The following is a 101,182-nucleotide window of genomic DNA, read 5'->3' on the forward strand; positions in this document are numbered from 1 at the left end:
CACGTGCAGGTGCCAGCCCCAATGCGCGCAGGCGTTGACGATGGACGCCGCCAGCGGCCCGTCCGCTTCGCACAGCAGCACCTGCAGGCCGCGGTGCGGCGGCGGCAGCGCGTAGCGGTCCGGCTGGCCCGCCGCCGGCAGCAACGGCACCGCCAGCGTGAACGTGCTGCCGGCGCCCGGCATGCTTTCCAGGGTCAGCGTGCCGCCCATCAGCTGGGCGAGGCTGCGCGCGATCGTCAGCCCCAGGCCGGTGCCGCCGAAGCGGCGCGTCGTCGACGCATCGGCCTGGGCGAACGCCGAGAACAGGCCCTTCTGCTGTTCCGGATCGATGCCGATGCCGGTGTCCCGCACCGCCACGCACAGCGCCGGCGCGCCGTCCGCCAGGGTGCCCGGCGCGAAACGGCATTCGACCGAACCCTGTTCCGTGAACTTCAGCGCATTGCCGATCAGGTTCGTCAGCACCTGTTCGAGCCGCAGCGCATCCGCATTGACCGTCGCGGGCAGCGTGGGCGCCACGTCGACGAGCACGCGCAGCCGCCCGCCGCCGTTGACGGCCATCAGGCGCGCGCAGGCCAGCGCGATGTCGTCCAGCGGCACCGGCTCCGGGTGCAGCGTCGCCTTGCCCGCCTCGATCTTCGAGAAGTCGAGGATGTCGTTCAGCACCGCCAGCAGCGTTTCGCCGGAGCGGCGGATCATCCGTACCAGCTCGTGCTGTTCCTTGTCCAGGCGGCTGCGGTCGAGCAGGGCCGCGATGCCCAGCACCCCGTTCATCGGCGTGCGCAGCTCATGGCTCATGTTGGCGACGAACGCGCTCTTCGCGCGGCTCGCGCTCTGTGCGATCTCCACCGCGCGGCGCAACTGCTCCTCCGCTTCGCGGGCCGCCGTCACGTCGCGCACGATGAACGCGAAGCCCGTCAGCAGTCCGTCGCGCCGCACGGCCGACAGCTGCAGTTCGCCCATGAAGCGGCTGCCGTCCTGGCGCACGAACGCCGTCACGGCCGTGGCGGCGCCCCGTTCCGTGGCCTCGGCCAGCAGCGCGCGGCCGCGCTCCGGTTCGGCCCACAGGTCCAGCGGCCGGCCCACCGTTTCGGCATCCGTATGGCCGAACAGGTTCGTCGCGCCGTCGTTCCACGCCTCGACGCGGCCGGCCACGTCGAGGAAGATGATGGCGTGGCTGCGCACGCTGGCGGTGAACAGCCGGAAGCGTTCCTCGCTCTGGCGCACGGCGCGCTGTTGGTGCTGCAGCTCACGCGTGATCTCCTTGGCGATGGCGACCGCGCGGGCCCGCGTCGACGCCAGGCCGCGAACGATCTCGAACAGCAGGAGGCTGATCAGCGATCCGAGGCCCAGCGTCAGCAGCGGGCTGCGCCGGTCGACGGTGGCTTCGAAGCTGGCGGTGGCCGTGAAATCCAGGCGCCAGCGGTTGCCGGCGGCGTCGATCGTCAGCGTGCGTTGCAGCGCGAGCGGCTTCACGTAGCGGGGCGCCGCGCGGGGCGATGGTGCGCTGTCGTAGATGGGCCGCCCGCCGGCGCCGCCGTGCAGGTCATGGATTCGCAGTGCGAAGGCACTGCCGTTGCCGAGCATGCTGCCGACCATGTCGCCGATGCGGAACGGGCTGTAGACGAAGCCCCGCAATGCCGCCACGCGGCCGGCCGCCGTGCCCAGGTCCGCGCCCTGGCGATACACGGCACGAACATCAGGAAGCCCAGCTGGGCGGGGCGGTCGAGGTCCTGCACGAGCGCCAGCGCCGCCGTGCTGCCGATGCCGCCGTGGGCGATGGCCGGTTCCAGCGCGGCGCGGCGCACCGGGTCGGACAGCAGGTTGAAGCCGATCGCGCGCTCGTTGCGGGCATTGACCGGCGCCAGGTAGGTGGCGACGACGGCCGGCCACGCGGCCGGCTCCGGCCAGATGTGGAAGCCGGGGCGTTCCATCCGCTGGCGCGCCAGGAACGCCGCCCGTTCATGTTCCGGCACCCACGTGGCGTAGCCCAGCCCCAGCGTGCCGGGGAACGCCTGCTCGAGATCGAAATCGCCGACGTACGCGCGCCATTCGGCGGCGCTGACGTCGTCGGAGGCGTCGAAGAACGCCCGCCCGGCCGTCAGCATGCGCCGGTAGTTGCCGATCCGGTAATCCATCTGCTGCCAGGCGTCGTTGACGACGGCGCGGAATTGTTCGACGATGCGCCGCTCCGACCACGCGGCGATGCCGTGCCATGCGGCCACCGTGATCGCCAGGCACAGGGCGAGCGTGACGACGGGCCAGCGCCCCGGCCGGCTGCCGTCCGTATCGCGGAAGTGGCCGGCGGCCGTATTCGTCAGCACCATGCCGGCGATCGCCAGCAGCGCCAGGTACATGTCCAGCGCCAGCAGCGAGTGGAACTGGTCGCGCGTGGCGAACGGCCCGTTGCCGGCCAGCGTGACCCAGACGGCGCCGCCGGCGGCCAGCGCCGCGACGGTCGTGCTGGCGATGGCGCCCTGCGCGAACGCGGCCCACAGCACCGGCACCAGCAGCAGGAACGGCGTCCACGCCGCCCAGGCGGGCGGCGACCAGCGGTAGATGGCGACCGTGGCGACGGCCGCGGCCAGCCACACTGCGCCATGCCCCAGCCAGTGCCGGCGCAGGCGGCGCAGCTCGGGCGCGGCGGTCCACGCGGCCAGCAGCGGCGTCACCAGCAGCATGGCCATCAGGTCGCCGAGCCACCACAGCGTGGCCACCTGCACCAGGTCGGCGGCGGCGACGATGTCGGCGGCCACCAGCGCGATGCCGCCGGCCGCGCCGCTGACGGCGGCAGCCACCGTCACGGCGAGCAGGTAGCCGTACACGACGAGGGGATTGTGGCGCCGCAGCGCGCGGCCGCAGTGGCGGATCAGCCAATACGCCAGGACGACGGCGAGCAGGTTGGCGATCGTGATCGCGCATGCCGCGGCGATCGCTCCCTGCGTCAGCCCGGCGCCGCGCGCCATCAGGTACAGGTTGACCAGCAGGCTGCCGGCCGCGATGGGGATCAGCATCTGCCGGCGCCAGCGCAGCAGGGCGGCCAGCGCGATGCCGGTGGGCAGCCACAGCGGGCTGCTGTTGCCGTTCGGTACCGCCAGCGCCAGGCAGGCCGCGGCGCCCAGCAGGTAGCCGGCCAGGCACAACAGCGCTTTGCCGGCGGCGGCGGCCGTCAGCGGCCCGGTGCGGATTTTCATGTGCGCGTCCCCCTCGCGCCCCGATCATGCCTCAGTTGGGTTGAAGGCGCGGCACGATTCGGCGCGCGTTGCGTGGTTGCGTGGCAACAAAAAATACCTATGAGAACGATTGCGGCGGTATAATCGGGCGACGCGGCAGCGCCCCACGCCCAAGGGCGCGCCGTCCACCTGGCCGATACCCCGCCGGACCCAAACCTGCGCCCGATGGCGCGTTGGAGTTTCCGTGTCCCCGGCCGTTGCCCATTTCGCCAGTTTCAAGTTGAAGGTGTCCGCGCTCGTGATGGCGATGGTGCTGATCGCGGCCATCGCCGTGGGCGGACTGTCGCTGCTGATCGCCGAGGTGCAGATGCAGCGGATGACGGGCGCGCAGGAGCTGTCGGCACTGGCCGGCGCCGCCGCCTACATCGACAACGACCTGCACGCCAAGCAGCAGCTGCTGAAAAGCCTGGCCGAGGAAGCCCAGGTACGCAACCTGGGCCCGGCCGACGTGCAGGCGCTGCTGGAGGCGCATTCCACGCTGCGCGACGAATTCATCAACGTGGCGTCGTACGACGCGCACGGCGATCGCATCGCCAGCCTGCGCAACCGGCAGGACAAGGCGCTCAACGTATCCGGCCGGGCGTACTTCCAGCAGACGCTGGCGGGACGCGAAGGCATGATCTCGGAACCGTTCAAGAGCGGCCTGTCGGGCCGGCCGGCCGTCGCGCTGACGCAGCCGCTGGCCGATGCCAAGGGCGAGATCTACGCCGTGCTGGTGGGCGGCATCGACCTGCTGCGGCCGTCGTTTGCCGCACAGATCGAGGCGCTGCGCAGCATCCCGCAAGGCTATCTGTTCATCGTCAGCGCCGACGGCACCGTCGTGCACCACCCGAACAAGGACCTGATCCTGACCCGCCCGGATCTGGAAGAGCGCCCGGCACTGCATGCGGCGCTGGCCGCGCCGGAGGGCTGGCGCGCCGACCTCGTCGACGACGGCCAGCCCGTGTTCGTCGCCTACAAGCGGCTGCGCCAGGTCGACTGGACGGTGGGCGTGTCGTCGCCGCTGCATGAGGCCTTCGCGCCGATGGCGGCCGTATGGATGAAGGGGATCGCCGCGGCGGCCGTGTTCACGGCGCTGGCCGGCGTGTTCGGCTGGGGTCTCGTGAAGGTGCTGATGGAGCCGCTGGACCGGTTGCAGAAGAGCGTGGAGGCGATCGATTCCGGCGCCACCGACATCGAGGCGCTGGACGTGCAGGACCGCGACGAGTTCGGCCTCCTCAGCCGCGCGCTGTATCGGCTGTCGCGCCACCGCCAGCAGGCCGAGGACGAGCTGCACCGGCTGGCCACGACGGACGTGCTGACGGGGACCTACAACCGCCGCATGTTCGACGACTTCCTGCCGGCGGCGCTGGCCCGTGCCCGCCGCGCCGGCGAGGCGCTGGCCGTCGCGTTCCTCGACGTGGACAGCTTCAAGCACATCAACGACACCTACGGCCACGCGGTCGGCGACGCCGTGCTGGTGGAGTTCGCGCGCCGGCTGCAGGGCGCCGTGCGGCGCACGGACACCGTGGCGCGGCTGGCCGGCGACGAATTCGTCATCGTCTACGAACAGCTGGGCGATGCGGACGAGGCCCACCAGCTGGGCGGCAAGCTGATGGCGGCGATGGAGCGGCCGTTCCAGGCGGGCGGCGCGACGCTGCGCGTGACGGCCAGCGTCGGCATCGCCATCACGCGGCACCACGCCAGCGCGCAGGCCGTGATGCAATCGGCCGACTACGCGCTGTACGGCGTGAAGGCGGCGGGGCGCGACGGCTATGCGGTGAACGTCGTCGGCACCGAGAAACTGGCCTGCGTGCGCGGGCGCGAGCAGGCCAGGGTGCGCCCGCGCGAAGAGGCGGTGCGCGCCTAGCCGCTGGGGCTCAGCGGCGCATGCGCAGCCGCGCGATGGCCGCCAGCGGCTTCTTCAGCGCGCGTACATCCGCACCCGTGCCGGCGCGCAGGTAGCCGCGCGCGTACGCGGCCTGGCGCGCCAGCTCGCCGTTCCCATGCTGCAGTTCCGGCAGCAGCCGCTCCGCCACGGCCACGTCGTTCATCAGCCCCAGCTGGTCCTGCAGCGCGGACAGGTTGGCGACATAGCGCTTGACGCTTTGTTTCGGCAGCAGGTCGCGGAAGAATTCCGCCGCATAGCGCGCCTTCTTCGCGGCGATGCGCACGCGATGGCGGGCCGGCGCATCGTCCGGATCGAGCTTGCCTATCCGTTGCGCAAGCCGCTTTTCCGCCTTGCGCAGCAGCGGCTGCGCGCCATCCGCGGCACTGGCCGTGAGCGCGCGTTGCGGAATGCCGTCCGCGCGCCACTGGCGCCCCTGCAGCCACGCGTTCAGGCGCAGCATCAGCTCGGTGAAGCGCGGCACGTGCAGCGTGTCCAGCATGTGCTTGTGCAGCCGGGCCGCCTTGGCGCGGGCGGCGTCGCGCAGCGCCGCCGTGTCGTTGCCGTCGATGCGGTCCAGCGTCGACGCGGCCAGCACGTCCCAGTCGCGCGTCGCGCCCAGTTCGCCCGCCAGCCATTCCAGGCCGTCGGCGATGTCGGCCGGCGGCACAGTCAGCTCCTCGAACATGTCCAGCAGCGCGCGCAGGCGGCGCAGGCCCACCCGCATCTGGTGCAGGCTCTCCACGTCGCGCGCCAGCACGCCGGTCACGTTGGCCTCCATCTGGCGCAGGCAGTTCAGGCCGATGCACTGGAACGCATCTTCCAATGACATCGATTTCTTCAGCCGCACCCGCGCGGCCTTGATGGCCTGCGGCGTGGCCGGCTCGGACAGCGCGTAGCCGCGCGCGGCCTTGCTGTCGTTGGCCATCCGCAGCGGCACGTCGTGGTGCAGCGCGAGCGCCAGGTCGAACAGCTGCGCGGGCGAGCCGCTTTTCAATTCCAGTTCCAGCTCCGCGATCGGGGTGTGTCGCTCGCCGCTGGCGATGTCGCCCGCATCGAGCGCGCACTCGACCTGTTCGCCGTCCGGCAGGCGGATGTCCCACGTGGTGCGCTGCGTGGTGTTGCGGAACACGGGCTGCAGCCGCGTCGCGATGTCGTCGGACGTGAGCGGCGCGGCCACCCGGGCCGGCTTGATCTGGCGTGCCAGCAGCGCCGGCTGCGGCGTCGCGTCGGGCAGCTCGCATTCCCATTCGCCGCGGCGATGCAGGCCGGGCGACGGGCCGTCGGCCGTCTTCACGGTCTGGATGAAGGTGCCGTCCTGCTCGCGCACGCGCAGGGTCAGGCCGTGCTTCCACAGTGCGTGTTCGGGCGTGTCGTAATAGGTGTCCGTGCGGCGGTGTTCGGTAGGGGCGCCCACCGCATGCTCGGCCAGGACCGGGTGCTGGCGCATGCGCTCGATGTCCGTCGGCGGGACTTGCAGTTTCAATTCGGTTTCCATGGTGTGCCTGGTTAGCTGAATGGTTAGCGATTCGGTTAGCGGATTGGTCACTATACGCCCGCGGCCGCGGCTTTTCGGTGGGCCAGGCCACTTAGCGGGCGACGCGAGTTTAAGCGCGGCTGACAAAACCTCTCGACATACCGCCAACAGATGAGCGAGCAGGCAAGCGACAGGAACGCCGGGTGCAGACGACCCAACGCCGTCGCCCAGGCCTTTCGCGCGACTCCACGCCATAGCGTGCGATCCGGGCTGCGATGCCCGGCAGCGACCAGGCCCGCTAGACTCTCGGTCTTTGGAAAAAGAGCGCGAGCCGCAACCTTACCTTGCGGCGAGACGATCCGTCATATTGGTTTGTCACGAAGTTCTGGTTCATCACACTGGGCCGCGCCAACGGCCGGTGCGTCGGCCGGACTGCGGTGCCAGTTGGCTGGCGCGACCACATGCGGCGTGGCGGGCTGCTCCGTGAAGTGTGGCGACATGATCTGCACGCCATGCAGGTTGAAGCCGTCGACTATGTTCTGGTGCAGGTGGGTCAGCACGTGGGCGCGATCGCGTGGCGACGCGCAGGCCGCATAAGCGATCAGCTTGTATTCGATGTAGAAGTCCGTCAGCGCCGTCAGCGCCACGATCGGCGCCGGATCGGCGGCAATGCCGGGCGTGGCGGCCGCCGCGCCTTTGAGCAGCGCGTGCACTTGGCGCCATGGAGTGTCGTACCCGATCGTCACGCTGGTATCGAGCATGTAGCCAGTGCCCGGCCTGGCGCGCGAGAAATTGCACACAGTGTTGCCCAAGATAAAAGCGTTGGGCAGCGCGATCTCCTCGCCGAATCCGGTGCGTAGCCGTGTCGCGAACATGCCGACTTCGGACACCGTGCCCTCGGCTGCGCCGATTCGCACGTATTCGCCCTTGCGAAGCGAGCGCGTGTAGATCAGGATCAGGCCCGAGGCCGCCTGAGCCACGACGCTCGACGCGCCTATCGAGACCATCAGGCCGGCCAGAACGCTGACGCCCTGGAACGCGGCCGTGTGCGAACCCGGAAGGTAAGGATAGGCCATCGCCAGCGCGAACAGGCCGATCATGATATTGACGATCCGGCGCGTCGGCGGGGCCGTTTCCTGATCAAGCCAGCCGCCTTGCACTTCGCCGCTTTCGACTCGCCGGAAGATCGAGGTGGCGGTGGCCATCGCCAGCCGCGCCACGACGGTGATCAACGCGACCAACAGCAGGCCCGGCAGTGCATTTGCGGCGGCGTGCGCCGCCTCCGCGGCAGTCCCCAGCAGATGGGTGCCGAGGCGCTCGCCCCAGCCTCGCGTGTAGGGAACTTGCGCCAGCACGAACGCGCCCCAAACAAAGGTAAACAGCAGGCGCAGTGCCCAGGCCACCATTACGGTGATAAGCAGCGCGAAAGGAACATACTGCTCGGCGTCCAGCAGCCGTGCGTACCGGGATCGGACCCGCTTCATGCGGACGCCCAGCAGCAGGGCGCAACGTTCCCGCATCGAACGTTGGGCCAGCGACACCATATGCAATAGGCCTCCGTAGACCGCTGTCGCCAGCAGGCAAAATGCGCCAGCGATAGCGAGATGACGCACACTGCTCCGGTCTCGCCGGTCCTGCAGCGCCTGCGCCAGGCGGCGCGCACTCTCGCTGGCCACCTCGTCGGTCGTGTCGCCGGCGAGCGCGTTGACGTCGCCCGGCGTGACGAGGAACAGCGCCTGGCCTGCGAGCAATACCTGCGTGCCCTCGGCGATCGGCCGGGTGGCGGCGCGTTGCTCCCCAGGCTTGGCCAAGGCCTTCTCCAGGCGCCGCTCCGCGGCGTCGGCACGCTCCTGGGCAGTGTAGCCCGCCAGCGGCGCGCGAAATACCATCACGGTGCGATTTGCAACTACCAGCTCGGCAGTTTGAGCCGAGGTCGGCATGGCGGTCGCGGCATGGACCGCGGCCGGGAAGAGCGAGCCAGACAGCATAACGCAGTACAGCAGCATTAACACGTGAACCCGGATGGCGGAATCGGTGCGCATGGCTTGGCTGGACTGGAAATCCGTGAGTGATGACTTTACCTGGATACGCTGGATTGTGGAGACAGGCAACGGCCGGCGCAACGATGTTGCGCGCGTAAAACAGAAACGGTTGCACTGCTGACGTCCTCAGCTCGTCTGTGTGCTCCCCGGTAGCGTTCGTGGTCAGTGTACCCGGCTGTTGTCTCAAGAACAACCGGGGCATTAGCTCACCTCACCGTGCGAGATCGTGCAACAACGTGTTAATGCGTGTATTATCGTGCACGAAAACATTGACGAAAGGACCACGATGAAACCGCTGACCATCCTGATCGCCGGCCCGTACCGCAGTGGCACCGGTGGCGACCCGGCGCGCGTCGCGCGCAATCTGCAGGCGTTGGAAGAAGCCGCATGGCAGGTCTATCGAAAGGGCCACGTGCCGCTGATCGGCGAGTGGATCGCGCTGCCGCTGGCGGCGCGCGCCGCGCTGGCACTCGATGCGCACGACGTGCCGTCCGAGTTCCTGTACGGCGTCGCGCACCGCGTGCTGGCGCAATGCGACGGCGTGTACCGGATCCCCGGCGATTCGCGCGGGGCGGATGGCGACGTGGCCAAGGCGCGGGCGCTGGGGCTGCCTTGCTGGAGCAGCCTGGAGGAAGTGCCAGCCGTGGCGTAGCTTAGCGCAGGCGCGGCTCAGCGCAGGTTGTGGCAGCGGGGCGGTCAGCGCCGCCGTGCCGGCTTGCGCTCGTCCATCCCCGCCTCGTCGATGTCGGTGGAACTGGTGCGCGAGCGCTGGTACTGCACGTCCGCCGCATCGTCGGGCAGCGGCGGCCCCACGTATGTGACGGCCACGTCGGCCAGCGCGCTGGCGCGGTCGGCGCCGAAGCCGTCCAGTGCCGTCAGCTTCAGCCAGCGCGCCGTGACCGGAGCCTGGAAGCGCACCGTCTGCGGCGCGAACGTCGAGCCGAGCGTGGCGTCGGTGACGTCGTGCCACGTGGCGCCATCGTCGCCAACCTGGATGCGCCACGTGCGCACGTCGCCTTCATGGTCGCGGTGGTTCTGGCGCGGCATCAGCACAAGGCCGTCGAACGCCGCCGGCGCGGCAAACGCGATCGTCAGCGCCGGCTGGCCGCGTGGCGCATCGCCTTGCGGCGCCACCAGCGCATACGTGTTCGGGTCGCCGTCGACCGTATTGGCGGCGTCCGGCCAGCCGGACGCCTGGGCGCCGAGTTTCGCCATCACGCGCGTATCGAACAAGCTGGCACGCAGCGCGGCCGGCGCGATCGCGACGGCCGGCGCGAATCGCTCGCTCGCCATGTAGTCGAGCACCGACTTGCGCAGCTGCCGCGCGACGACGCGCTCGTCGAGCCGGCTTTCCAGGTCCGCCGTGGACACCATCAGCCGGCCCGGGCCGACCCGCGCTTCGAACAGCAAGCTTAGTTTGTAGTTGCGGTTCCAGTCGTCGATCGGCTGCACGATCGGCTGCAGCGCGGCCGGCAGGTGCCGCAGGTTCAGCGCCCGCGCCTGCGCGGCCAGCTCGGCCCATTGCCAGTCGTAGTGGTCGTCCGTCGGAAAGCCGGCGAGGGCAGGGTGGTCCCGTGCGATCCACAGCCCCAGCATGCGGCTCCAGGCCGGGTTCATCAACCGGTTCCAGAACACGGGCACGTCGTCCAGCGGCGGGGACGTCCAGCCCAGGTCCGCCTTGCGGGGCAGGTACAGCACCTTGCCGCCCGACGCCAGGCGCGCCTCGGCGTCGGGCCACGAATGCGTGACGAACACGCCGGCCGGCACCGGTGTCGCAACCTGCGCCGGATAGACCCAGAAGTTCCAGTCGTTTTCGGCCTGCGTCCCGGCCACGCCCACCACCAATCGGTAGCGCGCCGGTGCGCGGAGCCCGGCCAGCGGCAAGGTTACGCGGCCGAGCGGCGTGTTGGTGCCCAGGGCGACGTCGGTGGGCGCGAAGTCGCCCTGGGCGACGGTGACAGCGGCCGTGTCGACGATCTTCCACCAGGACCGCGCACCCGGTAGCGCGGCGCGGCCATAGTGGGCCACTTCGACGGGCACATCCAGCGTGTCCGCGCTGGTCAGCACAAGCCGTGTCATGCGCGCCAGCGGCACCGTCTCGCCATTGAAACGCCGGAACTGCTCCGGCGTCGCATAGCCTTTGCTCTCCCAGAATGGGTCGAGCAGGCCGACCAGTGCCGTGCCCTGGCCCAGGTAGTCGTGCAGGTCCAGCAGCTGGTAGCCGCTCATGCCGCGCGTGCGCAGCACGGCTTCGATCTCTTCCTTGTAGCACGCCAGCTGCCAGCGGCCCGAAGCGAGCGCGAAGTCGCGGTTCTTCTCCAGCACGCCGTGGGCGCGCGCGGAGTCGCGGAAGATCTCGTAATTAGCCGGCTGCACATACCCGGTGAATTTGTCGATCACGGCGAAGTCGGGGTAGGCCACCCACTGGCCCGTCTCGTGCCCCAGCACGGGCACGTCGATGCCTTCCAGCGCGGCGCTGTAGTCGCGCCCGAACCAGCCGGCCTTGTTGCGCAGCGGCTTCGGGCCGATGCGGGATGCGGCCAGGTAGTCGACGCCCTGGTCGATGTCCGGCACCACCTTGTCGGTATAGCCGGTATTGGTCGTGTACAGCCGGCGCGGATCAAGCTGCCGGAAGTGCGCGACCCATTTGCCCAGCGCTTCCTTCCACTTGCCCTTCGGTTCGTTGCTGGGGCTGAGCAGCAGGAACGACGGGTGGTTGCCGTAGGCGCGGATCAGCCGCTCGGTTTCCTCGTACAGCATCGCCTCCATCGCCGTGCCGGGCGAGATGGTGTTCCACATGCCCGGTTCCGGCTGCAGGTAGATGCCCACCTCGTCGGCCGCCTGGAACGCGGCCTCCGGCGGCGTGAACGAGTGGAAGCGCACGTGGTTGATGCCCCATGCTTTGTTGATCGCGAAGATCTTCTTCCAGTACGCCACGTCCGTCGGCGGATAGCCCGTCAGCGGGAAGTCGCCGCCGTGGTGTGTACCGCGCAGGAATGCCGGGCGGCCGTTGATCAGCATTTGCGTCCCGCGCGCGGCGATGTTGACGAAGCCGAAGCGCACCTGCCGAGTATCCGCGGCGCCCGGGCCGGTCAGGCGCAGGTCGAGCGTCTGCAGCGCGGGGTGCCATTCGTCCCACTGCGCCGTGTCGGGCGGGAAGGGCACCGTGAATTCGGCGCTGCCGCCTTGCGCCGTCCACGCGACGGGCACGCGCATGCCGTTCGCCTGCACGGTGCCGCGGCCGGCCTTGCCGCCGGCATTACCAATCGCGAGGCGCACGCGCACCGTGCGCGCGGCGGCATCGGGATAGACCTGCGCGTCGTCGATGTGGACGGGCGACGTGGCCTGCAATCGCAACTGCCCGACGATGCCGTTCCAGCTCATGCCCAGCGAATCGGACACGCTGTGCGCATCGGGCCGGTACGGCAGCAGCATGCGGTTGTCGACCCGCACGGCGATGCGGTGGCGGCCGGGCGGCAGCAGGCCAAGGTCGTACGCATGCTCGGCAACGAGGCTGCGCTGCGTGCCGATCTCGCGGCCGTCGACCCACAGCGTCGAACCCCAGCGCGGGCGTTCCAAGCGCAGCACGACACGCTTGCCGCGCCATGCGCCCGGCACCGTTACGTCGCGCTGGTACCAGGCGGCGCCCAGGTAGTGGCGGGGCGGTTGCGCGAGGAACGGCACCTTCACGTTGCCCGGCCGGGCGTAGTCGCGATAGTCGTCCCGCTGGTGCCATGCCTTGTCGTACAGCGACAGCACCCACGGCGTGTCCTGCGCGATCGCATCGCCATAGCCCTGCGCATTCAGGATGCCCGGCAGGGCGATGTGCTCGGACAGCGGCGCCGTGAACCAGCGCTGCGCGACGCCTTCGTCGCGGCGGTCGAGCGCGAAGCGCCAGGGGCCGGCCAGGTCGAGCGTGAACTTGTCGCCGGCGGCATCGGCCGGCGCGGCGCACAGGGTGGCAATGCACAGCGCCAGGCGGCACAAGGAGCGGAACAGGGCGCGAAAGGAGATGGTTGGCATCGCGGCATTATGCCGGCGCATGCCGCGAGGGGGCGGCGGCGCGGCGAACCGCTCAACAAGATGAGCGGGGAGGGTAGCGAATGGCAAGCTTGTTGCGAAACTGCATAAAGTGTGAATGTTAAGACATTTAAAGCCACATTTCACAACGCTTCGGGTTAAGATATTGCCTTACATCAATAGCGGCATGTGCGGTTCGTGCACCGGCCGCGCCCGGAAATACCATGATTGCCCGCCCATCGTTCCGTCGCCACCTGCCGTTCTGGCTTGCGCTGCAAGCGTGTTACGCCCACGCGGCGCCGGACGACGACCTGGCGGCGCTGCCGCTGGAAAGCCTGATGGACGTGACGATGGTGACGTCCGCCTCCCGCTTCGCCCAGCGGGCCAGCGATGCGCCGTCCGCCGTGGCGGTGCTGACGTCGCAGGACGTGCGCGAGCATGGCTGGCGCACGCTGGCCGATGCGCTGGCCACCTTGCCGGGCCTGTATGTATCGAACGACCGGAACTACACCTACTTGGGCGCGCGCGGCTTCTTGCGCCCCGGCGACTACAACAGCCGCTTCCTGCTGATGATCGACGGCGTGCGCGTCAACGACAGCGTGTACGACCAGGCGTCGATCGGCACCGAGGGCCTGCTGGACATGGACCTCGTCGAACGCATCGAATACGTTCCCGGCCCCGGCGCGGCCGTGTACGGCTCGAACACGGTGTTCGGCGTGATCAACGTGATCACGAAGTCCGGCAGCGCGCTGGCCGGCCCGCAGGCCGCGCTGGCCGCCGGCAGCAAGGGCGAACGGCGCGGCCGCGCCAGCTATGGCTACCACGCGCAGGACGGCACCGACGTGCTGTTCTCCGTGACCGGCTACACGCGCCGCGGCGGCGACCTGTACACCCCGGAATTCGCGACGGGCGACGCGGACGGCATCGCCCATGGCCTCGACTACGACCGCTCGCGCAGCGTGTTCGTCAAGGCCAGCCGCGGCCCGCTCAGCTTCGCGGCCGGCTACGTCAACCGCGTCAAGGGCATCCCCACCGCATCGTTCAGCGCCGTGTTCGACACGCCGAACGCCACGCGCGACGCGCAAAGCTTCGCCAGCATCGGCTACGCCCGCGAGCTGACCGACGCGCTGGCGGTGGCGGTGCGCTTCGAATGGGGCCGCGCGGATTACCTGGGCGTGGGCCTGTACCCGGACGGCGCGGACGCCGACCGCATCAACGTCGACGGCGACCACGCCGCCTGGCACGCGGTGAACGCGAACGTGACGTACACGGGTTTTGCCGGCCACAAGCTCTTGGTCGGCGTGGACGCGCAGCGCAACCGGCGCCGCGACCAGTTCAACTTCAATCTCGATCCTTACGAGCTGGTGATGGACGACCGCCGCGCCGATCACCGCGCCGGCGTGTACATCGAGGACGAGCTGCGCCTGGGCGCGGCGTGGATCCTCAACGCGGGCGTGCGCTACGACAGCGACAGCACCACCGGCGGGCGCACCAACCCGCGCATGGCGCTGATCTGGCACGCGAGCGCGCAGGACACGTTGAAGCTGATCTACGGTACCGCCTACCGCTCGCCGAACGCCTATGAACTGTACTACGCTGCTTCGGACTACGCGGTGCTGAACCCGCACCTGCGCGCCGAGGAGATCTCGACCCGCGAGCTGGTATGGGAGCGCCAGCCGGATGCATACAGCAGACTGTCCGCCGCGGTTTTCCATTACAGCATGGCGAACCTGATCTCGGAAACGCTGCTGCCGGATGGCGCGCTGATGTTCGCGAACACGGCGCGCGCGTCGGCGGACGGCGTGGAGCTGGCCGGCGAGCGGCTGTTCGCCGGCGGCGCGCGGGTACGCGCCAGCTACACGTGGCAAAAGGCGGGCGACGATACGGGCGCGCGGCTCGTCAACTCGCCGCGCCAGCTGTTCAAGCTCAACGCGACGTGGCCGCTGCCGGGCGACGCGCTGCGGCTCGGTACCGAGCTGCGGTGCATGGCGCGCCGGTTGACGGAACATGCCGACACGGGCGGCTGGTGCGCATGGAATGCGACACTGCTGCCGGCCCGCCGGCGCGGTGCGCTGGACTGGTCCGTCAGCGTCTACAACGGGGGCGGGCGGCACTATGCCGATCCGGCCGGCCCCGCGTTCGTGCAACAGGCGATCCCCCGCGAAGGGCGCACGCTGATGGCCAAGATCGGTTATGGTTTCTGAACGAAGGGCTGGCCGCGCGCCCGCGTCGCTGGCGCTCCTCGCACTGGTGCCGCCGCTGCTGCTGGCCGCGCCGTCGTGCCGCGCGGAGACGGACGACGTGGCGCTGAAGGCTGCCTACATCTACAACATCGCCCAGTTCACCGTCTGGCCCGCGGTGGCGGTGGCGCGGCCGTTCCACGTCTGCGTGGGCAGTGCGCACGCGCTGTGGGAAAGCCTGCGCAAGCTGCAAGGGAAGATGGTCGGCGAGCGCCGCTGGGCAGTCGTCGAACCGGCACCCGGCATCGCCTGCGACGTGGCGGTGCTGCCGGCCGGCGCGCACCGCCCGCAGGACGACAACAGCGGCACGCTGACGATCGTCGACGAGCCGCTGGCCGGCTATGCGGGCGCCGTCGCGCTCATCGAAGAGGACCAGCACCTGCGCTTCGACATCGATACGAAGGAAGCGGCGCGCGCCGGGCTGCGCTTCAGTTCCCGGCTGTTGCGGCTGGCGAGGAACGTGCGATGAAGCGCACGTCTTCATCCTCCTCCGCGCGCTTCCCGATCGCCTCGGCGCTCGGCAGCGGCCAGATCATCGCGGCCGTCGCCGCGCTGCTGATCGCCGGCGCCGTGCTGGTCGCCTACCAGCTGCTCGACATGCGCCAGAGCTTGATCGACGGCGCCCGGGTGCAGGCGGCGATCGTCGCCGACAGCGTCACGGCGCCGCTGATGTTTGGCGACGAGGACGCCACGCAGGACGTGCTGCGGTCGTTCCGCTACGCGCCGGGGCTGCGCGCGGTGGGCGTGTACGACAAGGATGGCAGGCTGGTGGCGCAATTCGCGTACCCCGACAGCCCGCTGCCGCGCGACTTCGATACGGCCCGCGCGGACCAGGACGGTGTCGTCACGGTGACCGAGATCGTGCGCCACAAGGACCGCCTGCTGGGACACACCGTACTGCGCACCGGCACCGAGCTGCTGCGGGCGGCGATGCTGCGCTACGTGGGCCTGCTGGCGGTGGCCTCGCTGGCCGCGATGCTCGTCGTGGCCGGGTTGTCGCGCAAGACGCGCGCGCGTGTCGCCGTGGCCGAGGAAAAGCTCGACTACATGGCCCACACCGACCACGTGACGCAGCTGCCGAACCGGCACGCCACGTATGCACGGCTGGAGGCCGAACTGGCCAGCGCGAGGGCGGCAGGCACGCAGCTGGCGCTGCTGCTGGTGGACCTGGACAACTTCAAGGCCGTCAACGACACGGCCGGCCATGCGGCCGGCGACCAGCTGCTCAGGAAGGTGGCCACCGCGTTGGCCGGTGCGGTGCGCTCGGCCGACCTGGTGGGCCGCATCGGCGGCGACGAATTCGCGATCATCGCCGCGCCGGTGCCGGGCCGCGCGGCGGCCGTCGCCATCGCGGCCAACGTCACGCAGGCGTTGCGGCACCCGATCCCGCTCGAATGCGGCGAGTTCTTCGCCACCGCCAGCGTGGGCCTGTGCCTGTACCCGGACGACGCGGCCACGCTCAGTGAACTGGTCAGCAGTGCCGACACGGCGCTGTACCACGCCAAGCACGGCGGCCGCAACCGGCTGGCCGAGTTCGTACCGGCGATGACGGCGGCGGCGCAGCGCAGCGCGGTGCTGGAGCGCGAACTGCGCCGCGCGATCGAACACGAGCAGCTGGCCGTTCACTATCAGCCGCAGTTCGAATGCAGCACCGGCCGGCTGATCGGCGTCGAAGCGCTGCTGCGCTGGCGCCACCCGGACCACGGCCCCGTGTCGCCGGCCGAATTCATCCCGATCGCCGAGGAGAGCGGCCTGATCGTCCAGCTGGGCGCGTGGGTACTGCAACGCGCCTGCGCCGACGTGGCAGCGTGGGAGCAGGCCGGCGGCCCGGCGCTGACGGTGGCCGTCAACATGTCGGCGCGCCAGCTGCGCGAGCCGGGCTTCATCGACGACGTGACGCGCGCGCTGGCGCAAAGCGGGCTGGCGCCGCACCGGCTGGAACTGGAGCTGACGGAAAGCCTGTTGATGGAAGACGTGCCAGGCGCCATCGCCTTCATGCAGGCGATCCGCGCGATCGGCGTGCGCCTGGCGATCGACGACTTCGGCACCGGCTACTCGTCGCTGGCCTACCTGCAGACGTTCCCGATCAACCAGCTGAAGGTGGACCGCAGCTTCGTGCAGCTGCTGCCGGGCCGCGGCGGCACGATCATCCACGCCGTGCTGGCGCTGGCGCGCGGCTTCGGCCTGTCCGTCGTCGCCGAAGGCGTCGAGGAACAGCGCCAGCTGGAATGGCTGCGGCATGCCGGCTGCGACGTCGTGCAGGGCTTCCTGCTGGGCGCGCCGATGGCGCCGGACGCGTTCGCGGCGCGCTTCCTGTCCGGGCCGGACGAGCGTACCGGCTAAGCGCCGGTCAGCCGCCGGCCATCGGCCAGCGCGGGAGTGCCTGTGGCGCCGGAGCGCGGCGCCGCAGTGGCCGCGTCATGCGCGATGCGGAACACGGCGACGGCCTCCGCCAGCCGCGCCGCCTCCTCGCGCATCGCTTCCGACGCCGCCGCGGCCTGCTCGACGAGGGCGGCGTTCTGCTGCGTGACGGAGTCCATCTCGCCCACGGCGTGGTTGATCTGCTCGATCCCTGCCGATTGTTCGCCGCTGGCGGTGGAGATCTCGGCCACGATATCCGTCACACGCCGCACGCTGGCGACGATCTCGCGCATCGTGTCGCCGGCTTCGCCGACCAGGCGGCTGCCCGCTTCGACCTTGGCCGTCGATTCCCCGATGAGGTCCTTGATTTCCTTCGCCGCGGCGGCCGAACGCTGGGCCAGCGTACGTACTTCAGAGGCCACGACGGCGAAGCCGCGCCCCTGTTCGCCGGCACGCGCCGCTTCCACGGCCGCGTTCAACGCCAGGATGTTGGTCTGGAACGCGATGCCGTCGATGACGCTTGTGATGTCGGCGATCTTCTCGGAGCAGCCACGGATCTCGTCCATCGTGCCGACCACGCGGCCGATCACGTCGCCGCCGCGCTGCGCGACCGTGGACGCCGCGTCGGCAAGATGATTGGCCTGGCGCGCATTGTCCGCGTTCTGCCGGACCGTGGAGGCCAGCTGCTCCATCGACGACGCCGTTTCCTCGAGCGCGCTGGCCTGCTGCTCGGTGCGGCCGGACAGGTCCTGGCTTCCTGTCGCTACCTCGGCGGCGGCCGTCGCGATGATGTCCGTGCCATGGCGCACAGTTGCCACCGTGGCCGCCAGGCTCGCGTTCATCGTGCCGAGCGCGCGCAGCAGGTTGCCCATCTCGTCCTGCGTGCGCGCGTCGATCCGGCTGGTGAGATCGCCGGCCGCCACGGTATTGGCGACGCCGAGCGCTTGTTGGACGGGCTGCGTGATCGAGCGCGTGATCCACCAGCCGACCAGCGCGGCGACGGCAATCGCGACGCCTCCGAGGCCCCACATCAGGCTGCGCGTGTGGTCGTAGGTGTCCGCCGCGGCCTGGGCGGCGGCGGCACTCATCTGGCGCTGGAACGCCGCCTGGTCGTTGGTGGCCTTCTTCAGCTCCACAAGCAACGGCCGCAACTCGCCGGTCAGCAAGGCGCGCGCCTGCGCTTCGGCGCCGCTTTCGACATGGGCCATCAGGGCTTCCTGGCCGGCCGTGTAGCGCGCGACTTGCGCGCGCATCTGGTCGAGCAGCTCACGCCCCCGCGGCAGGCGCAGCGAGGCATCGAGCTCTGCCAGGATGGTGTCGATCGCCTGGCGCGACGAGCGCACTTCGTCCGCCTGGCGCCGGCGGTCGTCCGGATGCTCGCTCAGCATCATGTTGCGCAGCGCGATCGCGATATCGTTGATCTCGCCGAGCATGCGGGTGGTCGCGTCGATCTTCGGGATGCGGTTGTTCACGATCTCATCGGTGCCGCCGTTGACGCGCGCCAGCATCGCGTTCGACAGCTGGACCATGGCGATCAGCATCGCGCACAGGATGCCGAAGCCGAGGGCAAGGCGTTTACCGATACCGAGGTTGGCAACATTCATCGCAAGGCCTCCATGTTCAGTCTGCTACGGCATTTATACCGAAGCGCCACCGCCTCCGGCGCACGGACCGGCGGCGCCGAAACAACTTTGCATGAATGGCAAAAAATGCTAGCTTTGCCGGCGTTCCCCACTTCCGCCGCTTACCGCCACCGACGATGACTACATTTCCTGACGCAAGCAACCGTTCGCTCGACCTGATCGGCATCGGCGAATGCATGGTCGAATTCCACGCCGCCGAACCGCTCGCCACCGCCACCGACTTCCGCAAGGGATTCGGCGGCGACGTGCTGAACGCCCTGGTGTCGGCGGCGCGCCAGGGCGCGCGCACGGCCTTCGTCACGCGCGTGGGCGACGACCCGTTCGGCCCCGGCCTGCGCGCCGCGTGGGCCGCGGAGGGTATCGACGTCACGCACGCGCCATTGACCCCGGGCGAAAACGGCGTCTACTTCATCTCCCTCGATGCGCACGGCGAGCGCTCGTTCACGTACCGCCGCGCCGGCAGCGCCGCCTCGATGCTCGCACCGGCCGATATCGACGAAGACTTCATCGCCTCGGCACGCTGCCTGCTGCTGTCCGGGATCACGCAGGCGATCTCGCCATCGGCCCGCGCTGCGACACTGGCCGCCGCGCGGATCGCTCGCCGGCATGGGGTGACCGTTGCTTATGACCCCAATTACCGTCCACGCCTGTGGGGCGACACGGACGCGGCCCGTGCCGCCTGCGCCGAGCTGCTGCCGTTCGTCGACATCCTGCTGCCCAGCATGCCGGCCGACTCGGACGTCCTGCCTGGTGCACCTTGGGATCTGGTGCCGCATGCCGTCGTCAAGCATGGCGAAGAGGGGTGTGAGGTGTGGCTCGATGGCTCGCGGACCGTGGTGCCGGCCGTGGCGGCGACCGTTGTCGATACAACGGGGGCGGGGGATGCGTGGAATGGGGCTTACCTGAGTGCGGTGCTGCGTGGGGAGGCACCGGTTGCCGCGGCGGCGCTGGCGAATCGGGTCGCGGCGGCGAAGCTGGCGCATCGGGGGGCGATTGCGCCGCGGTGATGGCGCCGTTCGCGCCGCCGTGCCCGCGTCGTACGATCGGATAATAGAGGAGAAGTTTCTGCATGGGCCACAATGCACAGTTGTCTCGGGAAGGTCACAACCAGGGTGACGGCTTAAATATGGGAAAGAATATAAGGAAGCTCAGCCAGATTTCGGGCCCGTCACTGGCGCCCCCGCTGGGAGGGCGGCCAGGTATCAATGCCATGGTGGAAGCGTTGCTCGGGCTGAAGAATGGCTTCTACGCGTTCGAGTCCGCGCTACACGTGTTCCCGGCAGGAGAAGGACTAGGTACGACTGGCGTACAAGAATGGAATTCCCGGTCGCTTTGGCGGCATAGCTATGGGAAGCTGGTCGACGGGATGTTCTTCTTTGCAGAGGATATATTTGGCGGGCAATTCTGCGTCAAGGATGGTGCCATTTATGGGTTTGATCCCGAGACGGCCGACGTTACCTTGATAGGACAGGATCTGGAGGAATGGGCGCAAGCCGTGCTGGACGACTATGACCTGCAAACCGGCTATTCCATCGCCCAGGAGTGGCAGTTGCAAAATGGTCCGCTTAGCCCATCCGACCGCCTGATGCCGAAGATTCCTTTCGTGCTCGGTGGTGCCTTCGATATTTCCAATCTTGTGGCGATCGAGCGCGCAAGGGGGATGCGCACACGTGGCAATCTAGCCACGCAGATCCATGATCTCCCTGATGGCTCTCAAATCCGCTTTGACATCGTTGACTGACCGATGCTTCTGAATAGCTAGCGGCGAGCAGATAATGGTCAATGCTTGCGGCGGCGTTGCTAAGGGTTAAAGAGTGCACAATATTAGGGATGTGGTGCTTGCTTCTGTGAACTTGAACGGCTACTCGTAGTCACCAGGCTTCGTCGGCTACTGTGAACGGATCGGCAAGTACAGGAATGGACAGGCGGAGACGGTCGTTTCCTGCCTGCTCGACGTGCTCGAAGGTGAATGGAACGATTGGACACTACTTAGTTCGCTCCACGCTAACGATGATGAAGTGGGACAGTTCGGTGATGCCGAGATGGATGCCGCGGACTCGAGTCTGGTGGCAGTTCTGTGCGCCAATGATGTGCTGCCGCGCTTCAGTTATCGTGCGCGGTTTGGAGCAGATTATGACGCGGATAGCTATGCTGCCGGGGTGGAGGCGGCATATTTAAACATGCTAGCGGTCCCCTTTCGTTCGGTGACACGCGGGGTCCTCGCACAGCTGTTAGCCGCTCGCATGCTTGTATATGGCCTGCGTGGACATTGTTTCCTCGTATGCGAGGGAAGGGGGCTGATCATGTATCCGCATGACGACACCGGCTTCGGCATCATTGCTTTTGGCCCCGCTCCTGATAAGGAAGGAGCATTGGACTTTTTGGCCGATGCAGGCAGGCTTGTCGGCTTTCAGTCTGTCATCGCTCGATAGCAGCGGAAAAGGCAGGGTAAGGCGGGACCTTCACAGTTACGTTGTCGGTAACGGGAGCAAGCGCGCTCTGGCAGATAACCGTCAATGTTGATGACGGCATTGCGCCGCGAGGATCGACCGTTCGACTGCATCGCCCACCGCGCGTATCGCTTCCTGCGTGCACTCGGCCGCAACCGGGGCGCGTACCGGCTGGGCCGGCACCCGAGAGACGCTGCGCCACGCGAAAGCGGCGATGACGCCAGCCGCGACGACGCCGATTATCAGGTTGGTTCGCTTCAAGGCAGCAGGCTCCGATCGAATGAGAAGGCGCGATGATAGCGCGTCGCGACGGGTGTCCGCAAACCACGTGGTACCTCAGCCTTTCCCTGCGTGACTATCGGAGAGATTTCTTTGGGGAACCTTCTGCTACCATCGTGGCATGAACATCCGCCACCTCGCGACCTGCGTCGCACACCGTTTGACGGCCGCATCGTTGCTGACGGCCGTCGCCATCGCGTCGGCGTGGGCGCAGGATCGTCCCGCCACCAACGCGGCAGACAATGACACCGCGATCGGTTACCGGAGCGTCGCGCAGGCCTTCGCCACCGTCCCGCACAAGCCTGGCGCCGAGGTCCGCGTAACCCCGAACGGCTGGACCATCGTCTCGTTCTCCACGCCTGAAACGGTGGTGTGGTCTTTTGCTCCGGCCGACCATTACGCAGCGCCGGCTGTTGTGCGGCGTACCTTGGTGACGTAACACGGCCAGGTCGGCATCCGCACGGCGGCGTTGTGCGAGGCCGCGCAGGAGCCGTGCGATCGGCTGATGGCGGAGTTCGCGCAGATGCAGGAGAACAGGCGGCGCGCCTACCTTGAGCAGCGCCAGCGGTGAACTCGGCCATGTTGGTCTTGCGCGCCGCTCTGTCACACTCCGCGCGGCGTGGCCGTCACAAGCAACTGGAGAAGAACACTTGAGTAGAAGGCTGTTCTACCGCCTGCCCACGCGCCACTACGGAGCTGGCGATCGTATCAGGGCCGCGGCCGTGCTGACCTGGGTTGGCGCGTGCCTTGGCTTCGCCGTCGGCGGCATCGGCGTGCAGTTGTTCGGCTATGGAAGGAACGTCGTCCTTGGCGTCGGGATCGCCACGGTTGCCTTGCTGTTCGTCGTGCGCTGGCGGCGGACGCTCGACGAGATCAGCGGATACGTCGCGCTCCCGCCGCCCAGGGATCCCGGCAAGCTCCAGAATGCGCTGGAAGCGCTTGGCTACCTGGTCACGATTGGGAGCGTGCTGGTCTTCATCGGCGAATCCGCAATGAAGCTGTTCGCCTGGAACCGCTGGATTTTTTTCGGTGCGCTGGCCGCCGTGATCGCACTGCTGGTCGCCGTATTCTGGCGCCGCTTGCGCAGGGCCTTTGGCCTGGACGGCAGCTGGAGGTAGCGCGGGCGCCACCTCCCTCAGCGCCCTCAACCCTTGCGCTGCAAATACCCGTGCATGGCGAGCCACCGGGCAAACGCATCGAACCACCCGGTACTCGTTGTCGTCTTCGGATACATGCCGAAGCCATGCCCGCCCTGTTCGAACAGGTGGAACTCGACCGGCCGCTTCGCCGCGCGCCAGCTGTCGATGACGCCATAGCCGCCGTTGCCGAACAGCGGATCGTCCGCGGCCAGCGCGACGAACAGCGGTGGCGCGTCGGCCGGGACGGTGACGGCGTGCAGCGGGCCGTAGATGTTGCCGATGAATGCCGGCTTGGCATCCTGGCCGTGCAGCGCGGTGGACATCGTCAGCATCGCGCCGGCCGAGAAGCCGACCATGCCGATGCGGTCAGGGTCGACGTGCCACTCGGCGGCGCGCGAGCGCACAAGCGCGAACGCGGCGCGGGCGTCGGCGATCTGCGGCGCCAGCTCCGTTGCCGGGTTCTTTTGCTGCGGCGGGCCGCCGCGCTTGCCGGCATCGGCGAACAGCTGGCCCATCGCGCGTTCGAATCCGGGCAGGTCGGGCGGCGTTTGCACGAGCCGGTACTTCAGCACGAATGCGGCGACGCCCTTGTCGGCCAGCGCCTTCGCGACGTCCCATCCTTCGTTTGCCATCGACAGCGCGCGGAATGCGCCGCCCGGTGCGACGATCACCGCCGCGCCGCTGGCCTTCGCCGGGTCGGGCAGGAACGGCGTCAAGGTGGCCACCGTCACGTTGCGGGCGAAGACGCTGCCGTATTGCTGGTGCCACGATTCCGTGGCCTTCGCGCCGGGCAGCGCGCCGGTGCCCAGTTCGATCGCGTTCGGCTGTGCCGGCGTAGCGATCGGCGTCATCTTGTCGTTCTGCGCGAATGCCGGCGTGGCCATCGCCAGCGTCAGGCCCGCCGCGGCGAGCCACCTGGCTGTCTGCATGCTTGTCATCGTTGGTCTCCGTTGTGGGTTATTTTTCAAGTACGGCCGGCCGGTTCAGTACCAGCGTCGCATCCCGTCCCGCGACACCGCTGCCTGGCTGCCCCGAACCGACGCTGACGCGGTACTGCCCCGGCATCACTTGTCGCGTGCCGTCCGCCGTGACGAAGGACAGGTCGCGCGGCGCCAGCCGGAACGTGACCTGCCGCCGCTCGCCCGCCTTCAGGGACACCCGCTGGAAGCCACGCAGCGCATGGCGCGGGGCGCCGTCGAACGTTGGCGGTGTCAGGTACAGCTGGGCGACTTCGTCACCGTCGCGCGTGCCAGTGTTTGCCACTTCCGTCGTGACGACGATGCCGTTTTCCGGCGCGCCGCCGGCGGCGTCAGCCGGTGCGATATGCAGCGGCGTGTACTGGAACGTCGTGTAGCTGAGGCCCGCGCCGAACGGGTACACGGGCGTGCCCGTGAAATAGCGGTAGGTGCGGCCGCGCATCGTGTAGTCGTCGAAGGGCGGCAGGTCGGCCAAGCTTTTGTAGAACGTCAGCGGCAGGCGGCCGCCGGGATCGGCTTTCCCCGTCAGCACGTTGCCCACCGCCAGGCCGCCGGACTGGCCGGGGTACCAGGCCTCGAGGATCGCCGCGGCATTCTCCTTTGCCCACGACAGGTCGATGGCGCTGCCGTTCATCGCCACGACGACAAGCGGCTTGCCCAATGCCTTGGCCCGTTCGAGCAGGCGGCGCTGGTCGGCCGGCAGGTCCAGCGACGTCTTGTCGCCGCCGGAGAAGCCCTCGACATTGATGGCCATTTCCTCGCCTTCCAGGTCGGACGTCAGGCCGACCACCGCGACGATCACGTCGGCGTCACGCGTGCCGGCAGCCAGGTCGGCATCCGGGTCCGTGGAAATGCGCTTCCAGAACAGGCCGGGCACGCCCGAGCCGCCCGTCTCGGCATGAAAGCGCAGCGGGTAGCGCTGGCCCTGGCGCAAGCGCACCTCGGTCAGCTGCAGTGGCTCGGCCCATTTCGAATAGCTCGTCGCCCGCACGGCCGGCTTGCCGTCGACGGTCAGTTCGCCCTGCACGCCGGAGACGCCGATGCGGTACGTGCCGCTGTCCGGCGCCACCAGGTAGCCGGTCCAGACGACCTTGTGGCGGTCGGCCACGGCCTTCAGCGCCAGCGCCTGCGAACGCAAGCCCGACTCGATGCGCGTCACGATCGGCTTACTGTCTTTTCCGTTGAAGTACTGGGCGCGCAGGCCCGGCTTGCCGTCCGGCGTGCGCAGCGCGGCCTCGGGCACCGGGTCGCCATCGGTGATCGATGCACCTGCCGGCACCAGCGTCACCTGCGCGGGCTGCAGCACCTGACGCAGGCCGTTGACGACGGAGATCGGCGGCGCGGATTGCGTCGACGAGTAATTGCCGCGCAGGACGCGGGTGGCGTCGCCCAGCGGACCGATCACGGCCACCTTCAGGCCGGGCTTCAGGGGCAGCACGCCGTCGTTCTTCAGCAGCACCATGCTCTTCGTGGCCGCATCCAGTGCCAGCTGTTGGTGCTCGGCCGTGCCGATCGCGCTCAGCGGCACGGGCTTGGCCGCGCGCTGCGGCAGGCCGGCCAGGTCGCCGTTGCGATAGCGCGCCGCGAACAGGCGCACCAGCGCGCGGTCGACTTCGTCCATGCCGATCAGGCCCCGCCGCAGCGCTTCGCGGTAGCGTGCTGGCAGGTTCGGTACGTCGCCCAGCGTCTTGGTGTTGCACTCGTTGTCGGTGCCGGTCTTCAGGGCCACGGCGACGGCGGCCGCCGGATCGGGCGCGTATTTGTGGTGTTCGGAGATGTCCGTGACCGCGTCGCAGTCGGAGACGACGTAGCCTTTGAAACCCCAGGCGCCGCGCAGATGGGTTTTGAGCAGCAGGTCGCTGGCGCAGGCCGGCTGGCCGTTGACGCGGTTGTAGGCGCACATGATCGATCCGGCCTTGGCATCGACGATCGCAGCGCGGAAGGCGGGCAGGTAGGTGTCTTCGAGGTCGTGCGCGGAGACGTCCACGTTGGCCGCGTGGCGGGTCGATTCCGGGCCGCTGTGCACGGCGAAGTGCTTGGGCGTGGCGATCACGTCAGGCAGGTCCGGGTTCGGGCCCTGCATGCCGCGGATGAAGGCAACGCCCAGCGCGGCAGTCAGGTGCGGGTCTTCGCCATAGGTTTCCTGGCCGCGGCCCCAGCGCGGGTCGCGGAAGATGTTGATGTTCGGCGACCACGTGTCGAGGCCCGTGCCGATCTTACCGAGGTGGCCCGTCTGGCGGCCCAGCGTGTGCAGCGCGCGCACCTCGACACCGATCGCGGCGGCGACCTGCTGCACCAGCGGGGCGTCGAACGTGGCCGCGAGGCCGATCGGCTGCGGGAAGTTCGTCGTCGGCACGGGGCCCAGTGCGCCGTGCAGCGATTCGGTCCACCAGTTGTAGGCGGGGATGCCGAGGCGGGGCAGGGCGGGGGCGACGTTCAGCAGCTGGGCGAGTTTCTCGTCGGGGGACATGCGGGCGACGAGGGCTGTGGCGCGGGTTTCGGCATCCTGTTGGAGGTCGGCGGCGTAAGCGATGGTGGGGGCGTGAAAGACCGCAGCCAGTAGCAAGGCGTGCAGCCCAGCCTTGCGGTTGAAGAGTTTTCGCATTGGGTGTCCCTGAGAGGGCGGCCAGAGCCAGGTGTACCTGGCCCGGTCGCGTTCACCCCAACTGCAAACGCTGGGGTCAGACCCGCCGGGTCTGACCCCGGGTTTTGGGCCTGGGGTTGGAGGTTGGGCTGATGGCCCGGCCAGAACTTCGACCGGGTCGGGCTTCAAGGATCAGAACTTGTACCGCGCGCCCAGCATGTAGCGCGGGCCGCCCTGCGTGGCGGACAGCACCATCATCTTGGTGCGGCCGTGCACGCGCTGGGTTTCGTCCGTCACGTTGATGCCTTCGAACGACAGCGACAGGTTCTTCGACAGGTTGTAGCTGATCGAGATGTCCAGCTGGCCGTACGGCTCCACGTACTGCGGGTTCGAGCCTGCCAGGTCGGTCACCGACGACAGGAACTCGTCACGCCAGTTGTACGCGGCGCGGATCGACCACTTCGAATCCTCGTAGATGCCGACGAGGTTCGCCGAGTCGGACAGGCCGACCAGCGCGAACTGGTTGCCCGAGCCCGCGTTGTTGAACTTCAGGTTCGACTTCACGTACGTGTAGTTGGCCTGGAAGCCGAAGCCGCTGTTGCCGAACATGTGCTGCCAGTTGATCTCCGCGCCCTTCAGGTTGGCCGACTTCTCGTTGACGAACGTGGTGATCTGGTACTGCACCAGCGGATCGCCGGGGATGCCGGTGATCGTGCCCGTCGCGTTGCCCGCTGCGTTGTCTTCGCCACGCACGACGCCAGGCTGGCCGTTGAAGTTGCGGAAGATGTAGTTGCGGATGCAGTTCGTGTCCGTCGCCACGCAGCCCGCTGCCAGCGCCGCGTTGAAGTACTTGCCGCCGATCGGCGTCGTGACGCTCGGCGACGTCTCCATCTGCACGCTCTGGCCCGCGTAGTTGGTCAGCGCCTTGTGGTACAGCCCCAGCGAGATCAGGCTTTGCTTGTTGTAGTACCACTCGGCCGACAGATCGATGTTCTTCGACTTGACCGGTTGCAGCGCCGGATTGCCGCGCGTGCCGGTGCCGTAGGTGACGGTGCCGGTCGGGTTGATGTTGGTGCCGCCCTGGATCTGGTCGTAGCGCGGCCGGCCGATCGTCTGGCCATAGCTGGCGCGGACCTTGAAGTCGTCACGCACGTTCATGTCCCAGTCCACGCTGGGCAGGAAGTGGTGGTACGAGCCCTTCAGCGACGTGAACTCCTTGCCGGCGAAGACGAACGGCAGCTCGTTCTGCGACACCCAGTTCACGCCCGATACGGTCTGCGACAGCGCGGTGGAATGCACGTCGGTCTTCTCGTAGCGGAAGCCGATCCCGGTGTGCATCGGCATCGTCGTTTCCCACTCCGTGTTGAGCTGGAAGTACAGCGCCTTGCTCTTCTCGGTGGTGCGGCGGTCGTAGTCGGGGTCGGCGAGGCTCGGCAGGTATTTTTCCGGCTTGCCCGTCGCGTCGGACGCACGCTGGCGCATCGCGGCGAAGTCGAACAGGTGGATCTGCTGGAACAGCGCCGGGTCGTCGTGGCCGCCCAGCTTGTCGAAGTACTGCGACAGCGTATCGGCGCGGAACATCGATTGCGGGTAGTCGGCCGGCGACGTGGCGCCGCCCCACGTGTCGCTCTGCACCTGCTGGAACGCCGAGCGGTTCTTCACGTTCGTCAGCGACAGGCCGAAGTTCAGTTCCGACGTTTCCCACAGCTTCAGGCGGCCGTTGGCCTGGGCCTGGTCGATCTCCATCTTCTGGTAGCCGTTCTGGAACCACGAGCCGGACACCTGCATCGGCGCGCGGTTGAAGTCCGCGCCTTCGATCGACAGCACGGGCATCTCGTGCTCGAAGTTCACGCGCGTATTGCCGCGGCTGAAGCTGACGGTGGCCAGGTCGTTGTTCGAACCGAACGGGTGATCCGCCTTCGATTCGGCGGTGGAGTGGTGCGCATCGAACGACAGGCGCAGGTTCGGCGAAGCCTTCCACTGCGCGTTGAAGCCGATCGAGTTGTTCTCGGACTTGGTGGCGAAGTCGCCCGCGTTCATCGCGATGTCCTGGTTCGCGACGTTCTCCTGGTAGAAGATCGGCGACGCGATCGGGCCATCGGTCCAGCTGCTGACGGAGGCGCCGTGGTTGAACCAGGCGGACAGCTCGTGGTACTTGGTCTGGATCTTGTTTTCCGAGTACGTGTAGTCGAGCGTCGTCGTCAGGTCCTTGTTCGGCTTCCACTGGAACGTCAGTTGGCCGTTGGTGCGCTGGCGCTGCGAGCCGCGCATGAAGTATGAGATGTTCTGCGGTACCGAGTAGACGTCGTTCGGGTCCGGGCGGTTCGTGATGTTTTCCGAGCCGGGCTGGCCGGGCAGGGGGATCACGCCCGTCACCCCGGACTGGTCGCCGCGGTACGGGCCCTTCCAGCCATTGGTGATCTGCGACTGGTTCACGCCCAGGTTGCGCTCCTGGTAGCTGGCCGAGACGGCCACGCCGAACGTGCCGTCCGCCCACGTGGTGCTGTAGATGCCGGAGATCTCCGGCGTGTATGAACGCTTGGCCTTGTCCTCGATCGGCAGGTTGTCGTTCGACGTGTCGTACACCACCTTCGCGCCCACGCTGGCCTGCTTGCCCAGTTCCAGCGGCCGCGCCGTCATGATGTTCAGGGTGGCGCCGATGCCGCCCGGCGGCGTGTCCGCGCGCGAGCTCTTGTACACCTGAATCTGCGACACGGCTTCGGAGGCGAGGTTCGAGAAGTCGAACGCGCGGCCGGCCAGGTCGCCCAGGTTCGACGTGGGCATCTGGCGGCCATTCAGCAGCACCATGTTCAGGTCCGGGCCCACGCCGCGCACCGTCACCTGCGCGCCTTCGCCGCGGTTGCGGTCGATCGAGACGCCGGAGATGCGCTGCAGCGATTCGGCCAGGTTCGTGTCCGGGAATTTGCCGATGTCGTCGGCCACGATGCCGTCGACGATGCCGTCCGAATTACGTTTCAGGTTCAGCGTCGATTGCATCGCCGCGCGGATGCCGGTCACCACCACCGTGGCCGGCGTGGTCGGGTCGGCGACCGCCGTCGTCGCGGCGGCACCGGCCTCTTGTGCGTGGATCGGCGCCACCAGCGTGGCGCAAGCGCTCGCGACGGCCAGGGTGATCAGGCGATGCCTGGTATTGGGGGGCGCGAAGCCCTTCTTTCTGTACAGCACGGTGTCTCCTCTCTTCTTTGACATGGGGCGCCGCCGTGGCGGCGCCGATGGTGGTGGAACGCTGTCACCCGTCCCGCGCCGTTTCTTTGAACGTGCTGCGGGACTGTTCGTCCGCTACCTGGCGCCGATGGGAACGCGATAAACGGGCGAAATTTAGTAAAGATTAAGAAAACCAATTTAATTGGTCAATCGATCGAACAAATAAAATTCGTGGCGCTGGACGGCTGGAAAGCGGCCTTCGACGCCGCGTTCGGATGAAATGCACGGTCGTGCTGCGCGCCACAACGACTGGGTCGAAAACGTTTTCACAGCAAAATCAACGACTTCCTGGAAACGTCTCCATTGCACGGCGCAAGCGACTTGGCAAAGTGGTCCGGCCACATTGCTCATTGTTGTGAACGAGGTTCCCCTGTCGCGACGCGGGCAGGTGTTGCATAATCCTCACAATGTCAACAAGCCTGAATCGCGATGCCCGTCACCGGTGACCAGCAACTGCTGAAGCAATTGAATCGGATGGCGCTAGTGCGCCAGGTCAGTACACAGCCGGGGCTGTCGCGCGCCGCGCTGGCGGACGTGCTGCAGCTGACGAAATCCACTGTGAGCCTGCTCGTCCGCGAGTTGATGGACGAGGGCTGGCTGGCGGAAAGCGAGCTGCTCGTGACGGGGGAGGTGGGGCGCCGCGCGACGCCGCTGCACCTGGACCCGGACCGCCTGGCGCTGCTGGGCGCCGACGTCGGCGTCGACGAAGCGCGCGTCGTGGCGACCAATCTGCTGGGCGAAGTGCTGGAAAGCCGCGTCATCGGCTATGAGGACGTGCACGATCCGGCGTCCTGCATCCGCCTCGTCGCGCTGGAGATGATCCGGCTCGCATGCGAGCTGGCGGAGCCCGCGCGGAGCGGCGTCGCACGCCGCGTGCTGGGCGCCGGCGTGGGCCTGCACGGCGCCGTCGACGAGACGCTGGGCATCCTGCGCCATGCGCCGCACCTGGGCTGGCGCAATGTCGACGCGGCTGGCCAGTTCCACGCCCACCTGGCCCGCACGCTGCTCGACGGCCTGCCGCTGTGCATCCAGAACGAAGCGAACGTGGCGGCGCTGGCGGAATTCGAATTCTCGCGGCAGTCGAGCACGGACCCGCTGATCTACCTGTCGATCGGCTATGGCGTCGGCGCCGGCGTGATCGTCAGCGACCGGCTGCTGACGGGCATGAGCGGTTTCGGCGGCGAGGTCGGTCACGCGATCCTGCAGGCGGACGGGCCACGCTGCTCATGCGGCCGGCGCGGCTGCGCCGATGCGCTGATCGGGCTGTCGTCGCTGCTGGGCGACGAGCGGCCCAGTTATGCGGCGCTGGAGCGGCTGTTCCGGCGCGTTGCCGATGGCGAGGCCGCCACGTGCGCGGCGGTCGAGGCGGCGGGGCGGCAGCTGGGCGTGTTGCTGAACAATCTGTGGGCCAGCTTCGATCCGATGGCCATCGTCATCGGCGGACCGGCGTTGCAGCTGGGAGAATCGTTTATCGGGCCGGCGCGGCGGGTGCTGGATGGCTATTCGCTGGCCGCCGAGTTGACGCCGCCGCAGATACGGACGTCGCACTTTGGCGCGGATGCGGTGGCGGTGGGGGCGGCGGCGCTGGCGTTGTATCGGGTGACGCGGCCGTTGGATCAGCAGAGTTTGGCGAGGAGGGTGGAGCGGGGTGGGAGCTAAGTTGTAAGGTGGATGACGGCATAAACACCAGGGTCAGGCATGAATGCCGTTCAGTTTAGGCAAACCCGAGACCCGAACCCCTGGGGTCAGACCCGGCGGGTCTGACCCCGGCCTTTGCCGTTGGGGTGAAAGTATGCGATATCGGTGCACCTAGAGCTGCCAACTAAGCCAGCTCAGCCGCTAATTGCGCCCTTTCGTTCAGCGCTTGAAATCCAGCGACACAATGTCTTCCGCCTCCAGCGCCACGTAGGGCTGGATCGACACGAGGTTCGGTTCCAGCGCCGCCAGTTCGCGGGCGAAGGCGGCGGCTTTGGCGGTGTTGGCGGATTCCTCGGCGGCGTACAGGCCTTGCAGCATCAGCATGAAACGCTCCTGGTCGGCCAGCGTCGGCAGCGTGGCGTCCACGAGGGCCAGCGCTTCGTCGTGCTGGCCTTTTGCCCGCAGCTGGGCGGCTTGCAGTACGGTTTCCATTCGGTTTCCTCCATTGCGTCGAGTTGTCAGTATATGCTTGAAATTGCTGTGTGGCAATAAAAATCCCCATGCAGCGCCTGGTTATCCTTGCCGTTTCCGCACAGGTCTTGTTCCGAAGGCAGCCTGGATGCGCTTGCGCCGCTTGCAGTAAGATGCGTACCCACGCCGCACGCAGCGGCCAAGAACAGGAGAAAGCGCATGAGCGAAACGACGACGCATTCGACACCCTATGTGCCCCCGGCCGTCTGGACGCCGCCCGCATCGTCCGGCGGCACGTTTGCCAACATCAACCGGCCCGTGGCCGGCGCGACGCACGAGCGGGAGCTGCCGGTCGGCAAGCATCCGCTGCAGCTGTATTCGCTGGGCACGCCGAACGGCCAGAAGGTCACGATCATGCTGGAAGAGCTGCTGGCGCTGGGCCACGCGGGCGCCGAGTATGACGCCTGGCTGATCAAGATCGGCGAAGGCGAGCAGTTCTCCAGCGGCTTCGTCGACATCAATCCGAATTCGAAGATCCCGGCACTCAGCGACCACGGCGTGCAGCCGCCGCTGCGCGTGTTCGAATCGGGCTCGATCCTCGTCTACCTGGCCGAGAAATTCGGTGCGCTGCTGCCCACCGAACCGCGGGCGCGCACGGAGACGCTGAACTGGCTGTTCTGGCAGATGGGCTCCGCGCCGTTCGTCGGCGGCGGCTTCGGGCACTTCTATGCGTATGCGCCGGAGAAGCTGCAATACCCGATCGACCGCTATGCGATGGAGACGAAGCGCCAGCTCGACGTGCTCGATCGGCAGCTGGCCGAGCACCGCTACGTGGCGGGCGACGAGTACACGATCGCCGATATCGCGATCTGGCCGTGGTATGGCTGCATGGTGCTGGGCGAGTTGTACGACGCCGCCGAATTCCTGTCGGTGCACGAGTACCGCAACGTGCGCCGCTGGGCCGACGAGCTGATGGCGCGCCCCGCCGTGCAGCGGGGCCGCCGCGTCAACCGCGTGCGCGGCAAGCCGGAAGAGCAGGTGGCCGAACGGCACTCGGCCGCGGACCTCGATTGATGGCGCTCGTCACTCCCGCCGACGCGGCGGCCCTGGCGGTCGCGGGCCTGACCCTGGCCGCGGCACTGCTGTCCCTCGTCCAGGTCGGGCGCCGCGTCGCGCCGGGCCATGCGCGCACGTGGCTGATGCTGGTACTGGCGGCGGCCGCGTTGCTGCCGCTGGGCGACTTCGTCAGGCACCTGCACTGGAATGCGGCGGCGCGGTGGATCGCGCCGTTCGCCGATGCGGCGCTGCTCGTGCTGGGGCCGGCCACGTGGTCGTATGCGTCGTCGCTGGTGGACGGTTCCGTGTCGGTGCGCCGGCGCTGGCGTCATCTGCTGCCGGCACTGGCCTTCCTGCTGATGCTGCTGCTGGTGGCGCTGGAACAGCCGCCGAAGGAAGATCGCGCCGTGTGGCGCAGCCTGGCCGAGCTGATGATCCTGGCGCCGATCGTCGTGCAGATGGCCGGTTATGGCCTGGCGCTGGCGACGTTCGTGTCCCGCGTCCGCGCCGCGCTGCGGCGCCGTGGTGAAGGCGCCGGGACTGGCACGAGGCCCGTGCTGCGCTGGCTGCAGGTGCTGTTCGTGCTGTACGGCGTGCTGCTGGTGGCGGCGATGGCGACCTGGCCATGGCCGCTGGCGTGGGCGAATGTGGTCACCAACCTGATCGTGGCCGCCGCCATCGCCTGGGCCGGCAGCAACGGTGTGCGGCAGGTGCCGCTCGCCGTCACGCCGGAGGAACTGGCCGCCACCGAGGATGACGCGGCGGCGTAGTGTCCAACTGAGCCGAGCCACCGCGTCGCGCTGCGTTACGCCGCGGCGCGCAACTTCGGCTGGCGAGAGAGCCGTGCCAGGTATTGCTGCGCGGCGGCGCGGCCCGCTTCGTAGCGGCTGCGTACGCCATACTCCGAGAAGTCATGGTCGCCACCGGCGGCAGCAGGCGTGCTGGCGATTACGTGCAGGTTTTTCAGCGCACGCAGGCGCATCAGCCAGTCGTAGGCGGGCATGTCGGCAACGGCGGTGCCGGCGGTTGCCGACTCCAGCTTGTCCAGCATCGCCAGGAAGCCTTCCAGCTTCGCATTGCCGCCGTACTGCGCCCAGAAACGGTTCTGGTATTGCAGCGCCGTGGCGCGGGTCTGCACTTCCTGCAAGGTGACGGGCGAAGGCTGGCCTTCCGTCGGGAACAGGTCGACAACGAAGATCGGCAGCGTGTCGATCTCGTGCGGCTCCAGCAGGTTCAGCAGCGCATCGATCGGTGTGTTGCTGAACAGGCCACCGTCCCAGTAGTCGGTGCCGTCGATCCGGGTGGCCGGGAAGCCGGGCGGCAGGCTGCCGCTGGCAACGATGTGCGACGGCGTCAGCGTCGCGCGCACCGCCTTGTGCTGGCCGCCATCCGTATGCGCGCCTTTCGCGACGTGGTTCGAGAACGTCGTCTGGCCGCCCGTATACAGGCTCGTCGCGGTGACGCCGAAGCGGATGTGCTTCGGATCGTTCAGCTGATCGAAATCCAGGTGCGCCGCGAGCGTGCCCAGCATCGGCGCCGTCGTGCAGCAGCTGTTCCAGTACGGCAGGCGCCAGTAATCGGTGCGCGACAGCCAGAAATTCGGATTGCCCAGCAGGGACAGGTTGGCCTGCTTCGAGGCCGGCAGCCACGGCACGGTCGGCAGCGTGATCGCTTGCCACATGCGGCGCATGCTGGCCGCGATGTCGCCATCCTTGGCGCCGGCGATCGAGGCCGCGTTGATCGCGCCGATCGAAACGCCCGTCACGGCGGTCGGCGTCCAGCCGTCCTCGAGCAGCGCGGTGACGACGCCGTATTCAAAGGCGCCCAGTGCGCCGCCGCCCTGCAGGATCAAAGCCATCGGTTTTTTCATCACTACTCCATTGGTCACGTCGAAAGAACGCATAGATTGCCTACTGGAATTTTCTCGACGTTGACGATGCGCAAGCGGCGGGCGGCACGTCGCCGTCGCGCAACGATGCTAGACTTGACGTTTCGATAACTATCCTGAAGAGGAGGGGTGATGCGCCACTTGTTGCAGGCATTGCAAGCGTTGCGCGCGTTGCGCGCGTTGCAAGCGGTGGCGGCCGGCGGTGCCGCGTTCGTGTTCGCCCAGGCGGCCGGCGCGGACGCGCTGTCGGACAGCCTGCACGTCGTGCACCTGGAGCGCGGCGCCGATCTTTCCGTCATCGCCAGCAAACAGGCCGGCGCCACGCCCACCGTGGCCGTGCTGCTGTTCGCCGGGTATCCGGGCATCCTGAACATCCGTACCGAGAACGGCGCGCTGGCCTATGACCTGAAGGGTAATTTCCTGATCCGCGCGCGCCGCCACCTTGCCGATGCGGACATCTTCACGGTGATGGTCGATTGCCCGAGCGACGAGCGGGGCGACTGCGGCGACGCGTACCGGGCTTCGGCGCGGCATGCGGCCGACGTGGCGGCCGTTGCCGCGCTGGCCCGGCGCGAGCCGGGTGCACGACAGGTGTACGTGGCCGGCACCAGCTACGGCACGGTGTCGACGGCTTATCTGGCGCGTTCGTTGAAGGGCGTGCTCGATGGCGCGATCCACACGGCCACGTTCACCGATCCGCAGACGGGCCGCAATGCTCACGGCGCCGCACTGGCATCGTTCGACTGGTCGCGCGGCCAGGTGCCGCAGCTGTTCGTGCATCACCGCGACGATCCGTGCGCGCTGACGCGCTATGCGTCCATCGTGCAGCGCAAGGGCACGATCCCCCTGGTCACGGTAACGGGCAGCGTGAACCCGCACGGCGATGCATGCCAGGCGTACACCGAGCATGGCTTCGTCGGCCGCGAGCAGGCCGTGATGCGGGCGATCGCCGCGTGGGTGATGCGGCGGGAGGTGAGCGATGTGGGTGGCGGGCAGGTCAGCGGCGGGAAGGCCAGCGGCGCGCAGGCTGGGGATGCGGCGGCGCGGGACGGGCAAGCCATCGGCGACTGAGCGCCGTCCGCTCGGATGCCGTGCCCGGATCAGCCACGGCTGCCCGGACAGCGCGCCCGAATCGCGGCGGCTCGGCGGGCGCTGGGCTCAACGGGCGTTGCGGCGGCGCGCAGCCCAGCCGACCAGCGCGAGGCCGGCGCCGAACATCGCATACGTTGCCGGTTCCGGGACGGGCGAAATGGCCATCGCCGTCACGACCGGCTGCGCGCCGGTGGCCGTGTAGCGCGTGAAGCTGAAGTGGTTGTCGATGGCGATTGCGCTGTCCTGCGCCGTCGCCAGCATGCCGGCCGCCGTGTTCAGCACGGCCTTCGACAGCTCGCTGCCGTTGCCCGCCGTGCCGAACGCCAGGCTGCCGGAGGTCAGGCTGCCGTTGTCCTTGTACAGCTCCCACAGTGCCAGCTGGAAGCCGAGCGCCGTGGCGGCCGGCGAGGCCGTCGACAGCGTCGGGTAGTACACGGAGAACAGGCGCTGCACCGACTTGTTGTCGGCGAAGCCGGCGAACGCGCTGCCCGTCAGGCCTTCCCGGTTCGTCATCGGCGTGACCGGTTCGATGCAGAACGCCAGCGCGTTGTAGGCGCCTTCCGTGACGGTCCATTCCGGCACCGTGATCGACGTGCTGCCGCGGCCGAAGTTCGCCGTCGTGAACAGCAGCTTGCCCGTGACGGAGTTGACGGTGGCTGCGTGCGCGGCGGCGCAGGTGACGCAGGAGGCGGTAAGGATGGCGGCGCCAACGAGGGCGCGCAGGGTGGTGATCGATTTCATCGTCGGTTCTTTCAGATTGTTGTGCAGGGGTGCGGCATTCATTGGGCGGCCTGGCCGATCAGCGTGGCCATCGACGTGACTTCCATGCCGGCGGCGGCAACGTCGGCCGCGGCCACGTTGAAGTACACGTCCGTCATCGCGACCGTGTGGCCGGCGACGGTGGCGCTGCTGCGCTCCAGGTGCAGGTTGCCGTTCGCGTCGAGGAACGGCAGTTCTTCGAAGGCCACGGCCAGCGACGTGACGCCGGCCTGCGCCAGCGAGATCAGCTCGCCGGCATCGGTGATGCCGTTGCTGTTGGCGTCACGCCAAAGGGTGAGTGCGCCAAATTGCGCGTCGTGCGCGTCGACGTGGCCGTCGCCATTGCTGTCGAACGAAGCCAGCTTGGCGAAGCCGCTGCCCTTGCTGGCGCCGCCGAACAGTTCGCCGATGCCGTCGATCGTGCCGTTGCCGTTCGCGTCGATCGCAAGGAACGCGTCGCCGGACGACAGCCAGCCGGTGCGGATCGCATTGCCCGTGCCGAGCAGGTCGAACTTGCCCGTGAAGTCGGCGCGGGCGATCGTGTGGATGCCGTCGCCATCGAGGTCCAGCGCGATCGGCGTGATCGCCGCGTCCCAGCTCATGTCGTTCTCGCCGGAGGACAGGAACGTCGCATCCGTCTGCGTCAGGCCCACCTTGCTGATACCGTCGCCCTTGACGTCGCTGTCGATCTGGTCGTTGCTGCCGGTGTTCTTCACACCCCACTTCCAGTCGTTCATCGCGTAGGTATAGCCTTTCGCGTCCGTGAACGAGACATTGGTCTTGTCGAACTTCAGGTAGTAGCTGCCCGGGTCCAGGTCCTTGAACAGGTAGCTGCCCTTCGCATCCGTCGTCGTCGTGCCGAGCAGCGCGCCCGTGCCGGCGTTGTACAGCATGACCTTGATCTTGCCGATGCCTTCCTCGCCCGTGTCCTGCACGCCGTTGTGGTTCGCGTCGCGCCATACCTTGTCGCCGATGCTGGCCTTGCGGTACAGGCCCGCGTCGATGGACGTGGCCACCTCGCCGGCGGCGAGCTTGAACGTGCCGCTCGTCGCGGTAGTCGTCGTGCCGACGTTGCTGAAGTCGGAGTCGTAGCTGTCGTAGCTGTTGTAGCCGACATTCGCCTTCGTCGTGTAGTAACCCGACGGGCGCACCACCTCGACGCTGTAGCTGCCGGCCGCGAGCTTGCCGAACTCGTAGCTGCCGTCCGCCGCCGTCACCGTGCTGGCCTTCAGCACGTGGTTGGCATCGTACAGCCGCACCGTGACGCCGCCGATGCCCGCTTCGCCGCAATCCTGCAAGCCGTCGTAATCGCTGTCTTCCCAGACGGTGCTGTGGATACGGGCCGCCTGGGCGACGCCAGCGTCGATCGTGTTGTTGGTCTCGCCCGAGAGGAGGACGACCTTCTGCGACAGGCCGTTCGCGTCGATGTCCGAATCGCGCGTGTCGTCCGTGCCCGCGTCGCGCTGCGTGATCACATAGCCGGACGGCAGTGCCGATTTATCGAACTGCACGCTGTAGGTGCCGGGCTTCAGGCCCGTGAAGGCGTACTGGCCGTTGCAGTCGGTGGCGGTGGCGGCCACCGCCTTGCCGTCCTTGTCCAGCAGCGTGACCTTGACGCCGCCGATGCCGCTCTCGCCGCTGTCCTGAATGCCGTCGCCGTCGCAGTCGAACCAGACGCGGTTGCCCAGCGTGGCCGTGCGGTACGCTCCCGCGTCGGCCGCATCGACGGTCTGGCCGCCGCGTACGGTGAACAGCGCGGAGGCGCCAGAGGCGTCGACGTCGCTGTCGATCGCATCGTTGGCGCCGGCGTTGGTCGACGTGAACTGGAAGCCGGCCGGTTTGTCGACGCGCACCGTGTAGTCGCCCGCGGCGGCCGAGAACTTGTAATTGCCTTGCGCATCCGTCGTCGTCGTGGCGACGATGACGCCTTTCGTGTCGACGAGGCGGACCTTGGTGCCGGCGATGCCGGTTTCGCCCGCGTCCTGCACGCCGTTGCCGTTGCGGTCTTCCCAGACGGTGCTGGCCACCGTGCCGATCGGCGCGAAGGCGGCCGCCTGCAGCGTGGCCTGCTGGCCGGAGGCGAGCGTCAATTTGGCGCTGGCGCCTGCGGCGTCGAGGTCGGTGCCGGTGGCGCGGAACGTGTAGCCCGCGGGCAGGCTGGCGGCGTCGAACTTCAGGCTGTAGCTGCCCGGCTGCAGGCCCGCGAAGGAGAGGTTGCCTTGCGCGTCCGTGACGCTGGTGGCGACCGTGTTGCCGGCCGCGTCCAGCAGTGCCGCCTTCACGCTGGCGATGCCGGCTTCACCCGCGTCGCGCTGGCCGTTGCCGTTGGCGTCGTTCCACAGCGTGGTCGAGATACCGGCGGCGCGGTACATGCCCGCGTCGGCGCTGTCGTTGACATCGCCCTTGGCGACCGTGAACGTGTCCGAGATGCCGTTGGCATTGACGTCGCTGTCGGCGGCGGCATCGCTGCCGGCGCCCTTGGCCGTCATCGTGTAGCCGGCCGGCGCGGTGACGCCGATCGTGTACGTGCCGCTGCCCGCTTCGAACTGGTAGTGGCCGGATGCGTCGGTGGTCGTCGTCTGGACCGTCGCGCCGGTGCTGTCGCGCAGCACCACCGTGACGCCGCCGATGCCGGCTTCGCCGCGGTCCTGGATGCCGTTGCCGTTCGCGTCTTCCCACACGGTGTCGCCGATGCGGGCCAGTTGCGGGGCGCCCGTCGATGGGGGCAGGGAGCCGCCGGTGCCGGTGTCGCCACCGCCAGTGGCGGGCGGCTGTCCGCTGCCAGGATCGGTGGGGGGCGGAGCAGGGGTGGGAGCAGGGGCAGGCACCTTGAACGTCAGGTAGTTCATTGTCACGCTGGTGTCCTGCGCGCCGGTGCCGGTCGTGCCGCCGTTGTCGCGTACGTGGAAGCCCATTTCGACAAGCCCGCCGGATGCGGCGTCCGGCACGAAGCTGAGGTGGCCCGCTTCGATGTCGGCCACCGCGACTTCCGTGCCTGCGGACACTGGGGCGCCGTTCAACATGATGGTGCCGGCGGCCGGCAGCGTCGTCACGATGACGGATTGGAAGGCGTTGCCTTCGACGGCGTCGTGGAAGCCGAATGCGTCCTTCGTCAGCACGACCGCATCGCGCGTGGCGAGATCGAAGGCGTGATCGGTGCCGGTCGGAGCGTCGTTGACGGGATCGACGACGACGCGCAGCTCCAGCGTCACCAGGTCGCCGTTGTCGCCGGCGACGACCAGCTGGTACGTCGTGAACTGGCCGTTGTAATCCTGTTGCCATGCGCCGGGGCGCACGTACAGCGTCTGGGCATCCGCCATGCCGATCAGCGGTGTATTGCCGTCGGCGTACTCGCCGTCGGGCATCTCGGTGATCAATTCGCTGACGGACAGCGTGGCAGGGGTCGTGTAGCCGGCTTGCGCCAGCACGTCGCGCAGCGCCAACGAGACGTTGCTGTCTTCGTCGACGTGGATCGTGCTGGTCAGGAAAATATCGCTCATGTTTGCTCAGTACTCAAAAGTTCCAATGCCTTGCCTGCATCTCGTGAATGCTCGGCGGCGGACGGGGGATTGGCCCTTGGACGCGGTACAGGATCTGGGTACGGCTTCAATCAGGCTGTGAATTTCGGTCAGACTTTCTTGATGCAAGACTGACATGTTTGATGTCAGTTCGACACAAGAGTTGGCAAGTGTACAGCAGTTGAGCTAAATCAGTAACAAAAATTAATATATGTGAACGTACTGCAACGTGTGTAGTTGCGATGGCAACGGCTGGCGGGGTTTTAGGGGGCGCGCTACAGGGAAGGCCGGCGGGCTTGCCCTTGACGAAACGCTATCCGCCCGGCATGATGCGGCGCTTTTTTCCGTCTACGCATAGCTCACCGATGGCACTACTTACCGTAACCGAAGCTGCGCGGCTGTCCCGGCGCAGCCGCACGTCGATCTACCGCGACCTCGAGAAAGGACGCCTGGACAAGGTGTTCACGGCCGATGGCTCGCTGAAGATCGATTCGGCGGAACTGGTGCGGGCTTATGGGCCGTTGGGGTCGTTTGGGGGCGGCACGCAGGCCGCCTCAACGTCCGCGGCGCGGGCCGGGGCTTCGGCGGCGGCGACCGATGATGCGATACGGGCCGTGTTGCAGCAGGTTGGGCAGCCGGGCGTGTCGCTGGCCGCCACGCCTGTCATAGTCGCTCCGCCTGTCGAGCAGCCGGGTGGCGATGCCGTGGAGCTGGCTGTGTTGCGGGAGCGGTTGGCTGCTTGCGAGCATCGGATTGCGTTGCTGGAGCGGATTGCGCAGCTCGAGAAGGCTGCGCGGCTGGCCGCGGATGCGAGCTGGCGGGAGCGGATGCAGGCGAAGGATGAGGTGATTGCGACGCTGTCCAATGCGCTGTCCAGTGAGAAGCCGTGGCCGGCTTGGCATGGGCGGAGTGATGGGGTGAAGCGGGCGATTAACTGATTGATTGGCGTCGCGCGGCGTTTCGCTGGCTTGTTGGTCGATGTGGCCGGCGGTCGGCGCCGGTTGTTTGCTGGTGGTGCGCTGGTGTTCGGTTCGGCAGGGCTTGTTGGCTGATGTGGCCCGGCGGTCGGCGCCGGGGCGATGGCTGGTGGTGGGCTGACGTTGGGCTTGGCAGGGCTATGTTGCTGCCGTGGCCCGGCGGTTGGCGCCGGGGTCTTGGCTTATGGAGCGCTGGCGTTCGGTTTGGCAGGGCTTGTCGGCTGACGTGGCCCGGCGGTCGGCGCCGGGGTGTTGGCTAGTGGTCTGCTGACGTACGGTTCGGCAGGGCTTGTTGGCTGCTGTGGCCCGGAGGTCGGCGCCGGGGCGGTGGCCCGTGGCGCGCGGGCGTTGGGCTGGCGGGATGAGGTATGCAAGCGGCGGCGACGCGGCGGTGACGGCGTGGTTGGGCTTGCAGCGTTTGCTGATGAACGGGCCGATTTGGCTGTTCCGATTGAGCTGACGTGGCCCGTCGGGTCGCAACCGTCACGCGCTGCGGGCAACCGATGGGTTGACGCAAGCTGGCCGCGACTGGTGCCGCACGTGATGACTGGGTACCTCGGTTTACAAAGCGGCTGAGGCTGCTGATGCGGCAAACGCGCCGCCTTTTCCGATTGCCATGCGATGCGCGACTCCAGGTCCAGGCACTGAGGGTGCGGGTGACCCCCTCGGCGCCGTATTGGAGAAGTTCTCCACTTTTGCTGCCTTTCTCTAGAATCCTCTTCTGTTCTCTCTTTGCTTCTCCGCTCTTGTTTGTGCGCCGCTGTGCGGAGGGGATTCGAGCAGCGTAGAGAACGAAAGAGAAAATGCGTCCGCAAACGGAGAAAATTCCAAATAAGGAATTTTATTTTCTGTCACGCAAGGCGCCGCGATGGCTGAGTCACCCCCGAAATTTCGCCAGATCCGCCCGAACTTTCTCGCTGCTGTCGAGTCAAACAAAGAACAGTACTGATTTGGCATGCAGCGCGCCGCACAACGCGCAGAGCACCGGATGAGTGCCGGGCACCGCGCGTGCACCGAGTATGCACCGCACGTGCACCGGATATGCACCCGAACATGTACCGGATATGCACCCGAACATGTACCGGATATGCACCCGAACATGCACCGACCATGCACCCAACAGCGGAGGAAGCAAGCGTGAACGGCATCGTCACCGTGGGGCTGCCCGCCCAGGTTCTGTTGAAGCTGGCGCGGTATTTCGAGCAGCGGGAGGAAGCCGTGGATCTCGGCGCCGCGCTTGGGGACATCGTCGAGACGTGGCTTGCGGACCGCGAACGGGCCGGCGCGCTGGCTGAGCGGGTGGGGATGGCCGAGGGGGACGTCCCGCGCGGCTACCACTGGAAGGAGCTGTTCCTGCCGCATGGCACCCGGTTGCGGCTTTACCTGCGGGGGCCGGACGATTATGCGCAGGTCGTCGGCGACCAGCTGTTGTTCCAGGGGGAGCCTACCTCGCCCAACCAGTTCGTCCGCATGTTCCGGTACATCCCGTGCAATGCGTGGGACAACGTCGTGCTGCTGTTTCCCGGCGAGCGGCACTGGGTGCGGGCGAAGCATCTGCGGCGCAGTCATGCGGGGCCGCGCGATCGGCGGGGGAGGGCCGTCAGTAAATCTCCGGCACGATGATCTCCGGCGGCACCGGACGGCGGACGTAGTCCTCGTGGTACTCGCGCTCCGGCAGCGCGATCGATGGGCGGTCCACTTCCTCGTACGGGATCTGGTCCAGCAGGTGGTGAATGCAGTTCAGGCGCGCCCGTTTCTTGTCCACGCCTTGCACGATCCACCATTTGGCCTCGGGGATGTGGGTGCGTTCGAGCATGATTTCCTTGGCCTTCGTGTATTCCTCCCAGCGGCGGCGCGATTCCAGGTCCATTGGGCTCAGCTTCCATTGCTTCAGCGGGTCGTGGATGCGCGACAGGAAGCGGGCGTTCTGTTCTTCGTCGGAGATCGAGAACCAGTACTTGATCAGCTGGATGCCGGAGCGCACCAGCATCCGCTCGAACTCGGGCACCGTCTGGAAGAATTCCTCGTATTGCTCGTCCGTGCAGAAGCCCATCACGCGTTCGACGCCGGCCCGGTTGTACCAGCTGCGGTCGAACAGCACGATCTCGCCGGCGGCGGGCAGGTGCGGGACGTAGCGCTGGAAATACCATTGCGTGCGTTCGCGGTCGTTGGGGGCGGGCAGCGCGGCGACGCGGCAGACGCGCGGGTTCAGCCGCTGCACGATGCGCTTGATGGCGCCGCCCTTGCCGGCCGCGTCGCGGCCTTCGAACAGGATCACCACCTTGTGGCCCGTGTGGACCACCCAGTCCTGCAGCTTCACGAGCTCCGCCTGCAGGCGGAACAGCTCTCGGAAGTACATGCGCCGCGCTTCCTTTTCCTCGTCGCTGCGGGCGTGCGGCGGCAGCAGCGTGTCCGGGTCGAGGTCGCGGTCGTCCAGCTCCAGTTCCAGTTCCTCGTCGTAGCTGTCGGCAATGTCGCGGCCAATACGCTCGAGCATTTCCGGCGGCAGCGCGTTGGGGTGGGGGTGTGGGTGCGGGTCCAGGGTCGTCATGCGCGGCACTATACCGGCCGCTTGTGACACGGCCATGACGGGTTTTTATTGCAGTATGGGAAAAACTCGTGCGAGCCGGCGGGAAGTAGTCCGACACGCCAGCAGGAAACACGCCCACGCCGACCTGTACGGTACGCCCGTAAGCTGCAAGCAGGTCAACTCTGGAGAGAACGATGAGCGAACACGCTGGCAGCTCCGCCCTCGAACTGTGGGGCGGCCTTGAATGCACGGTGAACCGTGTGTCGGACCAATATTTCAGCCAGATGGAGCGCAACGGGCACCGCGACCGCGTCGACGACGTCGACCGGTTCGCATCGCTCGGCATCCGCGCGGTCCGTTATCCGGTGCTGTGGGAGTGCACCGCGCCGGGCGATATCGACGAGGCCGACTGGTCGTGGAGCGATGAGAGGCTGGCGCGGCTGCGCGATCTCGGCGTCGAACCGATCGCCGGGCTCGTTCACCATGGCAGCGGGCCGCGGCATACGAGTCTCGTGTCGCCGTGCTTCGCGGACAAGCTCGCCGAGTACGCCGGTGCGGTCGCGCGGCGCTACCCGTGGCTGACGTATTACACGCCCGTCAACGAGCCGCTGACGACTGCGCGGTTCTCCGGGCTGTCCGGCGTTTGGTATCCCCATGCGACATCCGAGGCCGCCTTCGTGCGTGCGCTGCTGAACCAGTGCCGGGCTACCGTGCTGGCCATGCGGGCGATCCGTGCCGTGAATCCGGACGCGAAGCTCGTGCAGACGGACGACTTGAGCCGCACCTACGGCACGCGGGAAATGGGCAAGCTGGTCGACTTCTTCAACGAGCGGCGCTGGCTGTCGTGGGACCTGTTGTGCGGCATGGTGGGGCCCGGGCACGCGCTGTGGGGCTTCCTACTGCAGTCCGCCGCCAGCGAGGACGAGCTGCGCTGGTTCCGCGAGAACCCGTGCCCGCCGGACATCATCGGCGTCAATTACTACATCACCAGCGAGCGCTGGCTTGATCACCGCGTCGACCGGTTCCCGGCCAGTCACGTGCACGAGTACAACGGCTGGCGGCATGCCGACATGGAAACGGCGCGCGTGCTGGCCAATCCCACGCCCGGCATCGGCCCGTTGCTGGCCGAGGTATGGGAGCGCTACAAACTGCCGATCGCGATCACCGAGGCGCATATCGATGCGAACCGCGAAGACCAGCTGCGCTGGCTGCGCGAGATCTGGCAGGCGGCCCAGGCGCAGCGCGACGCGGGGGCGGACGTGCGTGCCGTCACCGTGTGGGCGCTGCTGGGGTCGTATGACTGGAACTGCCTCGTCACCGCCTGCCATGGCTATTACGAGCCGGGGCCGTTCGACGTGCGCGGCGCGGCGCCGCGGCCGACGGCGCTGGCCCGGATGATGCGCAAGCTCTCCAGCGGGCAGCCGCTGGAGCATCCGGTGCTGCAGGGCAGCGGCTGGTGGCATCGGCCGGGGCGTTTCCTGTGCCGGCCCGTTGCCGCCGCCGGCGTGGCGGCCTCGCTGGCGGAGCGCCAGCAGGCGCGGGCGCCGATGCCGCCGATCCTGATCGCGGGTGCGAGCGGTGCGCTGGCGCGGGCGTTCGCGGCGCGCTGCAATGCGCGGAACCTGCCGTGCGTGCTGGCCGGGCGCGATACGATGGATGCGACCGACCCGGAGGCCGTCGAGCGGATGATCCGGCAGCACCGGCCATGGGCCATCGTCAACGCGGCCGGGGCGCGGCCGCCGTTGCCGGGGCCTGCCGATGCGGCGGCGCGTGACGCCGATTATGACGCGCATATCCGTGGCGCCGTCGTGCTGGCGCTGGCGGCGGCGCGCCATGGGCTGCCGTACCAGATGTTCTCCAGCCCCGCCGTGCTGGCCGGCGTGACGGGTGTGCGGGATGAAAGCGCGGCACCCGCACCGGTGGATGCGTTCGGGCGCTGCCAGGCCGAGGCCGAGCGGCGTACGCGGCTCGCCAATCCGCGCGCGCTGATTGTCCGCAGCGGGCACTTCTTCGGCGCCGATGGCGACGTGGGCTTGCTGGGCCGTGCGCTGGCCGCACTGCGCGAGGGCGAGCCTGTCGCGGTGCCGGCCGACCTGACGCTGGCGCCGACGTATCTGCCGGACCTCGTCGATGCGTGCCTGGACCTGGCCGTCGACGGCGAGCAGGGCGTCTGGCACCTGTACAACGATTCCGGGGTGGCTGCCGCCGATCTGGTGGCGCGGGCTGCCGGCTTGCTCGATCTGGGCACGATGCTGGTGGCGCCGGAGGAAGTGCCGGCACCGGTGCTGGCGACGCGGCGCGGTGCGCTGCTGCCGTCGCTCGATTACGCGCTGGCCCGCTTTGCCGCCGCCACCCAGGCTGCGAACGTCGAGCGGCGTGAGGCACCGCGGGCCGGGCGCGGCTGACCCGTGCCGGCGGGAGGCATCACGCGCCGATTGGGCAGGTCCCGCCGCCTACAGGGCGGCTTATCGCTCGCCCACTCTTTGCCCGCTTCCGCACGCCTCCCGCTGCCCGCCCTCGGGCGGTACCGCGGACCTTCAACTGCCGTGCCCGTCACCAACGCGGCCTCGTGCCGAAGCACTAAACATGTAGATCATTTGCATGTTAAAGCCGGGAGCGCTACACTGTTGCTGTCGAGCATGAATGGAGCAGTAGATGAACATCGATAAATTCAAGCACCAGCACACGGCGATCTACGACAGCATCGCGCGCCTGCGCGCGCTGACGCACGAGGGCATCGCCGTCAATGCGCACGAGATCGCGCGTCAGATCGTGGCGATGAGCGGCGCGATCAAGCTGCATCTGGCGGTGGAGGACGGCACGCTGTACCCTGCGCTGGCGGGCGGCACGGATCGCCGCCTGGCGCGCATGGGTGGGCAATACCAGCAGGAGATGACCGGCATCGTCGGCGACTACCTCGCGTTTGCCCAGCGGTGGAACCTTGCCACGCACGTCGCCGCGCAGCCGGAGTCCTTCCGCGCGGACGCGAACCGCGTGCTGCGTGCGCTGTTTCAGCGTATGCGGCGCGAGGAAAACGAGTTCTATCCGGCCGTGGCCGCACTGGTCGAGGCGGCCTGACAGGAGGCCCCGCGGGGCCGTCCTGTGCCGCCGGTGCCGCCGTCCTCGTCCGCGCGGCCCTGGCTAGCCTGCGCGCCGCGCCCGCAGCGCGCCAGCGCCGGCCAGCACTGCACAGCCCAGCAGCGTCATCGCATACGTGCCTGGTTCCGGTACCGCCGTCACCGAGACCGACGTTTGCTGGCCGTACGCCCCGAGCGTTCCCACTTGCACGAACACGTCCTCATAGATGATGTAGACGCCGCCATCGATCCGCGTCTGCAGCACGTCCGGTGTTGCGAAGGCCATGGGTTCGATGATGTCGCTGAACGGCAGCAGGCCGGGCGCCAGGTGGATCGTGTGCGACAGCGAGGCGCTGTTGCCAACGGAGTGGGGCAGCAACTCGGCATACATCTCCAGCACCTCGTAGGGCGCGCCGCTCCTGCCCGCGGCGTGCGAGAGGCGCACATAACGATCCTGCTGGATGGTGGTATACACGACGCCGCCGACTTCCAGGTCCACGCGCACGGAGGCATCGGAGTCAGACCACCACTTGCTCGTGGGGCCGGAATGGTCGGCGACCGGATCCGTCAGTGTCGCGATCATCCGCATCGTGTAGGGCACCTGACCGCCGCTCGCGGGGCCCGCCTCGTCGAACATGCCGTCCATCTGGAAATAACCTGTCCCACTGGTCTGCATCGTGATCTGAAACATGGCGGCATTCGCGTGGCCCGCCATCGCCAGGGGCAGCACTGCGGCCAGTACTGCCTTGCCCATAATCGCTCCGATCCGAACTGAACACATGTCTCCTCCTGTTGGGTTGAAGTTTGAAAATGCGCACCAATAGCGCGTGCGGCGGCATGCCTGCGCCATCGGGTGCGCAAAATACCCACACCGGCGCGCTGCGACGCCCGCCGGCGGGTCAGGCCTATGCAGCCCGGTTACGTGATTCGTCCGCAGCGCGCGCCCGCAGCGCGCCCGCGCCGGCCAGCACTGCACAGCCCAGCAGCGTCATCGCATACGTGCCTGGTTCCGGTACCGCCACCAGCGTGTACGAGAAGTTTTGCGGCGTCGCGATCGCGCTGCCGAGCTGGTGGGAGAAGACGTCGTCGCTGTAGTAGATGCCCGCTTCGACCCAGCCGCGCAGGATGTCCGGTGAGGACAGTGCGACCGGGGTCATCGTGGCATCGAATGGCAGCAGGCCCTGGGGCAGGGCGATCGCCTGCGACAGCGAAGCCGAGTTTCCCGTGCTGTACGGGCGCAGGTCGACATACAGGTTCAGCACGTTGTAGGCTGCGCCCCCGACGTCGGCGTGATAGTCGAGCATCACATAGCGGTTCGTCTGCGCGAGCTGGTAATGTACGCCGCCGACTTCCAGGTCCACCTGCACCGATGCGTCGTTGTCCTGCCATGCGGTGCGGTTCGCGGAGGAATGGAGCAGTGCCGGATCGGAGAGCGTGGTCGTGGTGCGCAGCGTGTAAGGCAGGTCGTGCCCTTCCGGGCCCGCCGTCGTGAACATGCCGTCGAGGTCGAACAGGCCGGTACCGCTGCTCTGCGTGGTGATCTGGAACGACGCCGCCGCCGCGGTGCCCATCAAGGCGAGCGACAGCGCCGCGGTCAGTGCCGCCTTGCCGAGTGCCGCGCCAATTTTTGATGACATGTTTTCTCCTTTGGTTGTGATAAATCTTTTCTCGATCGTCACGAGCGCGCGGCCATCCGCAAGCGCGCCTGCGCTACTTGGCGCGCCACGTCGTCGAACAGCCGCGGTGCTCGGGCCGCGCAGGCAGCGCGTTCCTGCGCGATGCGGGCGCGGTTGTCCGCCAGCGTGTGCAGGTCCAGCGGCTGGCCGAATGCCGGCGCCGCGCCGCCGCTGCCCAGCAGGCGTGCCATCATCGTGTCGCCCAGCGCGGGTTTGAAGTGGCCCGCTTCCCAGTACCAGCGGGTGGCGTTCCGGCTGCCCGGCGCGGGAATCGGTTCGCACTGGATCGGGCCAAAGCCCGAGAAGTCGACCACGCGGATGCGCGCGCGCGGGTGGCGGCGCCGCGCCGCTTCGGCTTCCGTGACGAGCAGTTCCTTCCACGCCTCGAAGCGGGGCCACAGCCTGGCCTGTTCGAACAGTGCCAGCAACTGCGCGTGGTATGGATAGATCACGACGTCGACGGCGACGTCGGCACGGCCGGCCGCCGCCGCGTCCAGCAGTGCGGCCAGCTGGCCGTGCACGGCGGCCACGTCGAGACCGCCATCCGCCGTGGCCGCGAGCTTGCGGGTGTTTTCCGCGGCGCGCTGCCCGAACAACGCGGCATAGCCCTCCAGCGCGGCAATGCGGTGGTACTGGCGCAGCGGGTTGTGGCCGCGCAGCGTGGCGCTCGCCCCATCCGCGTCGTGCTGCAGCGCCACCGTGGCGAGCGCGTCGCGCAACGACGCGAACGAATACAGCGCGTCGGCTTGCCACAGCCGCTCGCGCCAGCCGGGTTCGTGCGCCGGCAGCGGTTGCGGCAGCGTTACCTGCCGTACTGGCGTGGCCGTCAGCGCGTCGACGAATTCGGCGCCGGCAATGATGTGGCGCGGCGCGATGCCGGCCCGGTTCAGCTGGCGCAACTGGTCGATGGCCATCTCCATGCTAGTGCCGGCCAGCGCGAGATTGAACGCGCCGCTGCCGGCCAGCGCCGGGCCGTCCGGGTCGACGCCCGCTTCCATCCGCGAGTTGCCGGTGATGACGAGCTCGGGCCGCACCCGCTCGGCGCGGGCCAGGCGGATCTCGTTGCGGTAGCGTTCCACCGGCGGCTTGAGCCGGTTGATGCCGGGGACGTCGGCCAGCGCATACAGCCCGTAGGGATCGACCAGCAGCACGAAGGCAGCCACGGCCAGGCTCGCGGCGAGCATCGTGCCGAAGAGCCAGCGCAGGTAGCTCCGGGCCGCGTCCATGTCAGAACTGGAAGTACAGGAAATCGGCGGGACGGTTCAAGCCCAGGACGCAGAACACGGCGAGCGTCCCGAACGCCACCGCGTGGCCGCGCGACGGCCGCCAGGCCAGCCGGGTGCCGCCTGCTGCCGCGTCCAGCGCGGGGCCGAAGCGCTGCATGATCCGCTGCGTGTTCGGCGCGCCGAAGGCGATCGCGCCAGCGAACGCTACCCACGCCCACGTCTCCACGAAGCGCGCCGTGCCGCCCTGGTACCAGCCGATGCCGACGTGTTCGGCGAACGGCCGCAGCGCGCCCAGGTGCGCGCCCAGCGTGGCCGGCAGCTGCACGCCGTTGGCGCCGCCCATGCCGGCAAGGATCGGCAGCGCGGTGGCCAGGTCCGGCGCACGGAAGAACACCCACGCGACGCAGACGGCGGCGAATGTCAGCGCCCAGCCGGACAGTTTGCCGGCCCGCCCGCCGCGCCAGCCGAAGCGCACGGTGCCGGCTTGCCACAGCTGGGCAACGACGAGATAGGCCCCGTGCAGGCCGCCCCAGATGACGAAGTTCCAGCCGGCGCCGTGCCACAGGCCGCCCAGCAGCATCGTGATCATCAGGTTCGCGGCGCGCCGCAACGGGCCATGGCGGTTGCCGCCCAGCGGGATGTACAGGTAATCGCGCAGGAAGCGCGACAGCGTCATGTGCCAGCGCCGCCAGAATTCGCCGATCGAGGCTGCCTGGTACGGCGAATCGAAGTTCAGCGGCAGCCGCACGCCGAACAGGCGCGACAGGCCGATCGCCATGTCGGAATAGCCGGAAAAATCGAAGTACAGCTGGAATGCATACGCCAGCACGCCGCCCCATGCGACCAGCAGCGAAGGTTCTTCCGGCGCGGCGAACAGCGCGTTCGCATACGGCGCGAGATTGTCCGCCAACAGCACCTTCTTGGCGAGGCCGATGACGAAGATCGTCGCGCCGACGGCGAAGTGCTCGGCATTCGGCCAGCGGTTTTTCGGGTCGGCAAACTGCGGCATCATCTCGCCGTGGTGCAGCACGGGCCCGGCCACCAGGTGCGGGAAGTAGGTGACGAACAGCAGGTAGTGCAGGAAGCGGGTTTCCGTCACGCGGCCGCGCGCCGTGTCGACGAGGAAGGCGATCTGCGTGAACGTGAAGAACGAGATCCCGATCGGCAGCACCACGTGCAGCGCGCTCACGTGCCACCCCGTGGCTTGCGCCAGGCTAGCCGCGAAGAAGCCGGCGTACTTGTACCAGCCCAGCAGCGCGAGGTTCGCGATCACCGCCGCGGTCAGCCAGCGTTTGCGGCCCGCACCTTGTGCGGCGCGGATGCGCAACGAACACGCGTAGTTGCCGGCGATCGAAGCCAGCAGCAACGGCAGATAGCGCACGTCCCACCATGCGTAGAAGAACAGCGACGCGAGGGCCAGCACGAGATTGCCGTATTCGCGACCGCGCGCGGCCGCGGCGAAATAGGCGAGCAGCACGGCAGGCAGGAATGCGAACAGGAAGGTGTACGAGTTGAACAGCATCGGCCTGCGGTGTCACAAGGGTTGCTCGAGAGCGTACAGACTTGCCCAACTGTTGTCTATAAGGCATTTATTCGCGTTGTGCGGCGGCGACACGCGCGTCGCAAGTCCCTATAAAAATCAAGGGCTTACAACCGTAAGATAACCGTAAGGTCAAGCCGCGCCCGGCTGGGTAGAGTGGATTCCGGCGCCACGTTGCGCCAGCCGAACAGCTCACCGATGGGACCGAATATGAACAGCAATGCATCCGCATCCGCCGCCACCTCGCTGGCCGGCGATCAACGCTGGCAAGCCGTGCAGCACGTGTTGACCAGCTCCACCTTTGCGAAGGCTCCGCGCATGAGCGCGCTGCTGTCGTTCCTGATGTTGAGGAAGCTCTCCGGCATGGAGGACACGATCACCGAATATGCGATCGGTATCGAGGTATTCCGGCGCGATGCGCGCGATTACGACACGACCATCGATCCGGTGGTACGGGTGCAGATGGGCCGCTTGCGCGAGCGGCTGGCCCAGTACTATGCGGGGCCCGGCGTGGCCGGCACGCCGCGTATCGCCATCCCGCCGGGCAGCTATGTGCCGGTGGTGACGGTGGGGGAGTGCCGCGTCGCCGGGGACGTTGCCGCCACGGCGGCCCACCTGCGGCTCGCGCCACTGCGCACGCTCGCGCAGGTGGGCGGGGCGGAGGTATTCGTGTCCGGCCTGGAAGAGGAGCTGGCGCTGCGGCTGTTCCAGCGCTTTCCGCCGCGGCGGGCCGCGCCGGCCGAGTACCGTGTCGAAGTGAGCGTGCGGCTGGAACCGGGGCACGCGCGCGCGTCGATCCGGCTGATCGACGCGGGCACGGAAGCGCTCGTGTGGTTGCGCCAGCGCGACCGCCGCGGCGCGCTCGACATGCAGTTGCAGGAGGCGCTGGCGGCCGACATCTGCGACGAGCTGCGCGATTATTTCACGGCTGCGCTGCCGGCGTCGGACGTGATGTCGTCGTCTTTTTTCGGCGAATTGGAATTGCCTTCCTGAGGATCGTCGCTGAACGGCTTCTTCGTGATGGTGTTATAGAAGTTCAGCCGGAACTTATAGCTGATGTCGCCCTCGATCGTTACCGTCAGCGACAATTGATTCTTGGCGATCAGGAAAGCGGGCGCCGGATTGGCGTCGGCCGGGGTGACGCTGACCAGTGTCCATCCCTTCAATCCGGTCGGGTAATCGAGGGCGAACAGCGTGTCGAACGGCGTCGGCGCGTCGATGATGCACGCCTCCATCTGCGAAATGAAGTGGTTCGACGGATCGACCCACGAATAATATGCGCGCAGCTCCCCATTGTCGTCGTAGTCCAGCGAGACGAGGACCGGCACTTGCGATTTAGCGTCTGACATTCGGTTTTCCCTATCGTTTTGAAATGAACTGCAAATAGGCGGAATCGCGATAGCCGATTTTCCGCAGGCGTTCCAGCGGGGGATTGGCAGCGTCGGGAGTCCGCAGGCATGACAGCACGCGCAGCCATGGATCGAGAATCTCGAAGTTCATCGTACCCGTGGTGCTCGAATCAATGATGCCATGGGCTTGTCGGCAAGTCATTATCGATGTGGCCATTTTATTTTGCGCCTGTTGTATCGCGGCCGTCAGGAGCAGCGCCTTCACCAGCGAGATCCGTACGTCGGCGCTGGCCGGTTGCGCGGCGTGCAGCCGGCGCAATTGCGCCAGCGCGGCGGCGGCTTCCGCGTCGGCGGCGGCCGCGTCGCCGGCGGCCAGCAGCGCGGCGCCGAGGCGTGTGCGCGCCACGGCGGCCACGCGCGCCCAGCGGGCATTGGCGGGATCGCGCGCCGCCAGCGCCTGCAGCCGGTCCCTGACCTCGCGCAGCGCGGCCAGCGGTGTGCCGGCGCCCCGGCGCACCGACAGGGCCAGCAATTCCTGGTCGAGGTCGGCCAGCTCCGCTTGCCAGACATGGTTGGCGGGGTCGCGCGCGGCGATCGGCGCGAGCAGCGCCTTCGCCCTGGAGAGGTCGGCATGGGCGCGTGCGTCGTCGCCTTGCGCCATCGCCAGCGTGGCGCGGTGGTACAGCGCCCGCACGTGGCGCTGCGCCCACAGCGGCTCGTCCGGGTAGCGCGCGGACAGCCTGCCGATGAACGCCATCTCGCGCTGGTACAGCTCACCGGCCGCATCCAGCTCGCCCAGCGCCTGGCGCGCCGCGGCCAGCCACGAGTAGCTGTCGGCCAGTTCGGCGATCAGCATCTTTGAATCGGGCGTGCGCGCCAGCGCGCGCTCCTTCAATGCGATCGACGCGGCGAATTCCGGGGCGGCCTGGTCCGGCCGGCCACCGGCATGCGCCAGCGAACCGAGGTTGTTGTGGGCATAGGACTGTTCGATCCACCACTCGACGTTGTCGGGCTCCAGCGCGTGCAGCATGTCGCTGTAGCGCAGGTAGAGGCGCCACGCCGCCTCGGCGGCCGGCAGGTCGTGGTGGTCCTTGTTCAGCTGCCCGACCCAGTATGCGTTGACGCCCAGGTTGCTGAGCACCTGCACGTCGCGCGGGTTCGCCTGGTGCTGCCGCATCAGGATGGCATTGGCCTTGTCCAGCGCGTCGAGCGCCTGGGCCGCATTGCCGCGCGCGCGGCTCGCTTCGCCGATCACCTGCAGCGCCTTCGCGCGCAGCGTCAGGCCGGCGGGACCCAGTTCGCTGTCGCGCGAACCGCGCAGGTATTGCAGCGCCTTGCCGCTGACGCTTTCCAGCAGATCGAGCTTGCCGAGGGGGCGCAGCTTGTCGGCGAAGTCGCCCAGCATGAAGTCCATCAGGCCTTCGACCTCGGCGCGGCGGGCCTCGGCGGCCAGTTTGGCGCGGTAGGCGTTCAACGCCAGCGCCGAGTTCAGGATCGCGAGCACGATGATCAGCACGAGTGCCGACACGCGCAGCCACTGGAAGCGGCGGGCATGGCGATCCGACAGCCGGATCAGGTCCCGTTCGATCGGCGCGAGCGACCACAGGTTCGCATCCTGCAGGTCGCGTGCCTCGTTCAGGGGTTTGCCGCGCGGGATCAGCAGGTCGGCCGGGCGGCCGTCGGCATGCCAGCGCGCCGCCTGCTGGGCCAGCCGGGCCCGGGCCCGCAGCGCGTCGCGGTGCGCGGCGATCCATGCGCTCATGCGCGGCCAGCGGCGCAGGATCGCCTCGTGCGCGATGCCGAACACGGGGGTACCGCCGGCCAGGTCGCTGGTGAACAGCCGCGCTTCGACCAGCTCCGCCACGGCCTGGCGCGCGGCATCGCCACGCAGCGCCGACCAGGGGGCGCGCTGGCTCGTCACATGGTCTTCGCCGGCCGACAGCACGGTGACCAGCGACATGATGTGCGGCAGCTCGGCACGCTGCGCATCCGTCAATCCCATCACGACCTGTTCGGCGCGCTGGCCGAGCGCCCCTTCCAGGCCGCCCAGCTCGTGGAAGGCCGCGAAACTCAGTTCGCCCGCGGGCGTGCGCAGCCGGTACAGCTCGTGCAGGCAGTACTGCAGCAGCGGCAGCGCGTCCGGGCTGCGTGCCGCGCTCTCGCACAGCACGTCGTCCAGGCTGACGCCTGACCCGGGCTCGCTGCCGAACGTCAGTTGCGCGGCCGCGGCGGGCTTGCGGATCATCTGCGCGATCTCGGCGAAGGCGGGCGGCGCCAGGTCGACCTTCGCATCGAGCAGCACCGGGTAGTGGGCGATGTTCGGGTAGAAGTCGTTGCGGCACGCCACCACGACGAGGCAGGTGCCGCTGTGCGCCAGCCGCTCCAGCGTGGCGACGAACGCATGGCGCTCCGCCTCGCCCACGCGGTTGGTATTGAACAGCGCCTCGAAGCGGTCGATAAAGATGCCGCAGCGCCGCCCGGCCGGCTGGGCCGCGCGCAGCTGGGCCGCCACGCCGTCGGCATCGTGTTCCAGCCGCTGGCCGAGATGCACGGCATTCTCGTTGTCGAACGCCCACGTGTCGCCCCACTGCAGGTCGAGCAGCGTGCCGGCCAGCGCGCAGAACAGCGTCTGCTCGCCCTGGTCCGCGATGTCGAACGTCGTGGTGCCCAGCAGCGTGCCGTCGCGCATCAGCGCCGGGAACAGGCCGGCGCGCACCAGCGACGTCTTGCCCGAGCCGCTGGGGCCGAGGAGCAGCAGCAGCGCAAGGCCGGTGGCGCTGCGCGCCTGCGCCGCGGCGCTCAGCTTGCGGGTGGCTTCCTCGCGCCCGTAGAACACGTCCGCATGGGTCTCGTCGAACGGCAGCAGGCCGCGAAACGGCGAACCATGCTCCCAGCGGGGCGTGCGGCGGCGCTCGTCCACGTCGAACTGGACCGGCGCCACCGTGCGGTAGCCGCGCTTGCGGATCGTTTCGATGAACACGGGCGTGCCCGCGTCGTCGCCGAGCAGGCGGCGCAGCAGGGCGACGTTCTTGTGCACGGGACTATCGCCGTGCAACGTGCTGCCCCAGCACTGCCGCAGCAGGTCCTCCGCGCTGAGGATCGCGCCATCCGCGCCGCACAAGGCCACCAGCACGTCCATCGTGCGCGGCTCCATCGGGCGCGTGACGGTGCCGTTCGCGATCGTGTTCGTCGAGGGATCGACGAGCCAGTCGCCGAAGCGGAAGCGGGCGGTGGAGAGGCGCGCGCCGCCGGTTCTGGCGGCGGGGGCGGACGGCGCGGCGGGGGCCAGGGTGTCGGTCGACATATTATCTTTCAGGCAATATTCGATCGTATCACCTTTCCGCGCTTCGGGAACCGGGCCGTTGCGCAAGTGGTACCAACGTGGGCACGCGGGAGCGGTTGTTACGTGGACGTTACTTGTGCGCGGCCGAACGCGCGCGCAGCCTCGGAGCAAGCGGTCCCATTCCCGACAATACAGCGGAGGTCCAGATGCCACCCAAGACATTTCCCGTCAACCAGCACGCGCCGGCACGCCAGCGGTCGCCGTTGCCACCACCGCACGCGGCGGCCAGTTCTTCGTCCACCGTGCCGGCAACGGCGTCATCGTCCAGCGCACCGCGGATGAGTCTTGCGGAACGCGTTGCCGCGATGAACCAGGTGGCGGCAGCGAACCGTGCACCGCAAGCGCATGCGTCGCAGCGGGCCGGGACCACTCTCCCACCGAACGTAGCGCAGGCGTATGCGGCCGCTTCCTCATCTTCCTCCGCGTCGGGAAGCCAGCCTGCCTCTTTATCACTGACGACGGCGTCGTCGATCCCGCCGGCCAGGGGCCAGTGGTCCACCAGTGCCTCGTCCAGCAGTGCCTCGTCCAGCAGTGCGTCGTCCAGCAGTGCGTCGTCCACCGCGCGGCCGATGACCCTGGCGGAACGCATGGCGGCGCAGAAGCGGGCTCTGGCCGCAAGCGGCGCGCCGCAGGCGCAAGAAATCCAGCCGGCGCGGTCCGGCCTGCCGCGGGCCGTGTCGCATGCCCATGCCGCGGCATCCTCCTCTTCGTCCTCGTCCTCGTCGTCGTCCTCCGCGAACAGCGCGCCGGAGGTGTTGCGGCGCTCCAGTTCGATGAGCGACACGCATGCGACCACGGGTGGCGGTGTGCGCAGCCGTGCCAGGCTGCAGATCGGTACCACGGTGATCCTCACCGGTGGGTACGTCGCCGTCGACGATGACAAGGCATGCAATTGCCTGGCGCTGCTGAACCGCACGGCGAGTAGCAGTAGCAGTGCGCAAGCGCATGTCCCGCCAGGCGACCGGGCCTGGCAAAGGACGGGGAAAGAGTTCGACGACGAGCGCAAGAAGCCCGGGGAGGTGAATCGGGCGAACGACGCGGAACGCTATGTCATTCGCGATGCCATGCGCGATTTCCCTCCGGCCCTTGCGCAAATGAGCCCCCGCGAGCAGGCCTCGGTGGAGTTTCACGGTAATTGGGGCCCGTGCGACAAGTGCAAGAGAAAGATCGGCTCGTTCGTCGCAAAGATCTGTGGGCATATGTACAGCGATACCACGCTCGAAGTCCACGTCTACTACCGCGTGCCGCGCGACGAAGCGCCGCCAGGGAGCAACTACGGGTATCTGGATGAGAGCCTGCAGGTCGTGTACGGCGACCCGCAGGATCGGCTGATCGGAATGCGGATTACACCCGTGGGCGGCAGTCGTGGGACGCTTGCGCGCCCGGTAGCGCAAAACGCGGCTGCGGCGACCACCGCTGCAGCGGCGACCACCGCGGCAGCGGCGCAGCCGCAGTAACCTGCCGGCGCTGCCGCATGGCGGCACGCCGCGCAGTGTCGCCTTCAGTGTTGATCCGCCGTTACGGCCGCTGTTACAGCCGCTGTTACTTGTGTTGCCCCGGCGCGCTGCGGACAATCGCCCCGGGCCGGCGTTGGGCCGGCCATGTCCCATCGAAGGAGGCGCGATGCCCGATCTATCCAAAAGCGCGGCGGCGCTGTTCATGGCGGAGCTGTCCGCGCACGCGATCATCGATGCGATCGACGTGTCCGGCGGGCTGTCATCGAGCTTCAGCGTGCGGCACAAGGTGCGCGAAGCGAACATCAAGGCGTTGCTCGAGCGCTGCGCCGGGTCGCCCAGCGCGAGCCATGAGCGCGTGCTGGCGCTGGCCTACCTGCTGTGTTTCGCCTGCGGCGCGTATTCCGGCGCCGATCTGGCGACGCTGTATCGCTGCCGGCGCGATTCGCTGAAGGATACCGTCGTGTCGCCGCACTATGGCGGCAACGCGATGCTGCGCAACGCCTGCGTCGCGGAGCCGATGAACCTGTGGCTGGGAGCGACGAAGGAAAACCTGCAGATGAACAAGCAGATCTTCGATCCGCATTACGTCGACACGTTCAAGGTGCGGAACGACACCTACGAGTCGCCGGTGCCGATCGTCCAGCCTGCGCAGCCGGCAACCACGAACGACGCCTACCTGGCCAGCATGACGCCGCACACGACGGCAACGCTGCGGCCGGCAACGCTGCCGCCGAACGTCGCGGCCACGCTCGGCCAGCTGGCCACGCAGAAGCCCGCCCTCAAGCGCACGCTGACGCCGACGAGCGCCACGCTGCGCGCGAACATCGGCGCGGTGCACGCCGGCTTTCCAGCCGAGCGCTGGGTCCATGGGCGGGGCGAGTTGATCGGGCCGGAGCAGGTCGTCGACCACGTGTACGACGCCACGTTCGCCACCCTCGGCGCCGCCAACCAGCGGCTCGCGGCCTATCACAGGTTCCTGGCGACCAGCTTCACGGACGCCATCAAGCTGGTCAAGGACACGACGATGGCCGGCAGGAAGCACTACCGGCACCTGTACCAGCAGCTCAAGCTGCGTGGCGTCGACGACACGCACCCGAACGTCGTGTGCATCCAGGACGCGCGCCAGGGCTGGCGCGCGAACCGCGCCGAGCTCACGCACATGCTGGACACCCACCTCGCGCGGCTGCTCGCCGCGCCGCACCAGATCGGCTGGAACCATGCCACCGATGCGCCGTCGCTGCCGCCCGGCTTCTTCCTCGCGCCGTCGTGAAGACGGCATGGGTGGGATACCGCGCTGTTACTTGTGTTACGCGGGGCACCGCTCCTACGATCAGCGCAGAACCACACGCAGCACGGTTCCGTCGACGGCGCCGCTTGGCCGTCTTTCCAGATCTTGATTCCTAGTGAGGGTGTGATGGCAGACAGCTTGCAGAAATGGGTGGGACGGAACCGTCCCCCGCGCGTACAGATTACCTACGACGTCGAGATCGGCGGCGCGGTCGAGAAGAAGGAGCTGCCGCTCGTGGTCGGCCTGCTGGCCGACCTGTCCGGCCAGCCGGCGCAGCCGCTGCCGAAGCTGAAGGCGCGGCGTCTCGTCGAGATCGACCGTGACAACTTCAACGAGGTGATGGCGAAGATCGCGCCGCGCCTCGACCTGTCGGTGCCCGACACGTACAAGGGCGAAGGCAACCTGAAGATCGAATTGAACTTCAAGGAGTTCGACGATTTTCACCCCGAGGCGGTGGTGCGGCAGGTGCCGCGGCTGGCCAGGCTGCTCGAAGTGCGCCAGCAGCTGCGCGACCTGCTGGGCAAGCTCGATGGCAACGACGAACTCGATGCGCTGCTCGAGAACATCGTGCAGAACACCGAGGAACTGAAGTCGTTGCGCAGCGACGAAGCGCCGGCGGCCGAGGAAAGCCCGGCCGAGGCTCCCGCCGCCTGACGCGGCCTTTAACCTTTGAAGAGAGTTCAAGATGACCAGCACACAAACCGACGCGGGCGCCGCCGCCACCGCCACCGAGGAACTCAGCCTGTTGGACCGGATCGTCCAGGAAGGCCGGATGGCGGTCGAGCCTTCGCAGCACGCGTACGCCAAGAAGCTCCTCGGCCAGTTTGCCGCCCAGGTGCTCGATGAAGGCATGAGGACGGCGCCGGACAAGGGCATCGTCGCGGCGATCAACGAAAGGGTGGCGCAGATCGACAAGATCCTCACCGACCAGGTCAACGCGATCCTCCACGACGAGCGCTTCCAGGCGCTGGAAGGGTCGTGGCGCGGCCTGCGCGACATGGTGTTCGGCACCGAGACGGGGCCGAAACTGAAGCTGCGGCTGCTGAACGTGACGAAGAAGGAGCTGCTGAAAGACCTCGAAGGCGCCGTCGATCACGACATGAGCATGCTGTTCAAGAAGATCTACGAAGAGGAATACGGCACCTTCGGCGGTCATCCTTACTCGCTGTTCATCGGCGACTACTACTTCGGCCGCCACCCGCAGGACATCGCGCTGCTCGAACGCCTGTCGAAGGTGGCCGCCGCCGCCCATGCGCCGTTCATCGCCGCCGCCGCGCCGTCGCTGTTCGACATGCAGGAGTTCACCGAGCTGGGCGTGCCGCGCGACCTGTCGAAGATCTTCGAGAGCGCCGAGATGACGTCGTGGCGGGGTTTCCGCGACTCCGAGGATTCGCGCTACGTGGCGCTGGTGCTGCCGCGCTATGCGGCGCGCCTGCCGTACGGCGCGAAGACCAATCCCGTCGAATCGTTCGCGTTCGAGGAGGACGTGACGGGCAAGGACCACGGCAAATACCTGTGGGCCAACGCGGCCTACCAGCTGGGCTTGCGCATCACCGACGCGTTCGCGAAGCACAGCTGGACGACGGCGATCCGCGGCGTCGAGGGCGGCGGCAAGATCACCGGCATGACGGCCCATGCGTTCAAGACGGACGAGGGCGACGTCGCGCTGAAGTGCCCCACCGAGGTGTTCATCACGGACCGGCGCGAGAAGGAGTTGAACGACCTGGGCTTCATCGCGGTCGTCAACGCGAAGGGCTCCGATACGGCGGCGTTCTTCGGCGGCCAGTCCGTCAACAAGCCGAAGCTGTACAACCTGGATGCGGCGAACGCCAACGCGGCGCTGTCCTCGCGCCTGCCGTACGTGCTGGCCGCGTCGCGCTTCGCCCATTACATCAAGGTGATCATGCGCGACAAGATCGGCAGTTTCCAGACCCGCCAGGGCGTGGAGAACTACCTGAACAACTGGCTCTCCGACTACGTGCTGCTGAGCGCCAACGCGTCGCAGGGCGAGAAGGCCCGCTTCCCGCTCTCCGAAGGGCGGGTTGACGTGACCGAGGTCGCCGGCAAGCCGGGCGCGTATTCGGCCACCGTGTTCCTGAAGCCGCACTTCCAGATGGAGGAGCTGACCACCTCGATCCGGCTGGTGGCGGAACTGCCCGCCGCCGCGGCCTGATCGGAACCCCGGCATTCGCATCGCATCACCCGGGGCGCATGGCCGCCCCGCCTTCACACTATGGAGCTGACAAATGTCTGACGTACTCATTCTCGACCTCGGTGGCGACATCAAGGGCAATTGCACGATCACGGGCTTTGCCGACAAGATCATCGTCCACTCGTTTTCCCACAGCGCCTATCTGCCGATGGGCAGCGACGCCGGCAACACGGAGCGCACGCTGGGGCGTCCCGTGCTGTCGGAAATGTCGTTCTCGAAAACCTCCGACCTGTCGACGACGGCGCTGTTCAAGGCCTGCACGCAGGGCACGAAGATCGGCAGCGCCACGCTGAACATCGGCCGCGTGGAGAACGGCACCTACATGAACTTCATGACCTACGTGATGGACAACGCGATGGTGTCGCAGATGAGCTGCAGCGGTGGCGGCGGCATTCCGAACGATTCGTTCTCGATCAACTTCACGAAGATCAAGGCCGACTTCTCGCAGCAGAAGACCGACTCCACGGAGAAAGGCAAGGGCACGTGGAACTGGAACCTGGAGACGATGAAGGCCGATTGACCGTCACCTTGTATCGGCGGATGCGAGCGCGTCGATCCTGGCGCGCATCCGTTGCCACGGGCCCCGTTGAACGCAACGCAAGTACAGACGAGTGAGAGGAACGAACATGCGGAGGATACGGAATCTGGCGCCGATACCCTGTCGGCGCGTGGAACCATCGGACAGCTTGCGCGAGGTCCTGGGCCGCGCCTTCGGGCCGGCGATCGCGGACGTGGGCTATTATCAGCTTGCCCAACCGCTCGCACCGGACGTCGCGGCCGTTGCCTGTGCCGACAGCGTGTTCTTCGCGCCGGGCGAGTGTGCTCCACATACGGCCGAAGGACTGGCGCTCGTGTTGCATGAACTCGCGCACGTGCTGCAGCAGCGGCAGGGTGCCCGGCCGCCTTCCGTGGCCGGTGGCGACGTGTTGTGGTGCGATGCCGGCCTCGAAGCGCAGGCCGATGCCGTGGCCGCGGCGGCGCTGCGCCGCATCGCGACCCCGCCCGCCGGGGCGGCCTTCATCGCGCAAGGCCCGTCGCTGACGGTGGAGCAGGCTGCCGGGCCCCTGGCGGCCGTCGCCTTCCAGCCTTACGTGAAGATGGCGATCAACCAGCTGGCAACCCGCGACTCGCACTTCCGGGGCACGTCGTGGAACCTCATCGAGAGCCATTACCGCCTGATGACGGACTACGCGGCGGAAGAGCCGCTGCTGACGCATCAGCTGCAGCAATTGGGAGCGACGCAAGGGCAGCTCAACGCCGCGCTGGAAGTATTCCGGCGCTGGATGGGCCTGACGTTGGGCGGCCAGGTCTATACCGCGCCGGGCGTCATCGCCCGCAAATTCGGCCTGGATGCCACCGCGCTGGCGCGCATGGTGCTGGGCCGCACGGCGGAACTGAAGTACTACAACACCTACGCCGAATTGGCGACCGCGTTGCTGGGGGAGGTGCGTTCGCAGCCCAGCGCGCTGTTCGAAGAGGCGCTTGCCAAGGCCGTGCTGCGCACGCCCTGGATCGCGCAGGAGCTGCGCACGCTCGCGCAACGGATCGTCGTGTATTGGACGAACGTGTGCGCGACGCTCAACGTCACGCAATCCGCGTTCAGCAGCTGGCTGGGCTACTCGCCCGGCGAGGAGAATTGGACGTTCCGCGGCAGCTACTGGCAATACCACTGTTACCTCACGCCCCTCAGCGGCTTGAAGAAATGCACGGCCAATACGATCGCGGTCAATACGGCACTGCTGCACGACATGATGGAGTTCATCAAGAAGCGGGCGGGGGACGAGCACCTGTATCGCCTGTTGCAGTGGCGGGATCCGGTGACCCACCAGGACATCGAGATCCATAAACGCGACATGCGCAACAACCTCGGTACCGTGAACGAGCAATTCGAGGTCGTGCAGGCCGGCCGCCAACTGAACTACCAGATGCAGGCGGGACCGTCGTTCACGGTGTCGCAGATGATGGCCCTCGCCGACGCCGCCGACGCGCCCGCCAGCGAGCGGATCGCGCTGGCCTACGCGATCTTCGCGTTCTGGAACCAGGTCTACGCCAAGGCATGTACGCCGATCCACACGTACTACGAGGTGATGGTGGCAGCGGCCAATTACCAGGTGCCGTTCGACGCGCGCGCCTCGTACCGGCACAACACGCCCCACCAGGTGCACCCGATCCTGGACGACATCTGGCTGAACGGCGGCAATCCGCCGCTTGTTTGAGCGATCGAAGGACCGCGCGGCGGCCGTTGCCGTGCGGTGTGACTACTCAGGGAGCACAGCATGAGCCATCTGAATGCGGGATTGTCGCAGGCCGATTTCCAGAAGGACGAGGTCATTCGCGCGAGCGATCGCGAGGGCTTCAAGGGCGACACCGTCCGCGTGGTGACGCTGACCGGGCCGTTCAAGCTGTACAAGCTGACGTCCGATGGCGCGCCCGAATGGACCTCCAAACCGGCGCAGGAGGGCGGAACGGGGCAGCGGCGCATGACGCCATGGTGGACGCCGGTGGCGCCATACGAGGAAGATACCGAAGGAGCCGCCGGCCGGTTCAGGCAGGCCTACCTGAACGGGATCGACATGAGCTCGATGGTCAGGTTCATGAGCGCCGTCAAGGTCGAGTGGAACGACCTGGAGGAGTACGTCGAGATCACGATCAAGGACGGGTGCAAGGTCAGCTGCTTCTGGGGCGAATTCGCACCGATGAACCTCTCCGACGATCCCGTGAAGAACAAGGACCGCCGCGACAAGCAGAGCAGGACCGGCAGCGCGGAGCTGGGCTATGAACCCGCCGTGCTGCCGTTCGAGACCCAGGTGAGGCCGGGCGTCCAGATGCCGTTCAAGATCGGCGTGCTGCGCGCCTGGCAGTTCTTCATCCCCAACCTGAACAACGACTGGCTCAAGGATGGCGAGGCGCGCACCCGCATCGACGCGCACAACATGGAAAAGCTGGGCGTGCATCTCGGCGTCAACCTGGGCCATGTGAAGCTGCTGCGCTTGGGGTGGCTGCTCCTGAAGAACTTCCAGCTGCGCACGCAGGCGGCGGCACCGCAGCGTCCGCGCGATGCGATGCTGCTGCAGATGGACCGCTGCCTGGTCGAGCTGTTCAAGCTGTCATCGACGCCGCTCGACAGCCTGCGGCTTTTTCGCGATCTCGGCGATTCGTACGTCAAGCACGCTCCCGCGCCGGCGCTGTTGAAACAAGTGGTAGGCCAGTTCGTGATGGATGTGACTTCGATCCTCGACCCGGGCCAACGCCGCTCGGCGCTGTAACGAACGGCCCGCCAAGGAGGCACCGATGCTGTTAAGCGACTTCAGGGCGCGCACCTCGCGCGCGATACACTGGCCGTCGTCGCGCCTGCGCCTGCTCATCGGGGCGATCGAGTCGTTTCATCTGGCCCCGTCCGAGCAGATGCTCGATGCGGTTGGGCGCTGCCTGAATGCGTGGCAGATGCAGGACCCGCGGGAATACGCGGAACGAGGGCAGCCGATCCGGCAGGAGCTGGACATTGCGCTGCTGGCGGCGCGCTCGCTCTGCCCGGGCCTTGGCCTGATCGCCATCGTCGATCCCTCAGCGCATCCGCCGTATGAGCCCAATGCGTGGAACACGCACAACGTCAGGGTGAAAACCAATTGCTACGCCTACGCCTGCAACGACCGGTACGACAAGGAGGGCAATGACGAACTGCCGCATCCCGGATTGCTCCTAGCGCAGTATTATCCCGCCGAGTTCGTGTCGTACATGGCGACGGGGCATGCGGAGTATGAGAAAGTGGCCCGCAAGCCGCAGCCGGCTGGCGGTTTCGCGGCGCCGGCCCGCACCGTGGAGGCGGACGTGCGCTTTCGGGTGATGCTCGACGATATGGCCCGCGGCAAGATGAACATGGCAGGTCTGAAATCATGCATCGGGTCGGAGCAGCCCGGCTACCAGCCGGCCAATATTCCTGGCCACTACCTCGCGGCCCTGTTCATCGCCGAGAACGACTATCACTGGTACCGGCAGGACAACACCGGCTACTGGAGCCACAAGCCGGGGCAGGGCGAGGCGACGAACCTGGACGTGGCCGGACGATTGATCCGCGACCCGCGGGTGAGGCCCCTGCCGGGTTACCGCCTGTCCGGTTTCTACCACGTGCCGAAAGGCGGCGTGCGCACCGCGACGTATCCGCGGCCCGCACCCGCCGCGCCGGGCGCGGCCCCGGCAGCGGCAGAGCATTCCGGCCCCGCCGCCGCGGGCGCGGCGCAGGCCCCGTCGCAGAACGCTTCCGGCAGTGCTCCGGCAAGTGGCGCGGCCGGCAGCGCCGGACCGGTGTCGTCCAGCGGCGGCGCACAGCGGGGCTCCCCGCGCAGCGGGTCCGGGGCGGCATGACCGATACCGTCGCTGTTACTTGTGTTACCTCCCCGCGGCTGCCTACCATCGCCATACACCTGTCGCAGGAGATTCCGATGACCACCACCCACACTCCGCTGTTCGACCGCCTCGCCGGCAAGCTGGCGGCGGATGACGACGAACCGGCACCGCAGCATGCGCTGCGCCGCGACCTGGTGCGCCTGTTCAACGTCCGCAACGGGCTGACGATCGAGGAATTCCTCGGCGATGCGCCCACGGTGCTGCACTACGGCCTGCCCGATACGCTCGGCCTGTCGCCGCAGTCGGCCACCGACCTGGCGCGCTGGGAACAGGTGGTGGCGCGGGCCATCGCGCTGTACGAGCCGCGGCTGTCGCAGGTGCACGTGCATATCGTGCGCGACACGGCGCGCCCGACCAATGCGCGCATCCAGATCGATGCGGCCGTGGCGCTGGGCTGGCACCTGTCGCATGTGCACTTCCACATGCTGGTCGACGGCGGCACGGCGCAGCCGGCATGAGGAGCGTGCGATGAACGGCCAGGACGACCTGCTCGAATACTACCGCCGCGAACTGGCCTACCTGCGCACGCAGTCGGCCGACTTCGCGGCGCGCTACCCGAAGGTGGCGCGGCACCTGCGCCTGGCCGACGGCGAGGCGGCCGACCCGCACACCGAGCACCTGATCGAATCGGTGGCCTTCCTGACGGCGCGCGTGCACCGCGACCTGGACCGCGACCTGCCGGACGTCGCCGCCGCGATGCTCGATAGCCTGTGCCCGCACCTTACCCGTCCGGTGCCCGCGATGACGGTGATGCAGCTGACGCTGGACCCCGGCGAAGGCAAGGTCACCGCCGGCATGCGCGTGCGGCGCGGCACGCTGCTGTCGGCCACCGCCACGACGGGCGAGCGCTGCGCATTCCGGGTGGGCTGGGATGCCACCCTGTGGCCGCTGCGCGTGGCCGCCGTCGTGCAGGAGGAGCCGCGCACGTTGCGCCTGGACTTTTGCACGGACGGCGGCATGGACGTCGCCGAACTGGAGCTGGACACGCTGCGCCTGCACCTGGCCGGCGACCTGCTGACGACGATGCCGCTGCACGAGATGCTGGCCGGCGCGTTGCAGCACGTCGAACTGGTCGGCGGCGGTACCGTGCACCGGCTCGGCGCCGGCGCGCTCACCGAGGCCGGCTACGCGGAGGACGAGGCGCTGCTGTGCCAACCGGGCCACGGCCATCCGGCCTACGGACTGCTGCAGGAGTACTTCGCATTCCCCCGCAAGTTCCAGTTCTTCGACCTGCGCGGCCTGCGCGGCCGGCTGGGCCACGGCACGGGCTTTTCCGTGCGCCTCGTGTTCGCGTACAGCGCGCCCGTGCTGGCGGTGCTCGGGCCGGCGCACGTGCTGACCAACTGCGTGCCGGCCGTGAACCTGTTCCCCGTCACGAGCGAGCCGATCGCGTACGACCGGCGCCATCACGAATACCTGCTGGTGCCGGACCGGCGCCGCGACGCCGTGCTGGAAGTGCATACCGTGCTGGCCGTGACGGCATCGAGCCCGCTGCAGGAGCGCACCGAGACGATCCCGAACGCGTTCGCCGACGGTGACACCGCGCCGCTCGGCTGGACGATGCGGCGCGAGACGAGCCTGCGCAAGGGGATCGCCGGCACGGACGTATACCTGGCCTTCGTCGACCGGCAGGACGTGCGCGCCGCGCTGACCGAGCCGGTGATGTACGCCGAGCTGCTGTGCACGAACCGGCAGCTGGCCGACCACGTGGCGCCCGGCACGCGCTTTTACGGCGACGGCATCGCCACCTCGACCGTCATCCGCGCACTGTACCAGCCGAGCGCCCAGCGTGCGCCGGCGCTCGGCACGAAGGCGCTGTGGGCGCTGGTGGCGCTGATGCGCCTGAACCACCATTCGCTGGTGGACGGCACGGCCGGCGTGCAGACGCTTCAGCGCATGCTGCTGTTGTTCGCCGGCGGCGGCGCACGCGACCAGGTGCAGATCCGCGGCATCGCCAGCCTGCGCGCGGCCAGCGCGATGGCGCGGCTGGGCACCGACACGTGGCGTGGCCATTGCCGCGGCACCGACATCGAGCTCGAATTCGATGCCGATGCGTTCGCGGGCACGTCGCCGCTCGTGCTGGCCGGCGTGCTGGCGCGCTTCTTCGCGCTGTACACCACGGCGAACTCGTTTGTCCGGCTGGCCGTCGTGCGGCGCGGCGAGCTGTGGAAGCAATGGCCGGCGCTGACGGGGCGGCAATGTCTGATCTGATCGCCCAGCTGCGCCGCGCGCCGTACGGCTTCGACCTGTTCCAGGCCATCAGCCTGCTCGAACGGAGCGAGCCGGCACGGGCGGCGGTGGGCACGTCCGCCGGCATCGACGAAGCGGTGCGGCTGGCCGGCCAGACCGATTTCGCGTTCCCGGCCAGCGACGTGGCCAGTGTGCGCAACAGCGCCAGTGCCGGCCCGGCGCTGACGTTGCGCACGGCCGCGCTGACACTGGCCGGCGGCCACGGCCCGCTGGCCACGCCGTTCGCCGAGCTGCTGCTGGAACGGCGCCGCCAGCGCGACCACGCCGGGCTCGATTTCCTCGACATCTTCAACGGCCGCCTGCTGGGGTTCTGGTACCGCGGCCGCAGCAAGCGCCACCTCGCGCTGCGCCCCCACGCGCAGGACAGCGCGGCCCTCGTGCGCGCGCTCGACGCGCTGTCCGGCCTTGGCCTTGCCGAAGGCGTGCGCGGTCCGGACGGCGCGCCGGCCTGGCTGCGCCACGCCAGCCTGCAGGGTGCGGCCCCGCGTTCGCTCGCCACGCTGCTGGCCGTGCTGCGCGACCGCACCGGCATCGCTTTCGACGGGCGCCAGATGGTGGGCCGCTGGCGCGAATTGGCGCCACGCGACCGGGCCCGGCTCGGCGCGCACAGCCTGGGCGGCGGCTCCAGCCTCGGCGCGCGGGGATGGGACCAGGCGGCGGCCATCGCGCTGACGACGCCGCCGCTGGCCCCCGCGCCATTCGCGGCGCTGCTGCCGGCGGGGGCGCAACACGGCCTGCTGGCGTGGCTCGTGGCGCGCCACCTGCAGCAGGACATCGCCGTCACGCTGCGGCCCACGCTGGCCATCCAGCCGGCCACGCGGCTCGGCGTCGGGCAGGCGCTGCCGCCACGCCTGGGCCACAGCGCCTGGCTGTGCAGCGCCGGCGTCAGCGGCGCGACCTACACGCAACCCGTCTTCACATTGCGGAGCTGACGATGCAGACCGATATCCGTGCACTGCTGGCGAAGCTGGATGCCGAATGCCGGGGCGCGATGAGTCGCGCCGCCGAGCTGTGCGTGCAGGAGACGCATTTCAACGTCGAGCTGGAACACCTGCTGCTGGCGCTGGCCGAGCCGGACGGCACGGAGTTCGCGCGGCTGCTGGCCCACTTCGCCGTCGAGCCGGCCACCGTGCGTGCGCAGGCGCAGGCCAGCCTGGCGGCATTCAAACGAGGCAACGGCCGCACGCCCGCGCTGTCGCCGCACTTCACCGCGCTGTTCGAGCAGGCGTGGCTTGCCACGTCGGTGCAGCTGGGTGGGCAGCACATCCGCGCCGGTGCGCTGCTGCTGGCGATGCTGGACGTGGACAGCCTGCGCGGCGCGCTGCTCGAGACCGCGCCGGCGCTGCTGACGATCCCGCGCGAGCGGCTGAAGATGGAGCTGCCGCGCCTGCTGGCCGGTACTGCCGGTGACGATGCGCTGCCGGCGCAGGCGGGCGGCACGGCGCTGGAGCGGTACACGGTGGACATGACGGCGCTGGCGCGTGCCGGCCGCATCGACCCGGTGCGCGGCCGGCACGCCGAGATCCGCCAGGTCGTCGACATCCTGCTGCGGCGGCGCCAGAACAATCCGATCCTGACGGGCGAGGCGGGCGTCGGCAAGACGGCGGTCGTGGAAGGCTTCGCGCTGCGCGTGGCGGCGGGCGACGTGCCGGCGGCGCTGGCGAACGTGCGCGTGTGCGCGCTGGACCTGGCGCTGCTGCAGGCCGGCGCCGGCGTGCGCGGCGAGTTCGAGCACCGCCTGAAGTCCGTCATCGCGGAGGTGCGCGGCGCGACGCCCGCCGTGATCCTGTTCATCGACGAGGCGCACCAGCTGATCGGCGCGGGCGGCGCGGAAGGGCAGGGCGACGCGGCCAACCTGCTGAAGCCGGCGCTGGCGCGCGGCGAGCTGCGCACGATCGCCGCCACCACCTGGGCCGAATACAAGAAGCACGTGGAACGGGATCCCGCACTGGCCCGGCGCTTCCAGGTCGTCAAGGTCGACGAGCCGACACCGGAAGCGGCGCTCGGCATGCTGCGCGGCGTGGCCGCCGTGCTGGCGCGGCACCACCAGGTCGAGATCCTCGACGAGGCGGTGGCGGAGGCGGTGCGCCTGTCGCACCGCTACATCGCCGGCCGCCAGCTGCCGGACAAGGCCATCGGCGTGCTCGACACGGCCTGCGCGCGCGTCGCCCTGGCCCTCGCCGGCACGCCGCCCCAGCTGGAAGAGCTCGAGCATGAGGCGGCGCTGGCCGAGGAAGCGCTGCAGGTGCTGCGCGGCAGGCTGGCGCGCGGCGAAGCGGATCCTGGCGAGGCCGAGCGCGCCGCGGCGGCGCTGGCCCGCCTGCGCGAACGGACGGCGCAATTGCGCGCCAAGCTGGACGAGGAGCGCCGCGCCGTCGACGAGATCGTGGCGCTGCGGCGCCGCATCGCCGCCGGCACGGACGATCCGCAGGCCGATGCGGCCCTGCTGCGGCGCCTGCAGAAGGGGCTCGAGACGATCCAGGACGGCGAGGCGCTGGTGGCGGCGTGTGTCGACGCGGCCACGGTCGCCGACGTCGTCGCCAGCTGGACCGGCATCCCCGTCGGCCGCATGCTGGCCGACGAAGTGCATACGGTACTGCAGTTGCACGACCGGCTGTGCGAACGGGTGATCGGCCAGGATGCGGCGCTCGACGCGATCGCCAGCCGCGTGCGCACGTTCCGCGCCGCGCTCGACGACCCCGGCAAGCCGGTCGGCGTGTTCATGCTGGTGGGGCCGAGCGGTGTCGGCAAGACTGAGACGGCGGCCGCGCTGGCCGAGCTGCTGTACGGCGGCGAGCGCAATCTCGTCACGATCAACATGTCCGAGTTCCAGGAGGCGCATTCGATTTCCAGCCTGAAGGGCGCGCCGCCCGGCTACGTCGGCTACGGCAAGGGCGGCGTGTTGACGGAAGCCGTGCGCCGCCGGCCGTACAGCGTGGTGCTGCTGGACGAGATGGAAAAGGCCCATCCCGACGTGCTCGAGCTGTTCTTCCAGGTGTTCGACAAGGGCACGATGGACGACGGCGAAGGCACGCCGATCGACTTTCGCAATACGGTGATCCTGTTGACGTCGAACGCGGCGCAGGAAGTCGTCACGGAGGCATGCCGGCATGCGCGGCCGGATCCGGCCCAACTGGCCGAGCTGCTGCGCCCCGCGCTGCTGCGCCGCTTCAGCCCCGCCTTCCTCGGCCGCGTGGTGCTGGTGCCGTACTACCCGCTGGAGGATGCGCAGATCGCCGTCATCGCCGAGATGAAGCTGGCCCGGCTCGCACAGCGCTTCGCCGCCCACCACCAGGCCCGCTTCACGTGGGACGACGCGGTGGCCGCGGCCATCGCGGCACGCTGCACGGAGGCCGACAGCGGCGCGCGCAACATCGAATTCATCCTCACGCAGACGGTGCTGCCGGAGCTGGCGGCGCACGTGCTGGAGCGGATCGCCACGGCCAGCCCGTTCGGCGCCGTGCATATGCGGATGGACGGCGCGCGCTTCGCCTACGCGTTCCGCGACGCGCCGTTGCGGGGGGCGCCATGAGAACGCAGTTCCAGCAGGGCGGGCTGCTGCGGATCGTGTCGCCGTTCGGCGCCGACGACCTGCTGCTGGACCGCGTCGAAGGCAGCGAGGGCATTTCCGAGCCGTTCCGCTTCCATCTGACGATGCGTTCCGGCAGTACGGCGCTCGACCCGGCCGCCGCGATCGGCAAGGAGATGAACGTGACGATCGCCGCGCCGGGCGGCGCCAATCGCCACCTCGGCGGCGTCGTGGCGCGCTTCGTGCAGACGGGCCAGGACCACGACTTCGCCGTCTACGAGGCCGAGCTGGTGCCCACGCTGTGGCTGCTGACCCTGGCGCGCGACCGGCGTATCTACGCCAACCAGACGACCGATGCGATCGTCTGCGACGTGCTGGCCCAATTCGGCGTGCAGTACGACTCGAAGCTGGCCGGCACCTATCCGCAGCGCGACTACTGCGTGCAATACGACGAGACGGCGTTCGACTTCGTGGCGCGGCTGATGGAGCACGCGGGCATCGCCTATTACTTCACGTTCGACGCCAGCGGCCACCGGATGGTGCTGGCCGACGATCCGGCCCACTTCGCCGAGTGCGCCGGCGGCGCCGCGCTGCGCTACTGGCCCGGCACCGGGCTGACGCAGCCTGGCGACGCCGTCACCCGCTTCGTGCACGAACACCGGCTCGTGACGCGCGAAGCCACCGTCAGCGACTACGACTTCCGCACCCCGGATACGTCGCTCGAGGGCAGCGGCACGGGTGACGCCGGCAAGGGCGCGATCTACGAGTTCGCCGGCGGACAGACGACGGTGGCGCAGGCCCAGGCGCTGGCCCGGCTGCGCGTCGAGGCGGCGCAGGTGGATGCGCGCGCGCTCCACGGCGACAGCAACTGCCAGGCGGTGGCCGCCGGCACGCGCTTCACGCTGTCCGGCCACTTCGTGCCGGCGCTGAACGGCGCGTTTGTACTGCGCCGCGTGCACCACGTGGCGCACGGCGGCGGTTACCAGAACACATTCGAGGCGTTTCCCGCCGCGGTGCCGTTCCGCCCGGCCGTCGTCACGCCGCGCCCGCGCGCCACCGGCTGCGAGACGGCCGTCGTGGTCGGGCCGGACGGCGAGGAGATCTGGACCGACCGGCATGGCCGCGTGAAGGTGCGTTTTCCGTGGGACCGCGGCGCGGCCGATCCGGAGCGCGCGCCGTGGGTGCGCGTGGCGCAGCCGGCCGCCGGCAGCGGTTTCGGCGCGCTGTTCCTGCCGCGCGTGGGCCACGAGGTGGTGATCGCGTACGTCGACGGCGATCCGGACCGGCCGCTCGTCACCGGCTGCGTCTACAACGGGAACAACACCACGCCTGCCGCGCTGCCGGCGGACCAGACGCAGACGATCCTGCGCACCCGTTCGTCGAAGGAAGGCACGGCCGGTAACGAGCTGCGCTTCGAGGACAAAAAAGATGCCGAACAGCTGTATCTGCACGCGCAAAAGGACATGCTGACGGAGATCGAGAACGCGCTGACCACCACCGTGCGCAAGGGCGCGCAGGTGCACACGCTGGAGGAGGGCGACCGCACGGTCGAACTGAAGAAGGGCAGCGAAACGCACACGGTGGCCGGCAAGCGCGCCGTGACGGTGAAAGGCGCCGAGACGCATGCGAACGACGCGGCGTTCACGCATACGGTGAAAGGCGACTACGCGCTGACGGTGGACGGCAGCCTGACGATCACGGTGACGGGCGCGCTGAAGCTGGTGACGAAGGATGCGCTGGCGCTGGAGGCGGCGCAGGCGCTGTCGGCGAAGGCCGGCACGGCGCTCGCCTGCGAGGCGGGCACCGACCTGACGAACAAGGCCGGCAAGGCGCTGCTGCACAGCGCGGGCCTGAAGATCGAAAGTAAAGCCACGATCATCAACAGCAAGGCCGATGCCGCGCACACGGTGGAGGCGGGCGCCAACCTGACGCTCAAGGGCGCACTGGCGAAGGTGAACTAGATGGACGGCGTGCCGACGACGATCGAGGAGCGGGACGACACGGGCCGGCTGCTGCTGCGCTGCGCGATGGCCGGCGGTGCGCTGCACGGCGACTATGAGGAGTACGGCCCGGCCGGACTGCCGGCGCTTGCCGCGCACTTCGCGCACGGCAAGCTGCACGGCACGATGCGCGCCTACGGGCCGGATGGCGCGCTGGTGCAGCGCGGCGAGTTCCGCCACGGCGCGGCCCACGGCCTGATGGAGACGTTCGTCAACGGCCGCCGTGTGGCCGCGCAGGAGATGGCCGACGGCGTGGCCAGCGGCCCTTCGCTGTCGTACGACGAAGCGGGCCAGGTGACCGCGCGGCTGACGTTCGCCGCCGGCAAGCCCGATGGCCCGGCCACGTTCTACCACGAGGGCCGCGAGGTGCGCAGTGCGGTCTACCGCAACGGACTGCTGGATGGCGAAGCGGTGGACCGCGACGGGCACGGCACCGTGGTGCAGCGCTGCACCTACCGCGCCAATCTGCTGCACGGCGCGGTGCGGCGCTTCTGGCCCGATGGCGCCCTGATGGAGGAAGTGCACTACCGCGACGGCGTGCCGGTGGAGGAGCCGGCGCGCTACGACCGGCGCGGCAAGCGGATCGGCCACGCGGAGGCGGCGCCGGCCCTGTTCGAACGGATCAAGGCATTGCTGCGGGGGGAATGATGGGACAGCAGGTATGCGGCGGCGCGCTGCTCAAGTGCTCGTTCGGCGCGGCGCCCGGCACGCTGAACGTGCTGCCGCAAAGCGGCGTGACGACGGGCATGGCGGCCGCGTCGATCATGGACAACAAGCCGATGGTGAACGTGACGTCGTTCGCGATGTGTTCGTCGCTCGGCAATCCGCAGGTGGCCGCCGCCACGGCGGCCGCGCAGGGCGTGCTGACGCCGATGCCGTGCGTGCCGATGACGTCCGCACCGTGGACGCCCGGTGCGCCGACGGTGCTGGTGGGCGGCATGCCCGCGCTGAACGACGCGTCGAAGCTGATGTGCACGGCCGGCGGCGTGATTGAAATCTCCGTGCCCGGTCAACTGACCGTGGCGATTCCGTGACTTTACTTTGCGAGGCCGAAGATGGAATTCCGATTCAAATTCACCAAACGCCTGGTCGTGCTGGGGGTGCTGTGCGCCGTGGCGCTGGTCGTGCTGCTGCTCGCGCTGGGCTTCCAGATCGGCGTGCGGATGGCGGCCGAAACGGCCGGCCCGGCCTTGCCGGCGCCGCTCGAACGCGCCACGCCGGCGCCGAAGGCCGCGCCATGACTAATGCGCTCGGCCGCATGGCGCTGGCGTTGCTCGCCGCGGCCGCGCTGGCCGGCTGCGGCGCGCTGTCCGGCGCGAAGGCGCTGGTGGGCCTGGCGCCGGCGCCCGTCAAGCCGGATTGGGCCAACGTCACGCTGGCCGCCGCGCCGGATGCGAATGCCGACAGCGCGCTGGCCGTCGACATCGTGCTGGTCAAGGACCCGGCGTTGCTGGAGAGCCTGTCGGCGATGTCGGCGGCGAAGTATTTCGGCGCGCGCGAGAACCTGCTGCGCACGTTCCCGGACGGGTTGACGGTGCTGGCCGTGGAGATCACGCCGGGGCAGCTGATCCGCCTGCAGCCGGAGCGCTACCGCAAGGAGCGCGCGTGGGCCGCGCTGGCCTTCGCCAACTATGCGAATCCCGGCGAGCACCGGCTGCGCCTGGCGCTGGACCGGCCCAGCTGCGTGCTGCAGCTGAACGCCCAGGAGTTCGTCGCCGCCGGCATGGCCGGCACCACACCGGGCACCGCCCGTTGAACGAGGAAGAACCATGATCGCCGAAGCACAGTTGTTGGACCGGATCCAGTGGCACGAAGGCATGCTGCTCGCGCCGCAGCAGTTCCAGCAGGAGAGCGCGCGGATCGACGCGCTGGTGGCGTGGCAGTCGCTCGCCGCGCAGCCGTGCGCATGGGGCGTGCGCCGCCTCGTCGTCGACGAAGCGCGCCTGACGACGGGCCTGCTGCGCATCCTCCTGCTGGAGGCGATCCTCCCGAACGGGATGCCGGTGTGCTACGACGCCACGCGCGCCCAGGACCGCCCGCTGGAGCTGGACCTGGCGCCGTTTGGCGCCGCGCTGGACGGCGGCGACCTGCCCATCCACCTGGCGGTCGGCGCGCTGCGTTCGCTGCGCCTGCCCGGCCAGCCGGCGATGTTCCGCGGTATCGACAGCGCGGCCGTGGACGACGAGGTCTCCGACGCGCTGGCCTGCGAGGTGCCGCGCATGGCCGCCAACCTGCAGCTGATCGCCGGCAAGGCGCCGGGACCGGCGTGGGTCGCGCTGCACCTGATGACGCTGCAGAAGGCCAACGAGATCGTGCGCCGCGCGCCGTTCTGGCCCGCGCAACTGGCGGTACCGGCCGATGCCGACCTGTGCCGCCGCGCGCGGGAGCTGGCGGCGCACATGCGCAGCAAGGCGGTATTCCTGGCGCGCCAGGGCACGGCGCCGTCGTCGCGCCTCGAGGACCGCCTCGCGGCGCTGGAACAGAAGGGCCGGCTCGCGAGCCTCGTGCAGCACCTGCCGTTGCTCGAAGCGGTGCTGGGCGACGCGACGATCCAGCCGCACGCGCTGTACCTGGCGCTGTGCGCGCAACTGGGGCCGCTGGCGGCGCTGCGGCCCGGTGCCGTGCCGATCGCGCCGCCGCCGTACCGGCATGGCGACAGCTACGCGGCCTTCGACATGGTGCTGGGCGCGCTGGAAGACCTGGCCGGGGAGGTCAGCCAGGAGTGGCGGACCTGCACGTTCGCGTTCGACGGCCGCGCCTTCTCGCTGCCGCTGCGCCCGGAGTGGCTGGGCAAGCGCCTCGTGGTGGGCTTGCGGGGCCCGGGCGAGCGCGAGCTGACGCAGTGGATGGCCGGCGCCGTGATCGGCTCGCGCAACGTGTGGACGGCGCTGTGCGAGCGGCGCGTGCTGGGCGCCGGGCGCTCCCGCATCGACGCGGCGCCGGAACTTGGGCTGCGCGAAGGAACCGGCTACCTGCTGTACGCGATCGAGCCGGCGGCCGAATTCATCGTGGCCGAGCAGGCGCTCCAGGTCAGCAATATCAACGAACACGTGGCGGCCCACCGGCCGCTCGAACTTGTCCTCTTCATCAGGGGGTGATCATGACGAACCAATCGAATGAACGTGCGGCGGCCGGGCGGGACGACCTGGCGTCGAGCCAGTTCCGCCACTTCGCCGCCGTGCTGGCGCAAGCGGCGCAGGCCGCCACCAGGCTGGGCGAGCACGAGGCGCAGGCGGGCGCCGAGGCGCTGTCGCGCCAGCTCGTGCAGCTGATCGAGCTGCACACGCTGGAAGCGGGCCGGCAGGGCGGCAAGGCGGGCCTGGACGCGGAATTGCAGGCCCGCTTCGTGAAGGCGGCACTGGCCGACGAGGTGCTGCTGCACACCGACTGGGCCGGCCGCCAGCACTGGCAGCATGTGCTGCTGGAGGCGACGCTGTTCAACACGGCCTACGCGGGCCAGCAGGTGTTCGCGGACATCGAGCAACTGCTGCGCGAGCGCGACGCGGGCCGGCGCGGCGTGGCCCGGCTGTACCTGCACCTGCTGTCGCTGGGCTTCCAGGGCCGCTACCGCGGCAGCGCCGACCTCGGGCCGATCGCCGCCTGCCGCCGCGAGCTGTTCCAGCTGATCTACCAGCGCCCGGCGGATCTGGGCGGGCGCGACGCAGTGCTGGCGGAGCAACCCTATGCCAGTACGCTGACGTATGGCGGCGGGCGCCGGCTGCCGAAGCTGAGCCGGCGCGGCGTGATGCTCGCCGTCGCGCTGCTGCTGCTCCTCGGCGTGTCCGAACTCCTCTGGCTGTGGCAGTCGTGGCCCGTGCGCGACGCCGTCGACGCGCCGCTCGCCCAGCTCGCATCCGTTGCCGCGCCGGGCCGCGCCGCGTGGGAGACCGCATCATGCTGAACGATCTCGCCGATAACGTGGCGATTGCCACGCTGCTGCTCGTCACGCTGCTGGTGGCGCTGCTGCTGGGGCTTGTCGTGGCGGCGGCGCTGCGCGGCACCGGCCAGGCCCCGCTGGGCGCCGACACGCTGCGCCGGTCGTTCCGCCGCGCCGTCAAGCTGATCGAGGGGAACCTCGCGGCGCGGGCCGAACGCTACACATTGCCGTGGGCGCTGCTGCTGAACGACAGCGCGGCGCGGCCGCTGCCGCTGGGCCAGGCCGGCATCCCCAGTGCGCTCGGTACCGACAGCGCGGCGACCGCCGCGGGGCACGGCATCGACTGGCATTTCTTCGACGCGGGCGTGGTCGTGCAATTGCAGGGGGAGCACCTGGGCGCGCCCGATGCGCGCGGCGGCGTGTGGGACCACCTGCTGGGCCTGTGCCGCGGGTACCGGCCGCAGCGGCCGATCGACAGCATCGTGCTGGCTGTGCCGGCCGCGGCGCTGCTGGCCGCCGGCCCGGAAGAGCAGGCGGTCCTGACGGCGCGCGCTCAGGCGCTGCACCGGCGCCTGTGGCTGGCGCAGAACCGCCTGGCGCTGCGCATTCCCGTCTACCTGATCGTGACGGAATGCGACACGCTGCCCGGTTTCGCCGCGTTCGGGGCCGCGCTGCCGGATGCGCTGTGCCGCTCGATGCTGGGCTGGTCGGCACCGTTCGAGCTGGTGGCACCGTTCCGGGCCCAGTGGGTCGACGAGGCGGTCGACGAGATCGTCGGTGCCGCCGCCGACCGCTGCGCCGAGCTGTGCGCGCTGGAGCCGGCCGGTGCCGACAGCGCCACGTACTTCATGCTGCCGGGCGAGCTGGAACGGCTGCGCGCCGGCCTGAAGCTGTTCTGCGAGGAGTTGATGCGGCCGAGCGCCTACCACGAGCCGTTCCTGCTGCGCGGCGTGTACCTGACGGGCGATCGGGGCGCGTCGGCCGCGCTGCTGGCCGGCACGGTGCAGCCACCGGGCGCCAGCGAGCTCGTGCCCGCCGCGATGGATCGCATGCCGGTGTTCCTGCGCGACGTCTTCGAGCGCAAGATCTTCGCCGAGGTGGGCCTCGTGCAGTCGTCGTCGCAGCGCCTGCGCCGGCCCGCCGCCACTCGCGCCGTGCACTGGGCCGCGCTGGCGGTGCCGGCCGTGTGGGCCGTCGGGCTTGTCGTGGCCACCGTGCGGCTCAACCACCTGGGCGACAGCCTGACCGGGTCGCTCCAGGCGCTCAATCGCGATACCCGCGCCAGCCTGCGCGCCGGGCAGGGCGGCGGCCTTGACGCGCAGCGCGGCCAGCAGCGGGCGACGGACGCGCTGCAGAACATCGAGCGGCTCGGGTCCGCCCATTTCAGCTCCGTGTTCATGCCCGGCTCGTGGCCCGTGTTCGACGACTTGCACCAGCGCGTGGTGCGCCGGCTCGAGCAGGGCTTTGCCGACAACGCGTTCGAGCCGCTGCGCCGCGCCGCGTTCCTGCGCGTCAGCCGGTTGACGGGCGTGCCCGTCGACAGCGCGACCGGTGCGCTGATCGGCGGCGCGCAGTGCAGCTTGCCGGCCGGTTGGCGCGAACAGACGGGGCTGCCGGCGCCCGCGGCGCTGAACCTGGAAGACCTGCCGCAGTACCGCGCCACGCTGGCGTACCTCGGCAAGCTCGACGAACTCGATCGCGTACTGGCCGCGATGCTGCGCTTGAAGCGCGCCGAGTCCGGCCGGCCCGCGGGCGCCGACCTGGCCCTCGTCGTGCGCGTGTTGCTGGGCACCGAGTTGACCGGCGGTGCGCCGGCCCGCACGGCCGCCGTGTTCCGCACGGTGGCGCAGCGCGAGCCGTCGCTGGCGCTTGAGCCGCTGCAGGCCGCATCGCGCTGCGCGTTGCGGCGCGCCGGCGAGGCGATGTACGAACGCCTGTTCGACGGGAATGGCTTGCTCGCCTCCGAGCGCACCTTGGGCACGAGCCTGGCGGCGCTGGCCGACGGCAGCGCGTTCGAGACGAGCCTGGCCGGCCACCTGCAAGTGTGGCACACGGTGCGCGACACGCTGGACCTGCAGCAAAGCCAGCTCGCCGGCGGCAAGGGCGCCTGGATGCACCAGGACGTGCTGACCCTGGGGCCGGGATACGACGCGCTGCTCGGGCGCATCGGCGCCAACGCGCTGCTGGGCAAGCCGGCCGTGCTGGAACACCAGCGCCTGGCGGCCGACGGTTTCGGGCGCTTCGCCGTCCTGTGGAACGCGGCGCTGTCCGCGCCGGGGCCATTGGCCGGCACCGGCAGCGGCGCGGGCCTCGTGTGGACGGGCGCCGGCTGGGCCTTCAGCGCCGAGCGCAAGGCGCTGCACGAGGCGGTGGCCGGCCTCGTCGCGCAACCGTTCATGACGGCGCCGCCGGAGAGCGCGTTCGCCACGGCCGGCAACGGCACCGTCGGGTGGGACAAGGCGCTGCTGGAACAGGCGCTGCACCTGCCCGACGCGCGCCGCACGTTCCTGGCCGGTCCGTACGCGAAACTGCCGGCGGCGCTGCAGCACCCGGCCGGCGTGCTGGCCGACGAAGCGCTTGCCGCCACCGCGCAGAGCCTGTTGACGCGGGCGCTGAACGTGGTGCCCGTCGAGCTGCCGGGCAGTGGCGACGGGGAACGGGCCGCCGTGCTGCGAGTGCGCGCGTGGCTGCAGGAGATCGGCGCCGATCACGTGACGGCGGAGCTGGATGCCGTGCTGGCGCGCGACGCCGTGGCACGCCTGCTGCGTCTCGACGAGGCCTTCGCTGCGGCCGACGTGTTCGTGCCGAGGGACCGCGCGTTCGGCACGTGGAAGGGCGAGAAGGGGGCGCTGCTCGATGCGTTCGGCGCCGGCGACGCGGCGGCGCTCGGCGCCTACGTGGCGCAGCAGCAGGAATTCGTCGACACCGTGGCGCGGGAGGCCGAAGCCGTGCTGGCGCAGCTGGCGCGGGTGGCGGCCGGCCACCCGGTGGCGGCGCGCTGGCAGGCGATCGTCGCCGACGTGCGGCGCTATCGCCTGAAGAGCCCCGCCAGCTCGCTGATGGCGCTCGAGCAGTTCATCGTCGGCCCCGGCGCCGATCTGGACCTGGGCAACTGCACGGAGAAGCTGACGGCACGGGCGGCCTGGCGGCGCGGCGGCGACGTGTTCGCGGAGCGCCTGAGCGCGCTGCAAACGGGCTTGCTGGCGCGCTGCCGTGAGCTGTCCGCGAGCCGCTACCGCAGCGAGTGGGAACGCTTCGCCGAGGTGTACAACCGCGACCTGGCCCAGCATGCGCCGTTCGCCGCCGTGCCGGGCAGCGCGGCGGCACCGGCCGATCGCGATACCGTCGGCGCGGCGCTGAAACAGTTCGACCGGGCCAGGGCGGCCGGTGCGCAGGCCGATGGCGGCGCGGCCGGCATCGCCGTGCGCGACGCGGGCGAGCAGCTGCGCCGCATCCGCGACGTGCTGGCGCCGCTGTATCCGGCCGATCCCGGCCAGGCCGCGGGGCTCGACGTCACGGTGCAGTTCCGCGCCGCCGGGCAGGGCGAGGCCGGCGCGAACCAGATCATCGACTGGAGCCTGGTGATCGGCCCGGCCACCGTGCGGCTGGGCGAGCCGGTGCGGGCGTTGCGCTGGGAGCCGGGCATGCCGGTGCTGCTGGCGCTGCGCTTCGCGCGCGATGGCGCCGGTGTGCCGCGCGCCGATGCGGCGCAGGCGCACATGACGGTGGCCGAGCGCGCGGTGACGTATCGTTTCGACGACCCGTGGGCGCTGTTCAGCTTTATCGGCGCGCAGCGCGACGCCGACACGCCCGGCGACCCGCGCGCGGCGCTGCTGCGCTTCGAGTTTCCCGTGCAGCAGGCCGCGGCCGCCGTGCGGGCGCGGGTGTTCGTGCGGCTGGCCGTCAGCGCGCCCGGCAAGCAGGCACCTCTCGCTTGGCCCACGGTCTATCCGGCGCGCGTGCCGCTGTGGCAGGAAAGCGCCAACCAACTCACCACGGCGGCCCAATGAATACGATGACCGATCCTGTCGACAGCGAGCGGCACATGCTCGACCAGTTGCTGGCGCCGATCGCGCCCGATGCGCCATGCGGCGCGCCGGCCGGCTTCGATGCGGTGTTCACGCGCATCCGGCTGCTGCGCGAGGAGGACGACCCGGCGCTGCCGATGCGCCAGTGGGAGCGCCCGCTGAAGGAGGCCGACTGGCCGGCCATCGAGGCGCTGTGCGTGGACGTGCTGACGACCCGTTCGAAGCACCTGCAGATCGCCGTGTGGCTCGTGGAAGCATGGCTGCGCCAGCGCGGCTACCCGGGCCTGGCGCTGGGCCTGCGCCTGCTCGACGGCCTGCTGGCCACGTACTGGAGCGGGCTGTATCCGGCCATCGAGGACGACGGCGACTGCGACCAGCGCCTCGCCCCGCTGGAGTGGCTGAACGAGGCGCTGGGCCAGCAGGTGGCCGTGCACGCGCCGTTGCTGCCGCTGGACGACCGCAAGCCGCCGTTCCTGGCCCTGGCCGCGTGGGAACGGATGACGGCGCAGGAAGTGGCCGGCGAGGCGGCCGCGCCCGGCGGCGACGACGCGCCGCTCACGCGCGCCGGCACGCGGGAGCTGGCGTTGCGCGCGCCGGCGGCCCTGCGCAGCACGCGCGCGGCGGTGGCGCAGAGCTGCGCCGCGCTGCACGCGATCCACGAGGGCCTGGTGCGCCAGCTCGGTGCGCAGGCGCCGAACCTGGCGCGCCTGCAGGCCACGCTGGAAGCGGCGCTGCGCGCGCTCGCGCACCTGGAACCGGCCGGCGCCGCGCTCGTGCTGGATGCGCCGGCGCTGCCGGCGGCCGCGCCGATCGCGGTTCCGGGCGACCCGGTGGCGTTGGCGCCCGTGTTGCCGGCGGACGTGGTGCCGGGCATTGCCACAGCCGGCTGGCGCAACCGCGCCGACGCGTATGCGACGCTCGACGCGCTGGCCGCGTACCTGATGGAGATCGAACCGCACAGCCCCGTTCCGTTCCTGATCCGGCGCGCGCTGCACTGGGGCGCGATGCCGTTGCCGGAGCTGATCGCTGAAATCATCCGCGAGGAAGGAGACTTGAACCGCCTGATCGGCGTACTAGGCCTGAAGATGTAGTCCGCCCGGTATCGGGTCATTTCATGATCTGGATCATTCAAATTTTTGCTGCAACTCAACACAATGCGTTCCGCGAGCGACAAAAGCCGCCCGAACAATCGACAACGACATTGCGTGGGAGAGTCTCTGATGGACAGCAGCAAAAACAAGAACAGCGAACAAGAAACCGGCGTTGCCGGCCGGCGCAGCTTCCTGGGCAAGGGGGCGGCATTGGGTCTGGCCGGCGCGGCCCTGGGCCTGACGGCCTGCAAGGAAGACGGCAACAAGGCCAAGCCGGCCGCCGCCGCTGGCGCGGCGCCGAAGAGCCACGGCACGGAAGTGGCGCCGGGCCAGCTGGACGACTACTACGCGTTCATCAGCTCGGGCCACTCGGGCGAAGCGCGCATCCTCGGCCTGCCTTCGGGCCGCACGCTGAAGCGCATCCCCGTCTTCAACATCGACTGCATGGTCGGCTGGGGTATCACGAACGAGTCGAAAGCCATCATGGGCACGAACCCGGATGGCACCCTGAAATACACGACGGGCGACACCCACCACGTGCACGGCAGCTACAAGGACGGCACGTATGACGGCCGCTGGCTGTTCATCAACGACAAGATCCATGCCCGCGTCGCCCGCATCCGCATGGACACGATGGAAGTCGACAAGATCACCCAGCTGCCGAACGTGATGGGCTTCCACGGCATCTTCCCGGACAAGCGCGACCCCGTCGACCAGAAGATCAATTACACGACGCGTGTGTTCTGCGGCGCCGAATTCCACATCCCGCTGCCGAACGACGGCCATGACGTGGACGATCCGAGCAAGTGGGGCGCGCTGTTCTCGTGCGTCTCGGCCGAGACGATGGAAGTGATGTGGCAGTGCCGCGTGGACGGCAATATGGACCTCGTGGCGACGAGCTACGACGGCAAGCTGGCCGCGTCGAACCAGTACAACACGGAGAACGCGGCGGACCTGAACGGCATGATGGCCGCCGAGCGGGATGCCTGCGTGTTCTTCAACATCGAGCGCATCGAACGCCTCGTCAAGGAAGGCAAGTACACGACGATCGGCAACTCGAAGGTGCCCGTCGTCGACGGCCGCAAGGCAGCCAATGGCGATCCGAAGACGGCGGTCACGTGTTACGTCCCGGTCGGCAAGAACCCGCACGGCGTCAACGCTAGCCCGGATGGCAAGTACTTCGTCTGCTCCGGCAAGCTGTCGCCGACCGCGACGATCATCGAACTGACGAGGGTGCTGCAATGGTTCGAAGGCAGCCTGAAGACGGAGCGCGACGCCGTCGTCGGTGAACCGGAAATCGGCCTGGGCCCGTTGCACACGGCGTTCGACGGCCGCGGCAACGCGTACACGTCGCTGTTCCTGGACAGCCAGTGCGTCAAGTGGAACGTCGACGCGGCGATCGCCCAGTTCAAGGGCGACAAGACGGCCAAGGTGATCATCGAGAAGATGGACGTGCACTACCAGCCGGGCCACAACTACTCGTCGATGGGCGAGACGAAGGAAGCGGACGGCAAGTACCTCAACTCGGGCAACAAGTTCTCGAAGGACCGCTTCCTGCCGGTGGGCCCGCTGCACGTGGAGACGGAACAGCTGATCGACATCAGCGGCGACAAGATGAAGCTGATCGCCGACCACACCGCGTACTCGGAACCGCACGACGGCATCATCGTGCGCCGCGACGTCGTCAAGACGCGCCAGATCTACACGATGACGGACTTCCCGAACCACGTCACGCCGGACAACGCCGGTATCGAGCGCAAGGGCAACAAGGTCAACGTGCGCCTGATGTCGCAAGCTCCCGCGTACAGCATGCCCGTCATCAAGGTGAAGAAGGGTGACGAAGTCACGATCACGCTGACGAACCACGACAAGGTGGAAGACCTGACGCACGGCCTGGCACTGCCGACCTATAACGTCAACTTCATCGTCAACCCGCAGGAGACGAAGTCGGTGACGTTCAAGGCCGATCACGCCGGTGTGTTCTGGATGTACTGCACGCACTTCTGCCACGCACTGCACCTGGAAATGCGCAGCCGCTTCATCGTCGAGGCTTGATCCACCCTATGTCCGCCGCGCTCACGAGGCGCGGCGGCTTGTCATTCATGACCCAGATTACCCACCTCCTGCGCGCGTGCCTGCTGTTGCTTGCCGTTACTTTGATGCCGGCCCGCGCGGCCGTGTACGACGCCGAGCTGCCGCCCGGCTTGATGCATGGACCCGACCTGTGCGCGTTCGCCGCCTGCGGCGACGTGCTGCCGGGTGCTACGCGCTTCTCCGAGCGGGTCGGCAACCCGCAATACGTCAAGGCTTACGCCAAGGACGCCAAAGGGGCCGAGCAGGTGGTCGGTTACGTTTTCCTGTCGACGGACGTCGTCGACATTCCCGCCTATTCGGGCAAGCCGGTCGTCACCTTGATCGGCATGGACACGAAAGGCATCATTACCGGCGTACGGGTGCTGAAGCACTCCGAGCCGATCCTGCTGGCCGGGATTCCCGAGTCGGCACTGCTGGATTTCATCCGCCAATACGTGGGCCGGCGCGGCGACGCGAAGCTCGAGATCGGCCATGGCGGCGACGGCACCGAAGGGCTGGACGCGATCAGCGGCGCCACGGTGACGGCGATCGCCGAGAACCAGGTGATTTCCCGCAGCGCCTACGAGATCGGCCGCCAGGTCGGCATCTTCACGCAGGCGGCGCGGCCACCGGCACGCTTCACGGCGCTGGACGAGCGGCTGAACTGGGCGCAGCTGGTGGACAGCGGCGCCGTCACGCGCCTGCTGGTGCAGCCGGGCGACGTGGGTGTTGCCGGTAACGGTCCATACATGGACCTGTACTTCGGCTACCTGAACGTACCATCCGTCGGCAAGAGCCTGTTGGGCGAGGGCGCGTGGCGCCGCCTGATGGACGACCTCAAGCCGGACGAGCATGCGATCTTCGTCATCGCCAGCGGCCAGACGTCGTTCAAGGGTTCCGGCTTCGTCCGCGGCGGCATCTACGACCGCATCCAGGTGCGCCAGGATGCGCAGACGTTCACGTTCCGCGATACCGATTACCTGAACCTGTACCGCCTGCAGCCGGCGGACGTGCCGGCCTATACGGAGTCGGGCATCTTCATCGTCCGCTCGGCCAATTTCAACCCGGCGTGGCCATGGACGCTGCAGTTCCTCGCCAACAAGCGCGACGCGAACGGCGTGAAGAGCTTCGCCCACTTCGACCAGCCGTACTGGGTGCCGGCGCGCTACCTGGAAGGCGGCCACCCGAAGGTCGTCGAGGCACGGCCGGCCTGGCAAAAGATCTGGCTGGAGCGCCTGCCGCAGATCGCGCTGTTCGGCGCGATCCTGCTGGCGACGGCCGCGCTGTACTCGCAACGCGACCGCCTGGTGCGGGCGTCGAACCGCAAGCACAAACCGTGGATCAGCCGCCCGCGCCTCGTGCTGTGGCTGGCCAGCGTGGGCTTCCTGGGCTTCTACCTGAAGGCGCAGCCCAGCGTGACCCAGGTGATGACGTGGCTGCATTCGCTGCTGCACCAGTGGAAGTGGGAACTGTTCCTGTCCGATCCGTTCATCTTCCTGTTCTGGTGGTTCATCATCATCACGGTGCTGATCTGGGGCCGCGGCCTGTTCTGCGGCTGGCTGTGCCCCTTCGGTTCGCTGCAGCAGCTGATGCTCAAACTGGGCGCGGCCATCGGCCTGAAACGCTTCCAGAAGCTGCTGCCGAAGCGCCTGCACGACAAGCTGCGCTGGGTGAAATACGCGATCTTCTTCGCGCTGATCGGCGTGTCGCTGTTCTCGATGGAACAGGCCGAGCACCTGGCCGAGATCGAGCCGTTCAAGACGACGTTCCTCGTCGGCGTGTGGAACCGCACGTGGCCGTTCTGGCTGTTCATCGGCGGCATCCTGGGCCTGTCGTTGATCAGCGAACGGCCGTACTGCAAGTACCTGTGCCCGCTGGGCGCGGGCCTCGCGCTGCCCGGCAAGTTCCGCCTGTTCGGCCTGAAGCGCAAGGCCGAGTGCACCAGCTGCCACGCCTGCCAGAAGGGCTGCGGCTCGCACGCGATCGACGACCAGGGCAACATCGACCAGATGGAATGCATGCTGTGCCTCGACTGCATGGTGATGTACTACGACGATCACGCGTGCCCGCCGCTCGTCAAGGAGCGCAAGGGACGCGAGGCGAAAGGCCAGGCGCTGACGCGGATCGGTGCCGACGGTTACTTCGTGCCGCTGGACCGCCTGCGCGATTCGCTGCGCGAGCGCGCCACCGGCAAGGAGGTACCGTGAACGATGGCAGATGCCCGCTGATTTCGGCCGCGTTGGCAACGGCCGCGCTGGTGACCTGCGCCGCCCATGGCGCGGTGCTGCCGGTGCATGCGGGCGAATCGATCGGCGCGGCGATCGCCCGCGCCCAGCCGGGCGACACGGTGCGGGTGGAGCAGGGCACATATCTTGAACACCTGCGCATCGACAAGCGTTTGACGTTGGAAGGCCGCGGCAAGCCTGTGATCAGTGCCGGCGGCAGCGGCGATGCGATCCGCATCACGGCGCCGGACGTGACGGTCGCCGGCCTCGTGGTGAAGGACAGCGGCACCGACCTGACGGCGCAGAACGCCAATATCTACGTGATGCCGGGCGCGCACCGCGTGACGATCCGCGACTGCGAGCTGTCGCATGGCCTGTTCGGCATCTGGCTCGAAGGCAGCGACGACGCGCGGCTGCTGAAGAACGTCGTCAAGGGCCGGGCGGACCTGCAATCGGCTGCGCGCGGCAACGGCATCCAGGTCTACGCGACAAAGGGTGCCCAGGTGATCGGCAACGAAATCAGCGACAGCCGCGACGGCATCTACGTGGACGTGTCGCGCGATGCGCTGTTTCGCGGCAACCGCATTCACCACGTGCGCTACGGCACCCACTACATGAACACGAACCACAGCACGTGGGAAGACAACGTCGTCTACCAGAGCCGCGCGGGCCTGGCGCTGATGGAAGTGCGCGACATCATCGTGCGCCGCAACGTCGCGTGGGGGCACACGGACCACGGCATCATGCTGCGCACGATCCAGGATTCCGTCATCGAGGACAACGTCGTCGCCGGCAACGACCGCGGCTTCTTCATCTACGACGCCGAATACAACGTGGTGCGGCGCAACCTCGTGATCAACAACCGCACCGGCGTGCACCTGTCGGCCGGCTCGTCGAACAACCGGGTCGACGGCAACGACTTCATCGGCAACGAAGAGCAGGTGCGCTTCGTCGCCGCGCATGACGTGCAATGGGGCCGCGAACAGGGCAATTACTGGAGCAATTACGCCGGCTGGGACCAGAACGGCGACGGAGTCGGCGACGTGGCCTACGAGGCGAACGACGTCGTCGACCGCCTGGCGTGGCGCTACCCGCTGATGAAGCTTCTCGCCGCCAGCCCCGCATTGCAGACCTTGCGCTTCGTCGCCCGGCAGTTCCCGCTGCTGCGCGCGCCCAGCGTCGTCGACGGCCGGCCGCGCATGCGGCCCGCGACTACCGATTGGAAGAAATGGCATGACACCTACCCCCGCTGACCCCGACGCACCCGCCGTATCGATCGGCGGTGTGTCGCACCGCTTCGGCACGCTGGACGTGCTGCACGACGTGACGTTCGACATTCCGCGCGGCACGATGTTCGGCCTGATCGGCCACAACGGCGCCGGCAAGAGCACGCTGTTCCGGCTGATGCTGGGCCTGATCGTGCCCACCGGCGGCACCTTGCGCGTGCTCGGCGAGCTGACGGCCGCGCCGGCTTTTCGCCAGACCCGCCGCCGCATCGGCTACCTGCCCGAGACCTTCGTCACGTGGGACAACCTGACCGGCACCGAAGTGCTGCACCTGTTCGCGGACCTGAAGCAGGTGCCGCGTGCGGGCTGCCCTGCGCTGCTGGACCTGGTCGGCCTCGGTGCCGCCGCGGCCCGGCCCGTGCACACGTATTCGAAAGGGATGCGCCAGCGCCTGGGCCTAGCGCAGGCGCTGCTGGGCGAGCCGGAATTGATCTTCCTCGACGAGCCGACCAATGGCCTCGACCCGCAAGGCATCGCCGACTTTTACGCGATTCTCGCGGCGGTGCAGGCGCGCGGCGCGACGATCGTCATCACGTCGCACATCCTTGCGGAGATCCAGCACCGTGTCGACCGGCTGGCGATCATGCATGGCGGGCGCGTCGCGGCGCTGGGCACGCTGGCGCAGCTGCGCGACGGCATGGCGCTGCCGCTGGAGATCATCGCGGCCGTCGAGCCGTCACGCCACGCGGCGGCCGCGGCGGCGCTGGCGCTGCTGGCCGCGCGGCACGGCGACGGCATCGCGTGGGACGGCGTGCCGGAAGGTTTCCACGTGCGTTGCCCGGCCGCCGACAAGATGGCCGTGCTGGCCGCGCTGGTGCCGCACGCGCGCGATGTCGCCGTGCGCGAGTCGACATTGGAGCAGGTATTTCTCGGGTTTGGAGGCGGACATGTCCAGCGGGTTTGAATGGCGCCAGGTGCGCGTGATCGCGGCGAAGGAATGGCGCGACCGCCTGCGCAACCGCTGGTTGCTGGCAGTGGCGCTGGTGTTTGCCGTGTTCGCGCTGGCGATCGGTTATTTCGGCGCGGCGCAACAGGGGCAGGTGGGCTTTCACGGCATCGAGGCGACCATCGCCAGCCTTGCCAGCCTGGTGATCTACCTGGTGCCGCTGATCGCGCTGATCCTCGGCTATGACGCCGTCGTCGGCGAACGGGAACGCGGTGCGCTGGAGCTGCTGCTGTCGATGCCGATCAGCCGCCTGGAAGTGTTGTGCGGGAAGTACCTGGGCCTGGCGGCGGCACTCGCGACGGCCACCGCGCTGGGCTTTGGCGTCGGCATCCTGCCGTTGTTCAACGAACTGTCGGTGGCGGACGGCACGCGCTATGCATGGTTCGTCGCCACGGCCGTGCTGATGGGCTGGGCCTTCCTCAGCATCGCCGTGTTCGTGTCGGTGATCGCGACGGACCGGGTGCGTGCCAGCGGCGCCGCATTGGCGCTGTGGTTCTTCTTCGTGCTGGTGTTCGACCTGCTGCTGATGGGCGCCCTCGTCGTCAGCGGCGGGGGACTCGACAGCGGCGTGTTCGCCGCGCTGCTGATGCTGAACCCGGCCGACGTGTTCCGGCTGCTGAACGTGTTCAGCTCCGACCAGGCGCAGGGCATGTATGGCCTGGCGACCGTGATGCCGCCCGGCTGGACGCACCCCGCCGCGCTGTTCGCCGTGATGTTCGCGTGGACCGCGCTGCCGTTTTATTTCGCTCACAGGAGATTCAAATGAAGTACACACAATGGCGCGTCTGGCTGGCCGCTGCGGTGCTGGCCGGTTGCGGCCAGGCCGCGTCGCTGCAGGCCGCCGATCCCGCTGCCGACACCGCGTGCGCGCTCGACGGCATGGTGCTGCGCGACTACCCGGGCGCCAAGGCGCAGATCCGCTACACGGACGGCAAGACGGATTACTTCTGCGACGTCGTCGAGCTGCTGCGCACATTGCTGGCGCCGGAGCAGGCGCGCGGCAACAGCGCGCAATACGTGCAAGACATGGGCAAGGCGGACTGGAACCATCCGCAAGGGCACTGGATCGCCGCGCGCGAAGCCGTCTACGTCGTCGGCAGCCGCGCGGTCGGTTCCATGGGCCCGACCGTGGTGCCGTTCGCCCAGCTGTCCGACGCGCATGCGTTCGTCGCGCGCGAAGGCGGCAAGGTGGTGCGCTTTGCCGACATCACCCTGGCGATGCTGGACACGCGCATGCATGGCCATTGACCAGCCTTTGACAAATACGGGTAACGCGCCGCCCCGTTTTCCCGTCAGCGTGGCGCGTCATGACGCTGACACACAACCCAAGCAATGAGAGATCGACATGAAACTGCAAACCATCTGCGCGGCACTGGCGCTCGGTGCCCTGGCTGTTGCGGCGAACGGCGCCGCGGCGGCCGACAACGCCAAGGCCGAAGCGGCCTACAAGGCAACCTGCATGGCCTGCCACGGCAGCGGCGTGATGAACGCGCCGAAGGTCGGCGACAAGCCGGCGTGGAAACCGCGCGTCGCCAAGGGCAAGCCGGCCGTCTACGCCAACGCGATCAAGGGCTTCAACATGATGCCCGCACGCGGCGGCAATCCGGCGCTGAAGGATGACGAGGTGAAGGCCGTCGTCGACTACATGATCGGCAAGAGCAGCTGATCGCAGGCCGCCGGCAAGGCGGCCTTTTTGCTTTGGAGAGTACGATGTTGCGCTTGTTTGCAGTGCTGTTGGCGTTGCTGGCCCTGGGCGGATGCGCCCGGGAAGAGCAGCGCCACAAGACCTCCGGCCACGTGTTCGGCACGACGGTCGAGGTGACGATCTATGGCGGCACGCGCGAGCATGCCGATGCGCTGGCGGAAAAGGTGATGGCCGAATTCGACCGGCTGCACCGAAAGTACCACGCCTGGCAGCCGAGCATGCTGACGGGGCTGAACGATGCGATCGCCAACGGCGAGCCGTTCGTGGCGGACGCCGAGATGGCCGACCTGCTGAAATCCGCTGCCGCGCTGTCGGCCCGCTCCGACCACCTGTTCAACCCGACGATCGGCCACCTGATCCGGCTGTGGGGCTTCCAGAGCAGCACATTCGAGCCGAAGGCGCCGCCGGAAGCGGAAATCCGGCGCTGGTTGGACGCCAACCCGACACTGGACGACCTGCGTTTCGACGGCACGACCGTCACCAGCATCAACCGGGCCGTGATGATCGACCTGGGCGGCTATGCGAAAGGTTATGCGCTCGACCGCGCGGCCGCGATCCTGCGCGCCGCGCACGTGAAGGCCGCGCTGGTCAACATCGGCGGCAACGTGATCGCGATCGGTCAGCCGGGCGCGAAGCCGTGGCAGGTCGGCATCCGCGACCCGCGCGGCAACGGCACGGTGGCGATGGTGCCGCTGCACGACAACGAGGCGATGGGCACCAGCGGCGACTACGAGCGCTATTTTCTGAAGGACGGCAAGCGCCGCCCGCACATCATCGACCCGCGCACCGGTTACCCGATCGACCTGGTGGCCTCCGTCACGATCGTCACGTCTGGCGGCAAGGACGTGGGCTTGCGCTCGGACGGCAATTCGAAGCCGCTGTTCATCACGGGGCCGGCCGGGTGGGAACAGATGGCGGAGCGGCTGGGGCTGAAGGAAGTGCTGATGGTCGACACGGAGCGGAAGGTGTACGTGACGCCGGCGCTGCAGGCGCGGCTGGGCCATTAACGAAAACGCCCCGGTGTCAGCCGGGGCGCTTGCTGCGGTGGCGGGCCTGTTACCGCTGCCGTGGTCCGGCAGCGCCGATCTCGAACACCTCGACCGACCAAGAGTAGTCGTACTCGTCGTGCTCGACCACCGCGTGGTAGCCCTTGCCGATCATCTCGGCGGCGAACGCCTCCGCCTCCTGCTGGCTGACGCAGCCTTTCTCGTACAGCGGCGCCGCGCCACCGGCCTGCGGGACCTCTTTCCCGGTCACGGACAAGCCCAGCTTTTTCAGCCAGACCGCCAGCGCCGGTACCAGCCCCATGGACGGCGCCCCGGAATGCGGCGGCGCCGCGCCGGCGACGGCCGGCACGACCTTCATTTTTGTACTTCCCATGTTGGCATCCCTGTTATGTGTTATGACCAAATATTAATTTGCAATTAGAGGCTCTGCAATAAATAGTTATCCAAAGAAGGATCGATTGTTGCGCGGTATGACTTTTTGAAGGATGCCGGCAAAAGGCGACGCAAGTGTTGCGCGGACGCGTGTCGGCTGCGCGTCGCGGCGGCAGGGGGGCGGCCTGCGGTGGGAAGGTGAGCGGCCTTGCGCGGGCGTAGAAGGGGCGTTATCGGAAGGATTCGGTTTTATCGAAAAGTGACCAGCCATGGCGGAAAACCGATGTGGAGGATGATTTAACCCGGCATCACGGCATGCTTGCGCGAGCGCGCGCCACCGAAGCGCAGCCTGCCTGCGGTTCGGCAGCCCCGGCCGGGCGAGCGACTTCCATTGCGCCCGCACCCTTGGAGGTTGGCGCTTTGGCATGTCATAATGTAGGGCTGTGCCCTGGTGGTGAAATTGGTAGACACACCGGACTTAAAATCCGTTGGCCGCAAGGCCGTGCCGGTTCGATTCCGGCCCGGGGCACCACTACCTCTTCCATATACCCACCGAATTTCGCCGATTCTCGTTGTATTTCAAGCAGTTAGGGCTTGTCGCGCTGCCCCGGCTCACCATCAAAAGACAACAAAAAACCACCGCTTTCTGCTACTCTTTACGAACTTTTTACAGAGGTTTTACGAACAGTCCGTAGCGATGGCGACATACAGGAAAGTCCAGCTGAAAAGCGGCACGAAGTGGAGGGTGCAGATTGCTGTCTCTGGCACCCGGGAATCAGCCAGCTTCTCGACGAAGGCGGAAGCGGTGGCCTGGGCAGCAGAGCGCGAGACGGAGATTCGGCGAGGCGCCGCAGCGGGTGGAAGCAAGAAGACCTTGCTTGATGCGTTCGCGCGGTACGAAAAAGAGGTTTCCGAGCACAAGCGAGGCAAGCGCTGGGAGATCGTCCGCATGAATGCGATCGCCCGGCATCCGGTGAACGGGAAAGCTCTAGGCGACATGCGCATGGAGGACATCACGCCGGAGGTGCTAGGGGCGTGGCGCGACGCACGAATGGCCGGTGACGGTGCCGTATCCGGTTCGACCGTCAACCGCGACTTGAACTTGCTCTCACACGTCTTCGCTACCGCGCAGACAGAATGGAAGTGGATCCACGCCAGCCCAACCGCAAGCGTACGCCGGCCGAAGGAGGCTGCTGCACGTGACCGCCGCATCAGCGATGACGAGATAGAACGGATTTGCTTCGCCCTGGGCTTCGACGAAAAGCCCGTCACCACGAAGAGCGGGGCGGTCGCGGTAGCTTTTCTATTCGCGATCGAGACAGCAATGCGAGCCGGCGAAATCTGCGCGTTGACGCCGGAGAATGTGCGCGGCACTGTGGCCCACTTGCCCATCACGAAGAACGGTCGCAAGCGTGACGTGCCGCTGTCAAAGCGCGCGCGGGAGCTGCTGAAGCTTCTGCCGGCATCGGATGCGTCAGTATTCGGCCTGGCGCCTTCGACGCTCGATGCACTGTTCCGCAAGGCGAAGGCCCGGGCCGCGATTGAGGGGCTGACATTCCATGACAGCCGGCATGAAGCGATCACCCGGCTGGCGCAGAAGCTTTCGGTTCTGGAGCTGGCACGTATGGTCGGGCACACGAACCTGAACCAGTTGCAGACCTACTACAACGAGACGGCCGAGAATATCGCGGCCCGTCTCGACTGAACCCGGCTTCAGTGCTTCTCGCGGTAGCTCTGCGCCCATTCGATTACATCCTTGGCGTTGAACAGCGGTTGCGAGCGGCCGCCCTTCGTCGGCAGGCGGATCGCCTTCGGGAAGCTCGGCAGGCATGCCATACGATCGCGTACGGTCTGCGGGTCGCGCTTCAGGTAGGCGCCAATCATTTCGAAGTCCCACAGGTCAACCGACAGCGGGATTGCCGGCCGCAGGCGATTTTGCAGTGCGTCCGCCAAGCGTTCAATCAGGTCTGCTTCGCTCATTTCAATATTCCTTCCGGTTCATGTGTTCGGTAATGCTCGGCGCCGCGGCGGGCGCCTCCTTCTCTTCTGGTGCGGCAGCCACATTGATGTATGCGCTGATCACCTTGCCGGTCATGAAGTCCAGCAGGGTAGGGCGTCCCCATCCGCCCCAATCGTAGTCGCCATACCGCACCGTTTCGGTCTTGCCTAATCCGTAATGGATCGTCACAGGACGGTCATTTGCCGCCTTCGTGATGGCGGCGCGCACTCGTTGTTCGCTCCACATGGTCAATTCCTTTCTTCTGGTGCGGCAGCAGCGAACTCGCCGTCGATGTGGAACATGAACAGGTTGTAGTTCGGCGTTGCCATGCATCCGCCTGCAATCCTGGCGATTTGCTCTCGGCTCAGCCCGGGCGTCGCCCTTTCGCTGGCGCGGCGGGTGGCCTCCTCGACGCCCCACTGATAGCCAATCCATGCCCCCTGCACCCAATCATCACGGAACGTGGTATCGCCTTCAGCATCGAGTTTCGTCTCGCGCGACCAGTGTTTCGGCAAGCGCTTGAGGAACGCCGCGCGCATTGCTGCGTCATGGTCGGCGGCGGTCATTTTGCATCCTCGTCGGGATGTTGCGGTAGGCGCTTGAGGCGCGAGGCATCGCTCGATACTTCGAACCAGCCGCCGCACACGCGATCTTGGAATTGCTCTCCGCGCACTGGCTCCTCGCCGTTCATTCCTACCACGCGCAAGCAGTGCGGGCAGCGCGCAATCCAGTCGCCGTCTTCACGAGCGAAGCACTCCACGACCAGGATTTCATCAGTAGCATTTGCCATGACCATCACGAACCTTCCTTTCCGGCCTGCTTGGCAGCGATGGCGCGCTCGAATCGACTGGCCTCGGCGCAGGAGCGGAAGCCGACCTCTACGGACATGTCGGAGCGGCGAACCACACGCAGCGGCCGGGGCAGATCGTCCAGCCGTTGCATTGTCAGCGCGCGCCAGTCGGCAATCTCGGCTTCTGCTGCCCGCAGAGATTCGGATGTGCGATAGCTGTCGTGCAACGCGTCAAGTTTCACCCGTTCGCGCCATGGCTTCGGCAGCGCCGGCAGTTCCTGCCCGTCTGCTGGCGACTGGTCGGAGCACGCGTCGCATTCGGACGGCGGATCGCCGATTGGGCCGGCTATGGCGCGGGTGCCGTTGCAGACCTTGCACGACGCCTGTTCCGCCTCTTGCTGGCGTGCTGGCTGGGCGGCAGAAGCTATGACCTGTGCGGCCCTTTCGCGGCCGGCGGGCGAGAGGTGGACACCATCAGGGTTCCGGCCGGGAATCACTTCGGCCAGCTTGCGCATGTCCTGAATGCGTTCCTGTTCCGCTGCGCTCACTGGTGCGCCAGCCGACAGCATGCCGTCCAGTGCCGCACGAATCTGGTTGCCTGTCGCGCCATTGCACATGTCGCGGATGCGCTGCACCACAGCCGTTTCTGGTGCGCCAGCAGATGGGGGAAGGGATGCGCGGGCGCGGTCGATGATGGCGCGATAGTCGCTGGGGTCGAGTGTGATGGCATCGCCGTTCAGGTAGTACTGCATACCTTTGCGCGACAGAATCGGGCGCAGGATTTCCTGGTACTGCTCGTCCGTCAACGGTGCGGCGCTCACTGGTGCGGGAGTGGCGCGCAAACCTGCCTTGAAGCCTTCCGCGAATGCGTGGTGCTCGTCTTGGCGCGGGACCGTGCTGAAGCGCTCGGTGTACTGCTTTTCCCATTCCTGGCGTGCTGGCTCAAGTGCCGGGCCTACGTCGATGCTCCCCGCGCCTGCTGCTGGTGCCGAGGAGCCGCCCAAATGCCGAATTACCTTGGCGATGATTCCAGACCACGTTACCCAGTCTCGATCACATGCCGGGATGCTCGCTTCGCCCACGGCGATGGCTTCAAGGTCCATAACCAATGCGCGGATATTTTCTGGCAACAGGTGGTCTGCGCCTGCTGCTGGTTCCGGGCGACCTTGGCAAATATCGCACGACTCGTTTGGTGCGCAACCACAGTCTGCTTTGGTGTAATTCTTCGTGTTGTCCATATTCCTCTTTCTGTGAGTGGGGCGGGGTTAGTGCCCGAAGAAGCCTGCGATGTATGACAGCCTTGCCCAGCGCGGCCAGTCTTTCGACAGAAGGTCGTAGACCGAAAGCACGCCACGCGCTTTGTCGCGTTGACCCTTGGCGTAGAAGGCTCGTTTTCCAGCCAGTGGCTTACACATCGGATGCCTCCCCCGCAGCTGGAGCGGACATAGCGGCGCGTCGGACCTGTACCTTGCCGGAACCGCCGCAGTGCGAGCACGGCAAGCCTTCCGCTCCATTACATGCGGCGCAGTCCACCAGCACGCGCTGGTGTTCGCATTGACCGAGCGCGGGCAGGCCGCATTCCTTTGCGCCGACGATCACGAATCCGCACATCGCGCCCGGACCAAGGCTTCCGCGTACTGCACACAGTGGATTACCCATGCTTGCCTCCCTGTTCGGCTGCGGACATGGCGGCGTCGATGGCTTCGCGGGCCGTAAGCTGCCAAGCGCCCTTCGCGCCCCAGCCCAAGAAAGGCCGTGTGTTGCCGACCTCGTCGAAGACGAATACGCGGCACGCCTCCCCATCCCTGCACCATGCGATCCATGCCTCGTGCTGAGACATGAAGTCCAGTCGCGCCGCATCCCGCGCATCGCTGCTCGCAGCAGAGGGGGCGGGGCTGGTGAATAGCGGCTCCCAGTTGTGATAGCTATCGTTTGGTTTATAAGGGGCAAACTTGGGTGATTTCCCCTGCAATTCGAGCGCCCTACGGTTATGGGCCATGAATTGCCATTCCCCATCACCCACCCCTGGCTCCTTATTCGTGTCCCGTTGATACCGCCACGCTACCGGCTCGGCCTGGGCCTGCGATGCTGCGGCAAGAGCTTTGCGCAGGTCGGCGGTTTCTTTCTCAGCAAAGTGAAACTTGACCCGGAAGTCCAGTTCATCCGGATGGTTCAGCGGGCTACATGCGCGTGCACGTTCCCGCCACGTTTTGATCGTGCCCGCCGTCGCGCTGTCCTTGACAGGTGCGGCGGCTGGGGTGATGGCGAGCTTGGTTTCGTCCCGCGCCTCTTGCAGTGCTGCGGCCAGCTCGGCTCGGAACCAGTTTTCGTCCTCATCGCCTGTTGGTTCGTGGTTGAGGATGAAGCGATGCAGCGCCGTGCCGGTTCCTTGATCCAAGGCGCGGTCGCATTCGTACCAAGTCGGCAGCTCCCCCGCCGCTGCTTGTGGTGCTGGCGTGACAGAGGCGGCGCGCTCGGCAAGGGCGATCAGTTCCAGCACGGCGGCAGGATTGGCGGCGGCGATGAACTCCATGTTCGCGCTTCGCTCCGGCCAGAAGTCCTCGTCCCACTCGGGGGCAATGCACACTTCGTCGTCAGTGTTATCGCCAGCCACTACCTCGTTGAGAAATGCGGGCTTGGGGTTGCCGAACGAGGGGCCGGTAGCAACCCATGGGCCGGGCGTCGCCGCTTCGGCCAGCCGCTTCAATTCTTCGATCGGTTCTTTGTTCACGGTGTTTCCTCTCGGTGATTGGGCTATTCCGCAAGCCAGGCGTCACGCTTGATTGTTTCTTCGGCCAGAATTTGCTGGCGCGTTTTCAGGCTGCCGTCGGCGTTGGTGTTGAACGGGTTTAACGTCTGACGGAAATGCCGCGTTTCCTGCCGCGTCTTGCCGGCAGCGTCCCGGTACTTCTTGACGCCCTTTACGCCCACATAGTCGAACGCATAACGTGTCATTTCGTATTCCTCTCGGTGATTGGTTAGCGGGAGCGGGCGGCGCGCTGCTCGGTCACGTACTCGACCAGCTTGCGCACGCCACGGCGCCGCGTCGGGGAACCGCGCACGATCCACAGGCCGGTGCCGGGCCAGAAATCGACCGTCTGCGCTCCGGCTTGCACGACCAGATGTGCGCCCAGGTTTTTCACTTCGTACTGCACGCCAGCGCGCGTCAGCACGGCGGCGGAGTGCTCGCGGTTGTCGCTGCGCTTCTCCTGCCGCGCCTTGCGCAGCGCGTTGAAGTCGTCGGCCATATCGCTCACGTCACGCCTCCTTGGTGGTGGTTGGCTGGGGCAGTTCGGCTCGGCGCTTGCGCTCGCGTGCTTTCTCTGCTCGCGTGTAGTGCCGCATGCAGCGCTTGATTTCCTCGACAGTCAGGCCCGAATTGTGCTCGCCTGTGCGCTTCATCTTCTGAATGCTTGCCATCGCTCAGCCCTCCCGTGCAGGCTGAGAGGTGGACGGAGCGGCGAGGCGCCAGCGGCTGATTACCCACTTTCGTTCCATGAACTCGTCGCCTACTTGCCACGCCCATTCAGCTGCCTTGACGTTGGGCGCGATGGTTCCGTTGCGGAACTCCACATCAACCCGCACTTCGTTCGCTACCGGCTGCACGCCCGTATTCGTGCGCCATCCATCCGCCCCTTCTGCGCCTGCTGCGGCTTGATGGAATGCGGCGAGAACGGCGCGGGCGAATTCGATCACGGACGAGCTGGCAACCGCATGCTCGGTGCCGTCGTCGCTCTGCGTCAACCGCAGGCAGTCCAGCGTCAGGATTTCGTCGTCCGTCAGTTCGGCCGGCGCTGCCTGCTGCGGGGATGCGGAGACAGGGGCAGCTGGGTCTAGCCCTGGCAGCGGCGGCGCGTCGAAGCGATCATCATGCTTGGCGTCGAACCATGCTTGCGCGCCGATGCCTTCGGCTGCGTCCGGTATCAAGCCCGGGCCTACGAGGCCGTTGTGGACCCATTCCATTGCGGCTTCGGCGCCTTGGCCTCGATCCCACTCCAGCCACGCGGCCTGATTGCCGGCAATGACGTTGTGCAGCGCCTTGGACACGAGGAAATGAGACTTCCACAGATTCTCGCGCTCAGTGCGCAGCGCTTCGACTTCGGGGCGCAGCCGGGCGTTCTCCGCCTCCAGCTCGGCGATGCGGGCGGCGCCGTTGTCCTCGATCGTGTCCAGTTCCAGCAGGCGCGCTACGGAGCGCACGTCGCCGGCAAGGATGGTTTGCGACGGCGCGCCGGGGATGTTGAGGCGCACTGCTGCGGTATTCTCCGCGCTCAGGAGGTCGCGCACAGCGGCGATGACGTTCTCCCGCATGGCGTCGTGGTGTTTGTGGTTGTTCATTGTTGGTCTCCAATCAGATTCATCATCGTTACGCAGGCTCCAGCTCGCGTTGAACGCTCGCGGCCGAAAGGTGCACGCCGTTCATCGCGCAGAAGGCGAGGGCGTACTCGATCAGGCTTGCGGCGCGCTTCTTCGACATCAGGGCTGTGCTCTCGCGCAGGTTCAAAAACTCGCCTTCCAGGCCCGGCACCATTTCGGAGCCTTCGTTCGTCGCCGCAGCGTGGCCGGACACCAGAAGCACCTTCCATTGCGCAGCGGTGCGCGGCTTGCCGGCCCACTTCAGTCCGGACTTCGCGATGTCGCCGACGATGGCGTGAAACTTGGCGTTCTGGTCGAGGTTCCGCTTTGGCTCGCAGAACGTGACCATCCAGCCGTCCGGCGCCTCGTATGCGAAATGCGCAGCGTTGGCGCGCGCTTGGCGGTGGGCCAGCACGAAGGTCCGTTTCTCAGTCATGCCGCCACCTCCATCGAGTTCAGCAGATCAACCTTCGCTTGGACTTCGGCCAGGAAGGCGAGCACGCCGGGTTCCAGCGTCTTGCTGATATAGGCGTCGTCGCGGTAGATGCGCTGGCGGTACAGCTTCAGGTGCTCGGCGCCGGCCTGCATGCGCGGGTCGAACGAGCAGAAGTCCACCCAGTCCAGCTCCAGCACCCAAATCTGGCCCTGTACCTGCGGCTTGTGGTGTTCGGGCATGCCGGTTTCCCACGTCAGCAGGTGAATCGCGCTGTTGTAGGGCGACTTGATCTCGATGCCACCTTTCGGGCCGACGAGGCCATCCGAAGAGGCGCCAACCCATTCGTGCTTCGGATGCTTTTTGAAGCCGACTTCGCGCACGATCGCGCCGGTTTCTTCCTCGTAGGTGGCGCGAGCGTACGGCTCTGCCTCCGTCCCCCACTGCATTGCGAAGCTGCTCGGGGTCACGATCGGCTCGCCCGTGATGCGCTCCACTACAAGGTGCATCAGGTAGTCTTCCCGCGCCTTCAAGGGCTGGCCGTTACGGCCCACGGCCAGGATGTCAGCGAAGCACGAGGCGGTCGCATGGCCGGCACGCTCACGCAGCCAATCGGCGCCGCCTTGATTGGATTGGCGCTCAATCATTGATCGCTCCTTCGATGACGTTTTCGGCGCGCTTCTTCAGCTCGGGCAGGTGAGGGGCGAGGGCGCGGCGCTGCTCCTTCGTGATCTTGCTCCATGCCTCTTCCAGCGCTGCAAGCCCGTAGTCGGCCACGGCGCCCAACTGGTCAAGCAACTGCTGATCGGCTTCGGTGAACTCCACCGTCATCGCTTGCTCGGCGACTGCCGCAGCGCCGCGGCTTGCCGGCCGCTCGTTCACGTCGACGATGCGTTCGGCCTCGTCCTGGTCGTAGATCCCCACGTAGCCGAATGCGAGACGTGCGCACTGGATCATGGCCTTGTGGCGCAGCATGCGCTTCGGGTGCGACTGCCACGGCTTGGTGCCGCGCTTGCACTCGCTCAGGTATTCCGTCGTCTTGATCGCGTGGGAACGGTCCTTGCGGTAGATGATGCACGTGCACGACTCGTCGTCCTGCTGGAACTCCATGCCGTCGAATTGCGGGTTCTCGTTGATGATCCTCGCCCAACCATCCACGCCGACCACCGGGACGATGCCGTTGTTCTGGTCCGGGAATGCGTAAATCTCCTTCGTCCACGGGTTCAATCTGTACTGGTTCGCGACGATCAGCAGCGCCGACATCTGCGCGTCCGATACCTGGCCCTTAAACGCGGTCGCCTTCAGTACGTTCACCAGCTCGCCGGATTCAGGGATATTGAACAGGCCCGCCAGTTTCGACGCCTGTTGCACTACGAGGTTGCTCACGATGTTGCCTTTCTGCGGAGACTATGCCCGCGTCGGATTGGTAGAGAAATCAGAAGCCCTTGATAAAGCTGACGACAGCGCGCCAGCGAGCCTTGCGGGGCGTGAAGCCAGCCAGCAGCGACAGGCGGTACTGGGTGCGGAGGAAACGGATCGCGCTCATACCAAGCCTCGTTCAATCTGCATGCGCTTCGCGGCCAGCTTCACGCGGCGGCGCTGGATCAGGTTCATGCGAGCGATCGACAGTTCGTGCAGCGAAGCGGCGTAAGAGAAATCCTCGTCAGCGCGCGTCTCTTGCAGCGACAGCGCTTGCAGGCGGATCGCCTTCGTCAGCTCCCGCACGAAGCGGGCAATGCGGACTGCTACCGATGCGCGCTCGTGGTGTCCGTACCGCGGCGGCTGCTGGGTGTGCGTGCGTTTCATCGTCTGCTCCGTTCAGGTGTCAGAACTTCCGGCGCGGCGCGCCGAGGATCATCAGGAATGCGATCAGCAGGATTGCGAAGATGCTCATGGCTTACGTCCTTTCAGAGTTAGACCGCTTTGAAATTTCCATTGCTGTCGAGCTGGTACCACTTCCCAGCCTCGATGCCGTTCTCGCCCACCTTGCTTGCGCGGACGTGAAGGAGGTCACCAGCATCATTGCGGTACGCCAGCACGATTGCGCCAGTCTCACCAGCCATCGCGCGGCCCTCGTAACCGCATGCCATCGCAACGGAGTGCTTGCCCGTGCTGCTGGCCGCGCCTTGGTAGCCCGTGCTGCTGGCCGCGCCGTAGTCGCCCGTGCTGCTGGCCGCGCC

General features: G+C 68.0%; 86 protein-coding genes, 1 tRNA gene and 1 pseudogene (1 of these 88 cut by a window edge). 50 read left to right on the top strand and 38 right to left on the bottom strand.

Going from position 1 to position 101,182, the window contains the following annotated elements:
* Together IP92_RS24115 and IP92_RS30595 are read right to left on the bottom strand one after the other, a co-directional pair.
* A protein-coding gene (locus IP92_RS24115) for a PAS domain-containing hybrid sensor histidine kinase/response regulator (protein WP_371860975.1) crosses the window boundary here: on the bottom strand, positions 1-1,584 show its 5' portion. The gene continues 696 nt to the left of window position 1, outside the view; only the first 1,584 of its 2,280 coding nucleotides appear in the window; its start codon is at positions 1,582-1,584; its stop codon lies off the left edge, out of view.
* Positions 1,470-3,191 carry a CHASE domain-containing protein gene (locus tag IP92_RS30595; protein ID WP_145880065.1) on the bottom strand — a complete coding sequence of 574 codons (1,722 nt, stop codon included), beginning with the start codon at positions 3,189-3,191 and terminating at the stop codon, positions 1,470-1,472. The genes IP92_RS24115 and IP92_RS30595 overlap by 115 nt, the downstream gene beginning before the upstream one ends.
* Before the next feature lie 223 nt (positions 3,192-3,414).
* On the opposite strand from IP92_RS30595, the gene IP92_RS24125 reads away from it, so the two are divergent.
* Complete coding sequence (locus IP92_RS24125) at positions 3,415-5,079, top strand: sensor domain-containing diguanylate cyclase (RefSeq protein WP_229418945.1); 1,665 nt, start codon at positions 3,415-3,417, stop codon at positions 5,077-5,079.
* Between the two features lie 10 nt (positions 5,080-5,089).
* Here the strand turns inward: IP92_RS24125 and IP92_RS24130 are convergent, their stop codons facing one another.
* The gene (locus tag IP92_RS24130; protein ID WP_158206863.1) at positions 5,090-6,583 is read right to left on the bottom strand and encodes a CYTH and CHAD domain-containing protein; all 1,494 of its coding nucleotides are present in this window, start codon (positions 6,581-6,583) and stop codon (positions 5,090-5,092) included.
* Between the two features lie 353 nt (positions 6,584-6,936).
* Positions 6,937-8,616 (bottom strand): mechanosensitive ion channel family protein, encoded by a 1,680-nt coding sequence (locus tag IP92_RS24135; protein ID WP_145880069.1) that lies wholly within the window; start codon positions 8,614-8,616, stop codon positions 6,937-6,939.
* 286 nt (positions 8,617-8,902) lie between these two features.
* Here IP92_RS24135 and IP92_RS24140 point away from each other — a divergent pair, with 286 nt between their 5' ends.
* On the top strand, positions 8,903-9,268 hold the full coding sequence (locus tag IP92_RS24140; RefSeq protein ID WP_145880071.1) for a DUF4406 domain-containing protein: 366 nt from the start codon (positions 8,903-8,905) through the stop codon (positions 9,266-9,268).
* Between the two features lie 44 nt (positions 9,269-9,312).
* Here IP92_RS24140 and IP92_RS24145 read toward each other — a convergent pair whose 3' ends face one another.
* Positions 9,313-12,639: a DUF8487 domain-containing protein gene (locus IP92_RS24145; RefSeq protein WP_158206864.1), complete on the bottom strand. Its 3,327-nt coding sequence runs from the start codon at positions 12,637-12,639 to the stop codon at positions 9,313-9,315.
* Between the two features lie 221 nt (positions 12,640-12,860).
* Between IP92_RS24145 and IP92_RS24150 the strand changes: the two genes are divergently transcribed.
* From IP92_RS24150 to IP92_RS24160, 3 genes are read left to right on the top strand one after another with little or no spacing between them, the layout of a single operon-like run.
* Complete coding sequence (locus IP92_RS24150) at positions 12,861-14,840, top strand: TonB-dependent receptor plug domain-containing protein (RefSeq protein WP_229418946.1); 1,980 nt, start codon at positions 12,861-12,863, stop codon at positions 14,838-14,840.
* Positions 14,830-15,345 carry a YfiR family protein gene (locus IP92_RS24155; protein ID WP_145880077.1) on the top strand — a complete coding sequence of 172 codons (516 nt, stop codon included), beginning with the start codon at positions 14,830-14,832 and terminating at the stop codon, positions 15,343-15,345. The genes IP92_RS24150 and IP92_RS24155 overlap by 11 nt, the downstream gene beginning before the upstream one ends.
* The gene (locus IP92_RS24160) at positions 15,342-17,219 is read left to right on the top strand and encodes a putative bifunctional diguanylate cyclase/phosphodiesterase (RefSeq protein WP_145880079.1); all 1,878 of its coding nucleotides are present in this window, start codon (positions 15,342-15,344) and stop codon (positions 17,217-17,219) included. Before IP92_RS24155 ends, IP92_RS24160 begins: the two co-directional genes overlap by 4 nt.
* Here the strand turns inward: IP92_RS24160 and IP92_RS24165 are convergent.
* Positions 17,216-18,841, bottom strand: a complete 1,626-nt coding sequence (locus tag IP92_RS24165; RefSeq protein WP_145880081.1) for a methyl-accepting chemotaxis protein — start codon at positions 18,839-18,841, stop codon at positions 17,216-17,218. The two genes, IP92_RS24160 and IP92_RS24165, sit on opposite strands and share 4 nt — an antisense overlap.
* Positions 18,842-18,996: 155 nt before the next feature.
* On the opposite strand from IP92_RS24165, the gene IP92_RS24170 reads away from it, so the two are divergent.
* The 3 genes from IP92_RS24170 to IP92_RS24180 all read left to right on the top strand — a co-directional run bounded on the left by IP92_RS24170 (position 18,997) and on the right by IP92_RS24180 (position 21,312).
* The gene (locus IP92_RS24170; RefSeq protein WP_145880083.1) at positions 18,997-19,887 is read left to right on the top strand and encodes a sugar kinase; all 891 of its coding nucleotides are present in this window, start codon (positions 18,997-18,999) and stop codon (positions 19,885-19,887) included.
* Positions 19,888-19,949: 62 nt separating this feature from the next.
* A complete protein-coding gene (locus IP92_RS24175) occupies positions 19,950-20,621 on the top strand; it encodes an SMI1/KNR4 family protein (RefSeq protein WP_199271861.1) in 672 nt (223 codons plus the stop codon).
* A 214-nt stretch (positions 20,622-20,835) separates the two neighbouring features.
* Positions 20,836-21,312: a hypothetical protein gene (locus IP92_RS24180; RefSeq protein WP_145880086.1), complete on the top strand. Its 477-nt coding sequence runs from the start codon at positions 20,836-20,838 to the stop codon at positions 21,310-21,312.
* Positions 21,313-21,393: 81 nt separating this feature from the next.
* Here the strand turns inward: IP92_RS24180 and IP92_RS24185 are convergent, their stop codons facing one another.
* Positions 21,394-21,591, bottom strand: a complete 198-nt coding sequence (locus IP92_RS24185; protein WP_145880088.1) for an entry exclusion lipoprotein TrbK — start codon at positions 21,589-21,591, stop codon at positions 21,394-21,396.
* A gap of 139 nt (positions 21,592-21,730) precedes the next feature.
* Here IP92_RS24185 and IP92_RS24190 point away from each other — a divergent pair, with 139 nt between their 5' ends.
* Positions 21,731-22,048 carry a hypothetical protein gene (locus IP92_RS24190; protein WP_145880090.1) on the top strand — a complete coding sequence of 106 codons (318 nt, stop codon included), beginning with the start codon at positions 21,731-21,733 and terminating at the stop codon, positions 22,046-22,048.
* A 211-nt stretch (positions 22,049-22,259) separates the two neighbouring features.
* Complete coding sequence (locus IP92_RS24195; RefSeq protein ID WP_145880092.1) at positions 22,260-22,727, top strand: hypothetical protein; 468 nt, start codon at positions 22,260-22,262, stop codon at positions 22,725-22,727.
* 26 nt (positions 22,728-22,753) lie between these two features.
* On the opposite strand, the gene IP92_RS24200 is transcribed toward IP92_RS24195, so the two are convergent.
* The 3 genes from IP92_RS24200 to IP92_RS24210 form a co-directional block, all read right to left on the bottom strand.
* Entirely contained in the window at positions 22,754-23,677 is a 924-nt protein-coding gene (locus tag IP92_RS24200; RefSeq protein ID WP_199271862.1) for an alpha/beta hydrolase, read from the bottom strand.
* Positions 23,678-23,705: 28 nt separating this feature from the next.
* The gene (locus tag IP92_RS24205; RefSeq protein ID WP_145880096.1) at positions 23,706-26,330 is read right to left on the bottom strand and encodes a glycoside hydrolase family 3 C-terminal domain-containing protein; all 2,625 of its coding nucleotides are present in this window, start codon (positions 26,328-26,330) and stop codon (positions 23,706-23,708) included.
* Positions 26,331-26,501: 171 nt separating this feature from the next.
* Positions 26,502-29,495 carry a TonB-dependent receptor gene (locus IP92_RS24210; protein ID WP_229418947.1) on the bottom strand — a complete coding sequence of 998 codons (2,994 nt, stop codon included), beginning with the start codon at positions 29,493-29,495 and terminating at the stop codon, positions 26,502-26,504.
* A 468-nt stretch (positions 29,496-29,963) separates the two neighbouring features.
* Between IP92_RS24210 and IP92_RS24215 the strand changes: the two genes are divergently transcribed.
* Entirely contained in the window at positions 29,964-31,193 is a 1,230-nt protein-coding gene (locus IP92_RS24215; RefSeq protein ID WP_145880101.1) for an ROK family protein, read from the top strand.
* Between the two features lie 198 nt (positions 31,194-31,391).
* On the opposite strand, the gene IP92_RS24220 is transcribed toward IP92_RS24215, so the two are convergent.
* Positions 31,392-31,664: a hypothetical protein gene (locus tag IP92_RS24220; RefSeq protein WP_145880103.1), complete on the bottom strand. Its 273-nt coding sequence runs from the start codon at positions 31,662-31,664 to the stop codon at positions 31,392-31,394.
* A 198-nt stretch (positions 31,665-31,862) separates the two neighbouring features.
* On the opposite strand from IP92_RS24220, the gene yghU reads away from it, so the two are divergent.
* Together yghU and IP92_RS24230 are read left to right on the top strand one after the other, a co-directional pair.
* Entirely contained in the window at positions 31,863-32,717 is an 855-nt protein-coding gene (yghU, locus tag IP92_RS24225; RefSeq protein ID WP_145880105.1) for a glutathione-dependent disulfide-bond oxidoreductase, read from the top strand.
* Positions 32,717-33,469: a hypothetical protein gene (locus IP92_RS24230; protein ID WP_145880107.1), complete on the top strand. Its 753-nt coding sequence runs from the start codon at positions 32,717-32,719 to the stop codon at positions 33,467-33,469. The genes yghU and IP92_RS24230 overlap by 1 nt, the downstream gene beginning before the upstream one ends.
* Positions 33,470-33,504: 35 nt before the next feature.
* On the opposite strand, the gene IP92_RS24235 is transcribed toward IP92_RS24230, so the two are convergent.
* On the bottom strand, positions 33,505-34,569 hold the full coding sequence (locus IP92_RS24235; RefSeq protein ID WP_158206865.1) for a patatin-like phospholipase family protein: 1,065 nt from the start codon (positions 34,567-34,569) through the stop codon (positions 33,505-33,507).
* 150 nt (positions 34,570-34,719) lie between these two features.
* On the opposite strand from IP92_RS24235, the gene IP92_RS24240 reads away from it, so the two are divergent.
* Complete coding sequence (locus IP92_RS24240) at positions 34,720-35,658, top strand: alpha/beta hydrolase (protein ID WP_199271863.1); 939 nt, start codon at positions 34,720-34,722, stop codon at positions 35,656-35,658.
* An 87-nt stretch (positions 35,659-35,745) separates the two neighbouring features.
* Here IP92_RS24240 and IP92_RS24245 read toward each other — a convergent pair whose 3' ends face one another.
* Together IP92_RS24245 and IP92_RS24250 are read right to left on the bottom strand one after the other, a co-directional pair.
* Positions 35,746-36,420: a PEP-CTERM sorting domain-containing protein gene (locus tag IP92_RS24245; RefSeq protein WP_229418948.1), complete on the bottom strand. Its 675-nt coding sequence runs from the start codon at positions 36,418-36,420 to the stop codon at positions 35,746-35,748.
* Between the two features lie 38 nt (positions 36,421-36,458).
* Positions 36,459-39,938: an SdrD B-like domain-containing protein gene (locus IP92_RS24250; RefSeq protein WP_145880111.1), complete on the bottom strand. Its 3,480-nt coding sequence runs from the start codon at positions 39,936-39,938 to the stop codon at positions 36,459-36,461.
* A gap of 383 nt (positions 39,939-40,321) precedes the next feature.
* Between IP92_RS24250 and IP92_RS24255 the strand changes: the two genes are divergently transcribed.
* Together IP92_RS24255 and IP92_RS24260 are read left to right on the top strand one after the other, a co-directional pair.
* Positions 40,322-40,894: a hypothetical protein gene (locus tag IP92_RS24255; RefSeq protein ID WP_145880113.1), complete on the top strand. Its 573-nt coding sequence runs from the start codon at positions 40,322-40,324 to the stop codon at positions 40,892-40,894.
* A gap of 1,176 nt (positions 40,895-42,070) precedes the next feature.
* Complete coding sequence (locus IP92_RS24260; protein ID WP_145880115.1) at positions 42,071-42,556, top strand: hypothetical protein; 486 nt, start codon at positions 42,071-42,073, stop codon at positions 42,554-42,556.
* Here the strand turns inward: IP92_RS24260 and ppk2 are convergent.
* Positions 42,534-43,430 carry a polyphosphate kinase 2 gene (gene ppk2, locus IP92_RS24265; protein WP_371860976.1) on the bottom strand — a complete coding sequence of 299 codons (897 nt, stop codon included), beginning with the start codon at positions 43,428-43,430 and terminating at the stop codon, positions 42,534-42,536. The genes IP92_RS24260 and ppk2 overlap by 23 nt on opposite strands.
* Before the next feature lie 227 nt (positions 43,431-43,657).
* On the opposite strand from ppk2, the gene IP92_RS24270 reads away from it, so the two are divergent.
* Both IP92_RS24270 and IP92_RS24275 read left to right on the top strand, forming a co-directional pair.
* Positions 43,658-45,868, top strand: coding sequence for a family 1 glycosylhydrolase (locus IP92_RS24270; RefSeq protein ID WP_145880119.1), 2,211 nt, complete (start codon positions 43,658-43,660; stop codon positions 45,866-45,868).
* Between the two features lie 250 nt (positions 45,869-46,118).
* The gene (locus IP92_RS24275) at positions 46,119-46,541 is read left to right on the top strand and encodes a hemerythrin domain-containing protein (RefSeq protein WP_145880122.1); all 423 of its coding nucleotides are present in this window, start codon (positions 46,119-46,121) and stop codon (positions 46,539-46,541) included.
* 63 nt (positions 46,542-46,604) lie between these two features.
* Here IP92_RS24275 and IP92_RS24280 read toward each other — a convergent pair whose 3' ends face one another.
* From IP92_RS24280 to IP92_RS24295, 4 genes are all read right to left on the bottom strand, one after another.
* Complete coding sequence (locus IP92_RS24280) at positions 46,605-47,294, bottom strand: PEP-CTERM sorting domain-containing protein (protein WP_158206867.1); 690 nt, start codon at positions 47,292-47,294, stop codon at positions 46,605-46,607.
* 151 nt (positions 47,295-47,445) lie between these two features.
* Positions 47,446-48,177, bottom strand: coding sequence for a PEP-CTERM sorting domain-containing protein (locus IP92_RS24285; protein WP_145880126.1), 732 nt, complete (start codon positions 48,175-48,177; stop codon positions 47,446-47,448).
* Positions 48,178-48,215: 38 nt separating this feature from the next.
* A complete protein-coding gene (locus tag IP92_RS24290) occupies positions 48,216-49,442 on the bottom strand; it encodes a hypothetical protein (RefSeq protein ID WP_145880128.1) in 1,227 nt (408 codons plus the stop codon).
* A 1-nt stretch (position 49,443) separates the two neighbouring features.
* Positions 49,444-50,964, bottom strand: a complete 1,521-nt coding sequence (locus IP92_RS24295) for an MBOAT family O-acyltransferase (RefSeq protein WP_145880131.1) — start codon at positions 50,962-50,964, stop codon at positions 49,444-49,446.
* A 228-nt stretch (positions 50,965-51,192) separates the two neighbouring features.
* Here IP92_RS24295 and IP92_RS24300 point away from each other — a divergent pair, with 228 nt between their 5' ends.
* Positions 51,193-51,975, top strand: a complete 783-nt coding sequence (locus IP92_RS24300) for a hypothetical protein (RefSeq protein WP_229418949.1) — start codon at positions 51,193-51,195, stop codon at positions 51,973-51,975.
* Here IP92_RS24300 and IP92_RS24305 read toward each other — a convergent pair.
* From IP92_RS24305 to IP92_RS24315, 3 genes are all read right to left on the bottom strand, one after another.
* The gene (locus IP92_RS24305; RefSeq protein ID WP_145880133.1) at positions 51,900-52,331 is read right to left on the bottom strand and encodes a hypothetical protein; all 432 of its coding nucleotides are present in this window, start codon (positions 52,329-52,331) and stop codon (positions 51,900-51,902) included. The two genes, IP92_RS24300 and IP92_RS24305, sit on opposite strands and share 76 nt — an antisense overlap.
* Positions 52,332-52,341: 10 nt before the next feature.
* Entirely contained in the window at positions 52,342-55,635 is a 3,294-nt protein-coding gene (locus IP92_RS24310) for an nSTAND1 domain-containing NTPase (protein WP_229418950.1), read from the bottom strand.
* A 109-nt stretch (positions 55,636-55,744) separates the two neighbouring features.
* Complete coding sequence (locus tag IP92_RS24315; RefSeq protein WP_145880135.1) at positions 55,745-56,458, bottom strand: hypothetical protein; 714 nt, start codon at positions 56,456-56,458, stop codon at positions 55,745-55,747.
* Between IP92_RS24315 and IP92_RS24320 the strand changes: the two genes are divergently transcribed.
* The 29 genes from IP92_RS24320 (at position 56,448) to IP92_RS24460 (ending at position 91,052) form a co-directional block, all read left to right on the top strand.
* Entirely contained in the window at positions 56,448-57,131 is a 684-nt protein-coding gene (locus tag IP92_RS24320; RefSeq protein ID WP_145880138.1) for a hypothetical protein, read from the top strand. The two genes, IP92_RS24315 and IP92_RS24320, sit on opposite strands and share 11 nt — an antisense overlap.
* A 166-nt stretch (positions 57,132-57,297) precedes the next feature.
* Positions 57,298-58,401 (top strand): hypothetical protein, encoded by a 1,104-nt coding sequence (locus tag IP92_RS24325; RefSeq protein WP_145880140.1) that lies wholly within the window; start codon positions 57,298-57,300, stop codon positions 58,399-58,401.
* 144 nt (positions 58,402-58,545) lie between these two features.
* Positions 58,546-59,073: a type VI secretion system contractile sheath small subunit gene (gene tssB, locus IP92_RS24330; protein ID WP_145880143.1), complete on the top strand. Its 528-nt coding sequence runs from the start codon at positions 58,546-58,548 to the stop codon at positions 59,071-59,073.
* Between the two features lie 31 nt (positions 59,074-59,104).
* Positions 59,105-60,592, top strand: coding sequence for a type VI secretion system contractile sheath large subunit (tssC, locus tag IP92_RS24335; RefSeq protein ID WP_145880145.1), 1,488 nt, complete (start codon positions 59,105-59,107; stop codon positions 60,590-60,592).
* A gap of 73 nt (positions 60,593-60,665) precedes the next feature.
* The gene (locus tag IP92_RS24340) at positions 60,666-61,151 is read left to right on the top strand and encodes an Hcp family type VI secretion system effector (RefSeq protein WP_145880147.1); all 486 of its coding nucleotides are present in this window, start codon (positions 60,666-60,668) and stop codon (positions 61,149-61,151) included.
* 166 nt (positions 61,152-61,317) lie between these two features.
* Positions 61,318-62,847, top strand: a complete 1,530-nt coding sequence (locus IP92_RS24345; protein ID WP_158206868.1) for an eCIS core domain-containing protein — start codon at positions 61,318-61,320, stop codon at positions 62,845-62,847.
* Between the two features lie 60 nt (positions 62,848-62,907).
* Positions 62,908-63,897, top strand: a complete 990-nt coding sequence (locus IP92_RS24350; protein ID WP_145880151.1) for a hypothetical protein — start codon at positions 62,908-62,910, stop codon at positions 63,895-63,897.
* 25 nt (positions 63,898-63,922) lie between these two features.
* Complete coding sequence (locus IP92_RS24355; protein ID WP_145880154.1) at positions 63,923-64,993, top strand: hypothetical protein; 1,071 nt, start codon at positions 63,923-63,925, stop codon at positions 64,991-64,993.
* A gap of 77 nt (positions 64,994-65,070) precedes the next feature.
* Entirely contained in the window at positions 65,071-65,493 is a 423-nt protein-coding gene (gene tssE, locus IP92_RS24360) for a type VI secretion system baseplate subunit TssE (RefSeq protein ID WP_229418951.1), read from the top strand.
* Positions 65,494-65,503: 10 nt separating this feature from the next.
* Positions 65,504-67,246, top strand: a complete 1,743-nt coding sequence (gene tssF / locus IP92_RS24365; protein ID WP_145880156.1) for a type VI secretion system baseplate subunit TssF — start codon at positions 65,504-65,506, stop codon at positions 67,244-67,246.
* Entirely contained in the window at positions 67,234-68,217 is a 984-nt protein-coding gene (gene tssG, locus IP92_RS24370; protein WP_145880159.1) for a type VI secretion system baseplate subunit TssG, read from the top strand. The genes tssF and tssG overlap by 13 nt, the downstream gene beginning before the upstream one ends.
* Before the next feature lie 2 nt (positions 68,218-68,219).
* The gene (gene tssH / locus IP92_RS24375) at positions 68,220-70,817 is read left to right on the top strand and encodes a type VI secretion system ATPase TssH (RefSeq protein WP_145880162.1); all 2,598 of its coding nucleotides are present in this window, start codon (positions 68,220-68,222) and stop codon (positions 70,815-70,817) included.
* Positions 70,814-72,775 carry a type VI secretion system Vgr family protein gene (locus IP92_RS24380; RefSeq protein ID WP_145880164.1) on the top strand — a complete coding sequence of 654 codons (1,962 nt, stop codon included), beginning with the start codon at positions 70,814-70,816 and terminating at the stop codon, positions 72,773-72,775. The genes tssH and IP92_RS24380 overlap by 4 nt, the downstream gene beginning before the upstream one ends.
* Positions 72,776-73,462, top strand: a complete 687-nt coding sequence (locus IP92_RS24385) for a toxin-antitoxin system YwqK family antitoxin (protein WP_229418952.1) — start codon at positions 72,776-72,778, stop codon at positions 73,460-73,462.
* Complete coding sequence (locus IP92_RS24390; RefSeq protein WP_145880257.1) at positions 73,462-73,848, top strand: DUF4280 domain-containing protein; 387 nt, start codon at positions 73,462-73,464, stop codon at positions 73,846-73,848. The genes IP92_RS24385 and IP92_RS24390 overlap by 1 nt, the downstream gene beginning before the upstream one ends.
* A 21-nt stretch (positions 73,849-73,869) precedes the next feature.
* On the top strand, positions 73,870-74,055 hold the full coding sequence (locus IP92_RS24395) for a hypothetical protein (protein ID WP_145880166.1): 186 nt from the start codon (positions 73,870-73,872) through the stop codon (positions 74,053-74,055).
* The gene (locus IP92_RS24400; RefSeq protein WP_229418953.1) at positions 74,052-74,570 is read left to right on the top strand and encodes a hypothetical protein; all 519 of its coding nucleotides are present in this window, start codon (positions 74,052-74,054) and stop codon (positions 74,568-74,570) included. Before IP92_RS24395 ends, IP92_RS24400 begins: the two co-directional genes overlap by 4 nt.
* A 13-nt stretch (positions 74,571-74,583) precedes the next feature.
* Positions 74,584-75,912, top strand: a complete 1,329-nt coding sequence (gene tssK, locus IP92_RS24405) for a type VI secretion system baseplate subunit TssK (RefSeq protein ID WP_229418954.1) — start codon at positions 74,584-74,586, stop codon at positions 75,910-75,912.
* 2 nt (positions 75,913-75,914) lie between these two features.
* The gene (locus IP92_RS24410) at positions 75,915-76,715 is read left to right on the top strand and encodes a DotU family type IV/VI secretion system protein (RefSeq protein ID WP_145880168.1); all 801 of its coding nucleotides are present in this window, start codon (positions 75,915-75,917) and stop codon (positions 76,713-76,715) included.
* A complete protein-coding gene (locus IP92_RS24415) occupies positions 76,709-80,701 on the top strand; it encodes a type VI secretion system protein (RefSeq protein ID WP_145880170.1) in 3,993 nt (1,330 codons plus the stop codon). The genes IP92_RS24410 and IP92_RS24415 overlap by 7 nt, the downstream gene beginning before the upstream one ends.
* On the top strand, positions 80,698-81,810 hold the full coding sequence (tssA, locus tag IP92_RS24420) for a type VI secretion system protein TssA (protein WP_145880172.1): 1,113 nt from the start codon (positions 80,698-80,700) through the stop codon (positions 81,808-81,810). Before IP92_RS24415 ends, tssA begins: the two co-directional genes overlap by 4 nt.
* A 129-nt stretch (positions 81,811-81,939) precedes the next feature.
* Complete coding sequence (gene nosZ / locus IP92_RS24425) at positions 81,940-83,865, top strand: TAT-dependent nitrous-oxide reductase (protein WP_145880174.1); 1,926 nt, start codon at positions 81,940-81,942, stop codon at positions 83,863-83,865.
* Positions 83,866-83,921: 56 nt separating this feature from the next.
* Positions 83,922-86,090: a 4Fe-4S binding protein gene (locus IP92_RS24430; RefSeq protein ID WP_371860977.1), complete on the top strand. Its 2,169-nt coding sequence runs from the start codon at positions 83,922-83,924 to the stop codon at positions 86,088-86,090.
* Positions 86,087-87,361, top strand: coding sequence for a nitrous oxide reductase family maturation protein NosD (locus IP92_RS24435; RefSeq protein WP_371860972.1), 1,275 nt, complete (start codon positions 86,087-86,089; stop codon positions 87,359-87,361). Before IP92_RS24430 ends, IP92_RS24435 begins: the two co-directional genes overlap by 4 nt.
* Positions 87,342-88,298 carry an ABC transporter ATP-binding protein gene (locus IP92_RS24440; RefSeq protein ID WP_145880177.1) on the top strand — a complete coding sequence of 319 codons (957 nt, stop codon included), beginning with the start codon at positions 87,342-87,344 and terminating at the stop codon, positions 88,296-88,298. Before IP92_RS24435 ends, IP92_RS24440 begins: the two co-directional genes overlap by 20 nt.
* Entirely contained in the window at positions 88,282-89,106 is an 825-nt protein-coding gene (locus IP92_RS24445; RefSeq protein WP_145880179.1) for an ABC transporter permease, read from the top strand. Before IP92_RS24440 ends, IP92_RS24445 begins: the two co-directional genes overlap by 17 nt.
* On the top strand, positions 89,103-89,588 hold the full coding sequence (locus IP92_RS24450; RefSeq protein WP_145880182.1) for a nitrous oxide reductase accessory protein NosL: 486 nt from the start codon (positions 89,103-89,105) through the stop codon (positions 89,586-89,588). The genes IP92_RS24445 and IP92_RS24450 overlap by 4 nt, the downstream gene beginning before the upstream one ends.
* A gap of 97 nt (positions 89,589-89,685) precedes the next feature.
* Positions 89,686-90,006 (top strand): c-type cytochrome, encoded by a 321-nt coding sequence (locus IP92_RS24455; RefSeq protein ID WP_145880183.1) that lies wholly within the window; start codon positions 89,686-89,688, stop codon positions 90,004-90,006.
* A gap of 44 nt (positions 90,007-90,050) precedes the next feature.
* A complete protein-coding gene (locus tag IP92_RS24460; RefSeq protein ID WP_145880185.1) occupies positions 90,051-91,052 on the top strand; it encodes an FAD:protein FMN transferase in 1,002 nt (333 codons plus the stop codon).
* Positions 91,053-91,101: 49 nt separating this feature from the next.
* Here the strand turns inward: IP92_RS24460 and IP92_RS24465 are convergent, their stop codons facing one another.
* Positions 91,102-91,425 carry a hypothetical protein gene (locus tag IP92_RS24465; RefSeq protein ID WP_145880187.1) on the bottom strand — a complete coding sequence of 108 codons (324 nt, stop codon included), beginning with the start codon at positions 91,423-91,425 and terminating at the stop codon, positions 91,102-91,104.
* Positions 91,426-91,869: 444 nt separating this feature from the next.
* Between IP92_RS24465 and IP92_RS24470 the strand changes: the two genes are divergently transcribed.
* A tRNA-Leu gene (locus IP92_RS24470) sits at positions 91,870-91,956 on the top strand.
* Between the two features lie 165 nt (positions 91,957-92,121).
* Positions 92,122-93,129, top strand: a complete 1,008-nt coding sequence (locus IP92_RS24475; RefSeq protein WP_145880189.1) for a tyrosine-type recombinase/integrase — start codon at positions 92,122-92,124, stop codon at positions 93,127-93,129.
* 8 nt (positions 93,130-93,137) lie between these two features.
* Here the strand turns inward: IP92_RS24475 and IP92_RS24480 are convergent, their stop codons facing one another.
* From IP92_RS24480 to IP92_RS30010, 15 genes and pseudogenes are all read right to left on the bottom strand, one after another.
* Positions 93,138-93,404 carry a hypothetical protein gene (locus IP92_RS24480; RefSeq protein ID WP_145880191.1) on the bottom strand — a complete coding sequence of 89 codons (267 nt, stop codon included), beginning with the start codon at positions 93,402-93,404 and terminating at the stop codon, positions 93,138-93,140.
* Position 93,405: 1 nt separating this feature from the next.
* Positions 93,406-93,669, bottom strand: coding sequence for a hypothetical protein (locus tag IP92_RS24485; RefSeq protein ID WP_145880193.1), 264 nt, complete (start codon positions 93,667-93,669; stop codon positions 93,406-93,408).
* A gap of 2 nt (positions 93,670-93,671) precedes the next feature.
* Positions 93,672-93,989: a hypothetical protein gene (locus IP92_RS24490; RefSeq protein WP_145880195.1), complete on the bottom strand. Its 318-nt coding sequence runs from the start codon at positions 93,987-93,989 to the stop codon at positions 93,672-93,674.
* Positions 93,986-94,222, bottom strand: coding sequence for a hypothetical protein (locus tag IP92_RS24495; protein ID WP_145880197.1), 237 nt, complete (start codon positions 94,220-94,222; stop codon positions 93,986-93,988). Before IP92_RS24495 ends, IP92_RS24490 begins: the two co-directional genes overlap by 4 nt.
* Positions 94,219-95,451: a hypothetical protein gene (locus IP92_RS24500; protein WP_145880199.1), complete on the bottom strand. Its 1,233-nt coding sequence runs from the start codon at positions 95,449-95,451 to the stop codon at positions 94,219-94,221. The genes IP92_RS24495 and IP92_RS24500 overlap by 4 nt, the downstream gene beginning before the upstream one ends.
* A 413-nt stretch (positions 95,452-95,864) precedes the next feature.
* Complete coding sequence (locus IP92_RS24505) at positions 95,865-96,944, bottom strand: ead/Ea22-like family protein (protein ID WP_145880202.1); 1,080 nt, start codon at positions 96,942-96,944, stop codon at positions 95,865-95,867.
* Between the two features lie 23 nt (positions 96,945-96,967).
* Complete coding sequence (locus tag IP92_RS24510; RefSeq protein WP_145880204.1) at positions 96,968-97,168, bottom strand: hypothetical protein; 201 nt, start codon at positions 97,166-97,168, stop codon at positions 96,968-96,970.
* Positions 97,169-97,191: 23 nt separating this feature from the next.
* Positions 97,192-97,470, bottom strand: coding sequence for a hypothetical protein (locus IP92_RS24515; RefSeq protein ID WP_145880206.1), 279 nt, complete (start codon positions 97,468-97,470; stop codon positions 97,192-97,194).
* A 1-nt stretch (position 97,471) separates the two neighbouring features.
* Positions 97,472-97,633 (bottom strand): hypothetical protein, encoded by a 162-nt coding sequence (locus tag IP92_RS30005; protein ID WP_158206869.1) that lies wholly within the window; start codon positions 97,631-97,633, stop codon positions 97,472-97,474.
* A gap of 3 nt (positions 97,634-97,636) precedes the next feature.
* A complete protein-coding gene (locus IP92_RS24520; RefSeq protein WP_145880208.1) occupies positions 97,637-98,551 on the bottom strand; it encodes a hypothetical protein in 915 nt (304 codons plus the stop codon).
* A gap of 28 nt (positions 98,552-98,579) precedes the next feature.
* Complete coding sequence (locus IP92_RS24525) at positions 98,580-99,005, bottom strand: recombination protein NinB (RefSeq protein ID WP_145880211.1); 426 nt, start codon at positions 99,003-99,005, stop codon at positions 98,580-98,582.
* Complete coding sequence (locus IP92_RS24530) at positions 99,002-99,649, bottom strand: lambda exonuclease family protein (RefSeq protein ID WP_145880213.1); 648 nt, start codon at positions 99,647-99,649, stop codon at positions 99,002-99,004. The genes IP92_RS24525 and IP92_RS24530 overlap by 4 nt, the downstream gene beginning before the upstream one ends.
* A complete protein-coding gene (bet, locus tag IP92_RS24535) occupies positions 99,642-100,388 on the bottom strand; it encodes a phage recombination protein Bet (protein ID WP_145880215.1) in 747 nt (248 codons plus the stop codon). Before bet ends, IP92_RS24530 begins: the two co-directional genes overlap by 8 nt.
* Positions 100,389-100,544: 156 nt before the next feature.
* Positions 100,545-100,808, bottom strand: a complete 264-nt coding sequence (locus IP92_RS24540) for a hypothetical protein (RefSeq protein WP_145880217.1) — start codon at positions 100,806-100,808, stop codon at positions 100,545-100,547.
* Between the two features lie 107 nt (positions 100,809-100,915).
* A pseudogene (locus tag IP92_RS30010) lies at positions 100,916-101,182 on the bottom strand (DUF7666 domain-containing protein); the annotation flags it as partial.

This window comes from Pseudoduganella flava (assembly GCF_007830495.1).
Classification (GTDB): Bacteria; Pseudomonadota; Gammaproteobacteria; order Burkholderiales; family Burkholderiaceae_D; genus Rugamonas; species Rugamonas flava.

What these genes read in the sequence shown, in the direction of transcription:
- IP92_RS30595 (WP_145880065.1), bottom strand. Translation starts at nt 3,191, where the DNA reads ATGAAAATCCGCACCGGGCCGCTGACGGCCGCCGCCGCCGGCAAAGCG.
- IP92_RS24135 (WP_145880069.1), bottom strand. Translation starts at nt 8,616, where the DNA reads ATGCGCACCGATTCCGCCATCCGGGTTCACGTGTTAATGCTGCTGTAC.
- IP92_RS24140 (WP_145880071.1), top strand. Translation starts at nt 8,903, where the DNA reads ATGAAACCGCTGACCATCCTGATCGCCGGCCCGTACCGCAGTGGCACC.
- IP92_RS24145 (WP_158206864.1), bottom strand. Translation starts at nt 12,639, where the DNA reads ATGCCAACCATCTCCTTTCGCGCCCTGTTCCGCTCCTTGTGCCGCCTG.
- IP92_RS24150 (WP_229418946.1), top strand. Translation starts at nt 12,861, where the DNA reads ATGATTGCCCGCCCATCGTTCCGTCGCCACCTGCCGTTCTGGCTTGCG.
- IP92_RS24155 (WP_145880077.1), top strand. Translation starts at nt 14,830, where the DNA reads ATGGTTTCTGAACGAAGGGCTGGCCGCGCGCCCGCGTCGCTGGCGCTC.
- IP92_RS24160 (WP_145880079.1), top strand. Translation starts at nt 15,342, where the DNA reads ATGAAGCGCACGTCTTCATCCTCCTCCGCGCGCTTCCCGATCGCCTCG.
- IP92_RS24165 (WP_145880081.1), bottom strand. Translation starts at nt 18,841, where the DNA reads ATGAATGTTGCCAACCTCGGTATCGGTAAACGCCTTGCCCTCGGCTTC.
- IP92_RS24170 (WP_145880083.1), top strand. Translation starts at nt 18,997, where the DNA reads ATGACTACATTTCCTGACGCAAGCAACCGTTCGCTCGACCTGATCGGC.
- IP92_RS24175 (WP_199271861.1), top strand. Translation starts at nt 19,950, where the DNA reads ATGGGCCACAATGCACAGTTGTCTCGGGAAGGTCACAACCAGGGTGAC.
- IP92_RS24190 (WP_145880090.1), top strand. Translation starts at nt 21,731, where the DNA reads ATGAACATCCGCCACCTCGCGACCTGCGTCGCACACCGTTTGACGGCC.
- IP92_RS24200 (WP_199271862.1), bottom strand. Translation starts at nt 23,677, where the DNA reads ATGCAGACAGCCAGGTGGCTCGCCGCGGCGGGCCTGACGCTGGCGATG.
- IP92_RS24205 (WP_145880096.1), bottom strand. Translation starts at nt 26,330, where the DNA reads ATGCGAAAACTCTTCAACCGCAAGGCTGGGCTGCACGCCTTGCTACTG.
- IP92_RS24215 (WP_145880101.1), top strand. Translation starts at nt 29,964, where the DNA reads ATGCCCGTCACCGGTGACCAGCAACTGCTGAAGCAATTGAATCGGATG.
- IP92_RS24220 (WP_145880103.1), bottom strand. Translation starts at nt 31,664, where the DNA reads ATGGAAACCGTACTGCAAGCCGCCCAGCTGCGGGCAAAAGGCCAGCAC.
- yghU (WP_145880105.1), top strand. Translation starts at nt 31,863, where the DNA reads ATGAGCGAAACGACGACGCATTCGACACCCTATGTGCCCCCGGCCGTC.
- IP92_RS24230 (WP_145880107.1), top strand. Translation starts at nt 32,717, where the DNA reads ATGGCGCTCGTCACTCCCGCCGACGCGGCGGCCCTGGCGGTCGCGGGC.
- IP92_RS24235 (WP_158206865.1), bottom strand. Translation starts at nt 34,569, where the DNA reads ATGAAAAAACCGATGGCTTTGATCCTGCAGGGCGGCGGCGCACTGGGC.
- IP92_RS24240 (WP_199271863.1), top strand. Translation starts at nt 34,720, where the DNA reads ATGCGCCACTTGTTGCAGGCATTGCAAGCGTTGCGCGCGTTGCGCGCG.
- IP92_RS24245 (WP_229418948.1), bottom strand. Translation starts at nt 36,420, where the DNA reads ATGAAATCGATCACCACCCTGCGCGCCCTCGTTGGCGCCGCCATCCTT.
- IP92_RS24250 (WP_145880111.1), bottom strand. Translation starts at nt 39,938, where the DNA reads ATGAGCGATATTTTCCTGACCAGCACGATCCACGTCGACGAAGACAGC.
- IP92_RS24255 (WP_145880113.1), top strand. Translation starts at nt 40,322, where the DNA reads ATGGCACTACTTACCGTAACCGAAGCTGCGCGGCTGTCCCGGCGCAGC.
- ppk2 (WP_371860976.1), bottom strand. Translation starts at nt 43,430, where the DNA reads ATGCTCGAGCGTATTGGCCGCGACATTGCCGACAGCTACGACGAGGAA.
- IP92_RS24270 (WP_145880119.1), top strand. Translation starts at nt 43,658, where the DNA reads ATGAGCGAACACGCTGGCAGCTCCGCCCTCGAACTGTGGGGCGGCCTT.
- IP92_RS24275 (WP_145880122.1), top strand. Translation starts at nt 46,119, where the DNA reads ATGAACATCGATAAATTCAAGCACCAGCACACGGCGATCTACGACAGC.
- IP92_RS24280 (WP_158206867.1), bottom strand. Translation starts at nt 47,294, where the DNA reads ATGGGCAAGGCAGTACTGGCCGCAGTGCTGCCCCTGGCGATGGCGGGC.
- IP92_RS24285 (WP_145880126.1), bottom strand. Translation starts at nt 48,177, where the DNA reads ATGTCATCAAAAATTGGCGCGGCACTCGGCAAGGCGGCACTGACCGCG.
- IP92_RS24290 (WP_145880128.1), bottom strand. Translation starts at nt 49,442, where the DNA reads ATGGACGCGGCCCGGAGCTACCTGCGCTGGCTCTTCGGCACGATGCTC.
- IP92_RS24295 (WP_145880131.1), bottom strand. Translation starts at nt 50,964, where the DNA reads ATGCTGTTCAACTCGTACACCTTCCTGTTCGCATTCCTGCCTGCCGTG.
- IP92_RS24300 (WP_229418949.1), top strand. Translation starts at nt 51,193, where the DNA reads ATGAACAGCAATGCATCCGCATCCGCCGCCACCTCGCTGGCCGGCGAT.
- IP92_RS24305 (WP_145880133.1), bottom strand. Translation starts at nt 52,331, where the DNA reads ATGTCAGACGCTAAATCGCAAGTGCCGGTCCTCGTCTCGCTGGACTAC.
- IP92_RS24310 (WP_229418950.1), bottom strand. Translation starts at nt 55,635, where the DNA reads ATGTCGACCGACACCCTGGCCCCCGCCGCGCCGTCCGCCCCCGCCGCC.
- IP92_RS24320 (WP_145880138.1), top strand. Translation starts at nt 56,448, where the DNA reads ATGAGCGACACGCATGCGACCACGGGTGGCGGTGTGCGCAGCCGTGCC.
- IP92_RS24325 (WP_145880140.1), top strand. Translation starts at nt 57,298, where the DNA reads ATGCCCGATCTATCCAAAAGCGCGGCGGCGCTGTTCATGGCGGAGCTG.
- tssB (WP_145880143.1), top strand. Translation starts at nt 58,546, where the DNA reads ATGGCAGACAGCTTGCAGAAATGGGTGGGACGGAACCGTCCCCCGCGC.
- tssC (WP_145880145.1), top strand. Translation starts at nt 59,105, where the DNA reads ATGACCAGCACACAAACCGACGCGGGCGCCGCCGCCACCGCCACCGAG.
- IP92_RS24340 (WP_145880147.1), top strand. Translation starts at nt 60,666, where the DNA reads ATGTCTGACGTACTCATTCTCGACCTCGGTGGCGACATCAAGGGCAAT.
- IP92_RS24350 (WP_145880151.1), top strand. Translation starts at nt 62,908, where the DNA reads ATGAGCCATCTGAATGCGGGATTGTCGCAGGCCGATTTCCAGAAGGAC.
- IP92_RS24355 (WP_145880154.1), top strand. Translation starts at nt 63,923, where the DNA reads ATGCTGTTAAGCGACTTCAGGGCGCGCACCTCGCGCGCGATACACTGG.
- tssE (WP_229418951.1), top strand. Translation starts at nt 65,071, where the DNA reads ATGACCACCACCCACACTCCGCTGTTCGACCGCCTCGCCGGCAAGCTG.
- tssF (WP_145880156.1), top strand. Translation starts at nt 65,504, where the DNA reads ATGAACGGCCAGGACGACCTGCTCGAATACTACCGCCGCGAACTGGCC.
- tssG (WP_145880159.1), top strand. Translation starts at nt 67,234, where the DNA reads ATGTCTGATCTGATCGCCCAGCTGCGCCGCGCGCCGTACGGCTTCGAC.
- tssH (WP_145880162.1), top strand. Translation starts at nt 68,220, where the DNA reads ATGCAGACCGATATCCGTGCACTGCTGGCGAAGCTGGATGCCGAATGC.
- IP92_RS24380 (WP_145880164.1), top strand. Translation starts at nt 70,814, where the DNA reads ATGAGAACGCAGTTCCAGCAGGGCGGGCTGCTGCGGATCGTGTCGCCG.
- IP92_RS24385 (WP_229418952.1), top strand. Translation starts at nt 72,776, where the DNA reads ATGGACGGCGTGCCGACGACGATCGAGGAGCGGGACGACACGGGCCGG.
- IP92_RS24390 (WP_145880257.1), top strand. Translation starts at nt 73,462, where the DNA reads ATGGGACAGCAGGTATGCGGCGGCGCGCTGCTCAAGTGCTCGTTCGGC.
- IP92_RS24395 (WP_145880166.1), top strand. Translation starts at nt 73,870, where the DNA reads ATGGAATTCCGATTCAAATTCACCAAACGCCTGGTCGTGCTGGGGGTG.
- IP92_RS24400 (WP_229418953.1), top strand. Translation starts at nt 74,052, where the DNA reads ATGACTAATGCGCTCGGCCGCATGGCGCTGGCGTTGCTCGCCGCGGCC.
- tssK (WP_229418954.1), top strand. Translation starts at nt 74,584, where the DNA reads ATGATCGCCGAAGCACAGTTGTTGGACCGGATCCAGTGGCACGAAGGC.
- IP92_RS24410 (WP_145880168.1), top strand. Translation starts at nt 75,915, where the DNA reads ATGACGAACCAATCGAATGAACGTGCGGCGGCCGGGCGGGACGACCTG.
- IP92_RS24415 (WP_145880170.1), top strand. Translation starts at nt 76,709, where the DNA reads ATGCTGAACGATCTCGCCGATAACGTGGCGATTGCCACGCTGCTGCTC.
- tssA (WP_145880172.1), top strand. Translation starts at nt 80,698, where the DNA reads ATGAATACGATGACCGATCCTGTCGACAGCGAGCGGCACATGCTCGAC.
- nosZ (WP_145880174.1), top strand. Translation starts at nt 81,940, where the DNA reads ATGGACAGCAGCAAAAACAAGAACAGCGAACAAGAAACCGGCGTTGCC.
- IP92_RS24440 (WP_145880177.1), top strand. Translation starts at nt 87,342, where the DNA reads ATGACACCTACCCCCGCTGACCCCGACGCACCCGCCGTATCGATCGGC.
- IP92_RS24445 (WP_145880179.1), top strand. Translation starts at nt 88,282, where the DNA reads ATGTCCAGCGGGTTTGAATGGCGCCAGGTGCGCGTGATCGCGGCGAAG.
- IP92_RS24450 (WP_145880182.1), top strand. Translation starts at nt 89,103, where the DNA reads ATGAAGTACACACAATGGCGCGTCTGGCTGGCCGCTGCGGTGCTGGCC.
- IP92_RS24455 (WP_145880183.1), top strand. Translation starts at nt 89,686, where the DNA reads ATGAAACTGCAAACCATCTGCGCGGCACTGGCGCTCGGTGCCCTGGCT.
- IP92_RS24460 (WP_145880185.1), top strand. Translation starts at nt 90,051, where the DNA reads ATGTTGCGCTTGTTTGCAGTGCTGTTGGCGTTGCTGGCCCTGGGCGGA.
- IP92_RS24465 (WP_145880187.1), bottom strand. Translation starts at nt 91,425, where the DNA reads ATGGGAAGTACAAAAATGAAGGTCGTGCCGGCCGTCGCCGGCGCGGCG.
- IP92_RS24475 (WP_145880189.1), top strand. Translation starts at nt 92,122, where the DNA reads ATGGCGACATACAGGAAAGTCCAGCTGAAAAGCGGCACGAAGTGGAGG.
- IP92_RS24480 (WP_145880191.1), bottom strand. Translation starts at nt 93,404, where the DNA reads ATGAGCGAAGCAGACCTGATTGAACGCTTGGCGGACGCACTGCAAAAT.
- IP92_RS24485 (WP_145880193.1), bottom strand. Translation starts at nt 93,669, where the DNA reads ATGTGGAGCGAACAACGAGTGCGCGCCGCCATCACGAAGGCGGCAAAT.
- IP92_RS24490 (WP_145880195.1), bottom strand. Translation starts at nt 93,989, where the DNA reads ATGACCGCCGCCGACCATGACGCAGCAATGCGCGCGGCGTTCCTCAAG.
- IP92_RS24500 (WP_145880199.1), bottom strand. Translation starts at nt 95,451, where the DNA reads ATGGACAACACGAAGAATTACACCAAAGCAGACTGTGGTTGCGCACCA.
- IP92_RS24510 (WP_145880204.1), bottom strand. Translation starts at nt 97,168, where the DNA reads ATGACACGTTATGCGTTCGACTATGTGGGCGTAAAGGGCGTCAAGAAG.
- IP92_RS30005 (WP_158206869.1), bottom strand. Translation starts at nt 97,633, where the DNA reads ATGGCAAGCATTCAGAAGATGAAGCGCACAGGCGAGCACAATTCGGGC.
- IP92_RS24520 (WP_145880208.1), bottom strand. Translation starts at nt 98,551, where the DNA reads ATGAACAACCACAAACACCACGACGCCATGCGGGAGAACGTCATCGCC.
- IP92_RS24525 (WP_145880211.1), bottom strand. Translation starts at nt 99,005, where the DNA reads ATGACTGAGAAACGGACCTTCGTGCTGGCCCACCGCCAAGCGCGCGCC.
- IP92_RS24530 (WP_145880213.1), bottom strand. Translation starts at nt 99,649, where the DNA reads ATGATTGAGCGCCAATCCAATCAAGGCGGCGCCGATTGGCTGCGTGAG.
- IP92_RS24540 (WP_145880217.1), bottom strand. Translation starts at nt 100,808, where the DNA reads ATGAAACGCACGCACACCCAGCAGCCGCCGCGGTACGGACACCACGAG.